General features: G+C 40.5%; 89 protein-coding genes, 4 tRNA genes and 1 riboswitch (2 of these 94 cut by a window edge). Of the genes, 61 read left to right on the forward strand and 32 right to left on the reverse strand.

The window, feature by feature from the left end:
• The 7 genes from OK025_RS09130 to OK025_RS09160 form a co-directional block, all read left to right on the forward strand.
• Nucleotides 1-1,335, forward strand: partial view of an L-serine ammonia-lyase gene (locus tag OK025_RS09130; protein WP_317669203.1) — the 3' portion only. 93 nt of this gene lie to the left of the window's left edge; only the last 1,335 of its 1,428 coding nucleotides appear in the window; the start codon falls outside the window, past its left edge; the stop codon is at nt 1,333-1,335.
• 76 nt (nt 1,336-1,411) lie between these two features.
• Nucleotides 1,412-2,224 (forward strand): MBL fold metallo-hydrolase, encoded by an 813-nt coding sequence (locus OK025_RS09135; protein ID WP_317669204.1) that lies wholly within the window; start codon nt 1,412-1,414, stop codon nt 2,222-2,224.
• 388 nt (nt 2,225-2,612) lie between these two features.
• Nucleotides 2,613-3,329, forward strand: coding sequence for a DUF4198 domain-containing protein (locus OK025_RS09140; protein ID WP_317669205.1), 717 nt, complete (start codon nt 2,613-2,615; stop codon nt 3,327-3,329).
• A gap of 125 nt (nt 3,330-3,454) precedes the next feature.
• Nucleotides 3,455-5,869, forward strand: a complete 2,415-nt coding sequence (locus OK025_RS09145) for a TonB-dependent receptor (RefSeq protein WP_317669206.1) — start codon at nt 3,455-3,457, stop codon at nt 5,867-5,869.
• 29 nt (nt 5,870-5,898) lie between these two features.
• Nucleotides 5,899-6,231, forward strand: coding sequence for a hypothetical protein (locus OK025_RS09150; protein WP_317669207.1), 333 nt, complete (start codon nt 5,899-5,901; stop codon nt 6,229-6,231).
• A 10-nt stretch (nt 6,232-6,241) separates the two neighbouring features.
• Entirely contained in the window at nt 6,242-6,520 is a 279-nt protein-coding gene (locus OK025_RS09155) for a hypothetical protein (protein ID WP_088163239.1), read from the forward strand.
• Nucleotides 6,521-6,526: 6 nt separating this feature from the next.
• Nucleotides 6,527-8,170, forward strand: a complete 1,644-nt coding sequence (locus tag OK025_RS09160; protein WP_317669208.1) for a PepSY-associated TM helix domain-containing protein — start codon at nt 6,527-6,529, stop codon at nt 8,168-8,170.
• A gap of 243 nt (nt 8,171-8,413) precedes the next feature.
• Here OK025_RS09160 and OK025_RS09165 read toward each other — a convergent pair whose 3' ends face one another.
• Nucleotides 8,414-9,829 (reverse strand): PLP-dependent aminotransferase family protein, encoded by a 1,416-nt coding sequence (locus OK025_RS09165; protein ID WP_317669209.1) that lies wholly within the window; start codon nt 9,827-9,829, stop codon nt 8,414-8,416.
• Between the two features lie 2 nt (nt 9,830-9,831).
• Nucleotides 9,832-10,203, reverse strand: a complete 372-nt coding sequence (locus tag OK025_RS09170) for a hypothetical protein (RefSeq protein ID WP_317669210.1) — start codon at nt 10,201-10,203, stop codon at nt 9,832-9,834.
• 303 nt (nt 10,204-10,506) lie between these two features.
• Here OK025_RS09170 and OK025_RS26765 point away from each other — a divergent pair, with 303 nt between their 5' ends.
• Complete coding sequence (locus OK025_RS26765) at nt 10,507-10,752, forward strand: DUF4143 domain-containing protein (protein WP_411567699.1); 246 nt, start codon at nt 10,507-10,509, stop codon at nt 10,750-10,752.
• A gap of 47 nt (nt 10,753-10,799) precedes the next feature.
• Here OK025_RS26765 and OK025_RS09175 read toward each other — a convergent pair whose 3' ends face one another.
• From OK025_RS09175 to OK025_RS09185, 3 genes are all read right to left on the reverse strand, one after another.
• Nucleotides 10,800-12,494, reverse strand: a complete 1,695-nt coding sequence (locus tag OK025_RS09175; RefSeq protein WP_317669211.1) for a HEPN domain-containing protein — start codon at nt 12,492-12,494, stop codon at nt 10,800-10,802.
• A 23-nt stretch (nt 12,495-12,517) separates the two neighbouring features.
• On the reverse strand, nt 12,518-13,063 hold the full coding sequence (locus OK025_RS09180) for a hypothetical protein (RefSeq protein ID WP_317669212.1): 546 nt from the start codon (nt 13,061-13,063) through the stop codon (nt 12,518-12,520).
• A 296-nt stretch (nt 13,064-13,359) separates the two neighbouring features.
• Entirely contained in the window at nt 13,360-14,121 is a 762-nt protein-coding gene (locus OK025_RS09185) for a hypothetical protein (protein ID WP_317669213.1), read from the reverse strand.
• A gap of 190 nt (nt 14,122-14,311) precedes the next feature.
• On the opposite strand from OK025_RS09185, the gene OK025_RS09190 reads away from it, so the two are divergent.
• The 3 genes from OK025_RS09190 (at nt 14,312) to OK025_RS09200 (ending at nt 16,576) form a co-directional block, all read left to right on the forward strand.
• Nucleotides 14,312-14,728 (forward strand): hypothetical protein, encoded by a 417-nt coding sequence (locus OK025_RS09190; RefSeq protein WP_317669214.1) that lies wholly within the window; start codon nt 14,312-14,314, stop codon nt 14,726-14,728.
• 29 nt (nt 14,729-14,757) lie between these two features.
• Nucleotides 14,758-15,138: a hypothetical protein gene (locus OK025_RS09195; RefSeq protein WP_317669215.1), complete on the forward strand. Its 381-nt coding sequence runs from the start codon at nt 14,758-14,760 to the stop codon at nt 15,136-15,138.
• Between the two features lie 217 nt (nt 15,139-15,355).
• The gene (locus OK025_RS09200; RefSeq protein WP_317669216.1) at nt 15,356-16,576 is read left to right on the forward strand and encodes a hypothetical protein; all 1,221 of its coding nucleotides are present in this window, start codon (nt 15,356-15,358) and stop codon (nt 16,574-16,576) included.
• 181 nt (nt 16,577-16,757) lie between these two features.
• Here OK025_RS09200 and lipB read toward each other — a convergent pair whose 3' ends face one another.
• From lipB to OK025_RS09220, 4 genes are all read right to left on the reverse strand, one after another.
• The gene (gene lipB, locus OK025_RS09205) at nt 16,758-17,453 is read right to left on the reverse strand and encodes a lipoyl(octanoyl) transferase LipB (protein WP_317669217.1); all 696 of its coding nucleotides are present in this window, start codon (nt 17,451-17,453) and stop codon (nt 16,758-16,760) included.
• Between the two features lie 63 nt (nt 17,454-17,516).
• Nucleotides 17,517-18,707, reverse strand: a complete 1,191-nt coding sequence (gene hflX, locus OK025_RS09210; RefSeq protein ID WP_293957187.1) for a GTPase HflX — start codon at nt 18,705-18,707, stop codon at nt 17,517-17,519.
• 509 nt (nt 18,708-19,216) lie between these two features.
• Nucleotides 19,217-21,322 (reverse strand): ATP-dependent DNA helicase RecG, encoded by a 2,106-nt coding sequence (recG, locus tag OK025_RS09215; RefSeq protein ID WP_317669218.1) that lies wholly within the window; start codon nt 21,320-21,322, stop codon nt 19,217-19,219.
• A 65-nt stretch (nt 21,323-21,387) separates the two neighbouring features.
• Nucleotides 21,388-21,813, reverse strand: coding sequence for a hypothetical protein (locus OK025_RS09220; RefSeq protein WP_317669219.1), 426 nt, complete (start codon nt 21,811-21,813; stop codon nt 21,388-21,390).
• Nucleotides 21,814-21,910: 97 nt separating this feature from the next.
• Between OK025_RS09220 and OK025_RS09225 the strand changes: the two genes are divergently transcribed.
• Complete coding sequence (locus tag OK025_RS09225; RefSeq protein WP_317669220.1) at nt 21,911-22,102, forward strand: hypothetical protein; 192 nt, start codon at nt 21,911-21,913, stop codon at nt 22,100-22,102.
• Nucleotides 22,103-22,180: 78 nt separating this feature from the next.
• Here the strand turns inward: OK025_RS09225 and OK025_RS09230 are convergent, their stop codons facing one another.
• The 5 genes from OK025_RS09230 to OK025_RS09250 form a co-directional block, all read right to left on the reverse strand.
• Entirely contained in the window at nt 22,181-23,851 is a 1,671-nt protein-coding gene (locus OK025_RS09230) for a RagB/SusD family nutrient uptake outer membrane protein (RefSeq protein WP_317669221.1), read from the reverse strand.
• Nucleotides 23,852-23,947: 96 nt separating this feature from the next.
• The gene (locus tag OK025_RS09235) at nt 23,948-27,007 is read right to left on the reverse strand and encodes a SusC/RagA family TonB-linked outer membrane protein (RefSeq protein WP_317669222.1); all 3,060 of its coding nucleotides are present in this window, start codon (nt 27,005-27,007) and stop codon (nt 23,948-23,950) included.
• 432 nt (nt 27,008-27,439) lie between these two features.
• Nucleotides 27,440-28,372, reverse strand: a complete 933-nt coding sequence (locus OK025_RS09240) for an EamA family transporter (RefSeq protein WP_317669223.1) — start codon at nt 28,370-28,372, stop codon at nt 27,440-27,442.
• A gap of 3 nt (nt 28,373-28,375) precedes the next feature.
• The gene (locus tag OK025_RS09245) at nt 28,376-28,762 is read right to left on the reverse strand and encodes a RidA family protein (RefSeq protein ID WP_075994494.1); all 387 of its coding nucleotides are present in this window, start codon (nt 28,760-28,762) and stop codon (nt 28,376-28,378) included.
• A gap of 12 nt (nt 28,763-28,774) precedes the next feature.
• Nucleotides 28,775-28,906: a DUF6728 family protein gene (locus tag OK025_RS09250; RefSeq protein ID WP_312128511.1), complete on the reverse strand. Its 132-nt coding sequence runs from the start codon at nt 28,904-28,906 to the stop codon at nt 28,775-28,777.
• A gap of 147 nt (nt 28,907-29,053) precedes the next feature.
• Between OK025_RS09250 and nagA the strand changes: the two genes are divergently transcribed.
• The 3 genes from nagA (at nt 29,054) to OK025_RS09265 (ending at nt 32,535) form a co-directional block, all read left to right on the forward strand.
• Entirely contained in the window at nt 29,054-30,160 is a 1,107-nt protein-coding gene (gene nagA / locus OK025_RS09255; RefSeq protein ID WP_317669224.1) for an N-acetylglucosamine-6-phosphate deacetylase, read from the forward strand.
• 95 nt (nt 30,161-30,255) lie between these two features.
• Nucleotides 30,256-31,881: a glycoside hydrolase family 10 protein gene (locus OK025_RS09260; protein ID WP_317669225.1), complete on the forward strand. Its 1,626-nt coding sequence runs from the start codon at nt 30,256-30,258 to the stop codon at nt 31,879-31,881.
• Between the two features lie 78 nt (nt 31,882-31,959).
• Nucleotides 31,960-32,535 (forward strand): acyl-CoA thioesterase, encoded by a 576-nt coding sequence (locus OK025_RS09265; protein ID WP_317669226.1) that lies wholly within the window; start codon nt 31,960-31,962, stop codon nt 32,533-32,535.
• A 15-nt stretch (nt 32,536-32,550) separates the two neighbouring features.
• Here OK025_RS09265 and OK025_RS09270 read toward each other — a convergent pair whose 3' ends face one another.
• The gene (locus OK025_RS09270; RefSeq protein ID WP_317669227.1) at nt 32,551-33,198 is read right to left on the reverse strand and encodes a DUF6266 family protein; all 648 of its coding nucleotides are present in this window, start codon (nt 33,196-33,198) and stop codon (nt 32,551-32,553) included.
• Between the two features lie 595 nt (nt 33,199-33,793).
• Here OK025_RS09270 and OK025_RS09275 point away from each other — a divergent pair.
• From OK025_RS09275 to OK025_RS09375, 21 genes are all read left to right on the forward strand, one after another.
• Nucleotides 33,794-36,949 carry a SusC/RagA family TonB-linked outer membrane protein gene (locus OK025_RS09275; RefSeq protein ID WP_317669228.1) on the forward strand — a complete coding sequence of 1,052 codons (3,156 nt, stop codon included), beginning with the start codon at nt 33,794-33,796 and terminating at the stop codon, nt 36,947-36,949.
• An 11-nt stretch (nt 36,950-36,960) separates the two neighbouring features.
• Nucleotides 36,961-38,733: a SusD/RagB family nutrient-binding outer membrane lipoprotein gene (locus OK025_RS09280; RefSeq protein WP_317669229.1), complete on the forward strand. Its 1,773-nt coding sequence runs from the start codon at nt 36,961-36,963 to the stop codon at nt 38,731-38,733.
• Between the two features lie 53 nt (nt 38,734-38,786).
• On the forward strand, nt 38,787-39,434 hold the full coding sequence (locus tag OK025_RS09285) for a peptidoglycan recognition family protein (RefSeq protein ID WP_317669230.1): 648 nt from the start codon (nt 38,787-38,789) through the stop codon (nt 39,432-39,434).
• A gap of 525 nt (nt 39,435-39,959) precedes the next feature.
• The gene (locus OK025_RS09290) at nt 39,960-43,037 is read left to right on the forward strand and encodes a SusC/RagA family TonB-linked outer membrane protein (RefSeq protein ID WP_317669231.1); all 3,078 of its coding nucleotides are present in this window, start codon (nt 39,960-39,962) and stop codon (nt 43,035-43,037) included.
• Between the two features lie 4 nt (nt 43,038-43,041).
• Nucleotides 43,042-44,622, forward strand: coding sequence for a SusD/RagB family nutrient-binding outer membrane lipoprotein (locus tag OK025_RS09295; protein WP_317669232.1), 1,581 nt, complete (start codon nt 43,042-43,044; stop codon nt 44,620-44,622).
• 18 nt (nt 44,623-44,640) lie between these two features.
• Nucleotides 44,641-45,444: a DUF4397 domain-containing protein gene (locus OK025_RS09300; protein WP_317669233.1), complete on the forward strand. Its 804-nt coding sequence runs from the start codon at nt 44,641-44,643 to the stop codon at nt 45,442-45,444.
• Between the two features lie 2 nt (nt 45,445-45,446).
• A complete protein-coding gene (locus OK025_RS09305) occupies nt 45,447-46,448 on the forward strand; it encodes a phosphodiester glycosidase family protein (RefSeq protein ID WP_317669234.1) in 1,002 nt (333 codons plus the stop codon).
• Nucleotides 46,449-46,990: 542 nt separating this feature from the next.
• Complete coding sequence (locus tag OK025_RS09310; RefSeq protein ID WP_317669235.1) at nt 46,991-48,235, forward strand: DUF1343 domain-containing protein; 1,245 nt, start codon at nt 46,991-46,993, stop codon at nt 48,233-48,235.
• A 51-nt stretch (nt 48,236-48,286) separates the two neighbouring features.
• Nucleotides 48,287-51,748: a TonB-dependent receptor gene (locus OK025_RS09315; protein ID WP_317669236.1), complete on the forward strand. Its 3,462-nt coding sequence runs from the start codon at nt 48,287-48,289 to the stop codon at nt 51,746-51,748.
• An 11-nt stretch (nt 51,749-51,759) separates the two neighbouring features.
• Nucleotides 51,760-53,616 (forward strand): RagB/SusD family nutrient uptake outer membrane protein, encoded by a 1,857-nt coding sequence (locus OK025_RS09320; protein ID WP_317669237.1) that lies wholly within the window; start codon nt 51,760-51,762, stop codon nt 53,614-53,616.
• A 175-nt stretch (nt 53,617-53,791) separates the two neighbouring features.
• Nucleotides 53,792-55,651 (forward strand): PQQ-binding-like beta-propeller repeat protein, encoded by a 1,860-nt coding sequence (locus OK025_RS09325; protein WP_317669238.1) that lies wholly within the window; start codon nt 53,792-53,794, stop codon nt 55,649-55,651.
• Between the two features lie 42 nt (nt 55,652-55,693).
• Nucleotides 55,694-57,520, forward strand: coding sequence for a glycoside hydrolase family 9 protein (locus OK025_RS09330; protein ID WP_317669239.1), 1,827 nt, complete (start codon nt 55,694-55,696; stop codon nt 57,518-57,520).
• Between the two features lie 59 nt (nt 57,521-57,579).
• On the forward strand, nt 57,580-58,215 hold the full coding sequence (locus OK025_RS09335; protein WP_317669240.1) for a polysaccharide deacetylase family protein: 636 nt from the start codon (nt 57,580-57,582) through the stop codon (nt 58,213-58,215).
• A gap of 22 nt (nt 58,216-58,237) precedes the next feature.
• Nucleotides 58,238-59,050 (forward strand): N-acetylmuramic acid 6-phosphate etherase, encoded by an 813-nt coding sequence (gene murQ, locus OK025_RS09340; protein WP_317669241.1) that lies wholly within the window; start codon nt 58,238-58,240, stop codon nt 59,048-59,050.
• A gap of 39 nt (nt 59,051-59,089) precedes the next feature.
• The gene (locus OK025_RS09345) at nt 59,090-60,580 is read left to right on the forward strand and encodes a sodium:solute symporter (protein ID WP_115046435.1); all 1,491 of its coding nucleotides are present in this window, start codon (nt 59,090-59,092) and stop codon (nt 60,578-60,580) included.
• A gap of 120 nt (nt 60,581-60,700) precedes the next feature.
• Nucleotides 60,701-61,516 carry a purine-nucleoside phosphorylase gene (locus OK025_RS09350; RefSeq protein WP_317669242.1) on the forward strand — a complete coding sequence of 272 codons (816 nt, stop codon included), beginning with the start codon at nt 60,701-60,703 and terminating at the stop codon, nt 61,514-61,516.
• A 114-nt stretch (nt 61,517-61,630) separates the two neighbouring features.
• On the forward strand, nt 61,631-63,700 hold the full coding sequence (locus OK025_RS09355; RefSeq protein WP_317669243.1) for a putative porin: 2,070 nt from the start codon (nt 61,631-61,633) through the stop codon (nt 63,698-63,700).
• A gap of 130 nt (nt 63,701-63,830) precedes the next feature.
• A tRNA-Val gene (locus OK025_RS09360) sits at nt 63,831-63,908 on the forward strand.
• Nucleotides 63,909-63,917: 9 nt separating this feature from the next.
• Nucleotides 63,918-63,995, forward strand: a tRNA-Val gene (locus tag OK025_RS09365).
• Between the two features lie 9 nt (nt 63,996-64,004).
• Nucleotides 64,005-64,079: transfer RNA gene (locus OK025_RS09370), tRNA-Val, on the forward strand.
• 35 nt (nt 64,080-64,114) lie between these two features.
• A tRNA-Val gene (locus tag OK025_RS09375) sits at nt 64,115-64,189 on the forward strand.
• Nucleotides 64,190-64,303: 114 nt separating this feature from the next.
• Here OK025_RS09375 and OK025_RS09380 read toward each other — a convergent pair.
• Nucleotides 64,304-65,485: an acyloxyacyl hydrolase gene (locus tag OK025_RS09380; protein WP_317669244.1), complete on the reverse strand. Its 1,182-nt coding sequence runs from the start codon at nt 65,483-65,485 to the stop codon at nt 64,304-64,306.
• A gap of 259 nt (nt 65,486-65,744) precedes the next feature.
• Here OK025_RS09380 and OK025_RS09385 point away from each other — a divergent pair, with 259 nt between their 5' ends.
• The gene (locus tag OK025_RS09385; protein WP_317669245.1) at nt 65,745-68,690 is read left to right on the forward strand and encodes a M16 family metallopeptidase; all 2,946 of its coding nucleotides are present in this window, start codon (nt 65,745-65,747) and stop codon (nt 68,688-68,690) included.
• A gap of 208 nt (nt 68,691-68,898) precedes the next feature.
• Here OK025_RS09385 and OK025_RS09390 read toward each other — a convergent pair whose 3' ends face one another.
• Nucleotides 68,899-69,420: an NAD(P)H-dependent oxidoreductase gene (locus tag OK025_RS09390; RefSeq protein WP_317669246.1), complete on the reverse strand. Its 522-nt coding sequence runs from the start codon at nt 69,418-69,420 to the stop codon at nt 68,899-68,901.
• A gap of 227 nt (nt 69,421-69,647) precedes the next feature.
• Between OK025_RS09390 and OK025_RS09395 the strand changes: the two genes are divergently transcribed.
• The 5 genes from OK025_RS09395 to lepB all read left to right on the forward strand — a co-directional run bounded on the left by OK025_RS09395 (nt 69,648) and on the right by lepB (nt 74,621).
• Nucleotides 69,648-70,445, forward strand: coding sequence for a ParA family protein (locus OK025_RS09395; RefSeq protein ID WP_070561294.1), 798 nt, complete (start codon nt 69,648-69,650; stop codon nt 70,443-70,445).
• Nucleotide 70,446: 1 nt separating this feature from the next.
• Complete coding sequence (locus tag OK025_RS09400; protein ID WP_317669247.1) at nt 70,447-71,382, forward strand: ParB/RepB/Spo0J family partition protein; 936 nt, start codon at nt 70,447-70,449, stop codon at nt 71,380-71,382.
• 1 nt (nt 71,383) lies between these two features.
• Entirely contained in the window at nt 71,384-72,109 is a 726-nt protein-coding gene (locus OK025_RS09405; RefSeq protein ID WP_317669248.1) for a DUF5683 domain-containing protein, read from the forward strand.
• A gap of 183 nt (nt 72,110-72,292) precedes the next feature.
• On the forward strand, nt 72,293-73,036 hold the full coding sequence (dapB, locus tag OK025_RS09410; protein ID WP_317669249.1) for a 4-hydroxy-tetrahydrodipicolinate reductase: 744 nt from the start codon (nt 72,293-72,295) through the stop codon (nt 73,034-73,036).
• 16 nt (nt 73,037-73,052) lie between these two features.
• Nucleotides 73,053-74,621 carry a signal peptidase I gene (gene lepB / locus OK025_RS09415; RefSeq protein WP_317669250.1) on the forward strand — a complete coding sequence of 523 codons (1,569 nt, stop codon included), beginning with the start codon at nt 73,053-73,055 and terminating at the stop codon, nt 74,619-74,621.
• A 226-nt stretch (nt 74,622-74,847) separates the two neighbouring features.
• On the opposite strand, the gene OK025_RS09420 is transcribed toward lepB, so the two are convergent.
• The gene (locus OK025_RS09420) at nt 74,848-75,564 is read right to left on the reverse strand and encodes a pyridoxine 5'-phosphate synthase (protein WP_205400327.1); all 717 of its coding nucleotides are present in this window, start codon (nt 75,562-75,564) and stop codon (nt 74,848-74,850) included.
• Nucleotides 75,565-75,624: 60 nt separating this feature from the next.
• Between OK025_RS09420 and cdaA the strand changes: the two genes are divergently transcribed.
• Nucleotides 75,625-76,419 (forward strand): diadenylate cyclase CdaA, encoded by a 795-nt coding sequence (gene cdaA, locus OK025_RS09425; RefSeq protein ID WP_046672648.1) that lies wholly within the window; start codon nt 75,625-75,627, stop codon nt 76,417-76,419.
• Between the two features lie 85 nt (nt 76,420-76,504).
• Here cdaA and OK025_RS09430 read toward each other — a convergent pair whose 3' ends face one another.
• The gene (locus OK025_RS09430) at nt 76,505-77,350 is read right to left on the reverse strand and encodes a DUF2911 domain-containing protein (RefSeq protein ID WP_317669251.1); all 846 of its coding nucleotides are present in this window, start codon (nt 77,348-77,350) and stop codon (nt 76,505-76,507) included.
• 262 nt (nt 77,351-77,612) lie between these two features.
• On the opposite strand from OK025_RS09430, the gene OK025_RS09435 reads away from it, so the two are divergent.
• Nucleotides 77,613-78,041: a helix-turn-helix domain-containing protein gene (locus OK025_RS09435; protein WP_317664289.1), complete on the forward strand. Its 429-nt coding sequence runs from the start codon at nt 77,613-77,615 to the stop codon at nt 78,039-78,041.
• A gap of 14 nt (nt 78,042-78,055) precedes the next feature.
• Nucleotides 78,056-78,904 (forward strand): IS3 family transposase, encoded by an 849-nt coding sequence (locus tag OK025_RS09440; RefSeq protein WP_317664290.1) that lies wholly within the window; start codon nt 78,056-78,058, stop codon nt 78,902-78,904.
• Between the two features lie 70 nt (nt 78,905-78,974).
• Here OK025_RS09440 and OK025_RS09445 read toward each other — a convergent pair whose 3' ends face one another.
• The 4 genes from OK025_RS09445 to OK025_RS09460 form a co-directional block, all read right to left on the reverse strand.
• Entirely contained in the window at nt 78,975-80,267 is a 1,293-nt protein-coding gene (locus OK025_RS09445) for a sugar MFS transporter (protein WP_317669252.1), read from the reverse strand.
• Nucleotides 80,268-80,569: 302 nt separating this feature from the next.
• Entirely contained in the window at nt 80,570-80,995 is a 426-nt protein-coding gene (locus tag OK025_RS09450) for a hotdog fold thioesterase (RefSeq protein WP_317669253.1), read from the reverse strand.
• The gene (locus tag OK025_RS09455; protein ID WP_317669254.1) at nt 80,961-81,509 is read right to left on the reverse strand and encodes a DinB family protein; all 549 of its coding nucleotides are present in this window, start codon (nt 81,507-81,509) and stop codon (nt 80,961-80,963) included. Before OK025_RS09455 ends, OK025_RS09450 begins: the two co-directional genes overlap by 35 nt.
• A complete protein-coding gene (locus OK025_RS09460) occupies nt 81,490-82,719 on the reverse strand; it encodes a HAMP domain-containing sensor histidine kinase (RefSeq protein ID WP_317669255.1) in 1,230 nt (409 codons plus the stop codon). The genes OK025_RS09455 and OK025_RS09460 overlap by 20 nt, the downstream gene beginning before the upstream one ends.
• Before the next feature lie 121 nt (nt 82,720-82,840).
• On the opposite strand from OK025_RS09460, the gene gltX reads away from it, so the two are divergent.
• Nucleotides 82,841-84,361: a glutamate--tRNA ligase gene (gltX, locus tag OK025_RS09465; RefSeq protein WP_317669256.1), complete on the forward strand. Its 1,521-nt coding sequence runs from the start codon at nt 82,841-82,843 to the stop codon at nt 84,359-84,361.
• Nucleotides 84,362-84,628: 267 nt separating this feature from the next.
• Here the strand turns inward: gltX and OK025_RS09470 are convergent, their stop codons facing one another.
• Nucleotides 84,629-86,206, reverse strand: coding sequence for an MFS transporter (locus OK025_RS09470; RefSeq protein WP_317669257.1), 1,578 nt, complete (start codon nt 86,204-86,206; stop codon nt 84,629-84,631).
• Between the two features lie 6 nt (nt 86,207-86,212).
• Nucleotides 86,213-87,262, reverse strand: a complete 1,050-nt coding sequence (locus OK025_RS09475; protein WP_317669258.1) for an HlyD family secretion protein — start codon at nt 87,260-87,262, stop codon at nt 86,213-86,215.
• A gap of 376 nt (nt 87,263-87,638) precedes the next feature.
• Here OK025_RS09475 and OK025_RS09480 point away from each other — a divergent pair, with 376 nt between their 5' ends.
• On the forward strand, nt 87,639-88,448 hold the full coding sequence (locus tag OK025_RS09480) for an AraC family transcriptional regulator (RefSeq protein WP_317669259.1): 810 nt from the start codon (nt 87,639-87,641) through the stop codon (nt 88,446-88,448).
• Between the two features lie 9 nt (nt 88,449-88,457).
• Here OK025_RS09480 and OK025_RS09485 read toward each other — a convergent pair whose 3' ends face one another.
• The gene (locus OK025_RS09485) at nt 88,458-91,343 is read right to left on the reverse strand and encodes a DEAD/DEAH box helicase (RefSeq protein WP_317669260.1); all 2,886 of its coding nucleotides are present in this window, start codon (nt 91,341-91,343) and stop codon (nt 88,458-88,460) included.
• Between the two features lie 248 nt (nt 91,344-91,591).
• Entirely contained in the window at nt 91,592-92,371 is a 780-nt protein-coding gene (gene dapF, locus OK025_RS09490; RefSeq protein WP_317669261.1) for a diaminopimelate epimerase, read from the reverse strand.
• Between the two features lie 230 nt (nt 92,372-92,601).
• Here dapF and OK025_RS09495 point away from each other — a divergent pair, with 230 nt between their 5' ends.
• The 5 genes from OK025_RS09495 (at nt 92,602) to OK025_RS09515 (ending at nt 97,205) form a co-directional block, all read left to right on the forward strand.
• Complete coding sequence (locus OK025_RS09495) at nt 92,602-94,155, forward strand: Do family serine endopeptidase (protein WP_317669262.1); 1,554 nt, start codon at nt 92,602-92,604, stop codon at nt 94,153-94,155.
• 522 nt (nt 94,156-94,677) lie between these two features.
• On the forward strand, nt 94,678-95,124 hold the full coding sequence (locus tag OK025_RS09500; RefSeq protein ID WP_317669263.1) for a low molecular weight protein-tyrosine-phosphatase: 447 nt from the start codon (nt 94,678-94,680) through the stop codon (nt 95,122-95,124).
• Between the two features lie 72 nt (nt 95,125-95,196).
• Complete coding sequence (locus OK025_RS09505; protein WP_317669264.1) at nt 95,197-95,544, forward strand: hypothetical protein; 348 nt, start codon at nt 95,197-95,199, stop codon at nt 95,542-95,544.
• 61 nt (nt 95,545-95,605) lie between these two features.
• Entirely contained in the window at nt 95,606-96,364 is a 759-nt protein-coding gene (locus OK025_RS09510; protein ID WP_317669265.1) for a peptidylprolyl isomerase, read from the forward strand.
• Between the two features lie 73 nt (nt 96,365-96,437).
• Nucleotides 96,438-97,205 (forward strand): exodeoxyribonuclease III, encoded by a 768-nt coding sequence (locus OK025_RS09515; RefSeq protein WP_317669266.1) that lies wholly within the window; start codon nt 96,438-96,440, stop codon nt 97,203-97,205.
• Between the two features lie 85 nt (nt 97,206-97,290).
• Here OK025_RS09515 and OK025_RS09520 read toward each other — a convergent pair whose 3' ends face one another.
• Nucleotides 97,291-98,355 (reverse strand): Mrp/NBP35 family ATP-binding protein, encoded by a 1,065-nt coding sequence (locus tag OK025_RS09520; RefSeq protein ID WP_075994459.1) that lies wholly within the window; start codon nt 98,353-98,355, stop codon nt 97,291-97,293.
• A 294-nt stretch (nt 98,356-98,649) separates the two neighbouring features.
• Here OK025_RS09520 and OK025_RS09525 point away from each other — a divergent pair, with 294 nt between their 5' ends.
• Together OK025_RS09525 and hpt are read left to right on the forward strand one after the other, a co-directional pair.
• Nucleotides 98,650-100,824 (forward strand): biosynthetic peptidoglycan transglycosylase, encoded by a 2,175-nt coding sequence (locus OK025_RS09525; protein ID WP_317669267.1) that lies wholly within the window; start codon nt 98,650-98,652, stop codon nt 100,822-100,824.
• 27 nt (nt 100,825-100,851) lie between these two features.
• Nucleotides 100,852-101,391: a hypoxanthine phosphoribosyltransferase gene (gene hpt / locus OK025_RS09530; protein WP_317669268.1), complete on the forward strand. Its 540-nt coding sequence runs from the start codon at nt 100,852-100,854 to the stop codon at nt 101,389-101,391.
• A 47-nt stretch (nt 101,392-101,438) separates the two neighbouring features.
• Here the strand turns inward: hpt and OK025_RS09535 are convergent, their stop codons facing one another.
• Nucleotides 101,439-101,765, reverse strand: a complete 327-nt coding sequence (locus OK025_RS09535) for a hypothetical protein (protein ID WP_317669269.1) — start codon at nt 101,763-101,765, stop codon at nt 101,439-101,441.
• A gap of 273 nt (nt 101,766-102,038) precedes the next feature.
• Nucleotides 102,039-102,602 carry a DNA-3-methyladenine glycosylase I gene (locus tag OK025_RS09540; RefSeq protein WP_317669270.1) on the reverse strand — a complete coding sequence of 188 codons (564 nt, stop codon included), beginning with the start codon at nt 102,600-102,602 and terminating at the stop codon, nt 102,039-102,041.
• Between the two features lie 123 nt (nt 102,603-102,725).
• On the opposite strand from OK025_RS09540, the gene OK025_RS09545 reads away from it, so the two are divergent.
• The 3 genes from OK025_RS09545 (at nt 102,726) to OK025_RS09555 (ending at nt 105,788) form a co-directional block, all read left to right on the forward strand.
• Nucleotides 102,726-103,700 carry a DUF4271 domain-containing protein gene (locus OK025_RS09545; RefSeq protein WP_317669271.1) on the forward strand — a complete coding sequence of 325 codons (975 nt, stop codon included), beginning with the start codon at nt 102,726-102,728 and terminating at the stop codon, nt 103,698-103,700.
• Between the two features lie 11 nt (nt 103,701-103,711).
• Complete coding sequence (locus tag OK025_RS09550; RefSeq protein ID WP_313184859.1) at nt 103,712-104,482, forward strand: uroporphyrinogen-III synthase; 771 nt, start codon at nt 103,712-103,714, stop codon at nt 104,480-104,482.
• 436 nt (nt 104,483-104,918) lie between these two features.
• Nucleotides 104,919-105,788 (forward strand): cupin-like domain-containing protein, encoded by an 870-nt coding sequence (locus OK025_RS09555; RefSeq protein WP_317669272.1) that lies wholly within the window; start codon nt 104,919-104,921, stop codon nt 105,786-105,788.
• Between the two features lie 101 nt (nt 105,789-105,889).
• Here OK025_RS09555 and OK025_RS09560 read toward each other — a convergent pair whose 3' ends face one another.
• Both OK025_RS09560 and OK025_RS09565 read right to left on the reverse strand, forming a co-directional pair.
• Complete coding sequence (locus OK025_RS09560) at nt 105,890-108,769, reverse strand: PD-(D/E)XK nuclease family protein (RefSeq protein WP_317669273.1); 2,880 nt, start codon at nt 108,767-108,769, stop codon at nt 105,890-105,892.
• 7 nt (nt 108,770-108,776) lie between these two features.
• The gene (locus OK025_RS09565) at nt 108,777-112,127 is read right to left on the reverse strand and encodes a UvrD-helicase domain-containing protein (protein WP_317669274.1); all 3,351 of its coding nucleotides are present in this window, start codon (nt 112,125-112,127) and stop codon (nt 108,777-108,779) included.
• Between the two features lie 358 nt (nt 112,128-112,485).
• On the opposite strand from OK025_RS09565, the gene OK025_RS09570 reads away from it, so the two are divergent.
• From OK025_RS09570 to metF, 4 genes are all read left to right on the forward strand, one after another.
• Nucleotides 112,486-113,007 carry a 30S ribosomal protein S16 gene (locus OK025_RS09570; protein ID WP_070570321.1) on the forward strand — a complete coding sequence of 174 codons (522 nt, stop codon included), beginning with the start codon at nt 112,486-112,488 and terminating at the stop codon, nt 113,005-113,007.
• A 119-nt stretch (nt 113,008-113,126) separates the two neighbouring features.
• On the forward strand, nt 113,127-113,651 hold the full coding sequence (gene rimM, locus OK025_RS09575) for a ribosome maturation factor RimM (RefSeq protein ID WP_075994448.1): 525 nt from the start codon (nt 113,127-113,129) through the stop codon (nt 113,649-113,651).
• Nucleotides 113,652-113,754: 103 nt separating this feature from the next.
• The gene (locus tag OK025_RS09580; protein ID WP_317669275.1) at nt 113,755-114,606 is read left to right on the forward strand and encodes a hypothetical protein; all 852 of its coding nucleotides are present in this window, start codon (nt 113,755-113,757) and stop codon (nt 114,604-114,606) included.
• Between the two features lie 218 nt (nt 114,607-114,824).
• Nucleotides 114,825-114,927, forward strand: a riboswitch (SAM riboswitch).
• Between the two features lie 70 nt (nt 114,928-114,997).
• Nucleotides 114,998-115,343, forward strand: partial view of a methylenetetrahydrofolate reductase [NAD(P)H] gene (metF, locus tag OK025_RS09585; protein WP_088163184.1) — the 5' end (the start) only. It continues 611 nt past the right edge of the window; 346 of the gene's 957 nt are visible here — the first part of the coding sequence; it begins with the start codon at nt 114,998-115,000; the stop codon falls past the right edge of the window.

Genomic DNA, 115,343 nt, shown 5'->3' on the forward strand with positions numbered 1-115,343 from the left:
CAATTTACGGCTGTTCTCAAGTCAAAAGGGGTATTAAATGAGGTCGAACAGGTTAAAATCTTGCTTTATGGGTCTTTGGCTAAGACTGGTGCAGGTCACGGTACTGATATTGCCGTTCTACTGGGACTAAGCGGAGATGATCCGGTTACCTTTGATGTCAATAGAGTGACACCCAAAGTCGAACATATCAAGGCGGTCGGTGAACTGGAAGTTGCTGGCGAACGGACGATTCCTTTTTCCTATCAGGAAGACCTCCTGTTTCTATATGCCGAAAGCTTTCCTTTTCATCCCAATGCCGTTACCTTTCAGGCCTTCCTATCAAATGGTAAGGCAATTACAGAAACTTATTATTCTATAGGTGGCGGTTTTGTGGTGCAGGAAAATGATACGGAAAGCGTCCTGTCTGAAGTGGATCTTCCATTTCCTGTAGATACTGCACACGAACTCTTGCATTGGACGATGAAAACGGGGCTGAAAATCTCTGAGCTGGTCCTTGAAAATGAATGTGCATGGCGTGAAGAAAGTGAAACCGTAGCAGGCGTATTGAATATTTATAAAACAATACACGAATGTATCTACCGGGGCTGTCACACCGGAGGGACATTGCCGGGGGGGCTAAACGTTGAGCGAAGAGCAGCCAAGCTGAATAAGAAATTAATGCAGGGACGTACCTATCAAGATTACGAGTCCTGGGTAGCGGCCATTCGGGAGGGCGGCCAAAACTTTCAATATATTCTGGATTGGGTAAGTTGTTTTGCTCTTGCTGTAAATGAGGAAAATGCCTCCTTCGGACGTGTGGTTACAGCGCCTACCAATGGGGCTTCGGGCGTTATCCCGGCTGTATTGCAATATTATATTACTTTTCATGACGGTATGCGTGAAAATAAAATTATCCAATTTATTCTTACGGCATCTGAAATCGGTTCGATCTTTAAGAAAAATGCAACGATCTCTGCTGCAATGGGCGGCTGTCAGGCCGAGATTGGGGTTTCATCAGCGATGGCTGCCGGCGCGCTGACAGAAGTGTTGGGTGGATCGCAGCGTCAGGTTCTGATGGCTGCCGAGATTGCGATGGAACATCATCTTGGATTAACATGCGATCCAATTGGTGGATTGGTACAGATTCCTTGTATTGAGCGTAATACTATGGGAGCCATTAAGGCAATTACTGCTGCGCAATTAGCACTACAATCCAACCCAGATAAGGCAAAAGTGAGCCTGGATACTGTGGTTAAGACCATGTGGGAGACGGCTTTGGATATGAATGCTAAATATAAAGAAACAGCAGACGGTGGATTGGCCGTCAATATTCCATTGAGTTTGCCGGAATGTTAATGACTGTCTGAGTTTTCTCGTTTTTCGTATCTTTGCCGCGGTAACATAGATATATTCTTATAAATAGCGTAAACGAATGAAATATTGTGCAATCGCCTCCGGAAGCAATGGAAACTGTTATTATGTGGCTAAAGATGATTCTGCTATTTTGATCGATGCCGGAATCAACAGCAAACATATACACCTTCGGATGTACAATCTGGGTATTTTACCGACTCAGATCAAAGCAATTTTCATTACCCATGAACATTCAGATCATATCAGAGGCCTATCCGTATTTGCCAAAAAATATAATCTACCGGTTTATATCACCAAGGGGAGTTACGATGGTACCCGATTGCATCTTCCGTCCCATTTGGTCCATATAATCTCTCCGGACGAGGTCGTTGAAATTGGAGGTCTCAAGGTGTATGGTATTCCCAAATATCACGATGCCAAAGAACCCTGTAGTTTCCTTGTTTCAGATGGAACATACAATATTGGTGTACTTACAGATATTGGGCGACCTTGCGAAAATGTGCAGCATGTTATTCAGCATTCGGATGTATTGCTTCTGGAATCAAATTATGATGAGGAGATGTTGCGTACTGGACGATATTCGTATTTTCTGAAAAATAGAATCAGTAGCGGGTGGGGACACCTTTCAAATCGTGTTGCCGTCGAACTATTTAATGCCTATAAAACCGATCGCCTTAAACATCTTATCCTAACTCACCTCTCCGGCGAAAATAATACGGTCGATCTGGTTCAGCAGACTTTCGAACCACATTGCGAACGTATCCAGCTTCATGTAGCGACACGTTACCAGGAAACAGAATTGTTCGACCTGAAACTTGTGCTAGAGAATCGTGTAACCGCTTTTTCAATTCCTTCTGCACTCTCTTCCTAGTTTAAAACGCTCGTTTTGTTTGCTGTATTTCTTCAGCCAAAGCGTAAGAATACTGTAAAATAAAAAAATTAGTTGATTTAAAAAGATTTCCTGTTATATTTGCTTTGTTTTTAATCAGTCTAAATAACTATTTGAATGCTTATTTAGACAAGAAAGAAACAAAAACACCATGTAATAGACGGCAATCTATCACATGGCGTAAATCTACATACAGCGGCAACTGTATGTAGAAGACTGAAACAGCACGCTGTGTCAGTTACTCCCGATATACGATATGGAAGAACTTGCAAGATAACGAATTTTATTGTCTTATTCGTTGTAGAGCTCGCTTAAACCAGCAAATTCTCCCATAATAAGTTGAAGAAAACTAAACATCAATCAACATATTATGAAAATTTTAATTTCATTTTTTACATTTCTTGCGGTATTACTGTGTAGTCATACCAGTCATGCACATGCCCTTTGGATTGAATCATCTTCTTATGGGACGTTAAACCAATCCCATGAAGTCAAGGTATATTACGGTGAGTTTGCAACGAATGAAAGAGATCAGGTCGACAAATGGTACTCCGACGTGAAGGACTTCTCATTAATGTTGCATGCTCCGGGAAAGGAACCCATCAAACTTCAGTTGACGAATAAAGGCGATCACTTTAGCGGTTCATTTCAACCTACAGCAGCAGGAACCTATTTCCTATCAATAGTTAAAGCAGCTAAAGATCTCGGCGGCAAAACGAAGTATGAATTTTCTTCCTTAGTACCTGTTGTCGTAGGAAAGTCTGCAACACTTGATTATAAGGGCGTAAAAAATCCATTGCAGATTGAGTTGCTAGGTGTGGCCAACGTAAAAAAGGGACAGAGTTTACAAGCAAAAATTACCAGTTTGGGCAAAACTGTTCCCCATGCCAAAGTTTCTGTTTTTTCTGCTACAGGTTGGGGAAAAGAGTTTGTTGCCGACGAGAATGGTATCCTGACATTTGATGCAATCTGGTCGGGCCCATACGTTTTGGAAGCAAGTACGTTTGCTGAGACAGCAGGTGAACATGAAGGAAAACCCTATGCTTCGGCATGGCAGGGAAGTACGACTTTTATTACCATCAAATAACTGCAGGTACAGCGCAGACAAAATAATAAAGGGTCCATCTGAAACAATGGAAACACCAATGGACCCTTGCAAAAAAGAATATCTAAAAGATGTCTACTATAAAAAACATCTACCACACTACATTCATGAATCAAACTTTATCCTTTTTAGCTATTCCTGTGATTAGTTCATTTTTTTCTGTTGCACAAGCACAGACGAACAAAATAATTGAAGGAATTCTTATCAATGAGAAATCTGAACCGATCACAGGGGCAACAGTAAAATTGACCAATACGGGTGTGACCACCAGTACCGATAGTGAGGGGCATTTCGCTTTTTATAAGCTTTCATCCAAAACCTATCATATCGAGATTAAAGCGATTGGTTACAGTAAGCATACGATGGAGGTGAACGTAAAAGATGAGACGACAAACCTTGGCCCCATCATTTTGAAAGACCAATCGCAAGCTATCGACGAGGTCGCTGTCTATGGTAAATACTATGAACATTATAAGTTTGACAGTATCTCTGGATCGTTACGTCTTAAGACACCAATCTTGGAGTTACCTCAAAATATACAGGTTATTTCATCGGACTTAATGGCCGATCAACAGGTTTTCGACATTGTTGATGGTATTACACGTAATATCAGCGGAGCTACCCGCCAAGGGCACTGGGATAATCAATACGCTAATATACGCATGCGCGGATCTAAGATCCCAGCATTTCGTAATGGGATGAATATCGAAGCTTCTTGGGGGCCTACCGCCGAAGATGCGAGTATGATCGAACGGATTGAATTTGTGAAAGGACCTGCCGGATTTATGCTAGCCAATGGTGAACCGGCAGGATTTTATAACGTGGTGACGAAGAAACCTACAGGAAATACCAAGGGTTCTGTAACGCTTAATACAGGTAGTTTTGATTTGTATCGCGGGACTATCGATTTGGACGGTCGGATTACCAAAAGCAATAAATTGATTTATCGTCTGAATGTAGCAGGCCAGAAAAAAAAGTTCTTCACCAAATACAATAATAGTAATCGTCTTGTCATCGCTCCGGTATTGACTTATAATATTGATTCGCTAACGGCTATTACCGCGGAGTATACCTTTCAAGGGTCCTCTTATCTGACTAATGGAAACTATACGTTTTCTCCAAAAGGTTTTGCAGATCCGGGTATTGCAAATGATTTCTTTTATGGTGACCCAGGCATGAAACCCGGGAAATTGAGAGATCACAGTGCTTATTTGTATTTTGATCGAAAATTGAGTCAAAAGTGGAAATTCCATGCGCAAGCAGCTTACTTTAATTTTAATATGAAGGCGACCAGTACCTGGTTGAATTATATGACCGTAGAAGGTAATATGCCTAGAAATTATAGCACTGCGGACGAATTAGGCGAAAATAAATTTGGTCAGTTCTCGTTTAATGGTGAAGAAAGGACAGGCAATATAAGACACCGGATTTTAGCGGGTGTTGATTATGGGAATAAGAAATTCTGGGGGGATTTTAGTTCACTGTTGCCCGTCATTCCGGGAGAGCCCTTGAACGTTTACAATCCTATTTATGGGATTCCCGAAAATGTTTTTCCAGAAGTAGATCGCACTTTAAGCATTAAAGAACGTGCCAAAAGTCAGTCATACATAACAAGCTCATCGTATACGTCTGTATATGCACATGATGAAATGGCATTCTTGGAGGATCGATTGAAATTATCGTTGGGATTACGTTTTACTTCATCAAATGTCGTTTCAAAGACAAATGGTGACCCTGCAAAAGATAAAGTATGGAGTCCTAGGGTGGGGTTGAATTATTTGATAAACTCTTCTATGAGCGTTTATGGCCTCTTCGATCAGTCATTTGTGCCTATTTCTGGAACAGATTGGCAGGGTAATGCCTTCAAGCCAATTCGTGGTAATAGTCTCGAAGCAGGTGTTAAGAAGGAATGGGCTGGGGGAAAATGGATATCGACCTTGAGCGCGTATCAAATCAAACGTAAAAATGCATCAGTTGAGGATTCTGAACATCCAAACCCTAATGGTGGTTTCTATTCAAAGCAGCTTGGCGAAACAACTACTAAGGGGATAGAGTTCGATATTACCGGTGAAATTGTCAAGGGATTGAATGTTAACGCAAACTATGCGTTGACTGATTCTAAGATTTCAAAAGATACAAAGGAAACAAATATTGGCAACATTACGCCAAACACAGCCAAGCACACTGCGAATGCCTGGGTAATTTATCGCTTACAACAAGGTTTATTAAAAGGTGTAGGTTTTACCGGAAGTGTTCAAGGGATGTTCGATCGGGCAATTGGAACAACAAAAGAGAGTAACTTTAAGAATTATCTGCGAACTGATGGTGGTATTAGTTATCAACGGAGTAGATATAATATTTCTTTGATGGTTAATAATGTGTTGGACAACCGCAAATTGCTGACTGCTGGATCGATCTCCAAAGCAAGCGCGGCAGTTCAGAAGCTCGGTGGTGTGGATTATTACACCTATATCGTCGAAGCCAGACGTAATTTCCGTATGGGGGTTACCTATAAGTTTTAAATAAACGATCTCGATAAATTATAGAACTGATGTATAGTACATTACTAGTCGTTATCCTCTTTGGAGTATACCTTTTTTACAACACGAGCAAAAAGGTGAAATTTGGCCCTAGGCCACAATGGCTGGAAAAACTGTGCGCACAAACTAAGTTTGTGCGCACTTTGAGCATATTGCTGCTGCTCTTACCATTTGGCGCCGTTCTCTATATGCAAGGATTTGGCGCCGGCTTTTTTGCTTTTTTTGCCTATTTCATGTGCTTGATGTGTCTTGTGGTCCTATTGAATCCTTATCGCTATTTCAAATTATACCCAATTGTGGGATTGTATGTATTTAGCCTTTGTGTTGAATTATTGATTTCCTAACCGATAAAATATGCCTGCTAATAAAAAATACCTCAGTACGCCCTTTCAGCGCTTCCTGAAAATTACAGCCGGATTTATCGGTGGTTATGTTGTCATGATCTCTTTCCACGTCTTGGTCACACATGTTTTTGAGAAAAAGGATGTTGTTGTCACGGCTTGCTTCACGGGCTATCTCCTATGGGCAGTACTGCTCTTGTTGGCCTTCCTTGCAAAGAACGGATGGAAAATATGGGGACTATATTTACTCTTGGCTGCAGTTTTTTCGCTGCCTTATTTTTTCAACATGTAATTGGCCATGAATAACCGAAATTATAATATCTATTTCAATACGCATACCATTAGTGGCATTATTATTTGCGCCATCCTGTATGTAATATTTTTTGCGGGATCATTTGCATTTTTTAGGGATGAAATTGCTGCCTGGCAGAATAATACATCCTATAAGACCTATCGCGAAGATCATCAAAACTTTGATCGTTTGCTCGATTCACTCCAAGGACAAACAAATTTGCATGGACGCGATATCACTTTTTATATGCACCGGGAAGGGACCTCCGCTTATGTTGGGCTCAGTGCATCCAATGACAGTCTCTTAAATAAAGAAAATCTAGCGAAGGTAACGCCAGAACAGAAAGCAGCAAAAAAGAAGGGGCGCAGAAGAGGTGGAGATGATGATTCAAAGAACTTTACCTACAATTTTGCAAATAAGAAGTCAGGTGATTATACACAGAATTACGATATGGGCGAATTTCTTTTCCGCTTGCACTTCATGGCTCAGCTCAATCAGGTGCCAATCCGGGTAAGTATAGCTCCCTTTGGTTATCTTATTGCTGGAATTACCGCTTTTATTTTCCTATTTGCTCTTATTACAGGATTATTGCTACATTGGGACAAGATCGTCTCAAATTTCTTCGTGTTCAGACCGTTCAGTAAATGGAAAACGGTATGGACCGATATGCATACGGCATTGGGTGTTATCGGTTTTCCGTTTCAGTTTATCTTTGCGGTAACTGGTACGTTTTTGATCATTAACTCTGTCCTGGCTTTGCCACTGAGCAAGTTGTTGTATGAAGGTGATCAACAAAAAATGTATCAGGAGATGGGGGTTAGTGCCGAGACCGATTTTCCTTATACCTACAAACCTTTAAAGGCAGACATTAAGATCGCTCCATTTTTGGATCTGGCAAAATATAAATGGCCTGAATCCGATTTTCAGCGCATTACGATCAAAAACTATGCAGATTCCAATATGCATGTTGTCATGGAGCTGGAGCCGCAGTTTAATAAGAGCTTTGCTGGATCCGGTATATTGTCTATGCGAGCTATCGACAATAAAATTGTGGCCGAAAAATCCCCGATCAGTGATCCTACCTATGCCGATGGTGTCCGGAGTCTTTTATACCGTCTGCATTATGGTGATTATGGCGGCTATCCCCTTAAAATGGTATATTTTATTTTAGGGGTCATGGGCTGTCTGGTCATTATTTCGGGGATATTAATCTGGCTGGTAGCACGTGACAAAAACAATGTAATTCCACGAAAACGGAAATTCAATTTCTGGGTGGCCAATATCTTCACGGCAATATGTCTGACCATGTTGCCTGTCACAGCATTGACTTTTATTGCTATTAAATTGAGTCCAGAGGTTAACCAGGATTTTATTTACCGTGTGTATTTCTATAGTTGGCTCGTATTTTCACTGTATTATATTATCAGGAGAAGCATCCGAAGAACCAATCGCGAAACCTTGCTGGTCGGAAGTATCCTGGCATTTTTTATTCCACTTGTCAATGGATTTATAACTGGTAACTGGATCTGGGATACATTTCGCAATGGACAACGTGATATTTTTGTCGTAGACTTTTTATGGCTTATGATCGGTATCATCGGTATAATCGCCCATAATAAGACCAAAAAATTCTTTGAGACTATTCGTTAACAAAGATTCTTTTCTCTCTGCGAAGTAAGTACACTTCGTTTCTTAATTTCAAGGGCGCTCACAAGGTGCCCTTGAAACTTTTATAGGGTAAAGCTTAGGAAAAATCTTTGATACCACGTTGATCCTTGATGGAAAAGTAGTAATTTTTCCAAAGAAGGTCCCAATGATATTCCTCCTCCCGTTCAGGCCGATGATGTTGATGAAATAGACGGGGGGGGGATTTTTACTTGGAGTAGGACTTTCTTAAAGTGCGGCTTTGAAAAATCGCCCAAGGCGCATCAGATCCTGTGCAGTCTTTTCGTTCCAGTCCACGGCATAGTTGAGCCGAATACAATTCTTAAACTGATCGTGCTGTGTAAACATCCTCCCCGGAGCAAAACTCAACTTTTGCCTTAGGGCATAATCGTAGAGCAGGGTTGAGTCTATTTTAGGGTCCATCTCCAGCCAAAGCACAAACCCACCCTCAGGCTGTGACATTTTTGTGTTTTCTGGAAAATGGGCCTCAATGCTGTTTCTGAAATTGATATAGTTGCTGTACAGTTTTTTTCTGAAGCTATTGAGGTGATGGTCGTACCTGCCGATCTGTAAGAATTTGGAAACCGCCTCTTGATAAATTGCAGGCTGCGAAATCGTCTGTATGAGTTTTTGTTTTAGGATCTTATCCTTGTATTGCCCGGGCTCAACCCATCCGAGCCGAAAACTTGGCGCCAATACTTTGGTAAATGATCCACACCACATCACCAGTCCCTCTTCATCAAAATATTTGCATGGCTTGGGCCGTGACGAACCGAAATAGATGTTTCCATACAGGTCGTCTTCAATCAATGGAATATGGTGATGGGCGAGCAGTTTCACCAGTTCCTTTTTATGCTCATCGGGCATGAGCGCGCCCAATGGATTGCTAAAATTGGTAACGAAGCAACAGACATCAATTTTATGAATAACTTTTTTCAGGGCATCTAATTCAATTCCCGTAATAGGGTGGGTCGGAATCTCGATGGTTTTGAGACCCAGTAATTGAAAGGCCTGAATAAATCCAAAATAAAGGGGACTTTCCACCGCGATGGTGTCACCGGGCTTAGTGACAGCCCGAAGGCAGCTGTAGATTGCATTCATGGCTCCCGAGGTGATAATAAGATCCTCATCACTTATTTTTCCTTCAAGTACCAATGACCATTTGGCAATTTCTTTCCGTAAGCTTGGACTTCCCTGTACCTGTCCGTATTGATCACCGTAATCATGCAGTTCATGAACCGACTCTATAATGCATCGATTGAGTTTCTGAATCGGAAGTAATGATGCACTGGGTAAACCCAGTGAAAAGCGTGTAATTTCCTTGTCTTCCAGGGAGTGAAAAACTTTATCGATCAATGCTGCAGGATCTTGTTTCTTTTCGTCTATTTTAAACGTGGAAATAGACGGAATAGCCATCCGACGAAGCCCCGACCGGCTAACGAAATATCCTGATTTTGGTCTCGATTCAATGAGAGATCTACTCTCTAATTCCATATAGGCGCTTTTTGCTGTATTTAAACTTACATTGTATAGCTTCTGAGCGCTCCGGACAGAGGGCAAACGATCTCCATAGACCAAAGAGCCATTTTTGATCTGGCTCTCAACAATATTGGCTATTTTCTTATATAACAGTTGCTGCTCCATGCTTATGCTAATTTACTGTTTCTGTTTTGATTTAACCAGTCGTTATATCGGTGAATTCCTTTTCTGAGCAATTCTTCCGAACCAAATAGGTCAATCAACTGGTGCTCGAAGAAGGATTGTGCTTTTTCCGTGAATACTTTGGAGAGCGTGTCCGAAATAGGAGCTTCGTAGGTAATTTCGATCGATAACAGATTTTTTTTGCAGATTGTTACGGACGAAAAAGCTATTAATTGATTACATTGATCGAGTGCCATAAAAGGCATGCCTATCGAGTCTGTATCCAGTTGTTTTTTGTTGAGTAATTCTTTGATAAGCGCTAAATCAGAAAGATCCACTTGTCTGATCAGATACGGTTGATTTGCAGTTGTCGCCATAAGAATAAATCTTTTTGCTAATTTAAGAAGGGTACAGGATGCTGTTTAGGTACAGAGTGTTGTTAAAATAAGGGTACAGAAAAAAATAAGATGACCATGAGTTTTTTTAATTTCCATTTGAGATCTTTACACCAGAAAAAGGATATCTCTGGATCCATAAATTATGAACTCGTATGCATAGCTTGTTTCCGTTATTTATCGCGATGATCGCGATCATCGTATTGATCGAAATGTGGGCCACCAAACTACGGATGTGTATTCACCAAAAGTAATGCTTTTTGGTGAGTTTGTTCTCCGAAAAGCATTACTTTTGGTGAACGCTTAAAACATAACAGTTATAGCCGGCGTTTTATTAATAAGTACTTTTGGCGCACTAAACAGCAGCAAGAAATTGATTACGTAGAAGAAGCGGATGGTAAAATAACTGGCTACGAATTTAAATGGACTCCTAAGGCGAAAGCAAAAATACCATCAAATTTTGTAGAAGCCTATAGTGCAGATGTTCAGGTAATCTCAAAGGATAATTTTAGAGCGTTTATTGGTCTTTGATAGCATTTGAATCATGGTGCTCAGGCTTCTGTTTTTAATAATCTCTTTTATTCAACTTGTTCGAGCAGCTGTTGGCTGGAAATCTTCTCAAAATAGATTTCCATCTCATTGTTGCATTTTTCGATAAATGTTTTTGTGCGTTGTTGCAATTCTATGATTGTTAGTGGATCTCCTTTGTAATTTGCATTATATCTAAATTCCTGCTGTGCTTCCGTAATATTCTTAAAAGCGGCGAAATGTTCCTCATGGTCAAGGCAGAATGTTGCGTAGGCATCAGGGACTATCAATTTGCAGAGTGTCATCAGAAAAGTCAGGTTGACACGTTGCGGTTTGTATTGGATGACGGAATTGATTACCCCGAGACAAACCTGCTCCAACGCTTGCGATAGCATATAATATGTGGCCTCGATGCTTATTGACGACCAGTCTTCCTCGTAAGGTAAATATAATGTGCGCGCATTATTATAGCGCGTCTTCCACTGTTGATGTACATATTCAAGATCGAGCTGTGGGGCAACGATACTTTCCAGATCGATATTTGCTATTGATGGATTCTGAAACCAGATGTCACCGGCTTTCAGGAGTGAAAGAAAAAAGGGATGACCCTTTGAAAGCTGTTTGCTGAAAGTGGTGGAGTTTTCAAGGGCGAGCGTAAGCGATACATTGTTGGGGAGCAAATCCGTAATGAGTTGGGGCAGATTATTGATCTCGGCGTTTAAAGTATCATATGCGACAAAAATATAGTAGGCATGCGTGATACAATCAATTTTTGCCCTTCGGAGCGCATTCTGATAGTTGTGATGATCTGAATCATAGCCGAAACATACTACCAGCGCAGGCGTGCAATAGCGCTCTATAGCGTTTAAAATGAGGTCTCGATAATTGGCGTTACAATAGTTTTGTTTGTATATTTCATTGTTATTTTTGCAATTTTCAACTTCGTTGTTAGCAACTGGGATTGGGTTAAGTTTTGACTTAAGTTCTTTGAATAAAAGATTGGAATAATCGTAGATCCAGTTTAATGTATTGATAGCAATCTGATAGGCTGTTTCTAATACATCTTCATCGATAAAATAGTCTTGATTATAACGATAACCAATATAAGCTTCATCGATTTTAGCTAAGGCTTGTTTTTCTTCTTTGTTGTCGATTAGTCTCGCCAGTTTGGAGTCAAAAGTTTTAAGGTAGCCCATACTACCTGTAAGCGAATGTGATTTTCGATCATCATTTAAAAGGATATGTTCTGCGGTTTTCAAGGATAGTTCGATGGCCTGATGTAGCATAAAGGCTGCGTGTGCATAATTTTTATGCTCGAAATAGAAATTGTAGCCATCTATAAAAGATCGAATCTTGCCCTTTTCCTTATCGATATATGTCCGTGTTTTTTCGATAATCTCCATAGCTGTATAATTCGGAAAGATCAGTGGGATTTCTTGCACCGGATTTTGATAAACGCGATTTTCAGGCTGGTAGATAAGATAAGTGCGAGCCTGTCCGAGATCGAGTTGTTTTTGTGCTTCGTGTGTAAGGCACACTTTGATATATAAGTCTGATGGGCGGTTTTTGACGATTTTGTTAATCAGGCTACGGGGATCCGAATGTCGCATTCCTGTATTTGATGCTATATTAATCTGTAACATCTGATACTTTTTACCATCGTGGTCAAAAGTCCAATGGTAGATTTCATCGACAGCAACGGCACGAAGGATTGCCTCGATAATAGGGTTAATATCGGTGTTCATAATTAATTGGTTTGGTGTTGTGGTTATTTATCTATTTTTCCTTCATTTAGATGTATGGTTTTCAAAACAATTGGGAGATCTGAGAGTGTTTCTTGAAGAGGTATGAGATCTTCTGAATAACTTAAAAAAGTGCAACTAAAACTTGGGTCCAAGTAGGAAAAGAGAAGTTCGTCTATAGCGGTATACCAGTCTCTGTGACTTTGGTAGCTAAACATTTTCGTTAAAAAATCGGGAGGATATACTCCTAGATGATAATTACAGGAGCAGTCAATCTCGTCGCTATGGTTCGGAAGAACATATTTTTTATTCTTTCTTCTTAATCCGGATTTGTTAAATATCAGCCAAGCAAGATCGATCGCTTTACCGAGTTCTAGATAAGCATGCGTTGAGTTAAAATCCTTACAGCGGATCTCTTTGCATAAACACATGTTGATAAAATGCAAGAAATTTTTACTGCAATTTTTTTTATCCTCTGAAAAGTTTTTGAGGGTCAACAAGTGATTATTGAATTGGCCTTTACGGAGGTATCTAAATTCTCTCCATGTTATTTTTCTGCTTTTCTTTTTCATCTTCTTAGGTTATTTGATTATCAATTGTTTTTTTGATTGAGTTATTTACACTACACCAGAGAGGCGCAGTTGAACTGAAACTTTCTGAGTACCTTCGTGGACGCACAAACTAGGTCTTTATTTAGCGCTGTTTTAAGCAATATTCAACGAGCCTAATGCCATTTATTAATTCCCCTCGTAATTACTCATGCATAGTTTATTTTTCAGCTGTATTCATGAATTCGTTGCATTTTGGTTGAATGAATTATGCGGATTTCATTGATCTTTGGTGCTTTAAAAGCGTTAGTTTATTGTTTCTAAGTTGCTATTTCGCTTACGGGGATTTCTGATATGTGTGAGTTTTGGCTGTCTTCAATATCATTGCTGTTTTCCTGCACTTCTTTTTGAGCATATTTTTTATCAATACTTTCTTCTATGATTTGCCGTAATTTAGTTTTCTCTTTGGTAGACTGATGAGGTTCATCATTTATAGCTTTTACATAGCATGGAACATTTAAGGATATTCCTTCATCTTCATAGATATAATGTAGGGCGAATGCGAGTCGCATCAGCAATTCTCGTATGGCCATAATTTGATCGCCAAAATATTCGTAGTTACCTGAGTCGGATACTGTTAGATAGTGCATGATATCATCCATTGTTTCATACCATTTTTGAAGAGATTGGTATGAGAAAAACTTACTGATGGTGTCAGAAGGATCTATATGTCCGTTGGTCGTATATTCCAGTTTAAATAGATAATTGTGGTAGTCTTCTTTTGTCGAAAAGAAATTCAATGGCGTTTCTTGTATAGAAAGTTGACATTGATGAAAAATTACAAAAGCCACTTCAATCTGTTTGATCATTTGTTTGCAATGATATCCATTTTCAGCAAAATTGTGATCTGCCATTTCGGGGACAGTTGCTGCGTTGACAAAAAGCTGAATATGATTCATCCAGTAAATAATATTTGTTTCATAGCGATAGAAATCCCTGATATAGATCATTGGATTTTTGACTATATCCTTGCTTAAATAGCGAAAATGTTTCGCTTTTAGTTTCTTTTGCGTATTTTTCATCAGATTATATGTTTTAAAGTTGATGAAACTGCTGCGTAGGGCTAATAACGATCCGTGCACCTGATCTAAAGCCTTATCGGTTTCATTTGTAAGTTTTTTTGGTTAATGTTGTGTTTATAATTATCAATAGTTAAGCTAATTTAAACACTAATTTTCGATTAAACAAATTTTATATTGATAATTATTGATTATGAGTTCTTTTTTAACGAGAATTAAAGTTATTGCAGATAGAGAAGGACTGAGCGTAACAGCCTTTGAAACTGCCGTTGGAGCCAGTAGAGGCGTATTTACACGTGCCTTAACCAACAATACAGATGTACAGGCGAAATGGTTAATTAGTATTGTTGAAAAATATCCTGCATATTCTTCCGAATGGTTGTTAAAAGGCGAAGGCGAGATGCTAAAGCCTATTCTTGCGCAGGAAGAGGAGCGGGAAGGCTATCTGACAAATGAAATTGAAGACGTTACTAATGCCGTTGTCAATTCACTAAGACAGGTTATATCGTCACAAAATATCACAATTAAATCTCAAGAGAAGACAATTATTTCGTTGGAGCGATTATTGTCGATTCAAGAGCAGGAAATAAAATCGTTAAGAAATAAATAAAGAGCCAACATTTAAAAAAAAAGCTATAGGTGAATGTAAAGGAACGTGTGCTGCTGATCGCCGAAACTAAAGGCATCAGTAAAACCGAATTTTTCAAAGATGTGCAACTTTCCTATGCAAACTTTAAGGGAGGGCAGAAAAATACTGCACTCAGTTCCGATGCCATGGTTGCTATACTGTCTAAACATCCCGACATTAGTCCGGCCTGGTTACTCATGGGCGAAGGAACTATGATGCGGAAGGATGAGAGAAATGCAGTAGGTGCTCCACCTGCCGAAACAGCTCCTTCTACTGCCGAAGGCCTCGGAATTTATAGGCAGCTGGTCAATGCCTTAGAGCAAACAGTCAAGGCACAGGAAAAAACAATCCAGTCATTAGAAGGACAGGTGAGTTTATTGCAGCGCAAATAGCCATATCGCGTAGTTTAGAAACCAAATGATCTCCTCCAAAAAAAATACCTGATTCCGGTGATTTCATTGGCCTCCTTTTTGTTTTAATTTCGTTATTGCAACGGTGCGTGTTTGGCCGGCAGCCAGAAAAAGTTTCTGTTGCATTTATAGATGTCTCGTTCCCTGCGGCTGATCGCAATGGAGCGGCCACTAGTCCTGTATTCAAAGAATTAATGTTATGTCGAAAAAAGTATTTGTTATATGCTGTCTGCTTTTAGCTTGTTTTGTGCATCAGGCAGTAGCACAGCCAGCAGGTCAGCGGCCATTATATACCTCAACATGGGGGCACCTTTACCGTGAAGCAGGAAACAGTAAAGACCTCTTGGGGGTTTTTCCGACGGAGGCACCTGTTTACCTGCTAGATTCCACCAATACACAGTATAAGGTGCAGGTGAGTAATGGGGATATCGGCTATATTGACCGTCAGCCCCTCAAAAGTGCCATGTTCGGAAAAAGATCTGCCGGCGAGCCAAAGCAATATTTCTATCGTGGAACAACAGATGCCCAATGCCCACATTTCTATGTACAGGTGTCACAATTGCGCGTGCGTAAGGCTCCTAATACAACAAGTACCGCTGTGCGTAGGGCAGGACTCAATGAAATGGTATGTATCGATTATGTGCCGCTCTACACAGATGGATGGGTCTACATTGGAGACCACTTTCATGAAAGTCCGGAGTATATTCAGATGAAATTTTTGGGGTCTGAACTAACGTACGACAAAGTGCTAAAAGAATATCTGGCCGTAAAAGGAAAGGATCAGGAGAAAGAGCTTGCTGCAGTTGGACGCCTGCGTGAAATCGGCTGGACGAAGTATTCCAAGTTAAAACAGGCGCTTACCTATTGGAAGGAATCCTATGCCCAAGCGGGAATAGTAGATCCCAAAGTTGATATAGCCTTTGAATTACTTTTGGCCAATAAATTCCAAAATGAGCTCCAGTCCGAAGTTTATGCCAAGAAACTGAAAGCGTTGAATTTCCATTTCGAATGGAAAGGAGTGTCATTATCTGACGGCAAAATTACGGATGCGCAGATGAAGCAACTCGCTTTACAACGGGTTTCCGAAATTCCAGATATGCCCGAATGTGGCTGGGAGCCGCGGTACTACTATAAAACGCCGAATATGATCGTTGCCTTCGAAGAAAACTATAAGGGGAAAGTGGTCGGTACGATATATAAGCTGTTTTTTAGTGATGGCGAAACCATTGTCATGGGCAACGAGCGGATGGATGCCAATTACGCAGAAAAAGACTTTGTAAACCACTTTGGTGAACTACTTTCAGCAGATTGGATTTCAACGCCACATACCTACTATATTCAGAATGGCGATGCCGGGTTATTTATTTTCAGATTTGTCGATGGAAAACTGGCCGGCTATGAGTGCATGTATTATTGTTAATACGCCGAAATTGTGTAGGGGTCAAGTATAGATTTCCAAGCGTTTGAAAATATCTTTCGTTTGTGATGTTAACAAGGATTTATTAACGAACAGGAACAGGGATGCTCAAAAAATAAGGCCCTTTGAAGGGAAATTAAAACTCCGCTTTCAAAGGGCCTTTGGATGTTATTGAAATCTTAGATTAGACTACCTGCATTTCAAAGAGTTTTGCAATATGTCCTTTCAATTTTTCTTTCACGTCTTCCATATCGACTTCTTTGCCAAGTTCCCGCTTTAAAGACGTTACATCCTTATCGTCGATACCGCAAGGAATGATGTTGCCAAAATAGTCAAGGTCTGTGTTGACATTGAATGCAAAACCATGCATGGTCACCCAGCGTGAAGCGCGAACCCCCATCGCACAGATTTTGCGCGCCGTCGGTTTATCGGGTTCTATCCATACACCGGTAAACCCGGGATATCTCCCGGCTTCGATACCGAAATCAGCACAGGTCATTATGATGGCCTCTTCCAGTGTACGCAGATAAAGATGGATATCGGTAAAGAAGTTGTCGAGATCCAGGATCGGGTAACCGACAATCTGTCCCGGACCGTGATAGGTAATGTCGCCACCCCGGTTGATCTTATAGAATTTGGCCTCTTTCTCTTCCAGTCCTTTTTCATCTAACAGCAAATACTCCTCGTGCCCGCTTTTCCCTAAGGTATAAACATGGGGATGTGCTGTAAAGATCAAGTAGTTCGGGGTACTGGTTGCTGTTGCGTTGACCCTATTGTCATGTTTAATGTCCAATACGCCCTTAAAGATGGATTCTTGTCTGTCCCAGGCTTCCTGATAATCGACAAGCCCCCAATCTTGAAACTGCACCTCTTTGTTCATTTCGTATTTTTTTAAGCTTGTGAATGGAACATAAGGCCCCATTCACAGCATTGTTTGTCAAAATTAATACAATAAGTTATTGTATGGGTAACGTTCATTGTGCATCTTCACAATGATATCGTAAAGTTTTTGTTTGAACTCTTCGATATTCGTTTTATTTGTTGCTGACAGAAAGATTGCGGGATCTGAATTTTTTGCCATCCATGATTTACGGAAATCATCCAACGTGACCTCGATCTCCTCGCCATCGTGCCCTTCTTCGACGGCCGGTTTATAAAGGTCAATTTTGTTGAACACCGTAATCACCGGTTTGTCCAGCGCTTTAAGGTCCTTCAATGTTTCGTTTACCGCCTGGATATGATCTTCAAAATTCGGATGGGAGATGTCGACTACGTGAATCAGGACATCGGCTTCCCGAACTTCATCCAATGTGGATTTGAAACATTCCACCAAGTGATGCGGCAGTTTGCGGATAAAACCAACGGTATCTGAAAGCAAAAAAGGAAGGTTGTCGATAACAACTTTACGTACTGTCGTATCTAATGTTGCGAAAAGTTTATTCTCGATCAATACGTCAGATTTGGAGATCATATTCATGATCGTCGATTTTCCGACATTGGTATAACCTACCAAAGCTACACGGATCATCTCACCACGGTTTTTTCGTTGTGTCTCGTTTTGCTTGTCGATTGCTTTTAGGCGTTCTTTGAACAAGGAAATTTTGTCCAGAATGATCCGTCTATCGGTCTCGATCTGTGACTCACCCGGACCACGCATACCAATACCCCCGCGCTGACGTTCCAAGTGGGTCCACATACGGGTCAAACGAGGTAAAAGGTATTGCAGCTGTGCCAATTCCACCTGTGTCTTCGCCTGTGCAGTTTTGGCATGACGGGCAAAGATGTCCAGGATGAGATTGGAGCGGTCCAATATCTTGCGTTTCAGTTCTTTTTCAATATTGCGCAATTGCGAAGGTGAAAGCTCATCGTCGAAAACAACGATGTCGATTTCCTCGGCTTCGACGTATGCTTTTATTTCTTCCAGCTTTCCACTGCCGACAAATGTAGCGCGATCGGGGAAGCCCAGTTTCTGTGTAAACATACCTTTGGTCTCGCCACCGGCAGTCTGTACAAGAAATTCAAGTTCCTCCAAGTATTCTTTTGCTTTTGTCTCCGTCACACTTGGTGTGATGACACTCACCAAGACGGCTGTTTCGGGTTTTATAGCTGTATCGTGTATTTTAAATCTGGCCATTTTGTACTATTAGTCTTTCAAGTGAAGTTGGCAGGTCATTAAGCTTTGCAATGTATGCTATTGCCTACCCCTTGTTATACGTTCACTTTTTAATTATTTTCAATGAGCTCGCAAGCCCGGTTTTTGTTTGAAAAGGTAAATTTAAGAATTTATGCGTTTGTACACCACACAAGACTGATGCCGATTATGACATAATTCTCCATTAACCAATAAATTTCCTGTGTTTTGCTTACCAGGGCAACTCAAAATATGTAAGCGTTCGGTCGCCATCTTTTGCCTAGTAAAAGAAGGGATATTTTTCTATATCATGTTCATAATGATGCAAAAGTAAATAAATTTGGTTTTATATACAAAAAAGATAAATTGTCTTCAAGCGCTAATTAATAACAATTCGTATCCTATTTATGTTGAAGATCGGCCTTTAGATTCCAATGCGCTCTGTTTATTCACTTAAACACGTTATTGATTTAATCGCTGGCCTTGTTTTTTGTCGCGAAAATGACATGCGGTTAAGAAATCTTATCCCAGGCAATGCCATCGGATTTTCTTGCCAGAAAGCTTCGCAGCAAATGATTCTTTTCGCTTTGTAGAGTTGGGTCCTCTTTGAAGATAGCAATGACGGTGTTACGGCATTCGGTAAGCAATGCCTGATCCGTCGCTAGGTTCGCCATCTTGAGGTCAAGTACACCCGACTGTTGTGTGCCCGATATGTCGCCCGGACCACGCAGCTGCAAGTCGACTTCCGCAATCTCAAATCCGTCATTGGTACGCACCATTGTATCCAGCCTTAAGCGTCCTTCTTTGCTCAGCTTATTGCCCGACATCAGGATACAGAAAGACTGTTCAGCACCGCGGCCTACGCGGCCACGCAATTGGTGCAGCTGGGATAGCCCAAAACGTTCGGAATTTTCAATGACCATGACTGAAGCATTCGGAACATTGACCCCCACTTCAATAACAGTAGTCGCAACCATGATCTGCGTTTCATGTTTGACAAAACGCTGCATCTCAAAGTCTTTATCTTTTACGGGCATCTTGCCGTGAACAATACTGATCTTGTATTGAGGTAGTGGAAATTCGCGTTGCAAATTCTCAAGGCCTGCTTCCAGGTAAATCAGATCCAGTTTTTCGCTTTCCTTGATGAGGGGATATACCAGGTAGACCTGCCTGCCTTTGGCGATCTCCTCGCGCATAAAACCAAACATCCGCAAACGCGAACTTTCAAAAAAGTGAACAGTCTTGATGGGTTTACGCCCAGCAGGTAATTCGTCTATCACGGAGATGTCCAGGTCGCCGTACATGGTCATCGCCAATGTCCGTGGAATTGGTGTGGCTGTCATGACCAGCATGTGTGGTGGAATGACATTCTTCCGCCAGAGTTTGGCCCGTTGTTCCACGCCAAAACGGTGCTGTTCGTCAATAACGACAAAGCCAAGGTTTTTGAACTGCACCTTATCCTCGATCAGGGCATGGGTGCCAATTAAAATATCTAAGCTGCCATCTTCCAATGCCTGGTGGATCAAACGGCGTTCCTTCGTGCTTGTGGATCCCGTAAGTAGCTTGATATTGACAATGTCATCGCCTACGAGCTGCTTGAGTCCATGATAATGCTGTGTCGCCAGGATTTCTGTTGGCGCCATCATACAGGCCTGAAATCCATTGTCGACGGCGAGCAGCATACTCATGAGGGCAACAACTGTTTTCCCGGATCCGACATCGCCCTGCACCAGACGGTTCATCTGCGCACCGGTATTGGTGTCTATGCGGATTACTTTTACAACGCGCTTCTGTGCGCCTGTCAACGGAAACGGAAGGCGCTCTTTAAAGAATGTGTTGAATTTTTCACCGACTTTATTGAAGCGCTGGCCTCTAAACTTCTGGGTATTGAGCTGTTTGTTGTTGAGCAGCTTGAGCTGTATAAAGAATAGTTCTTCAAACTTGATACGTTTGATCGCTTGGTTCAGTTCCTTTTGATCGCTCGGAAAGTGTATGGAGGCGAGAGCCTGCTGCCGCGAAATGAGGCCATGTTTAGTGAGAACTTCCTGAGGAAGCGATTCGTCAATACTACGGAATACGGTTTCCAAAGCAGTCTGTTGTAAGCGTTGGATTCCTTTGGTATCCAGATTGAACTTTTTGAGTTTTTCTGTTGATGAATAAACCGGCTGTAAACTCATATTGCCGATCTGTTTTACCTGCGGATTATACAGATCCATTTCGGGATGGGTAATGGATAACTGGCCATTGAATTCGCTTGGCTTGCCATAAATAATATAGGCGGAACCCACTTTCAATGATTTTTGAAGCCATGGAATGGACTGAAACCAGACAAGCTCCATGGAGCCGGTTTCATCTTTGAAAGAACCGACAAGACGTTTCGTTCTTTTCTCGCCCACGAGCTGTAAAGAAACCAGACGGCCCAGGACCTGTGCAGCCATCATATCGGGATGAAGTTTCCGGATTTTATGAAACTCCGTACGGTCGATATAACGGAAAGGATATTGCGTCAATAGATCACCAATGGTAAACACCTGTAGCTCTTTTTTGAGTACATCTGCTTTTTGTGGACCTACACCTTTGAGGTATTCTATGGGGGTAATTAAACTTAATTCAGCCATTCTTCTTGAATGGCTAAATTACGAAAATTTATGCGTTTATGGAGCCGTTTCTTGGTCTAGTGTGACTATTTTGAAGCAGGTTCTTCATATTTAATGTCTGCTTTTCCTTCTTTACAGATCACGCTCAATGGTTTGCGATAAGGGGCACAATTTATTCTGGGCGCCATCATAGGCTGGTATATTTCCATCAGTCGATCGTTGTCATTGATCATATTTTGCAAGGTTGTTTTGTCGACGGATTTGTGGTACGGAAGGTAACTTGTCCCACATACTGTCCGTATTTCTATCATTTCCCATTCTGTAGCATCACTGCATGCTTTGGGGCTAGCAAAGGCAACGATTTTGCTATACTTCTCATTGGAAAGCGACTCAAGTTCCTTTTCCGTTTTGTCTTTGTAGGGGTTTTCTAAATGTGATTCCGATTTACAGACAACGAATAACATGGAACATGCTAAGAGGGTGGTCATACCCAAAATGGAAAGATTTTTCATAATATTCTTCTTGGTTTTTTTAATCGAACGGGTAATTCTTCGTCTCTGCTACAGGAAATTTCTATTAAGTTTTTGTTAAGTATTTTGGTATTTTCTTGTGGCATCGCAAAATGCTGAAGAGAAGAGAAGAGAAGAGAAGAGAAGAGAAGAGAAGAGAAGAGAAGAGAAGAGAAGAGAAGAGAAGAGAAGAGAAGAGAAGAGAAGAGAAGAGAAGAGAAGAGAAGAGAAGAGAAGAGAAGAGAAGAGAAGAGAAGAGAAGAGAAGAGAATTGGTTAAAGTTGGAGGGTAGGTATTAATTGCATAAAAACAGGGCTGTCCAATTGTTTTGGACAGCCCTGTTTAAGATTTATTCCGGATGATTTCTCGATTAGAAATTACCCTTATTTACATCCCACCAAAGTCTGGTACCGCCGTTGTCAGGTCCGCCCAACAAGGAGATTGCAGATTGTACTTCGGCTGCATTTGTATTGTATTCATTTTGTGGGAACGGTAAACGACGGATCTGTATTTTAGTATCGATCAGTCCACCGCTATTGTTGACAACAACTGGGAATAGACGTGGATATCCTGTACGGCGGAATTCACTCCAAGCCTCTTGTCCTTCAGGGAAGATTGCCAACCATTTTTGTGTGATAATACGTTCCAATTTTTCTTCATTGGTAGCACCCTCATTCCATTTGATTGTAAGAGCACTTGGTGAAGCTGCGTTATTCTTCGCATTGAAAGGATCCTCGTAAGCTGCAGCCTTACTGGTATTATCATTTAGGTAAGTGCTCAATCCTGATGTTACACCCCATTGAGTAAAGGAAGTTTCCACTCCTTTTTCATAAAGTGATTGCGCTGTTCCACCGGCATTGTTCCAACCTCTCAATGCTGCTTCGGCACGTAGGAAGTAAACCTCAGCGGCAGTCATCAATACCGGTGCTGTTGTCGCTACGAAAGTTGGTGTTGTACCTTCGGTATTCAAAGCCGATAGCTTTTGGTATTTATCCTTTTCGATACCATCAGCACCTGCACGGATACCTATGTATTTACCAGCGAACGCCGTTGTTGTTGCATCTTTAATGACAGGTGCCATGTATTTAGAGATACGCGGGTCGTTCAATCCTGTCATATAAGAAGAAAGCGTCGCATTGATACGGGTATCGGCCCAGTTTTTGGAAATAAACCAAAGCGGGTTGCTGTAGGTACCATCTGCCGGTATAGTGATCTTGAAGTTTTCGCTATTGCTTTCCAAGACACCGCCATTTGCTGGATCCAATGCTTTTTCAGCTTGTGTTTTCGCTAACGTCGCGTCGATTTTAACCAAACGCATCGCTAAACGAAGGCGCAATGAATTGGCAATTTTCAACCAATTTTTAAATCTGACCTGATTATCTGTATTCGGAAATACAAGATCGATCTGGTCAATTTTAGCAGCCATTGGACTATCTGCTTTGTACGATTTCAATGCGGTTACAGCCTCATCAAGCTCTTTGAAGAAAGCAGCATATACATCGGATTGTTTGTCGTATGGAACAGTATTGGAGGTTCCTACTTTACTATATGGGATAGGACCATAGATATCTGTCACCCGACTGGCCGCTTCTACTTTGATCACCAAAGCCGAGCCCCATAGTGCTGGATATGTTTCTGCAAGTCCATTGCTTTTTAGCTTCTCAATGGATTTGATAACGTTAAGATAAAGCACTTTAAATGGTTCTCCATTCCAGCCGTTCACCATGGCATAATTCAGGTTGTTCTGTCCACTATTAAAAGGCGTAGGAGACATGAAGAAACCTGAAAATACATCCGCGTTTAGATTCTGCTGTACCTGGTACGAGTTAGGATCTCCCGCACCGGAAAAATTGTAAATAGACATCTGTGCATTTCGCAAGAAAATGACAAGATCTTGGCCATCACCTTTTAAATCCTCATCCGTAACGCCAATGTTATTTTTGTTATAGTCCTCAAAATTCTTGGTACAACTACTTAAGGCGCCGCCAAGCATTAAAAAAGCGAGTGAGAACTTGGATATGTTTTTTATGTTAAATTTCATCTTTTAATCGTTTGTATTTTAAGACTATATAAAATATCCGCGCCATTTTTATCGATATATGTATTTTTTAGCGATGGATATTTCATTGTTGGCCGTTTAGAAAGTTGCATTTAGTGTAAGACCGTAGTTACGTGTTGCCGGCATCATAAAGATGTCCACACCACTTAAGGAATTACCCGTAGACATCGTTACTTCTGGATCGAAAGGAGCCTTTTTCGAAATATAGAATAAGTTTCTTCCTACAGCATTTACGCGAAGTTTTTTGAAGAAACTGTCTTTAATATTGAAGTCATAACCGAAAGTCAATTCACGCAATCTCACCACCGTTCCGTCGTAAATATATTGGCTGCTAACAGGGCCCATTCCAGCCGTAGAAGTATACCATTTTTCGGCGTCCACTGTTGTTACGGCTTTACCGCTTGGTGTAACCCCATTGATACTGACACCTCCATTGGCACGAGCGTCGCCGCTAGCTTTAGAGACACCGTAGCCGTCAAGCAATGCTTGTGTCACGGACATCACCTGGTAGTCAAATTTACCGTCGATCAAGAAGCTTAAGTTGAAATTTTTATAATTGAAACTGTTGTTCCAGCCCATCTGCCAAATAGGGTTTGAATTCCCAAGCTTGGTGTAGGTGTTGTTCTTCTGTGGAATACCGTCTTCGGAAATAAGAATCCTTCCTTGGGCGTCACGTACAAAATCTTGACCATAGATGTCTCCAAAAGAACCACCAACTTGCAATTTGGATGCAAAGTTATTACGTCCCTCACCTGTTAGTGTAAATTCAGAAATGCCGTCAGCAAGTTTTACAATTTTGTTTTTATTGTACGTAAAGTTGACGCTTGTTGTCCATTTGAAATCATCGTTTTTGATTGCATCCAGTGAGACCAATGCTTCTACCCCTTGATTTTGAATGTCTCCGGCATTAACCGCATACATGTTGTTGAGGGATGCATTTCCCGCAGCAATTTTGAAAAACTGATTGGTGGTATTTGTTTTGTAATATGTAACATCCACATTTAAACGGTTGTTCCACATACGCCATTCCGTACCAATCTCTAAAGAAGCCGTTTTTTCTGGTTTTAATTCTTTCAAGAAGGCAATATCATTCACCGTTAATACCGCATAAGGGTCTACGCGGTTGGTAAGCAATGTGGTGTAAGGTGGAAGATCATTTCCGACTTTTGCATAGGAACCGCGGATTTTGGCCATATTCACAAATTCGGGAAGATTAAGTTTGTCGTTCAAGACAATGCCCAAACCAACCGATGGATAAGCGTAAGGATTTTGCGGTGTATAGGCCAATGTGCTCGACCAATCCCAACGTGAAGTCAGATCCAAATAAATCCAGTTGTCATAGGCTAAGTTAGCCGATGCAAATACCGATTGTAATTGTCTTCGGTTTGCAGACAATGTCGACGTAACAGGAGTTGTTGTGTTCTGGATAAAGAACTGATTTGGAACTTTCAAACCATCTTTACCGCTGGTAAAATCTGTACCTTCTGTTTTCCAGTCGGTGATACTTGTACCCACCAAGCCTGTGATTTGCAATTTATCGCCAATATTAAAGTTCATGTTGGCCGTCAAATCACCGTACTGTTGAGTAATTGTTGTATTGGTATAGCTATAGGCCCCATTCTCACGTGCTAAAATGTGTTGTGTGCCGGCATAAGCTTTCCTATCCCATACTTCGCTGGTACGGTCTACACTACCACGGGCCTGTACGCTGATCCAAGGTGCGATTTTGTATTTCGCGCTACCATTCAAGAGTAAACGATTACGTGTTGAACGCGTTGAATTACGGTTCATGATCCACCAAGGATTTTGTTGGGTAGTTTCGTCGTCCGAAAGAGTAAACCAGTTTTGATCATACAGATTACGGCTTGTGTTAAAGGTTTCGTAATTTTTGTAGTCTGCGATATTTAAGCTTCGTGGTAATAGATAAGTTCCAACCAATGGATTGTAATAAAAGCCCGAACTAGGCGCATTATCCAATTTTTGGGTAATGTAATTGGCACTACCTTCAACGGTTAATTTATTATCAAAAAATGAAGCACTCTCCTTAAGGTTGAAATTGTGACGCATCAGGTCATTTTCTGGAAGAATACCTTTTGCAAGTGTATTTGCATAAGAGAAGTACGTTTGATTTTTTTCGTTACCTCCAGACAATGTCAATGAATTGGTGAAGTTGCTACCTGTACGGAAAAATTCACCTACATTATCATAGTTGGCGCCATTGGTTTTGTCGCCCCAGCTAAATACACTGGTGTTACTGTTTTTACCACCCGAACCTTGGCCATATTGGTTTTGGAATTTAGGTGTCGATACAGCTTGTTCGATCTGTGCACTTGATGAGAAGTTGATCGTTGTGCGACCTTGTTTACCTGATTTTGTTGTTACCAAGATAACGCCGTTGGCTGCTTGGCTACCATATAATGCCGCCGCAGATGCTCCTTTTAATACGGAAATGTTTTCGATATCTTCTGGGTTGATCAATGAAATAGGATCGCCACCATCGCGCTGTCCACCAAAAACGTTGTCTGGCTGACTTGCCAATGTCTGGTTATTGATTGGAACCCCATCGACAACATAAAGTACCTGGTTGTTGCCGGAAGCCGATTTGTTACCACGCAAAATAACTTTTGCTGAACCACCTGGTCCAGAAGAGCTGGAAGCAATGTTAACACCGGCGACTTTACCGTTTAAATTATTCGCCAAGTTGGTGCTTTTAACTTTGTTTAATTCGTCACCACTGACCTGTTGTGTAGAGTATGTTAATGATTTTTGTGCACGGCTAATACCTAAAGCGGTAACGACCACACTTTCCAGTTGTTGGGTTTGTTCTTCCAAACTCACCGTTACTGTCGTTTCTCCAGGGCCCAATGTGACCGTTTTATTTTCGTAACCGACTGTACTGATGTTTAGTATACGGTTTTTATCGTCGACATTGATCTGAAATGCACCTTTAACATCCGTAGAACTTGCGTTGGAAGTGCCCAATACTTTGATTGTGGCACCTGGAATAGGAGCTTTGGTTTTAGCGTCTACAACCGTTCCCTTTATCTGGTTGGTTTGCGCGTGCAATAAAGATGCTGAAAAAAGCATTGTTGGAACAATACCTAACACCCTTAATGTAGAGTATAATTTGTTATTCATATAGTATATGTGTTATATTCAGTTTTTTATATACATATTTTCATAACGGTGAAATTTTTAATGAAATGGGCTAATTCCATTTAGCATTTTGGTTAGAAGAGAGGGTATTGAATAATCGGGGGGCAAAATAAGTGATTATTTGTAATAGTTGTATGCTATTCAATACCTAGTTATAGGAAGAAAAAGCGGTGTGATTTTCCTTAATAAAGATCTAATTTACTATAGTTGAGCAAAAATCAAAAATTTTATGAAACAAAAATGATACATATAATGTGTTTTACGTGTGTAATGTGCTAATAGTGAGTTGTTTATGTGTTTTGTCATTTTTTTAAGCCAAGGTTGTAGTACTGTCTTTCATCATCAGAAAGATGTAATCTGTTTAATTTCAGACAGTGTACTTGATTTAAGAGCTATTTGGAAATAACGAATGATCTATTGTCTTGCATGCGTCTTCGGTGTGGAAACAGTCTGCTTGATGTTTTTGATATTAAAAAGGATAATTGCAACAAGTATGATCCCGTAAGCGATATATTTTATTGTAGAAACGGGTTCTCGGAAATAGGTTGCAGCCAAAGTAAATGCGATCAGCGGATTAATATAGAGCAGAACGCCGGTTGTTGTTGATGAAATGCCAATGAGAGCATACATGCTCAGGAAAAGGGGGATAATCGTGAATAAAGATGCGATAAGAAATATGGTGCCCCAAAAGATGGGTTCTGTCGGAATTGCATGATGATTGTAGATCAGTTTGGGGATCACAAACAATGCACATATACTGAGCTGGATCACCAATTGATTGAGTTTATCGAAACCCGTAGATACCCGTTGTACGATCAGATAAAAAGCGTAGCAGGTGGCAATAGTAATAGCCCAGAGAACATCATGTAACGAACCTTTTGCAAGGAGACAAACACTGCCAAAAGCAATAAAAAGTGCTGTTTTTTGCCAGCCCGTTAGCTTTTCCTTGAGTATGAGATAGGCTCCAGCAGCAGTGATCAAGGGGCAGGTCAGGTAGGCCAGTGCCGCAGACTGAATGCTGATGTGGTTGACCGCATAAATATAGGTAAACCAGTTTCCAAAGATGAACGCCGACGCGAGTAGGGTAAGGCAGGTCTGGCGGAGCTTGTCCGCGCGAGGTAGAAGTTGGAACTTCCGAATATCAGCTTGCATGGTTTTTCTTCGAAACAGCAACAGGTATATCCAGAGGATCAGGAGCGCCGTTATTATTCTAAAATACAGAATATCCTCGGCCGGATAGCCGCGTATCCAGCGTACAGAGATAGACATAAATCCCCAGATAAAAGGGGCCAAAAAAGCCGCGAAAAGATATTTTCCGCGGCTTGCTGTTTCGTTGCTATTTTCCACGGATTAATCTTTCCAGGCAATGACTGAAATTTCGACATTGACGTTCTTGGGAAGAGTTTTGACCGCAACACACTCGCGTGCAGGTTGCGCTTCTTTAAAATATTCCGCATAGACTTCATTGACTAGCGCAAAATTGCCCATATCACTTAAGAAAATCGAAGCTTTGACAACATCTTCAAAAGTATATCCCGCATGTGTCAGGATAGCTTCTACATTTTTCAGTACCTGGTGCGCTTCGTCTTTCACACCCGATGAAATTAATTCCATTGTTTCGGGAATCAGCGGGATTTGTCCAGAGACATATAATGTATTACCGGCTTTGATAGCCTGGTTATAGGGACCAATTGCAGCTGGAGCTTTGTCGGTATTTAAGATTTCTTTTTTTGACATGGATAACAGTGTTTAGGATGTAAAAAATATTTTGTAGATCAGGCCCAATAAAAAGACAATAATAGCCGTTGCATTAATAATATGCATGGCTTTTATGCTTCCGTTTGTGGGACGATCTGCGTTACGCTTTCTAAAAAAGTACATGGAACTAAGTTACAACAGTAAATTAGAAAGTGAAAATGAAAAGATCAAAAACTTTGAAAGAACTCCTTGTAGACGATAAAACAAAATCTTGTACAAGTGGCCGGATTTTTTTGAATTTTGGTAACTTGGTAAACGAAAAAAAATTATATGAATAAGATAGCATTAATTGGTGGTAGAATATATACTGGTGAGGCGATTTTTGAACAAAAAGCATTACTGATCAGTGAAGGTAAAATCGTTGCGATTGTCAATGATCACGAGGTACCTTCGGATTACACTAGTTATCCAGTTAATGGAGCCAATATTTGTGCCGGATTGATTGACCTGCAATTGTATGGTGACGGATCGGACTTATATTCTGCCGAGCGTAGTGTGGCCTCCTTGGAGCGTATCGCCGAGGGCTTGGTCCATAAAGGGACTACCTCTTTTATGATGACTCTGGCGACAAATACCATCCCCGTATTTAAGGATGCTATTCGGGTGGCAGAAGGCTTCCGGCATGATGCATTTTTAGGACTGCATCTGGAGGGGCCCTTCTTGAATCCGAAAAAACGGGGTGCTCACCCTGCGGAATTAATTATCGAGCCTACAAAGGAAAAGATTGATGATCTTTTGGCCGGAAATCAGGTTGTCAAGATGATGACCATAGCGCCTGAATGTATAGCGGACGATGTCTTACAGCATTTGCAGGGCTATAATTTGCTGCTCAGTGCTGGACATAGTGATGCTACTTTTGAGGAAGGTACGCACGGCTATGATCTGGGAATTCCAACAAGCACCCACCTGTTTAATGCAATGTCGCCTTTACATCATCGGGAAGTTGGGTTGGTCGGTGCAATTTTTAATCATCCGACTGCACAGGCAAGTATTATTGTCGACGGACATCACGTAAGCTTTGAAGCGGTAAAAATTGCGAAACGTCAGATGGGAGACCGGTTGTTTATGATTACAGATGCTGTTGCCAGTTGCGATAAAGATATTTATCAGCATGTGTTGAACGATGGATATTATGCTTTGCCTGATGGTACCATTTCAGGGGCTGCAATCTCCTTGCTCGAAGGGGTGAAAAATGCCGTGCAAAAGGTGGGGATACCACGCGATGAAGCGATCCGAATGGCAACGCTGTATCCCGCAAATCTTTTAAATAGAGGAGATATCGGAAATCTCAATCATGGAAGTATGGCGAATGTTATTGTCTTTAATGACGACTTTAAGCTGGAGCAGGTGATCTTCAAAGGAGAGCTAAAGTGCTGATCCATTTCGGAGAAGATTGACCGACAGGCCGAGATTGACTAATATTATCCGTATCTTCGTTAGTTATTTTTGAAAAAACACTATTCTATAGATTGATGAAACGTTCCCTATTATTTTTGGCAACAGCACTTTTTGTTTTATCTTCTTGTTCATCCAAGAAAAATAAGAAACAGGAGCCTGTTAATACCACAACTACAAATGTCGAAATTGTAAAAAAAGATCCGCCTTCGGTACCCAAGCGCGAACGGGTGAAAAATACAATTGAAACAAAAGAACAGCCAGTTGCAGAAAAGAAGAAGGAAATCGTTGTCGATCTCCCTGTGTTACCGCGCGAGTTTCGCGCAGCTTGGGTGGCCTCTGTTGCAAATATCAATTGGCCGAGCAAAAATAACCTGAGTACAGCTGAACAGCAACAGGAAGCGATTGGTATTTTGGATTTTTTGAAAAATAATAATTTTAATGCCGTAATCTTTCAAGTGCGTCCATCAGCCGATGCTTTTTATAAGAGTGATCTTGAGCCCTGGTCTTTCTTTTTGACCGGAACAGAAGGACAGGCACCATCCCCTTATTATGATCCGCTTGATTTCTGGGTGGAACAGGCGCATAAAAGAGGGATTGAGCTTCACGTTTGGTTGAACCCTTATCGTGCCCACCATACTGCTGGCGGTGCTGTTACTTCGGCTTCTATGGCACGTAAAATGCCCGAATCGGTTGTTAAATTGAAACAGGGCTATTATTGGTTTGATCCATCCAAAAAATCAACACAGGATCACGCATCGCGGGTGGTTATGGATATTGTCAAACGTTATGATATCGATGGTGTGCATTTCGACGATTATTTCTATCCTTACGCGGAATATAATGGTGGCCAGGATTTTCCGGATTCGGATAGTTACAATGAATACAAACGTAATGGTGGGGATCTATCGCGCGGAGACTTCCGTAGAAATAGTGTAAATACCTTTATCGAACGTATTTATAAGGATATTAAGAAAGAGAAGAATTTTGTGAAATTCGGTATCAGTCCCTTTGGTATCTGGAAACCTGGTTATCCGTCAGGAATTCAGGGATCTAGCCAGTATGATATGCTTTATGCCGATGCTAAATTATGGTTGAACAAAGGCTGGATAGACTATTTTGCTCCGCAGTTGTATTGGCCTATACAGCCAGCCAAACAGAGTTATACGGCTTTGTTAAAATGGTGGGAAAGTGAGAATACATTGGGGCGCCACCTTTGGCCAGGCATCAATACGGTTGGTAGACGTGGTCCGGAGTATGTTCAGGAAATTGTTAATCAGGTGGAGGCCGCACGGACCCTCTTACCTGATAACCGGGAAGGTGTAATCCACTGGAGTTTGGCGGGACTGACCAAAAACCCGGCCATGACACAAGCTTTGGTGAATGGTCCTTATCAGGTGAAAGCATTGGTGCCAACAAGCCCTTGGTTGAATGCAAATCCTTTGTTGAAACCGACTTTGCTACTGACCCCACAAGGAGGCAATATCTTTGCGAAATGGCAGCACCAGCAAATTGACCAGGTTTCAAAATGGGTATTATACCTCAACTACGGTGGGGTATGGCAATATGAGATTCTGGATCCGGGGGTTACAAGTAAGGATATTCCAACGACATTGAACAACAAAAAACTGCAGTATGTTGCGGTAAAAGCTGTTGACCGCCTGAGTAACGAAGGGCCTTATGTCGCTGAGAAGATAAAATAACGCGTTGTTGTATCATCAACACCAAAAAAAGGGATATCTGAATTTTAGATATCCCTTTTTTGTTTTGAATTGTAATCTATGCAAGGTAAATTTATAGGTATGGAAGAAATCTATAAAACGGTAAGCGACTCTGTGATTCGGATGTCACAGCTGATGTTGCCCTCGAATGCTAATTTTGGCGGTAAAATTCACGGCGGTTATATTTTATCTTTGATGGATCAGATCGCATTTGCTGTCGCGTCTAAATTTTCTGCACATTATTGTGTAACGGCATCAGTTGGCAAAGTTGATTTTTTGAAACCTATTGAGGTGGGGGAATTGGTGACATTGATCGCTTCGGTAAATTATGTAGGTAACTCTTCTATGGAGGTCGGTATTCGGGTCGAAGCCATGAATATTCAGACGGGAGAAACCAAGCATTGTAATTCCTCTTATTTTACGATGGTGGCAAAAGATGAAACAGGCAAGCCTGCCCGGGTGCCGAGGTTAATATTGGAGACCGAAAAAGATGTATTTCGTTTCTACCGCTGTGTAGTGAAGATGGAGGTCGACAAAGAAAGAGACCGGGCTATTCACGATCTGGAAACGGATTCCGCTGAACAACAGGCTTATATTAAGCAGCATTTTGATGTGAAGATCAATCTGAACTCTTAGGTCTCCTTCCCTTTCTTACCATTCAAATGTCCCTAGATATTTACTGTCTGTGCATTCGTCGCTTCCGTATGTTCTATGGAAAAATACATAGATGTGGTAGTTGCCGATATGCTGTTGTCGTTGAAGTTTCACTGTCTGTGTTCGCTGAGCAAGTGTATTCATGCTGTGATTTGTGAATGCACACTCGTCCGGATTGTATAGCAGTAAACGGCAACTACTTGAGTTAATGTCGTATTGTGCTGCGATATTTGCGTCATATTCCCAGAAGAGTGTGAATGTTTCTGTCTCTTTATCTACCTGAAATGTATGGGAGGAGACAGGATTAGGCCCCCCTTTACTAACGCGGAAGTTTTCATAATTGATGGCATAGCCAGTAGCAGTTTTTTCTATCGCATTATTGAGGTTGTAGGACATGGCATTACTGTAAGCCTTTTTATTGGGGTTATAGCCTTTAAATCCGACCCGTATTAAATCTAGCATTGGAGAGATAAATTTTTGGATGAGGGAGAAACGCGAGCGTGACTGGATTTGATCCGCAGAAGGTTTTTTTCTACTTTTCTTAGGTAATCCCCTAGCATAGGTTGTATTTCCGTTGGTAACAAACACTACTGATCCTGCTTTGCCCGAAAGCGTGCCGTTGGCACCGTTTTTAATGACTGCCATAATCTAAGTTAATTGCTTATTTATTTTTCTTTAAGTTACAAAATAAATAGGTGTTTGTCAATATTAGATTCTACTTTTTTTCGGAATTACAACGAAGCTCAATCGGAGTTTAGTCGGATTTTATTCGGTCACAACCGAAGAAGCACCGAAGAAGTACCGAACAAGTACCGAAGAAGCACCGAGTAATCTCCGAATACAATGTCTATTAAATAGCTTAAAATGGTCGTATCGCCCCGGCATTTCCTTGCATAAGCACGCTGTTGTGTGTAGGATAATGCGTGCTGTTGGGTGTTTTGCTCCGCTAATATTTGTTTTTTGCTTTCGGATGGGAGGAAAACGTGTTGCTAAATGCTTTTATTTGGTGTTTTTGCTTTGATTATGCTGTAATGTGCGTTTCTATATCTGTTTTTATTGTATTTAATGGTTTTTTATATGTCGAATTATGCGTTAATCCTTTTATTTTTATTTCTTTTTCAAATAATTGCGCATAAACTTGCATTAATTAGAAGCTTTTCATAGTATTGTGTAGTAATTGATATAAACCGAGGGTTGGAACCGCCCATTATGGAAAATTATTAACAACTAACTAAAAACCATGAATAAAAAATTTCTCTTATTCTGTTCAGGGGTGATGCTGTCAACCAGTTTATGGGCACAGACCAAAACTGTAACGGGTAAAGTGACGAACGCTTCTGATGGTGGTACTATGCCTAATGTAACGGTGAGCATCAAAGGTAAAGCTGTCAGTACACAAACCAAACCCGATGGAAGTTTCTCCATCAATGCGGAGCCAGGTGATATTTTGATTTTTAGAGCCGTGGGTTCTCAAGAAAGACAACAATTAGTTGGGACGAATGCAACGATCAATGTCGCGTTATCAGGCAGTGAGCAGGCACTTGACGAGGTTGTTGTGACGGCAATGGGTATTAAGAAAGAAAAGAAGGCGCTTGGCTATGCTGTTCAGGATATAAAATCGGATGAGTTGATGAAGAATAAGACTGCTAACGTGGTCAATTCATTGGCAGGCAAGATTGCAGGTGTTAATGTGACTCAATCTTCTGGTTCGGCCGGTGCGGGTGCACAGATTATCCTGAGGGGAGGTACATCTTTGGAGCGTGACAATCAACCGCTGTTTGTTGTAGACGGAGTAATTTATGATAACTCCACTATTATCGGAGGAAATAGTGCCTTTGATGGGGCTACTGCGACTTCTTCATCTAATAGCAACCGTGTTATGGATATTAACCCGGAGGATATCGATAATGTTTCCGTATTGAAAGGTCCTGCCGCTGCAGCCTTATATGGATCCCGAGCCGCTGCCGGGGCTATTGTAATTACCACGAAAAAGGGACAGGAGGGACGTACAGAAATTGGTTTTTCCAGTCGATTTTCCGATAACTGGGCGAATCGACTCCCTGAACAGCAGGGGAAATACAAGCGTGGCTATTATAACGATGCTGGAAAATTAGATACGTATACAACACAATCCTGGGGAGAGGAGTTCGGCCCCAATGATGTGGTCTATAATAATATTAAGGATTTCTTTCAACATTCGACAGTATTTGACAATACGGTAAATCTTTCGGGAGGAAATAAAAATGGATCGTTTTACCTGTCAGGATCCCGTTTTGATCAAAAGGGAATCGTTCCCTCTACGAAGTTCAATAAGACCACTTTTCGCTTTAATGGAGACCAAAAATTTGGGAAATTGACTGTTGGTGCGAATGTAGCCTACTCGCTCGCCAATACGGATAAGACCCTGACTTCTGCAGGTCTGTGGGGGTCTGGAGGTACTGGTGCTATGGAATCGCTATATGGCTGGTCGCGCAGCGATGATATGAAAAAATACCTCAATGATGACGGAACGAAATATCGTATGTTTGAAGGACGTCAACAATTAGAGGATGATATAGAGAATCCCTATTGGACAATTAATCGCAATAAATTAGGTGATAATACAGAGCGGATTACAGGTAATATTAATGCTAATTTGCCGATTTTTGACTGGTGGAGTCTTTCTTACCGTGTAGGGATGGATAGTTACCTGACGAAAAATTCGACAAGAATAGCTAGAGGTGGCGCTATCAAGAAAATATGGCAAGATGGGATGCTCTCTGAAAGTGATCTAAAGTTCAATTATTGGTCATCTAATTTGATGTCCAATTTTAATAAGAAAGTTGGTGATTTTGATTTGGGTGCATTAGTTGGCTTTTTCTCCGAACAGACCAAAACAACGAACAACAGACGTATTGGATATGGGTTTGCAGTAGAAGATTTTTACAGTTTTGAGAATACAGATGATGCGCATAAGCAATTTACTGTGACACATGCGAATCGACGTTTGTATGGTGTGTATGGTGAATTGAGAGCATCCTATAAAAATATTTTGTTTTTGAATGCAACGGGACGCAATGACTGGACATCAACGCTGCCGGTTGCGAATAGGTCCTACTTCTATCCATCCGTGGGCGGTAGTTTTGTCTTTAGCGAGCTTTTGAAAGATAACAGACCCGAATGGTTAGACTTTGGTAAATTACGTGCATCTTGGGCCCGGGTAGGGAAAGATGCTCTTCCTTATGTCACTAATACTTATCTATGGAAGCCGGTGGAATATCTAGGGGGTATAGTGGGGTCTGGTAATAATTGGCAAAAAGGAAATCCAATATTAAAACCTGAGACGACGAGCTCTTTTGAGGTCGGTGCAGAACTGCGTTTCTTTAAAGGTAGGTTAGGTATAGATTACGCTTATTATACAAATAATTCATATAATCAGATTCTTTCCCCTCGTATGGCGCAGTCAACTGGTTATATCTTTGTTTCTGTGAATGCGGGTGATATCTATAATAAGGGGATGGAACTGTCCTTGACAGGAAAACCAATTGTAAAGAAAGATTTTGTTTGGGAGTCGACTTTAAACCTGTCCAAGAATAGAGGTACAGTAGATAACCTGATTGCTGGGGTAGATATTCTCTATGTGACAGACGTTCAGGTCGGAAATGCGAAAGCTGCTTCTTTTAATGGTGGTAATTTTATGGCGATTTCTGGCTCAAAATGGTCGCGAACAGCGGATGGAAAATTGATCCTAGACGCAAAGACAGGCATGCCGACGAGTGATAATCAAGTTACTTATGAAATTGGTAATCGTGAGCCTAAGTTGTTAGGCGGCTTCAATAATAGCTTGACGTATAAAAACTTTAATCTTTCCTTCTTATTTGATTTCCGTATCGGTGGAGATATCTATAACGGTACTGAATATGCGATGACCCTCGCGGGCTTGAGTAAGCGGACTGAAGACCGGGATAAATTGGTGATTGAGGGGGCTGTTCTTAAGGATGGAACTTCCGACGTTTATGAGGATAAGACTTTTACGTTTATGGCCGATCAGATGTATCCGTTTAATGGAAAGAGTACGAGCGGTAAAAAAATTATTCAAGATTACTGGGGAGACTATTACATGCGTGAAAGCGCCAACTTTATGACAAAAACCAACTGGTTGCGGTTGCGGAATATTTCGGTGTCTTATAATTTTTCTGACGGTGTCTTAAAGAATGCCGGAGTATCTAAGGTTGTGAAAGGGTTGACGGCGACATTGACGGGTACTAACCTTTGGTTGTTGACCAACTACAAAGGCTTAGATCCTGAGGCTTCGGCCGCTGGCTCAGGCGTTGTGGGTTCGAGCTCTGTCGGTATTGATTATAATGGTGTACCGAGTACCGCCGGTGTTATGTTTGGATTAAATTTTAGATTTTAAAGAGAGAAGTCATGAATAAATATAAAAAAATCGTTTCCATGCTGCTGGTCTTGACCTTGTTTTCTTCTTGCGGCAAAAAGTGGTTAGATATTAACGTAGATCCGAATACACCGTCAAATACGGTAGCTTCTGTAAAAAGTCGGTTGGCTTGGATACAGCATTATTATATGTATGCGCAGGGTACTGCTGGTACACGGGCGGGATTTGTAACCCAACAATTGACTTATTCTAGTGGTACGGCATCCAATAGTTTGGTTGCGGGCTGGAACCCATCTTCAGGTATGTCCACTACGCCTTATCAATTCTTCTTTGTGGGGGCGGGGGCTAATTTTCAGGATATGGAAGAGAAGGCGAAGGCCGAAGAAGCGTATCATTATTTGGGCGCCTTGCGTGCAATTCGTGCCATGGGCTTTATGTTGATGACCGACTGGTATGGCGAAATGCCCTATACTGAAGCTCTGGGGACAGCGATTACTCCGAAGTTTGATGATGGTAAGACGATCTTCGAAGGTTGTTTAGCGGATATTGATCAGGCAATCGCTTATTTTAAAATGACACAACCCGCTCAGGCGACTCCGCTTTCAGCAGGGGATAGCTGGAATGGAGGTGATGTCAATAAATGGTTGAGGATGTGCTATGGGCTTAAGGCAAGATGGTTAAATAATCTTTCTAAGAAGACGAGCTTGTATAAGCCAGATGAAATATTGGCGGCGTTAAACAATGCGGCTTTATCTGTGGGGGAAAGTACCGTGGTTGCGCATATTGATGATAAAGCTGACAATATTGGTGATATCCTCTTTGCAGACCCTGTAAAGACTTCTATTGTTTTTGATAATGCTGGTATGAACAGAAATGTATTTGTAACCCGTTGGTATGAACAACTATTGACGAACTTTGACAATAAAGGAGTGGAAGACCCTCGTGCAGATAAATTATTGCCTTGGGCTGAATTCGGGTATCCAAAAAAGTTTGTCCGGACTAAAGGTGTCGATATGCAATCCAGTATCCGAATGGACAAAGGTCCTATTATGGCATCCTATAATGAAAAGGATGTGGCCATTGAAAGTAATGGTCGGAAAGTCGCTCCACATTCGTGGTATATCAATGCTGCGGAACAAAATCGTTGGGGAGACACAACCTATGTTTCAGTAAAAAGTAGCTCGGTAGGGTACGACGGTGACAACTCTGATATTTTTAAATGGAGCGATGGTACAGTGGCTGCTTCAGGTACTTTTTATTCACGTCCAGATGCACCTACTCATTTGGTTGCCTATCCCGAAATGTGTTTTATAAAGGCGGAAGTTCTATTTAATAAAGGTGACAAAGCGGGTGCTTTTAATGCGTATAAAGATGGGATTAAAGCACATATTGATTTAATGAATATTAAGTTGAATTCTTATGGAAATATCAATGTGAGCAAGTCCCCTATGCAACAAACGAAAATTGACAATTTTTTAAATAATGGAATTGGTACTGCTGCAAATATTACGCTAGCTAAAATTATGACGCAAAAATTCATCGCCCTCTCCTTTTCACAACAAAATTGGAATGATATGAGACGATATGATTATAGTAATTCAGTTTACCCGGGCTGGGCTGTTCCGTATGAATATACGGTAACATCACTGGCTCAGACGAAAATACCAATGGGAAAACAGTTCAGGAGGGTTCGCCAGGTTTCACATGAAATCAACTACAATTCCGATAACTTAAAAGCATCCCATCCGAATGCGTTGAATGATGATATCTGGTCATTCCCGGTTTGGTGGGATACCAAAGAATAATTTTAAATTTGAAAGCCGCAACTGCGGCTTTCTTTATCTAATTCGTTTTTGTTATGAAATATTGTATCAATTTCCTTTTTCTATTTATACCATTTGTGCTTTTCGCACAATCGCCCAAGATTATTCAAAAACCGATTACCTGGGACCAGGAACGTATTCAGCTTTCATTGGAGTACCTCAAAAATCGGCATGGCCTAACACAGTCAACACCGGTTATCCAACCTAAAATGGTGGTCGTGCATTGGACGGCCAATAACAGCGTAAAAGCAACTTTTAATACTTTTAATCCTGTCAGACTTCCGGGGCGGCCTGAATTGACTAAGGCCAGTGCCTTGAATGTGTCTTCGCAATTTGTCATTGATCGGGATGGGACCATTTACCAGTTTCTGCCAGATTCTATTTTTGCACGACATACAATAGGTCTCAATTATTGCGCGATCGGTATTGAGAATATAGGTAGTCGCCAGAATCCACTGACAGATGCGCAACTGAAAGCGAATGAAGAACTGATCCGCTATCTCAGTAAAAAATATCCGATTGAATTTGTATTGGGGCATCATGAATATCAGCGTTTTAAAAAAACAAGTTGGTGGAAGGAGACAGACCCTAATTACATTACGGGTAAAGACGATCCGGGAGATAAATTTATGAATGAATTGAGATCCGAGTTAAGCGATTTAAAATTGAAGAGACTTCCCTAGTCTCTTTTTTTTGTTCTCCTACTCTTCCCATAGTTCTTCCTGAAGCGACTATGAAGACTCTGTACAGCGTGTGTGGAGGTCTCTTCTGTCCAATGATTTCTAGAAATTACCTTAAGCGAAATTATGTGTGTTCGAAATAGCGCGTATTGTTTACTTATTTGCTTTTTGTTGCGTTTTATCTTAGTTGTGTTATAAATCCCTATGATTGCGCTTTTATTCGAATATATTGATGAAAGGTCTGCTATTCTATTTTTATACTATTCTGAATATCTTGTTTTTTTGCCTTATTATTCGTTTTTATGATGGATATGATTGGGTTTGTGCTCTAAAAATAAAAATAATGTCTTTTTTTATGCATTTTTATGCTATATTAGATATGAAAAGAAGTACAAACCAATATTTATACCTAAAAGTAACGCATGCTTATGAACGAATAATATGCATTTTTTGCGTTTTGTTACCGTACTAGGTGCGGAGCATCCTATTTTAAAACTGAACTAATCTTATTAATTAAAATTTAAAATTATGAAAAGGAGTTTGCTCATTTTTTTGGGTTTACTGTGTTTTTGTTGTGTTGCTCTGGCACAAAAAAATGTTACCGGTAGAGTGACTAATTCGAGTGGATCCGGTTTAGCGGGAGTGACCGTCCAGGAGATTGGAAAAGGAGCACAGGCAGCAACAAATAGTCAAGGCAACTACAAGATAACAATTTCCGAAGGTGCTTCATTGGTATTCCGATATGTGGGGTATCAATCGCAGGAAGTTGCCCTAAATGGTCGGTCGATCGTCAATGTGGTGCTAAAAGAAAATACTGCATCACTGGATGAAGTGATCGTAACAGCAATGGGAATAGAGCGTTCCAAAAAATCGCTGGGTTATTCTACGCCGAAAGTAAGCGGGGATGACGTGTCAGATACGCAACGGGAAGGTTTTTTTCAAGGCTTGCAAGGGCGCGTGCCAGGCTTGTCCATTAACAGTACTTCGGGTATGCCAGGTGCTTCGGCACAAATCGTGCTCCGGGGTTTTGCCTCTATCTCTGGAGATAATAATGCATTGATTGTTGTCGATGGAGTGCCGATTAACAATTCGACAGTCAATGAAAATGATTTGGCGATGAATGGTGCCAACCGGGATTTGGATTATTCCAATCGGGCATTGGATATCAATCCTTCGGATATTGAAACGTATACTGTGATGAAGGGGCCGGAAGCGACGGCATTGTATGGGAGCTCAGGTGCGGGGGGAGCTATAATTATCACGACAAAGAAGGCCAAGAGTGGTAAATTTGGGGTTGATTATAGCTATTCAGGAAGAATGGAGTTTGTCAATAAATTTCCGGAGCGACAGTATACCTATATGCAGGGGCTCAATGGCAATTATGATGGGACATCTTCCTATGCATTGGGACCGAAGTATAAGGACGACATGCTTTTGCATAAAGATAATGTTAAAAATTTCTTTCGTCATGGATATAATCAAAAGCATAATTTAACCTTTAATGGTGGTAATGAAAATCTAAGTTATCGCTGGTCAAACGAATACAATGATAATACGGGTATTGTTCCAAATACGCGTTATACACGCTTCTCTTCGCGATTAAACTCTACCGCCAAATTTTCAAATAAATTTGAACTCAATACGTCTTTTAATTTTATCTTTTCGGACAATGATAAGGCAAGAAAAGGCGCTACAGGTTATTTGATGACGCTGATGCGCTTTAATCCTTTATATGATGTCCGGAATTGGATCGATGAAAAAGGTAATCGCGTATTAAATACCAAGGATATTTACAATGAGCTTGATAATCCTTTTTGGGATGTGTATCGGAATATCGCCAATGATAAAACCAACCGTACGCTGGCTTCCTCAAATTTTACCTATAAGCCATTGTCCTGGCTGAGATTTGAAGGTGTTGTCGGGATTGATTATTCTACTACAAAAGGTGAAAGTGTATATCATCCGCAATCTTATTCCGGTTCGGGTTCTTCCACTTCTCCCACAGGGGGTAAGTATAGTTCTTATCAGAATAATATGCGAATTTTGTATGGTAATGCCCGTTTTTCGGCCAATAAAACTTTTGGAGATTATTCAATTAATGCATTTCTGGGGGGCGAGATCCGTGATCAGAACTCGATTACCGATTCGCAATACGGAACAAATTTCTTTGATCCAAATTTCAACAGCATCAATAATACCTATGCTTCGACACGTTTGGCAAAAAATGTCATCAACAACTACCGTTCTATTGGATTCTTCGGACAGGCTGTATTAGGGTACAAAACCTTGCTATATCTGACGCTGTCGGGCCGTTTGGACGGAACGTCGCGTTTGATGCCAAATGATCCTTATTTTTCTTATCCTTCAGGGTCCTTGGCCTTTAATTTTACCGATTTAAATCTAATTAAGGCAGTCTCGGATGTGATCTCAGATGGGAAAATTAGATTTTCGGCAGGTAAAACGGGTAAAGGACCGCTTAGATCCTATTTTATCAAATCAAATTATGAACCTCAATATTCAACCGGTGGTGGCTATGCTTATGGTTTTAATGGAGGGAATGATAAGTTGGTTGCTGAAATGACAGATGAATTTGAGGCAGGTTTGGAATTTTCGTTGTTTAAAAAGTTTGTCTCTTTTGATTTTAGTTATTTCTCCAGGCTGAGTGATGGACAGATTATTTTGCCCCGACTGAGTTATGGTTCTGGCTTTGTTTTAAAAATGATGAACGGAGGTAAAGTGAAAAATGTGGGTACCGAGGTTCAGGCAATATTCAATCCGATTGTCAAGAGGAATTTCAATTGGAACCTTGTCTTCAACTTTACCCAATATAAAGGCCGTGTGTTGTCGCTGGCTGAAGATTTGCCCGAATTGTATGATTCGGATACCTGGTTGTTGAGCGGTGTGCGTTCTGCAGTATTGCCAGGTTACAGTATGGGCGCCCTCTCTGGAACGCAGTTTATGCGTAATACGAAAGGCGACGTGCTGATCGACCCGGCAACAGGTCTGCCGGTCGCTGGTACAGATCGCTATTACCCGATTGCTGACCGCCTGCCTAAGTTTACATTGGGCATCGTTAATAAATTCAATTACAAAAATTGGTATCTGACATTTTTGTGGGACTGGCGTAAAGGCGGAGATGTGTTAAACGGATTGGATTATAACATGTATACATTCGGTATGTCGACAAAAACGCTAAATAGAGAAGATCCACGCGTGATAAGGGGTGTTTTGAAGGATGGGTTGGAGAATTCGGAAAATCCAACAATCAACCATATTGCGGTAACACCATATACTTCCTCCGCGTATTATTTTACCAATATCGAGCCGGGTATGTTCGTAGAACGGAATATCTATACAATGAGACTGCGTGATATTACTTTAAGTTATCGATTGCCGAAAAGACTGACGCGGTTCTTAGGTGAAAGGTCTTCACTAAAAGCGTTTTTTACAGCTACTGATCTCGTTATGTTTACAAATTATACAGGATTGGATCCAGAAAGTAATTCGAATACAACTGGTATTGGAGGTATTGGCGGCTATGGAATAGATTTTGGCAATATGGCTAGACCGAAAGGGTTCAATGTTGGCGTTAACTTACAATTATAAGATTATGAAAGCAAAAATAGGTGCAGCTTTGTTGTTATTGACTTTGATAATGACAGGTTGTAAAAAATTTATGGATATCAATGATAATCCGTCGTATCCACAGGATGTTAGGGCTGAGATTTTGTTGGCTCCGATTATATTTCATATGGCAAATGGTTATGCGCAGGATCAGACCATTATGAACAAGTTTAATCAATCTATTATGGGGGCTTCTGCTGACGATGCTTCAAAAGTTTGGGAAAGGCATGGATTTAGACTGCAGAGTGATGTTGGCGGGGTGATGTGGCGTATGGTCTATTTTAACCACGGTCGAAACCTGGCAAACATGATCCGGGATGCGGTGGAAAATGAGAAATATGAGTATGCTGCAATAGGTTATGCCGTTAAGGCTTGGGGATACCAAATGCTTACCGATTATCATGGTCCTGTTATTATGAAGGAAGCCCTGCGCGACCAGCTTAGCTTTAAGTATGACGATCAAAAAGAGGTTTATGCACAAGTTAGAGTTTGGTGTGATTCTGCCTTATATTATATGGATCAAAAAAGTCCGCTTGATTATAGCGCTAATTTGAGTTCCGAAAGAGGAGATAACCTTTTTCGTGGTGATATGGGTAAGTGGCGCAAGTTTGTTTATGGTATTCGCGCACTTCAGTATATCCACTTGGTTAATAAGTCAGATTTTAAATCAAAGTATGCGGATTCTGTCGTCTATTACGTCAATCAATCCTTGGCCTCTAACGATGACGATGCAAGCGTTAAGTTTTCGGGAGATAAGGCGGAAACCTCGAGTGTGGTTGGTCCGCTGTATGGGGTTTATACAAGCTCATATTATAGCCGTGCCGGCCAGCCGATTGTGAGTTACTTATCTGGAGGACTTCGAGGGACAGTAACGGCTCCTTCACGTGTTGCAAGTGATCCGCGTCTCTTAAAAATGATCAATAGGAACCTGGATAATGTTGCTGATACGGTGTTTTCCGGTGCTCTGCCGAATGTAACCAATTCGGCTACGATTATCCCTTCGATTCTCGGGAAAATTGTGGGTGGAGTGTATGAAGGAAAATTCATCTTTAGGGATAAAGCTGAATTCCCGCTGATGACTTATGCGCAACTGCAGTTGATTAAGGCGGAGGCGCTTTTTATCAAGGGCGCGTCTTCTGAGGCTTATCAGGCTTATCTTAATGCGATTCGCTCGCATATGACTTTCGTGAATAAGTATATCAATACAAACGGTGAAACCGCAATTACCGACGCTCAGGTAAAAGCCTACCTGGCGAGTAGTGAAATTCCACAGACTTCAGCAGACTTAATGCTTTCCGATATCATGGGGCAAAAGTATATAGTCCAATGGGGCTGGGGAGGATTGGAACAGTGGTGTGATCTACGCAAGTATAATTATGATACTACTATTTTTAAGCAGTATCAGCCACTCAGCGGTTCGGGATTGCAATATCAGGCTTACTGTTATCGGGTTCGTCCCCGTTATAACTCAGAGTATGCATGGAATGCAAAAGAATTGGACAAGTGGGGGGCCTTGGATCCTTATTATGTCACCAAGCCGACCTGGTTCGTAACAAAAGATAATTAGTCCTTTAAAGATTAGAGTATGAAAAGTTTTAAAATTATATTGGGCGCCTGCTTGTTTCTTTTTGGTCTTTATTCTTGTGATAAGGCCATACAGAATTTTGGCGATGTGGAGTTTATGGGTGCTGACGATGCAATTGTTAAAATTAACATGGCGTCCATCTATCCGGATGACCGCTATATGTATGTAAAATTTGATGGTCAGCGTGTTACGCCACTTATTCGTGGTAGAGAACCTTTTCCGGGTGGTGGGTATAATACACGCGGTGATTCCCGTCCGGACTTTCTGAAATGGAAATCGGGTTCCGTTAATGTGCAGGTAGGATTGCCTTATAAAACCGATAGTGGCCTGGATTCTATTATTTTATACGAATCTACAGTGAAGTTTGAGGCCGGAAAGCGTTATACGTTGCATGTAACAGATACAGCAAAAAACACAAAAATGATCTTAAATGAAGAAGATTTAACCCGGCCGGATAGCACGCAGGCACGCTACCGTTTTACAAATTTAATGCCCAATGTTGAGGCGATTGATCTGTATTACGGAGCTGCGGCAACAACTGCGGAGCCAACGCAGGATTCTCTGGTTGCTAAAAATGTAAAGTATTTGGAGACAAGTCCATATTTTGAATTAAATCGTATCACAACACGGACATGGAAGATCCGTAAAGCGGGTGCGCCTATAACGAATGCTTCGGTGCTGGCATCTTATTCAAATGCAGGAGCAATTTTGGACCGAAGGTCATATACTGTGTATGCGCTGGGCTACGATGGTTTTACTTCTGCCATCATGAAGCCCTATGTTTCATTTTTCTTAATTCGATGATCATGAAGGATAAAAAATATAGAAATAGTTTGTGTGCAAGTGTATTGTTTGGCTTGCTGCTTTCATTGGTATCTTGTAAACAGAGAGATGATTATCCTGTTTTTGAGCGGAAGGAGCCTGTGGTTACTGTTCCGGAAGTTATTCCGCCTGACAACGAGATAGGTGCGCTTGTGAAGAAGATAATGGACAAAACGGATATAATTTCGATTTTTAAATTGGATTCTACGACGGCCCTGGCGGATGGAATAAAGCGTACGCATGTTCGTTATGTGAATAAATTAAATCAGGCCATGAGTATGCAGATCCTGGAAGTCGATCTTTCTAAAACTAATATAGGTGTAACTGCCCTAAGTCCTTTTGATGATTATTTATTTACAGTGCAGACGTTGGGAGATATGGCTAAATATAATGAGGGGCGTGCCGGAGGGAAAATTATAGCAGCGGTCAATGGAGATGTGGTGACTTCCTCCGCGCCGACAGGCTCGTTTATATTTAAAAGCCGACAGTTGAAAACAACAACGACAACAGCTACATCTAATACACGACCTTTTTTGGGTGTGAAAAAGAACGGTTCTGTTTTTATTGGAAACAAGCCATCTACATCATCTCCAATGGACGAATATAATTTAAATGATCTAGCTTCCTTAGTTTCTGGTGGCACCTGGCTTTTATATAGAGGTGATACTGTTACTTCGGCGACAGAAACTGTTCAAGCTAATACAGCGGTGGGGTTAAATGCAGGTCGGAACTATCTGTATGCGGTTGTAGTGGATGGCGGAACAAATGCTTTTTCTGTTGGTATCACTTACAACGATTTAGGAAAGATCATGGCGGCGATCGGATCTTCAGATGCTTTTGTTACAAATGGTGGGACAGCGTCCGTTATGGTAGAACGGGCGGAAAGTGAAGGACGGTCCAGTCTTTTAAGTTGGAAAGTGGTAAATAGGCCGATAGCTTTGGCAGGGGGGGCAAGTGCAAATGGGATAGGTTTCGTGCTGAAATAGGTGTTGTTTTTTTTTGGCGTATAAAGGCTTTCGGAAAAATGATCCGAAAGCCTTTATACATTATATCACTTTCATGTTTTATTGGAAGTTGTGTTTGCTCTGCTGTGTGCTATACTAGATTTGGAATAGTTTTTAAAATAAAGCATGCGGATTGTTGCTGAAAGTTGGGGATTATGTGGTAATCAGCTATTTAAATGCTTGGTAGTACTGATTTGTGCGCGGTTGCATGGTTCATATTGAGGTAATGTATTTGTTACATTATAGTGTTTTATTTACACTAACAACATGTTCTTCGATATTGATTTATTTCTATAATAATCTGTATTTCTTTGTTTTATCATTTTTTTGTTTTACTGTTTTGAAATAAAAAAAAGGAAATATTTTATTTTTGTTTTAACTTAAAAAAAAGTGAATACTTACTTTCTTTTGCGTTTTTGTGACAATTTTAGTTTTAAAATCGAAAAGTTCTACTTACTTTTATCCTGATTTTCAATTATTCGTGCATAAAACTGCATGTTGTGTATGATCTAATGATCTATCTTATGATAAAAACTAACTTATTTGCGCTAATTCTAGTGGTTTCAAATACCCTTTTTATTTCTTGTGGAAGTTCATTGAAGTCTGTTCAGACGAATGAAAAAGCAGGAAGTAGCATTTCTGGTGATATATCGAACAAGGTTGTTGTGCCAGGGGCAGATCAGTTAGCCTTATATTTACCGCAATTAAAAGGGAAGAAAGTTGGGGTTATGGGAAATCAAACATCAATTGTTGGGCCCGATAAAAAACATCTCGTGGATGTTTTAATGGATAATAAAGTTGACTTAAAATTTGCCTTTGCGCCTGAGCATGGCTTCCGTGGTAATGTAGAGCGTGGCGAGAAGTTTGGAAATGATATTGATCAGAAAACAGGTTTACCACTATTTACATTATATGGTGGAAATAAGAAACAAGATTCGATTGTCAATTCCATCGATGTTATGATCTTCGATCTACAGGATGTCGGAGCGCGTTTTTACACGTATATCACTTCCTTGCATCGTGTGATGGAGCTTTGTGCAAAGCATAACAAGAAATTAATTGTATTGGATCGCCCAAATCCGAATGGAGATCAGGTCGACGGTCCAGTAAGGCATGATGACAAGTTTAAATCCGATGTTTCTTGGCATAAAATAGCAATGATCCACGGTCTGACAATTGGTGAGTTGGCACAGATGATCAATGGGGAACACTGGTTAGAAAATGGTCGCCAGGTAGATGTGCAGGTTGTAAAGGTGCAAAATTGGGATCACAAAACGATGTACGATTTACCGGTAATTCCTTCACCAAGTCTACCCAATCAGCTTTCTGTACGATTGTATCTTTCACTATGCCTTTTCGAAGGAACTGATATTTCGGTAGGGCGTGGGACAGATTGGCCATTCCAAGTTTTGGGGTATACAAATCCGGTTTATGGCTCTTTTACGTTTACCCCGGGGGAACGTCATGGTATGTCCAAACATGTGGAAGGGAAAGGTGCAACGAATTATGGTATAGATCTACGTGCTCTGGATCCTGAAAAGCAAAAATTCACACTAAAATATGTCTTAGATTTTTATCAAAAGACGCCTGATAAATCGACATTCTTTGCAAGGCCCGAATTTTTCGATAAGCTCGCAGGGACTGATCAGTTGCGTAAGCAGATTCTTGCAGGTGAATCGGAGGCACAGATTCGCGCTTCCTGGTCGGATGACTTGAAAAATTATAAACAGATGCGTAAGAAGTATTTGTTATATACTGATTTTGAATAGCAATAACTAACAATATTAACTAGAATCATTTATTTTAAAACTCTATAATCAATGAGAAAATTTGTACTATTTTCTGTTGCTCTTGGATTGAGTTTTCCTTCTGAATCCTATTCTTTTACAAAAAAAGAAGGTTCTTTGAATAGCAATAAGTTAACAAATGCTCTTCTAAGCTCTTCTCTAAAAAGTGCGGTTCAAAATACGGTGCAAGGTACTGTAACGGATGGAAAAGGTCCAGTCTCTGGGGTAAGTGTGTCTTTGATTGGCGGTGCCGCGTCAACAAAGACCGATGCTCAAGGACATTTTAAAATTACAGCTGCCGTGGGGAGCAAGTTGCGTTTTTCATCTGTTGGATACGTGACGAAAGAGATTACGATTACTTCAAGCTCACTTGATGTAACATTAGCCGACGATAATCAAGCGTTGGACGAAGTGGTGGTTGTCGGTTATGGTACCCAGAAAAAAGGTAACCTAACTGGTGCTGTATCTACTGTCAACGTAAAAGATAATCTACAAGGGCGTGCTATTGCGGATGTTGGTCGTGGTATTCAAGGTACGACGCCAGGTTTGACAGTTGTGGTACCAAGTGGAGAAGTTGGTTCCGATCCGGTTATGAAAATCCGTGGTCAAATGGGGTCAATTGCAGGCGGATCCAGTCCACTTATCTTGTTGGATAATGTGGAGATTCCAAGCATTCAGTTAGTTAATCCTGCTGATGTAGAGTCTATTTCCGTATTGAAAGATGCTGCTGCTTCTTCTATTTATGGAGCTAAAGCTGCATTTGGTGTGGTATTGATTACAACAAAAAAAGGGGCACAAGGCGGAGATAGTTTCAATATCAATTATTCCAATAACTTCTCCTTTCAGAATTCGGCTGTAGATTATAACATGGGTGATGTGAATGCCCTTAAGTATTCTTTGGAAGCTGCGGAGCGTGTCGGTGAATCTGAAACAGGTGCATTTTATAAAATTAACCGCGAAAGCTATCAGCGTGCGCTGGACTGGAAGCAGAAATATGGTAACTCAATCGGAGCGAACGATCCTACTGTTTATGGTCGTGATTGGTATGTTAATCCTGCTGAACCTACGAAAAAGTATGGTGTGCGTACTTATAATGTAGAGGATTATATGATCCGTAAGGCTGCACCGACTTCTCAGCATGATTTAAGTATTTCAGGTACATCTGGAAAGACGCAGTATAATTTAAGTATGGGCTTGTTGAATCAGTCGGGTATGATGAAAACAACGGATCATGATAAATTTAATCGTACTAATGCGGCGTTGCGTATATCGTCAGAGATCAATAAATACCTGACTGTGCGTGGTGGTGCCATGGTGTCGCGTCGTAAAAAAGAATATCCTTATACAACAAATTCAACCACTGCGGATCCTTGGTTATACCTCTACCGTTGGAGTTCGTTATATCCAATGGGGTATGATGAAAAGGGTAACATGATCCGTAGTCCGTGGAGTGAGACTTCTTCTGCAAATACAGCGAGTTTCCAAAATAATTACATCAATTTAAATTTAGGTGCAACTGTAAATATCAAGAAAAACTGGAAAGTGGATTTTGATTATACATTCTCCAATCAGGAGGAAATCACCACACAGCCTGGTACGCGTTTTACTGCCGCAGATTCTTGGGTTGCGGGGGTAGCTAGAAAAGATGCTGCGGGTAATCCTGTTTATGTGAACTCCGACGGACAGGTAGTTGCTGCTGGTGCTGCAGGAGCAATGGCTGCCTATGATTTGAATTATTATACTTACACGGCGAATGGAGCAAACCCAGATCATTTTTTGAGAGCATCGGGCGCTCGTCGTAATAATACAATCAATGCTTTCACTACCTATAATTTAAACCTGGACGATGATCATGATTTCAAATTTATTGCGGGTGTTAACCGTGTGACTTTGGATTATGATATGAATTCTTCCCAAACGTTTAACTTATTGGATATCCAAAATCCACAACTGGGTTTTGGTGTGAATACTTCAGCGCAATTGGCGAAAGGTGATGCCGCATGGGAAGCGCAGTTAGGTTATTTCGGACGGGTAAATTATGCCTATAAGAATAAATATTTGGTAGAGGCAAACATTCGTTACGACGGTTCTTCTAAGTTTCCAAAAGATTTGAAATGGCAATGGTTTCCGTCCTTCTCGGCAGGTTGGGTAGCTTCGGAAGAGAATTTTATGGAATGGGCCAAGCCTACGCTTAATCAGTTGAAGTTTAGAGGTTCTTGGGGGTCTATCGGTGATCAGACCGTGCCGCCAAGTTTATATACATCGACCATGATTCCGGGAGATGTTGCTTGGTTGGGTGCTGATGGTAGTCGTTACTTCACGATCGGAACTCCTTCAGCCGTAAGAAGTGAATTGAAATGGCAGCGTATTGAAACCACAGATATAGGTTTGGATATGCGCATGTTCAAGAGCAAATTCGGATTGGTTTTCGATTGGTATAGAAGGGATACTAAGAATATGATCGTTCCAAGTGGCGATGTCAGTGCAACGTTTGGAGCGCCTGCACCACAGGGCAACTTCGGGGCTTTGCGTACACAAGGATGGGAGTTGGCTTTAGATTTTAACCATCGTTTTGAAAGCGGTTTTGGCTTTAATGTCAGAGGTACATTATCAGATGCTAAAACGACTATTCTACAGTATACAAATACCCGGGTGATTTCAGATTACTATAATGGTAAAGATGTGGGTGAAATCTGGGGTTATCGTACAGATAGATTATATCAAGCCGGTGATTTTGAATATGGTTCTGATGGTAAATTGGTTACGACCACTGTTGCGGGTAAAGTGATGAATAAGCTTTCGGATCCTAATGGGGCTTATAATACCTTTCCGACCAGCAGTAACTTTAGGTTCGGTCCTGGTGACGTGAAATTTGCCGATTTGAATGGTGATGGTCAGATCAATGCCGGAGCCGGTACGTTAGACGACCATGGTGACATGGAAATCATCGGTAATGAAACACCGCGTTATGAATATGGTTTCCGTTTAGGATTTGACTATAAGGGCTTTGATCTTTCTGGATTTATGCAAGGTGTTGGAAAGCGTCAGATCTGGGGTAATGGTTTCTTGACAATTCCGGGTTACAATGCTTCGGATGGCGCTATGCCTTCGGCAATTGCAGATAATTTCTGGTCTGCGGATCATACGGGCGCATTTTATCCGAGAGCATATAATAATGCGGCAAGTAATGATGCAAACAATATGGTTAAACAGTCCCGTTACTTATTGGATATGTCCTATTTGCGTATTAAAAATATAACGTTGGGTTATACACTTCCTTCAACATTAACGCGCAAAGCATTTATCAAAACGGCAAGAGTTTATACTTCATTGGAAAATTTCTTCACCTTTGATAAGTTGAATGGTTTGCCGGTTGACCCGGAAGCAATCAATGGCTTTTCTATATTTAATGCTACAAATTATAACTCGGGTAGAACAGGTGTAGGTACACCAATGTTTAAGTCGGTATCGTTTGGTGTTCAGGTTAATTTTTAAAATTTACAACAATGAAATTTACAAAGAAAATAGCATTTATGGCGCTTGGAGCAACGTTGGTGCTATCATCCTGTAATAAAGATGTGCTTGATCGTAATCAGCTGACAAGCTTAGAAGATGAGAAAGGCTGGGGCAATGAGCTTGCGTTGCGTTTGTACGCTAACGGATTTTATGCCAATTATTTTACGGGATATAATACAGGGTATGCAACGGCTTACGCGCCAGTGACAGGTTATAATTTTGCGGACGATCTGACAAAGAAAAATATTCAGGATAACTTTGAGAACTCGGTGCCGACTTCTAGAAGGGCAACAGGGTCAACTATTGCCGCTTTAGAGTTGCCTGATATGTTGCGTCAGTATTCTGGACCTACATGGAATTTTTCGTATGTGCGTAAAGCAAATATTTTTATCGATCGGATAGAGAGCAAAACAAAACCAAATATTAATGATGAAACTTACCGCCATTGGATGGCGGTAGCCCGTTTCTTCAGAGGTTTTGAGTATAGCCGACTGGTAGAGGTGTTCGGTGACGTGCCTTATTATGATAAGGAATTGAAGGACACTGAACTGGATTTGATGTACAAGGATCGTGACAGTCGCGCTGTCGTGATGGATCATGTGTATGACGATTTTCAATATGTATTGGATAATATGCGTACAAACGATGGTAAGCAATATCTGAATAAATATGTGGCGGCATCCTTTATATCCAGACTGATGCTGTTTGAGGGATCGTTTTTGTATTATCACAATTTAGATAAGGATAGGGCAAAGAAATACCTGGAAATGGCTCAGAAGGCTGCAGAGGTTGTTATGGGGTCTAATGCTTATAATTTTAGCAGTGATTTCAAAAGCTTATTTGCATCGGAAGATTTGAGTGCAAACAAAGAGGTGATTATGTATCGCGCCTATGATGCAACTAAAAGTGCAACGCATAGTGTGGGGTCGTACAGCAATGGTACCGAAGGTCAGGGAAATGCGGTAAATTTGATGTTGGTTAAATCCTTTATCTGTAATGACGGTAAGCCTTGGCAAAATTCTTCTGTAGCAAATGCAAATAGCTTTACACTGAAAGATTTGGCGGTTACCCGTGATCCGCGTTTTGAAGCTTCCATCTATGAAAAGCCATTAACGTCTTCATCCACACTTTTCTACGCTTATAAATTTGCGTCGCGAGAAGCATTGACATACCTGGGTAAAACTTACCCAGCTGCATGGGGTTCTAATACAAATACTTCGGATGCTCCGGTAATCCGTTTGGCAGAAGTTGTTTTGAACTGGGTTGAGGCTAAGCAAATTTTAGCAGAAGGTTTTGGAGCTGCTGCGGTAACACAGACCGATATTGATAAATCCATCAATGCAATCCGTAATCGTCCACTTGATGCAGCGGCAGCAGCAAAAGGTGTGCAGAAAACAGCTGCATTGCAGATTGGAGCGATTGCAAATGATCCTTCCCGCGATGCTGACGTTTCACCTTTAATGTGGGAAATCAGACGCGAAAGACGTATGGAGTTTGTTTATGAAGGCTTACGTCTGCTTGATATCAAACGTTGGAAGAAGTTAAACTATATGGACTTTAGCAAAAACAACGACTATTTCCTGGGGCCTTGGATCAATGTGAAACAAGATATGCCGGCCTTGTTGGTTGATAGTAAAAAAGGATTGTTGAAAGTAGTGGATGCTAATGGTAATATCATCTCTTATGATGGCACAAATGGTGACAAGCTGATCGGGTATTATCGCGTCGAGGATGTACAGAATCGTGAGCCATTTTCAGATCGTTCGTATATTTCACCTGTGGGATTAGAACAGGTAAATGAATATGCTGCAAAAGGCTATAAATTAACACAAACTAAAGGGTGGTAATTTAATCCACATATGATGAGGCCTTGTCTATGTTTTTAGACAAGGCTTTTTTATGTCCATGATCGCCGTGGCTGTCGAACTCAAACCTAAATCTCCATCTAAAATACTTTGCATAAAAACGCATTTTTATTTTATTATTATGCATGAAAACGCTATTTTTAAGAAAACATTACGCATGAGGTTTCCAATTATCACCTTTTTTATTGCATTATCCTGCGTTTTTAACGTTGTGATAGCGCAGCAGTCCTTCAAATTTGCCCACGTTACAGACACGCATGTCGGTGGTGCAACAGGAGAGGAGGATTTGCGACGTACTGTAAAGGACCTGAATACATTGAAAGATATTGATTTCGTTATACTTTCTGGAGATATCACCGAGTTTGGTGCCGATCACGAGTTAAAGCTGGCAAAGCGCATCTTAGATAGTTTGCAGCTGCCCTGGTATGTGATCCCGGGAAACCACGATGGAAATTGGTCTGAAAATGGAGCCAATACATTTCGCACCGTTTTTGGTGGTGAAACTTTTTTCTTTAAGCATAAAGGTTACGCATTCATTGGAACCAATTCAGGACCAAATATGCGTATGAGCCCTGGTCAGATTCCTCGTGAGAACCTGGTCTGGATGGATTCCATTTTTGCAGCGAATCCGGATAATCAGCTGCCATTGATCTATATTAATCATTATCCACAGGATTCGTCTCTAAATAACTGGTTTGACGCTTTAAAAAGGGTCAAAACGCGCAATGTCCAATTGGCGCTTTGCGGACATGGCCATGCCAATAAATTGTATGATTGGGAAGGAATTCCGGGGGTAATGGGACGGTCCAACCTGCGTGCGAATAAAGAAGTTGGCGGTTATAATATTGTGACCATCGCCGATGGCAAAGCAAGTTATCAGGAGCGTAATCCCGGTGTGGGGATGCAGGAGAAATCTTGGGTCGTTGTTCCTCTATTTAATCATCACTATGAAAATGAGACAGTAAGCTACCCGAGACCCAGTTATGCTGTGAATGCAAAATATGCAGATCAGGTTAAAGTCAATTGGACGTTTGAAGATGCCAGCGATATCGGGGCTGGACTAGCTGTTTACAAAAATAGCGTGATTACATCAAATACCGCGGGCGATATCTTTGCGCTTGATTTAAAAACCGGTAAAAAGCGATGGGCATTTCGTACAGGTGGCAAAGTTTATTCTACGCCAGCTGTGTGGAAAGGAATCGTGGTTGCGGGGTCATCGGATCATGCAATTTATGCGGTAGATGCCCGAAATGGCAAGTTGTTATGGAGGGTACAGACTGAAAAGGCGGTTTTGGGTTCGCCTCTGTTACATGACGGCGTGGCTTTTATCGGTGGTTCGGATGGTAAGTTTAGAGCGCTGGACATCAAGACAGGGGCTGTAAAATGGAGCTTTGATCAGGTCAAAGGATTTGTATCGACCCTGCCAACGTATTATTTGGGAAATGTAATTTTTGGCTCCTGGAGTAATGGATTCTATGCTTTGAATGTCAATACAGGTAAGCTGTCGTGGGAATGGAATAATGGACAGGCTAATCGGATGTTTTCAGCGGCGGCATGTAATCCAGTAGGGGTAAATAATCGTGTTTTTGTAGTTGCACCGGATCGTTTTATGACAGCACTGGATGCGAAAACGGGGGCGGTCATTTGGCGGGAAAAGAAAGATACCATTCGGGTGCGCGAGTCTATGGGCTTGGCGGCAGATCATAAATTGGTTTATGTGAAGACGATGGATGGGGACCTTTTGGGTATTTCAGTTGCTGCTGATCGTATGGATGTTGCCTGGAAGTCCAAGCTTAAATTGCCTTATGAATTGACGCCTTCTGCAATTATATCCAATGGCAAATTGGTATTTGTGCCGAGTCATTCGGGTTTGCTATCCGGGGTTGACGCAAAAACAGGCGCGGTAGTATGGCAATATAAAATATCCAATGGAATGGTTAATCCTGTTGCGCTAAACGGCCGAAACAAGGTGATAGCGAGTACGATGGATGGCAAAATAGTTTCATTAGAGTTTTAAGCAATCGATTGAATTGATCTTTTTGAAAATAAATGCCTTGATATGATAAAAAAATGTCTAAACTTCTTAAATTTACGTCAAGCTTTTTTGCTTGTTTTTGCATGTTTTGTTTGTAACTTTGCGAAAGCACAGCAAAATGCTTGGATTAGAATAAACCAATTGGGCTATACTCCGGCGGGCAAGAAGGTCGCGGTATGGGGCGGGAAATCAATCAGGCAGCTTCGTTCTTTTGAAATTAAAAACGCACAAACGGGTAAAACAGTGTATGTGCATCCTGTGGGAAAAGATTATGGGGCTTATGGTCCTTTTGTTCAGAGCTTTCGTTTGGATTTCTCTTCTATGCAGGATACAGGACGTTTTTTTGTTCAGGCTGGAGATGTGAAGTCTCCAACATTCCGAATTGCTCGGGACGTTTATAAGGGAGCGGCCGATTTTGTACTGCGTTATATGCGGCAACAACGGACATTGTTCAACCCTTTTCTGAAAGATAGCTGCCACACACACGATGGATTTGCGCTTTATGCAGGAAAGGTTGGTATTCCCGATAGCTCCCGCATCGATGCTGGCGGAGGTTGGCATGATGCTTCTGATTATTTGCAATATGCGACTACGTCGGCAAATGCAACATTTCATCTGTTAGCGGCTTACCGCGATTTTCCAAAGGTATTTGGTGATCTAAAGCAAGCAAATGGTCTTGACGGAAAAAACGGTCGTGCCGATGTACTGGATGAAGCAAAATGGGGCCTGGATTGGTTATTGAAGATGCATCCTAAAGCCAATCAGATGTACAATCAGATTGGTGATGACCGGGATCATGCAAGTATGCGGATGCCAAAGGAAGATCCCTATTATGGTCGTGGATTTGAACGACCGGTGTATTTTATCGATGGCGAACCACAACAGCGTGGTAAGTTTATGAATAATACGACGGGCACTAGCTCTACTGCTGGTAAATTTAGTAGTGCTTTTCGCTTGGGAGCGATGTTGTTTGACAAGGAAGATCGGACGTATGCAAAGCTGCTTTCGAAAAAATCGGAAACGGCCTATGCTTATGCCAATATAAAACCAGGCGTGACACAGACGGTTTCTGTGAAATCGCCCTATATTTATGCCGAAGACAATTGGGTAGACGATATGCAGTTGGCTGCGGCAATGGGGTTCTCCACGACAAAAAAAGGAAAATTCGCACGAGAAGCCTTGCGCTATGCCCGACAGGAAAAGATTACACCTTGGATGATAAGCGATACTGCTGCACATTATCAGTGGTACCCTTTTATCAATCTTGGGCATTATGAATTGGCAAAAGGATTAAAAGGACAAGATCGCGAGGAGATTGTTTCTTATTATAAACAGGGGATTGAGGAAGTCAATCGGAGAGCCGAAAAAAATGCATTTTTTCGTGGAGTTCCCTTTATTTGGTGTAGCAACAACTTAACGGTATCCTTCGCGATTCAATGTCTCTGGTACAAAGAATTGACGGGAGATGCGCATTTCGATGAGCTTGCTCAGGCTAATTTTGACTGGTTGTTTGGAACGAACCCTTGGGGCACGAGTATGGTATATGGTCTTCCGTCGTGGGGCGATACACCTGTTGATCCGCATTCGGCTTTTACCTTTCTGGGTAAACATCCGATCGATGGCGGTTTGGTTGATGGGCCCATTATGGCATCTACGTACCGCAATCTGATCGGTATCAAGTTGAATAATCCAGATAGCTATGCGGAGTTTCAAAGTGATTTGGCGGTCTATCATGACGACTATGGAGATTATAGTACCAATGAGCCGACAATGGATGGTACCGCTTCGTTGATTTATCTGCTGGCTTCAAAGGAAGGTAAGGCAATGGAGGAGCCGACCGGAAAAAAGTAACACCGGATGTTTTCGGAGCTATTGTCCGGGGCGACTCGACAAAACGGCAGGTAGCTTTGATGTTTACAGGTCATGATTTATCTGAAGGTACAGGAGAGGTGTTGGCAAGTCTAAAACGTAATGGCGTTAAAGGTTCTTTTTTCCTGACAGGTGATTATCTCAGAACACCGGGTTTTAAATCCTATGTCCATCAGATGATAAACGATGGTCATTGGATTTCGGGGCATTCGGATAAACATCTTCTGGTGAGTGACTGGGGGAGTAGGGACCTGCTTTTGGTGAAACGTGACTCTTTTGTCGCGGATCTAAAGGCAAATCTGAAAGCATTGGAAAGCGGGGGTATTGATATCGGGAATTTGTCCTATTATATTCCTTCGTACGAGTGGTATAATAGTGAAACGGTCGATTGGGCAAAAGCAGTAGGTCTACATTCGGTTAATTATACACCGGGAATACGGACTGCAGCTGATTATACCTATCCTGAAATGGGGACTCGTTATTTATCGTCGACAGCGATTCTCGACAATCTCTGGTCTTACGAAGCTCGGTATGGGCTCAATGGATTTCTGATATTGATTCATATGGGAACCGATGATCGGCGGAAAGATAAACTGTATCATCATTTGGATGATATCATTAGCATATTAAAGGGAAAAGGGTATCAACTTGTGGATGTACCCGATTTATTGAAATAAAGAAATACAATATATACTAATAATGGTAAATACAACGGAGAAAGATTCGAATTATCAGGATTTGGACAAGATGTCTGTGCATGAGTTATTGACAAATATCAATAATGAGGATAAATCTGTGCCACTTGCTGTAGAGCAGGCTATCCCTCAGATTGAAGCATTGGTCAAAGTGACTGTGGAGAAAATGAAGGCTGGTGGTCGAACTTTTTATATCGGCGCTGGTACAAGTGGTCGTTTGGGCGTGTTGGATGCGTCAGAATTACCTCCGACTTACGGTGTGCCATTTGAATGGATCATTGGGTTGATTGCTGGTGGTGATACTGCAATTCGAAAAGCAGTTGAATTTGCAGAAGATGATCTGGAGCAAGCCTGGAAAGATATGGAAGCCTATGATATTGATGAAAACGATGTTGTTATCGGTATTGCGGCCTCTGGAACCACACCTTATGTTATTGGCGGATTGAAAACCGCAAATGAGAAGGGGCTTGTTACGGGCTGTATTGTCTGTAATGGCGGTTCTCCGATTGCTGAAGTAGCGCAGTATCCGGTTGAAGTTATTGTTGGGCCGGAATTCGTTACCGGGTCTACGCGGATGAAGTCAGGTACCGCTCAGAAACTTGTGTTAAATATGTTCAGTACTGCAGTGATGATCCAATTGGGTAGGGTAAAAGGGAATAAGATGGTCGATATGCAGTTGTCAAACCATAAGTTGGTCGGCCGTGGTGTACGTATCATTATGGATCAAACGGGGGCGCCTGAGGGAGAGGCTGCGGCTTTACTTGAACAATTTGGCAATGTGAGACAGGCAATTGAAGCTTATCAGGCTACCCATTGAGTATAACCTACTAAAAATCACCTATTTTAAAAACAAACTATGTCACCAGTAATATTATTATCTTTTATAATAATCTATTTTGCAGTTCTGCTTGCTGTAGCTCACTTCACCTCGAAGGGGGCTTCCGATAACTCTACTTTTTTTGTCGCAAACCGGAACTCTAAATGGTATATGGTCGCCTTTGGGATGATCGGTACCGCGCTCTCCGGCGTAACTTTTATTTCGGTTCCCGGCGCAGTAGGTGCGTCTGAATTTAGCTATTTTCAATTTGTTCTTGGGAATGCCGTTGGTTTTGTCATTATTGCCTATGTATTGCTTCCGCTCTATTATAGAATGAACTTGACTTCCATCTATACTTATTTGGAAGAACGTTTTGGGCACACCACGTACAAAACAGGTGCTGCTATTTTTTTGGTTTCCCGTACGATCGGTTCGGCATTTCGTCTTTATTTGGTGGCAATCGTATTGCAGCATTTTATTTTTGATGCCTGGAATGTGCCTTTCGCGATTACGGTCGTTATATGTTTGGTATTGATCTGGATGTATACAAATAAGGGCGGTTTAAAGACGATCATTGTGACAGATACCCTACAGACTACCTTTTTAGTGACTGCAGTCATTCTTTCCATTTATTTTATGGCAAAAGGATTAGATTTTGGTATTGTGGATACTTTCGAGGCTGTGAAAGAAAGTAGTTACTCTAAGATCTTTTTCTGGGATGATTTTGTGGGCAGTAAAGCAAATTTTTGGAAACAATTCTTGGGAGGAATTTTTGTGACCATTGCCATGACGGGGCTTGATCAGGATCTGATGCAAAAGAACTTATCGATGGGGACCATTAAAGAGGCACAAAAGAATATGATTACGTTTACAAGTGTATTTGTGGTTATTAATATTTTCTTTTTAGCTGTTGGTGCTTTGCTGTATATCTATGCGGCTAAAAACGGGATTGATGTCACTCAACTGGCAACACGAGACTATTTGTATCCAGAAATTGCATTAAACCACTTGGCGATTGTCCCTGCAATCATCTTTATGATGGGACTTACGGCGGCTACTTTTGCAACGACAGATAGTGCGCTGACTGCCCTGACGACATCTTTCTGCGTAGACTTTTTAAACTTCAATAAAAAAGAAAACCCCAACGATCCAGCTTTGATCAAACAGCGTAACTATGTGCATTTTGGCTTTTCCATTGTGATGTTGTTGGTTATTCTGGTCTTTAAGCTGATCAATGATGATTCGGTCGTCAATGCAATCTTTACGGCAGCGAGTTATACGTACGGACCTTTACTGGGTTTATTCGTTTTTGGGATATTCACAAAATATGCCGTGCGGGATAATGCTGTGCCTTATATCTGTGTACTTTCGCCCACCGTATTATTTTTGCTTAAAACCTATGTTATTGAGGTGTACACACCCTATGTTATCGGGTTGGATTTGATCATCATTAACGGTTTTATCACGTTTGTAATGCTTTTGATCAGTTCGCCGGGTAAAGCAAGTGAAAAAGCATTGTCCCACAATTAATGTATTTTAAGTTATAAAAAGTTTCTCCATTGGTGAGAAGATGTAAATACAAGTATTGATTTTGATTTGTACGTACAGAAAAATTAAGTTAAGTTTGATATACTTAGTTTTTCTGTACGTATGTATCATAGCATAAATGAGACTACGGAATTTATCCGTAGAAAAATTGGAGATTTTGCTCCAGAATTCGGTATCATCCTAGGTACTGGTTTAGGTAAGTTGGTTGATGAAATTGAGGTCGAGTATCAGCTGATGTATTCCAATATACCTAATTTCCCTATTTCAACTGTTGAATTTCATTCTGGCAAACTTATTTTTGGAAAGCTGAGCGGACGCAATGTGGTCGCTATGCAGGGAAGGCTGCATTATTATGAAGGCTACGATATGCAGCAGATTACATTTCCGATCCGGATCATGAAGGTTCTGGGGGTACAGAAATTGTTTGTTTCCAACGCTGCGGGATCCTTGAATCCCGAGGTGAAAAAAGGCGACCTAGGAATTATCGAAGATCATATCAATTTGTTGCCAGACAATCCGCTTCGCGGACAAAACCTGGCTGAGTTTGGGCCACGATTTCCGGATATGAGCGAGCCTTATAACCGAAAGATGATTGAACAGGCTCTTGATATTGCGGCCAGACATGCTATTGCTGCACGAAAAGTTGTTTATGTTTCCTCCGCAGGTCCGAATTTGGAAACAAAAGCAGAATATCGTTATATGCGTTTGATCGGTGGCGATGTGGTCGGTATGAGTACTGTTCCTGAAGTTATTGTCGCCAATCATATGGCTCTTCCTGTATTTGCCATTTCTGTTGTTACGGATGAGGGCTTCCATGAGCAACTTAAACCTGTGTCTTTGCAGGAAATTGTCACTGTTGCAGAGAAAGCAGAACCTAAAATGACATTAATTTTGAAAGAATTAATAGCTTTGCAATAAATTGCATCTTCATGTCGCATCGTTGAAGGAGAACGTTGTTGAATTTGTGGGGGGGTGAAGGGTAATCGGTTCATTCAGGTGAATTTAGCTTTTTTTGTTTTTATATTATTTTAGATGAAGTTGATCGTACGCATACTTGCCGCATGGTGTGTTTTAATTATTTATTCCGTGGATGTCATTGCGCAGAGCAAAGAGGATTGGAGCAGTGCATTGGATTCGGCTAGAGCCAAGGAGGATGGAAAGAAGGATTCCGTCATCCTGTCTGCGAAATATATCCGATATGCGACCTTGGATATGTTAAAAAAAGCTACTTATACGCGGCAGATTGATACATCACATCATAACTATCAGTATTATAATCCACAGAATTTGCCCTGGAACCCCAGTGTGAACCTTGGTTCCTATGGGCTTGCCACGCGGGATCTGTTGTTTCAGCCTAAAAAGACCATTGGTTTTCAGTCTGGTTTTACCGCTTTGGAACGTTACTTATTGAACCCCGATTCGGTCCAATATTTTAGGGCACGGGCGAGGTATTCCGAATTGTCTGCGGTAGGATTCTTTTTTAATGATCAGGTATTCAGGGCCCGGGTAGCACAAAATATCAATTCCCAGTGGAATATGAATGTGGATTTTCATTCGACTAAAACGGATGGCTTCTACCTCAATCAGAATTACTCCGATTTAAAAGCTTCAGTAGCCTCTTGGTATGAATCGAAAAATAATCGTTACAACCTGTTGATCAATGCGGTATTTAACCGCTTGGAGGCAATGGAGAATGGTTCTATCACAGAAGATCTTCCATTTGCGCCAGGGAAGAGGCAGGCGCCAGATCGGTTCATTCCTAAATTTTACGATCCTGATAAGAATGTCATTCCACGATCTAAATGGTGGGATAATTCATTGTTCCTAAGACAGTCGCTCTATCTGGGACGGTTGGATACAATCGATAAGGGCAAGCCAACCATGGAGATCCGTCCAACGAATAGTATGGCACATAACACGCGTATTCGAAGACAGACCTATAATTTCTTCAAGAACATTGAAGATAAGAATGCAGTGTTACCTTACAACAATAAAGCCTTGGCATTGAATAATGATAAGACGCTGATCACGAATGTTTCCAATGAATTTGAATACAACTTTTTCCTTCGGGGGAAGTCGGTCTTTAAGAATGAGGCTAAGTTAAACTTGGCTTTCCAACATGACATGAACTGGGTGGAGCAAAATCAACTGGATTCAAATCGCTATTATAATAACCCTACTGCCTATCCGCAGCCACTCAAAAAATTGCCGGATAGCACGACCTTTGATCGTTTTTATCAAAATGGGATCGTGAAAGGTGAATTGGGCTATAAGTTTTCAGATCGTCTTGATTTTAGTTTAAGAGCGAATCAGATTGTATTTGGTCATAACTTTGGGGATTTCTTGTATGATGCTAAAGCAGATATCGCTATGGGCGATAAAATTGGAAAGGTGACGTTATCTGCTTATTCGCAGAATAAGTCACCTGAGATGGTTTTCGAGAATCTAAATTATACGTATGGAAAGTGGAATGATCTGGATCTTAAAAAGACGAAAATTCAGAATCTAGGGTTCCAATATGCCAATCCGATGCTTGGTTTCCATGGTAAGGTTGAGTATTTTTTGATGAATAATTATACCTATTTCGAAGAGCGGCCCAATCCACAGGACGATCCTAAAAATGACAAATGGATTGTTCCAGCGCAATTGGATAAGGCTAATTTATTGAAAGTGACTGTCGGACAAAAGTTTAAATTCAACCATTTTACCTTTGATAATCTTATCGTTTATCAAAAGACAGATCAACAGGATGTGCTGGCGGTTCCTGAATTGTATACTTGGCATAGTTTGTATTACAGTAATCTCTTTTATAAAGTTATTGATTATAGTATCGGTCTGGATGCTAAATTTAATACGCCCTATGCAAACCCGAATTATTCGGTCGGTACGGGACAATTTTACAACGCATACAAACAGCTCGAGTTTTCGACTTATCCAGTTATGGATTTGTGGATTACAGCAAACATACAACGGGTAAATATGTTTTTGAGTTATAATTTTTTAAACCAGAACTTCTACCCGCACGGCTACTACACCGTAAGACGGTATCCGATGAATACCGCCAATTTTAGATTTGGTATTTCCTGGAAGTTTTATGATTAAAAATTATGTAGGTGTTTCTTAGCTTGTTGTGATATTAAAGGCATAAAATCTTATAAAATAATTTTGAGAATAAAATTTTTAAGCTATATTTGCACACGCAATTAGGGAACGGCGTTCTTTAAAAAAGTATGGAGGCTTAGCTCAGCTGGTTCAGAGCATCTGCCTTACAAGCAGAGGGTCACAGGTTCGAATCCTGTAGCCTCCACCATACAAAGTCGGAGAATTAGCTCAGCTGGTTCAGAGCATCTGCCTTACAAGCAGAGGGTCACTGGTTCGAATCCAGTATTCTCCACCAATCCAAAACGGAGGCTTAGCTCAGCTGGTTCAGAGCATCTGCCTTACAAGCAGAGGGTCACAGGTTCGAATCCTGTAGCCTCCACAAAAGCATCATCAAATGGTGCTTTTTTTTCGTTAGGGGGTTTAGCTCAGCTGGTTTAGAGCACTACCTCGACAAGGTAGGGGTCACTGGTTCGAACCCAGTAATCCCCACGATAAAAAAAGCGTTCTTCATGAACGCTTTTTTTATGGGCTTAAGGCTCTGTAATTTGAAAGCCCCCACTCGGTATTCAATCTGTCTCGGGAGTTGCTCGCTTTTTTTTCTTCTTATTTTCGTTTCTTTCCTAGCTTAATGCCGTAACCTGTCGTCCATTCAATAAAGTCGGCTTTACCGCCGTGGGCTTTAATAGACACTCCAGCAAAGAAATCTTTGTAGACTTTATAACGCACACCTGCTCTTAAATACACAGGCATGCTTTCGCCATTGAATTCGTTGCGATGAAGATAGGCCCCAATATTTCCGTTGATATATAGGCGTGAATTTAGCACATGGTCAATATAGAATGCCGGACCATAAGAAAATAGGGCGGAGAATTTTCCGGCTTTGTCGCCTGCGACCTTGGCGTCGTTTCCACTTGCTGAATAAAATGCATCAAACCCAGCGCCAAGCCGCCATTTATAGCCCAAATGCTTGCTGTAGTATGCACCTAACATGGATTTAAAATATTGGCTGTCGTGTTCGCGATCGATCTGTTTAAAGCCAAAGGCATAATTGAAATGGAGCTCTTCTGTTTTCTCCATCTTTGGGATACTGGTTTTTCTAAAATCAAACGGCTTATTTGTTGGTGTGTACGAGACAGACAGGCTCAATGGGACCAGGTTTATCCCGGTGTTCGGTAATGCCAGGGCTCCATTGCTGAAGTGATGAAAGGCCGCCCCGGCTCCTATTTGAAAGTGTTTATTTAGCCGATAGTTAGCCTGAAGTCCAAAATCAATAAATACATTGTTTTTGCTGCCAATAAGTAGATTGAATGGATTCTCTTCCTCGTTATAGGGGTTGAATCTGCCAGAAAGACCGAGTGCAATACGATAGTTGAAATTCCATCTTGAATTTACTTTTGGTCTTATAGGGATAGCAACAAAGCCATAGGCAGCGAAAGGGCGTCCGAGATGCTCCTGGCCAAACGTACTACTATAGATTCCGATACCGTATATCGGGTAATTGAATATCTCGTTATAAATGCTCTTTAGCGAGTCTTGAAACTGTGTTTGAAAACCAACTCTAAAATTTAGTCCACTATAATAAGAGTCAGCGAGCGTTTCTTTGGAACGCTCATTGAATTTAAGCTCGCCGCCACTTTCATGTTCAAGTTGAAATATAAGTCTTGTTTTAGCAGGGGTACGGCTCTGTAAAGTGTCTTTTGGATTTTCTATACGGGGTGTGACCTGTGCAGTGGCACGAAAGGAGAGCAGTGCCAGGGTCACAAAAGCAAGTATTCTTGATATCATGAAATAAAACGTTAGCGTTTTTTAAAATTTTTGCAAAAATAAGAATGATATATCATTGTAACAATAGTATTTAAACAGTAGGGAAATCAAGTTGCAAAAAATGCCGTTTTTCAGCTGTGTCTTGTAACTGAGTGGCAGGTAAAATAGGGTGGCTTAACCATCAGGATGTCAAATGGGTAAATAAATGTTGTTTATGTCTTAATTGTATTGCATTTGAAAAGCAATTTATCTAAGTTTGAGCTGAAAAGAAAAAGGAAATATGATTAAAAACCTATTTAAAATTACTGCTGTTACGTTTGTACTAACAACAGCAGGGGGGGCTTTGTTTGCCCAAAACACTAAATTTGATTGGAAAGAAGCAACTGAAGGCGGATACACCTACAAGTACGTGACCAATGACCCTACCCATTCGCGGTTTTACAAATTAAAGAATGGCTTAACCGTGATTTTAAGCCCGACAAAAAAAGAACCGCGTATTCAAACTTATATTGCAACAAAAGCGGGGAGTAAAACAGATCCGAAAGATCATACCGGTTTGGCTCATTACCTGGAGCATATGCTATTCAAAGGAACGGATAAATTTGGATCCAAAGATTGGGCAAAGGAAAAACCTTTGTTGGATCAGATTGATGCGCTCTACGAAAAATATAATGGTACAACAGACGAAACCGAACGGAAAGCAATCTATAAGGAAATCGATAAGGTATCTGGAGAAGCTGCGAAATATGCTATCGCAAATGAGTATGATAAATTGATGGCGTCAATGGGAGCGGAAGGCACCAATGCTTTTACTTCATTTGAGCAGACTGTTTATCAGGAGCAAATTCCCAGCAATGTAATGGACAAGTATCTTGCTGTGCAGGCAGAACGGTTTAGATATCCGGTATTGCGCCTTTTCCATACTGAGCTGGAAGCTGTGTATGAAGAGAAAAATATCAGCTTGGATAAAGATAATCGTAAAGCTGTAGAATCGATGTTCTCAGCAGCATTTCCCAATAATAATTACGGAAAGCAGACGACAATCGGTACAGTAGAGCATCTTAAAAATCCGTCTTTGAAAGCGATTCGTGAATATTTTCATACCTATTATGTCCCTAATAATATGGGGGTGATAATGTCGGGCGATTTTGATCCTACCGAGGTGGTCAAAAAGGTGGATAAGGCCTTTGCTTTTATGCAGGCGAAAGAGATTCCAGCCTATACTTTTGATGCGGAGAAACCAATTTTAACTCCTGTTGTCCGCGAGGTTAAAGGTCCGGATGCTGAATTTATGTTAATGGGGTTCCGTTTTCCTGGCGCTGCGACAAAGGATGCCCGTATGCTTAATCTGATGAGTCAGATCTTGACGAATGGTTCTGCTGGTCTGATTGATCTGGATTTGGTGAAGAATCAAAAATTATTAGGTGCTGGCGCTTTCCCTTATGTGTTAAAAGACTATTCTTTGCTCCTGTTGCAGGGTAATCCTGGTCAGGGACAAAGCTTGGAAGAGGTGCAACAGCTGCTGTTGCAAGAATTGGCGAAATTGAGAAAAGGTGAATTCTCGGATGATTTGATAACAGCCATCGTCAACAATGCGAAGAAAGACGAAATCAAACAGAACGAAAGTTATGGTGACCGAGCTGAATCATTGATGGATGCCTTTACTTCGGGTCAGGATTGGGCGTCTGTTGTGGGCTATTCGGATGAATTGAATAAAATCACCAAGCAAGATGTGGTGGATTTTGCGAACAAATACCTGAATGACAATAATTATGTTGTTGTTTATAAGCGTAAGGGCGTTGATAACAATGTTGTTAAAGTTGTTAAACCTGAAATTACTCCTGTAACGGTCAATCGTGACGACCAGTCGGAGTTTTTGAAGCGGGTGGAAGCAATGCCAGAGGATAAAATCCAACCGGTATGGGTCGATTATAACAAAGATATACAGAAAGCTACTGCAAACGGTTTACCTGTGCTAGCTGTAAAGAACGCAGATAATGAACTGTTTTCGCTATCTTATCGTTTTGATGGTGGAAAATGGAGCAATAAATTACTTTCATTGGCTGCGGGTTATCTCGAATTTTTGGGTACAAAAGATAAGTCCAGTGAGCAATTCAGTAAAGATTTTTATCAATTGGCTTCTGATTTTTCGGTGTCTGCAGGGAATGAGGAAACCATGGTGTCGATTTCGGGGTTAAATTCAAACTTTACGGCTACGTTGAACTTGATTCAAGATCTGTTGCGTAATTGTGTTGCTGATCAGGAGGCTTTCAAAATGTATATTGCCCGCCTTAAAAAAGCGAGGGCAAATGCGAAAGAAAACAAGGGAGCGATCATGGAGGGCCTAAAGTCTTATGCTAAATACGGCGCTAAGAATCCGTTTAATAATGTGTTTACAGATGCGGAATTGGATGCGTTAAAAGCGGAGGACTTGGTGAAGGCATTGCACGATCTGGCTAATATGAAACATACGATGCTTTATTTTGGCCCGTTGACAGCTCAAGAATTTGTGGCGAAAGCGAAGCCTTTGAAACAAGGTGCCGGAGAGTATGTTCAGGCAAAAAAAGCGGTCGTGTTTGCCGAATTGCCAACAAGCAAAAATCAGGTTCTTTTTGCCAATTTCGATATGAAGCAGGCTGAAGTGTTTTGGTATAGAAGTTCAGGAATATACAACAGTGCCCTGACCCCGACTGTTTCATTGTTTAATAATTACTTTGGTGGCGGAATGGGAAGTATTGTCTTCCAGACTATCCGTGAATCAAAAGCATTGGCTTATTCAACTTATGCGTATTACGGACAGCCTTATAAAAAGGAAAATCACTATACGGTTGGAGCTTATGTTGGGACGCAGGCTGATAAATTTAATGATGCGATTAAAGGCATGAATGAGTTGCTGGATGTGTTGCCTGAAAGTGCTAAGGGACTGGATATTGCGAAAGTAAGTCTGGAAAAATCAATTGCCAGTGAGCGTGTGTTGAATGCCTCTATTTTAGGTAGTTATCTAGCGGCACAACGTTTGGGAAATGCAACTGATATTCGTAAAGTTGTTTATGAGCAAGCGCCAAAGTTAACTTATGGCGATCTAAATACTTTTCACAAGAAGGAAATGAGTCAAAAGCCGTACGTTTACTGTATTGTGGCGAAGGAAGAAAATCTTAAGCCAGAAGATCTTGCAAAACTGGGCGAGGTCAAAAAGCTGGATCTTAAAGAGATTTTCGGCTATTAGACCGGGCATTACTTGTCTGAAGAATTAGATTAACGTATAACATTAAAGAAGCCTCCGGTGTTTTCCGGAGGCTTCTTTTGTATCGGGGTTTTGCGATAGCCATTGTTTTCTTATTCTTATTTCACGCTATGGAATCCTTGTTTCACTGTTCGCGGGCAGCATTAGTTTTAGGGTGAGTTCGCTATTGTGGCTACTAAAACTTGTGTATTTAAAACCGGATAATCTCATCAATCTGTTCGTTGATGAATTGGAGCGTGTCCTCTTTGAATAACTCTCCCTCATCGTTCAATTCATTCTGAACACTGGGTAGAAAGATCTTGAGGGGGAGGACATGCATTCTTAAGTAGTGGCATATGCCAGTCAGATGATCGATGCCACGAAGATTGCCATAGCGTCCTGAAGATAGTCCGACCAATGCAACTTTTTTGTGATAGAAGCTGATCGGAAAAGTGCAGCAATCGATAAAAAGCTTGAGCGCTCCTGGGATACTTCCGTTGTATTCTGGGGCGATGAAGATAAACAGCTCAGCTTTGCTGACCTTTTCTTGGATAGGTTCAAATGCTGGACTTCTTTTGCCATAAAGATCTGTTTCTAAAATGTTTGCTGGTAGATCTTCTAAGGAAAAGATGTCACTTTCAATTGACTTACGGTCAAGTAATTGCTGGTAGCACTTTGCTATTTTTAACGTCTTACTATTGGGGCGGTTTGTTCCGGATATTATTAAAATCATTGTGTTGTTGATACTTATAAAAAGCGCAGTTTCAAAGTGGATACATATCTTGATTTTTTGTATCTTAGCATCCTGAGGATATGTGCTTTCGATCAATCAAAAGTACAAAATATGCTGAATTTGTTTTGCTAATTTGAATTGCAGATAAAAAATTTGGCAAATTGATCTTCAAAAAAGTGAAATGTGGAATAAAATGACATTTTAATTAAGAAAGGTTTTCATTCAAGATGGGAAAAGTAATTGCAATCGCAAATCAAAAGGGTGGGGTCGGAAAAACCACAACGTCAATTAATTTGGCGGCTAGTTTGGCGGTTTTAGAATATAAAACATTGTTGGTCGATGCGGATCCTCAAGCAAACTCTACTTCTGGGATTGGCTTTGACCCTCGTACAATCAGTGCAAGTGTATATGAGTGCTTGGTGAATGATCTGGATCCTCGTGAGGCTATCCAATCAACAGAAACACCAAATTTGGATCTGTTGCCGGCTCATATCGATTTGGTTGGGGCAGAAATTGAGATGATCAATATGCACGAAAGGGAGTACAAGATGAAAAAAATCTTGGACCAGGTTAAACAGGATTATGATTTTATTATCATCGACTGTTCGCCTTCCTTAGGCTTAATTACAATCAATGCATTGTCTGCTTCGGACTCCGTTATCATTCCGGTACAGTGTGAATACTTCGCTTTAGAAGGACTTGGAAAGTTATTGAACACAATTAAAATAGTTCAAAACCGTTTAAATACAAGTCTGGAGATCGAAGGAATTTTGTTGACGATGTATGATGTTCGTTTGAGGCTATCAAATCAGGTGGTCGAAGAAGTGAAAACACATTTTACAGATTTAGTTTTTGATACAATTATTCAGCGGAATACCCGTTTGAGCGAAGCTCCAAGCTTTGGAATTTCTGTAATCATGCATGATGCTTCCTGTAAAGGGGCTATCAACTATTTAAATTTGGCCCGTGAGATTTTACAGAAAAACGGGCATCTTAATGAAATGAATAAAACAGTAACCGCATAATATGGCAGCACATCAGCGTAAAACAGGGCTGGGAAGAGGTTTAGGTGCGCTATTAAACGATAGTGTAGAAGTTCCTGCTAAAAGTAATCAGCAAGTGGAAGAGGCTCCTCTAGTTACCCCAACTGCTGTAAAAACAACAAAAGAGAATGGTAGTATTAGCCATGTTCGTGTAGAGGAAATAGCTGTCAATCCTTTTCAGCCGCGTACCGAATTTGATCCGGTTGCTTTACAGGAGTTATCGGAATCGATTAGTTTACAAGGTTTAATTCAGCCGATTACAGTACGTAAAATTTCGGATGGCAATTATCAGCTAATTTCCGGGGAGCGGCGTCTCCGTGCTTCGCGCTTGGCTGGTATCACCGAAATTCCAGCGTATATCCGTACAGCCAATGATCAGCAGATGCTGGAAATGGCCTTGATTGAGAATATCCAACGGGAGAACCTCAATGCGATTGAAGTTGCCCTGAGTTTTCAGCGCATGATTGAGGAGTGTAATTTAAAACAGGAAGAATTGGGGGAGCGTGTTAGTAAAAACCGGTCTACTGTTACAAATTATCTCCGTTTATTAAAGCTTCCACCTGTCATTCAGGCGGCAATACGTGACGGGGCATTGACCATGGGGCATGCTCGTGCCCTGATTAATATTCCTGAGGTTGATAAGCAGCTTTATATCTTTAAGTTGATTATTGATCAAGGTCTATCTGTTCGCAAAGCGGAGGAACTGGTTCGTGAGTTACAAAAAGGCGGTAAGAAAAAAGCAGGAAAGGATAAAGCTCCGATGTCTTTCCAACTGCAGAAAATTGAAGATGATCTGGCTTCTAAATTTTCTTCTCGCGTCAAATTGAATCTGAAGAGCACAAAAGGAAAAGGAGCAATTGAGATCCCTTTTGAATCGGAAGATGATTTAAGTCGCATTCTTGAATTGTTAGACTGGTAATATGGCCAAGTTAATAAGCTTGATATTTGCGGTGTTTGCACTGTCGGTGGTACATGGACAGACTGTGGATACAATCCCCAAGAAACAAATAGCACCACCGGTCAAAATAGATAGCGTAAAGCAAAAATCGGTACAGGATACCGTAAAGAAAGAATCTCGGAAAGAACGTAAAAAACGCGAGAAGGAGGAAGCTAAGGCGAAAGAGAAGGTTGTGTTCAAGGATTCGACCCGCTTGGCTATTGAAGCAAAAAATAAACAAGCCTGGAAACGCTCTTTGGTACTTCCGGGCTGGGGACAATATACCAACGGTGGTGTGTGGTGGATAAAAGTGCCGGCTATCTACGGTGGTTTATTAACAACCGTCCTGGTTTTTGATTTTAATAATCGCTATTATAAAGAACTTTTAGGGGTGTTGCAAGACAATGAACTCGGTAGACCAATCGATCCGTATTATAGCGGTGTTTCTATTCAGTCTATTATTCGTGCGAAAGATAATGCACGACGAAATCGGGACCTCATGGTGCTTCTTACTTTAGGTGTTTATGGTCTGAATGTTGCGGAGGCCTACATCGACTCAATGCTCAAGTATCGTTGGAGTATTGGCGAGGATAAACCCAAAAAGACTGCTTTCTTAATTGGACCTACTTTAATGGATGCGAGTCTCGCGTCGGGAACTTATTCATTTAAACCTACTGTAGGACTTAAATTGACCATGAAATTCAATTAAATCCCGTATTCCTAAGATGATATCTCGATTGGAAATAATTGTTGATCAGGGTTTATCTCATTTGTCTTTTAGTGAATATTGCAAATACACTGCTAGTTCAGATTGATGTTTGTGGTTTTTAAACATGGGTATTTCATTGAAATTTTTTAATTTTAAAAATAAACTATACTTTTTTCTAAATATATGAACATCATTCTCTTGGGATATGGCAAAATGGGGCAGATCATCGAAAGATACGCGCTGAAAAGAGGCCATCAAATTTTTTTAGTTGTCGATGAACATAATCGTCCTAACCTGACTGCTGATGATATCAAAGGAGCTGATGTCGCAATAGACTTTAGTGTGCCTTCTGCAGCACTGGATAATATGGATCTTTGTCTTCAGGCAGGCGTACCTATTGTCGTCGGAACAACGGGTTGGTACGACCAATTGGATGAGGTTAAGGCGAAGTGTCTGGAGGCTGGTGGTTCCATTTTGTATGGATCAAACTTTTCCATTGGAGTAAATGTATTCTTCCATATCAATAGAATGTTGGCGAAGGCTTTGCAGCCATATAAACAATATGATGTTCAGGTCGAAGAGATACACCATATTCATAAATTGGACGCACCAAGTGGTACAGCAATTACCATTGCTGAAGGGATATTGGATAATAGCGATGTGAAAACCAACTGGGTGAATACTGTTGTTGGCGAGCAGGATGAAATTATTCCAAAACCACAGGAACTTTTAATAGAAAGTCATCGTATTGAGGAGGTTCCGGGAACACATACAGTGCTTTATAGCTCGGAGGTTGACCAAATCGAATTTAAACATACAGCACATAGCCGCGATGGATTTGCCTTAGGCGCTGTGGTTGCCGCTGAATGGTTGAATGGCAAAAAAGGTTTCTATCAAGTTACTGAAATTTTTGATTTTAATAAATAGTACTAATAAGTAGTTTATGGGCTTAATTATATTTGCGGTTTTAACAGCAATATCGGGATATGGACTGTGGCAATTGTTTGTTAAAGCTGGCAGAAATGGCTGGGAAGCAATCGTACCGTTTTATAGCCAATATATTCAGGCAAAATTGACCGGAAGACCTACATGGTGGGTGATTTTATTGCTGGTTCCAATTGTCAATGTCTTTGTTTTCTATAATCTTTATCTTGATTTTATACATTGTTTCGGAAAACGTCGTTTTTGGGAGAATGCTGCTGCAGTTTTGGTCCCTTTTATCGTTCTGCCGATGTGGGCAAAGGATAACAATGTACGTTTTTTGAATGGCTTATATGCGAAAAATCTGAAGGCCGCAAGCCAAGAAGGTGTTGAACTGACTGAAGAGAAGCGCGCGGAAATTGCACTTGAATCGTATAAGGATTATAAAATTAAATATCCGTATAAGAAATCCATGGTACGCGAGTGGGCGGATGCCATTGTATTTGCAACCGTAGCGGCATCGCTTATTCGTGGCTTCCTGATCGAAGCGTATATGATTCCAACAGGATCAATGGAGCGTACCTTGTTGATCGGGGATTTCTTATTTGTAAGCAAGTTAAATTATGGACCGCGTGTTCCCAACACGCCGATTGCCTTTCCTTTTGCCCATCATACGATGCCCATCACTGGAGGGAAAGCGTATTCTGAATTAATTGAACTACCCTATAAACGTCTGCCGGGATTTCAAAAGATTGAACGTAATGATGTCGTTGTCTTCAATTTTCCTGCAGGTGACACTGTCGCGCTTGAAAACCAAAATTCAAGTTATTATGATCTTGTAAGAGCTTATGGTTGGCAGACCGTCAATTCTCAGTTTACAATCCAGGCAAGACCTATTGATAAAAGGGAGAATTATATTAAACGCTGTGTTGGATTGCCTGGCGATAAAATTTTCATGAAAGATGCTAAACTCTTTGTGAACGACCAACCAGGATTTGATCCTCCAGAAAGCCAATTGGATTATCTCGTATTAACGGATGGTACCCCATTGAATATGGATAGGTTACGGGAGTTGAGAATTGAAACAGCCGGTGGCGATCAGCAGCCTGGTGTTTACCAGTTGTTCATGACAAAAGATGAACTAGCCATTGTAAAATCTTGGTCGAATGTCAAAGAAATCAGAAGAAATTCGGGTGGAGAAGGAGCTTATCCTTATGATCCACAATACAAATGGAATTTTGACAATTTTGGACCGATTTTAATCCCGAAGAAAGGATGGACGGTGGCATTAAATGCACAGACTCTGCCCATTTATGAAAGAGCTATCCGTGTTTATGAAAATAACAAGTTGGAAAAACGTTCGGATGGGATTTATATCAATGATGTGAAAGCAGACCATTATACGTTTAAAATGGATTACTTTTGGATGATGGGTGATAATCGCCATAATTCTCTGGATTCAAGGGGCTGGGGATTTGTTCCCGAAGATCATGTTGTCGGAAAGGCCTTATTTACTTGGATGAGCTGGGACGAAATTGGTACCGGACTTTCGAAAATTCGCTGGAACCGTATCTTTAAAGGAATTCATTAGTAATTGCAAGTTGAGCAATAAAGCCTCTGGTTTGGAGGTAAGGAAAAGGGCTTTCGTTTAAGAAAGCCCTTTTTTTGAATGTTTTTTTCTATTGGCTAGAAACACCTTCCATTCACTTTTCTAACTGCTGCCGCTGGCGAAATCCTGAAACTGTACATAAGTCACAATTTTTTTAAATCGCCGAAAGCTTATCGATTATAGGTTTCGGTGTTCTACAAATGTTGTGCTATTTCAAACAAGCCAGATAACGTTTGATGGTTTCTTCTAGTCCTAGGTAAAGTGCATCAGAGATGAGGGCATGGCCTATACTTACTTCCAGGAGTTCGGGGATATGTTGGTTGAAATATTGCAGATTGTTGAGATCTAAGTCATGGCCCGCATTTAGACCTAAACCGACTTCACGTGCTTTTAATGCCGCTTTGAAATAAGGTTTTATCGCGAGTTCCCGGTCAAAGCCATATTCGGTGGCAAATCCTTCCGTATAAAGCTCAATACGGTCTGTTCCTGTTTCCGCCGCGGCCTCTACCATTTCTTCAACCGGATCAACAAAGATAGAAACGCGTATGCCTGCGTCTTTGAACAATTTGCACATATCTTGTAGGTAGGCTTTGTTCTTGATGGTATCCCAGCCATGATTCGAGGTCAATTGTCCTTCGGTATCTGGCACTAAGGTTACTTGTGCTGGTTTATTGGCCAATACAAGGTCAATAAATTTCTGTTCCTGGCAATTTCCTTCAATATTGAGTTCGGTCTGAATTTCTGCTTTTAAATCAAAGACATCCTGATATCGAATATGTCTTTCATCCGGTCTCGGGTGAACAGTGATGCCCTGTGCTCCAAAACGTTCACAGGCTAAGGCCGCAGATACTAGATTTGGGTTATTGCCACCTCTAGAATTTCTGAGCGTTGCGATTTTATTGATATTTACTGAAAGTCTGGTCATTTTCCTGTATGTTATGTTGTAAAAATACAAATAATATCTATTTTTTTTTAACTTGCATATATGGATGGAATCGACTATAGCTTGTTTAGCGGCTTTCGCCTATTGGACGTTATTGATATCATATTGGTAGCGATTATTATCTACTATATCTATAGTTTGATTAGAGGGACCATTGCTGTTAATATCCTGATTGGTGTAGCACTATTTTATGGTGTTTATATAGTCGTTAAGCAGATGCACATGCGCTTGCTGACCGAGATATTCGGCGGTTTTATATCTGTAGGCTCCATCGCCCTGATTGTCGTTTTCCAACAGGAAATCAGACGGTTCTTACTGCACGTTGGGAAGAACATATCCATGAAAAGGAAAAAAGTTTTTTGGTCGTTTATCGGGAATAAGAAAGCTATACAAAAGGATTTGACGGAAGACTTAAAACCGGTTATTGAAGCCTGTAGAAGCATGTCGCGTACACGGACAGGCGCTTTATTGGTTTTTTCAAAATATTTTGATGAGGAGTATTATCAGAGCAGTGGGGAGTATATCGATGCCCATATTTCGAAGCGCCTGATTGAAAGTATCTTTCATAAAAATAGTCCTTTGCATGATGGTGCAGTCGTTATTGTTGATTTTAAGATTATGACCGCATCTTGTGTGCTACCATTGTCGGATAGTGAGGATTTGCCGTTGCAGTTCGGACTGCGCCATCGTGCTGCTATTGGGGTAACGGAAATCTCGGATGCGATTGCTGTGATAGTTTCTGAAGAAACTGGCGAGATATCTTTTGCGAAGGACGGAAACGTCAATATGAACGTTTCACCAGAGGAACTAGAACAATTGCTAAAAGATGAGCTATAAAAAAAGCCGAGTTATAAAATAAGCCTTAAATAACGATTCCCCAGAAAGTATCTAACCTTCTGGGGAATTTATTAGTTATAAATACCTATTTCTTTGCAGCGTTGATAACTTGCGTATTTAATTTGATGTATTCACCATTTTTATCTGCTGTGGCAACTTCAAGACCTTTTGTTGCAGTCTCTATTGCACCTTTTTTATCTCCAGCTTTTAATTGTGCTTTTGCTTTCCAATAAAGGACGTGGGCAGCTTTAGGTTGCGCTTTGGCAGCTTCGTCAAACCAGTTTAGCGCTTTATTTAGATCCAAGTTATTACTGAAGTAGTATTGGGCTGCGGCAAAATAAGGTTTTTTCTCGCCCTTCATGGCCTCGTCGATGGAAGCTAATATTTTAGCCTGTTGATTGACTTTGAGATCAACTTTTACTGACGTTTTTTCCCAAGCTAAATTCAATACGGCACCGGTAGGTGTAACATTGTCAAAGGAGATGGTAAAAGTCTCCACTGGATTTGCTAAGGTCTGCGGTTTAACATTGAAACGTAAGGCATCTTCGGTTTGTTTATAGGTATAGGCGCCCCACTGTTTTGTGTTTTTACTGATGATGATGGTCCATTCCGATTTGTTCGGGATCGTGAAAAGCGCATAAGTTCCGGCGGAAAGCTTATGTCCATTCAACTCAACGTCACCTTCAAAGGTTAAGGTTGTATTTGTATTTGCACCTGTGCGCCATACTTCGCTGTAAGGAACAAGATCACCAAAAATCTTACGACCGTTCATGCTAGGTCTGCTGTAATTAAGGGTTACGTTTTCAATACCTAATCCTTGAGTAACTGTCTGTGAGCTACTTGCTGCAGGTAGTTTTAACTGCGCAAAAGATTCGTTGGCCGTAAACATCATTGTTGCGGCAATGGCAATTGCAAAAAGATTCTTTTTCATCTGTATCATTGTTTGTTTTCTGTTGTATGCTTAATCCTGTGGTTCAATATGCTGTTGATAAGCATTTGATCATGCTTTCCATTTCTCCTGTTGAAAAAACAGAAAATCTGATTATAGTATGGCTGTAATATTTAATGGCTCTTACAGCATCTATCTCCTAAAAATAGGAAGAATTTTAAGAAAAAAAGGCATCTATTTTTAGATGCCTTTTTTTCTTAAAATATGTCTCGTCCTGAAATATCGATACACAAAAAGAATCGTTATGGAAGAAGGAACAAATTATGTAAAGCGGACTCAGCGTGATTACACTTTAACATTGAAGCTGAATGTCGTTAAAGAGATTGAATCGGGGAAATTGACACTCTCCCAAGCTCAAAAACAGTATGGCATCCAGGGAGATAGCACTATTCGCAAATGGTTAAAAAAATATGGTAACTTTGATTGGGAGAATCAAATACCATCCAATATGGCAAAGTCACCAGAACAGCGCATTTTAGAACTGGAAGCCAAAGTCAGACTGCTGGAGAAGCAAAAGGCTCAACTTGAGCATCAGAATCACATCGCTGATTCCAAAGCGATCATCTTTGACATGATGATCGATATTGCAGAAAAAGAATATAAAATCGACGTAAGAAAAAACTTGAAACCCGCGCAATCAATCGTTTCCGGCAAGAAAAACAAGAAAGCCTAAGTTTTACTTGTGGATTGTTCGGGTTAGACAGGCAGGTGTATTATCGAAGGATCAAACGTATAGCCAGGAGCCAGGGTATAGCCGGGAAAATTGTGGACTTAGTTCATGAAATACGCACTACCCAGCCAAGAATAGGCACACGGAAACTTTACCATATATTGGCAAGGGAGCTACAGGCATTAAAAGTGGGCAGAGACAAATTCTTTGATATTTTACGCGCCAACCATTTGTTAATTACACCTAAAAGAAGCTATCATACGACCACTATGTCACATCATAGATTTAGAAAATATCCGAATATTATTAAAGAAGTGACTGTTTGCCGTCCCAATCAGGTTTGGGTAAGTGATATCACTTACATAGGGAAGCGAGAAAGCCCCTGTTACCTGAGTTTGGTTACAGATGCCTATTCGAAAAAAATTGTTGGCTTTGAGGTCTCGCGGACCATGTGCACACCGCATGTTGTAAAAGCACTAAAAATGGCACAAAAACAAAGAAAAACAAACGAGCCGTTAATCCATCATTCCGACAGAGGGGTACAATATTGTGCAGAAGAATACCAATATTACCTAAACAAGTATCAGCTCAGGTGCAGTATGACAGAAAACTCTGATCCTTATGAAAATGCCATCGCTGAACGAATCAATGGTATACTCAAACAAGAGTTCATGATTGATACCTATCATTTAGATCTACATTTGATGAAGCAGATCGTAGCTGAAGCAATCGATATCTATAATAATGACAGACCACATTGGTCTAATCATATGCTAACTCCAAATCAGATGCACATGAAATCAAACATGAACTTCAGAACTTATAAAACAAAAAACAGTAGCAACCTATCGGCTACTACTGTTTAAATTATTTATTTTTAATCACTGAAAACCTGTATCGATTTTTCAGGACTAGTCAATATAAGATGGATTTATATTAATTCGTTTTTCCAACTTTATGACCTGCTATTGAGAAATACATAATGTATAGATAGCCCGGAACCATTGCATATAGGAATGCATGTTGAAAATCAATATGCAAATGATCTTTCAAAAGCCCGTAGATCAAAGGCCATATCGCTCCACCAGCAATCCCCATAATCATGATTGCTGATCCTGTTTTTGTGAATTTTCCCAGACCTTTAATTCCTAGCGGGAAGATCGCTGGCCACATGAGGGAGTTAGCGATGCCTAACAAGGCTACGAATATAAATGATGTTGTGCCGGTTGTGAAAACAGAAATAACGGTGAACGTGATGCCAATGATGGTGCAAATGCGTAGGGCCATTTGTTGTGATACAAATCTTGGAATAGAAATGATACCAATAATATAACCGATCAACATACAAGCGAGTGTAAATGCTGTTGCATAGGTTGTAAAGAAAGGATCAACTTTCAGTTCACGTGCATAGACGCCAATGATGTCTCCGGCCATAACTTCGACGGCCACACAGAAGAAAATTGCCAAAGCCCCCAAGAACAAATGTGGATATTGAAATATCGATGTTTTCTTTGCTGCCACAGTTCCGCTTTCTGCGCTGGTTTCTTCTTCTGCATCCACATCGACCTCAGGCAGGTGTGTGAACTTTAAGAATATTGCGAAGGCAACGAATATAATTGCAAGCGAGATATAGGGAGTGTGTACGCGTTGAAGAAGATCATCTAAGATCGCATTCTTTTGGACAAGATCCGTTGTTGCTTCTAATTTTGCTGTTACCTTTTGAGCATCTTTTAAAAAGAGTGTTCCAAAAAGGATAGGTACAATGATACCAGCCGATTTATTGAAAAATCCAGCTATTGAAATACGTTGCGCAGCGCTATCAATGGGACCAATAATACTTAAGTAAGGGTTAACGGCTGTTTGTAATAATGCCATTCCTGAACCTTGGATGAAGATTCCCGTTAAAAATAGGCCGTAGCTTCTATTATCTGCCGCAGGAATAAAGATCAAAGATCCTAAACCTAATATAATAAGACTGACAACTAAACCATTTTGGAAACCAATTTTTTTAATGATGACTGAGCTTGGAAGTGCTAGGAAAAAATAAGCAATATAGGAAGCAAAGGTTACGAAGAAAGCTTGCAAATCTGTTTCGAGGTTACAAGCGATTTTTAAGAATGGAATTAAGGTTCCGTTTGCCCAGGTAATAAAACCGAGGATAAAAAATAAACCACAGCAGATGGCCATAGGGCGAAAAGCTGTTTTACCAACGTTAGGATTAGTGGTCATGTTTTGTTTTATTATATTTAGTTAAGTTATCGTTCGAGGATTGGTAAATCAGTAGGAATAAGGAATGAACAAACGATTGCGCTTCATAATTACTGATTTTTAAAGTATCCATCCTACAAGACTACTTAAATTTCTTGAATATTGGAAATAAATAAAGGCATATTTTTAGGGGATTTTGATAATTAATTGACAAAAAAAAGGAGGATAAATTGTGAAATTTATCCTCCTTTGCTTATAAATATTGTCGAATTGTAATTGGAACGTGGTGATAAATCGAGTTAGCAAGAGTGGTATAGTTATCGTTATTTTGGAACGATAGCTACTGTAAGTCTTGAGATACAATTTAATTTGTTGAAGCGATCGTACATTTTTATTTCCCAAATATGTGTGGATCGACCAATGTGTAGGGGACTACATTTTGCTGTAATTACTCCACTGCTGACCGGGCGTATGTGATTGGCATTTACTTCAAGTCCAACTCCGCGGTATTTTTCTGGATCAACCACGAGGTTGGATGCGATACTTCCCAAGGACTCCGCCAGAACGACAGAAGCACCGCCATGTAAAATACCATGTGGCTGTTTGACTTTATCCGTTACCGGCATGGTCGCCGTGATGGAGTTGTCATTTATTTCTGTTGCTTGAATCTCCAGCAGACCTGATAAGTATTTGTTGAAAAATACGTTTATTTCCTCAATGCTGTAATGCTGAAACCAAATTTTTGACATCGTCTGAGTTTAGATAACGTTCTTGGATAATAATGCGATGATGATTGAGGTGGCCAGCAATGACATACAAGAGCGCCTTTACACTTGTTAGCCGTTCAGATGCCATCCCTTTACGTTCCAATTCAACCTCATTAAAACTATTGAAAAGCATCATGTTCGCTTTGCGGAGAAAAGTAAATTCTTTACTCAGGCTTTCTAAAGTGCGATCGTTGTAACGGGAATACTGAATGAGGTAATCCTGGTCGTATCCAGCGAGCTCTTTAAGGTCGTTACGTGAAAAACGCAATGCCCGATAAGCCATGATACGCTCATTATCGATGACGTGGCCAACAACTTCTTTGATTGTCCACTTATCTTCGGCGTATTTAAAATTACCTCTTTCCTCTGGTATCGTGTCCAGAAATGCTGGAAAGGAGAGCGTTTGTTCTTCTAGTGCATCAAACACGTTATCGACGACAGTCTCAATATAAGGCGCGTAGACTGCTGGATATTCGTCAGATTTGAGTGGCTTCATATTTTAAATTGCTTTTTAAGATTATTCGAAATGTTGTTCCTTTACCTACTTCAGATTCTTTTACAAAAATTTGCCCCTGGTGGTACCGCACCATTCTTTTTGTCAGACTAAGGCCAAGCCCCCAACCTCTTTTCCGTGTTGTGAACCCCGGCTGGAAAACAGATTCAAAATTAGATCTCGGAATTCCCTTGCCCGTATCACTAATGTCTATAAAAATTTCTTCTTTCGCAATATTTTCTGAAATATTAACAGTTATCTTTCCTTCTGTGCCAATGGCGTTTACTCCGTTTTTCAATAAATTTTCGATAATCCAATCAAAGAGTGGAATATTGAGTTGTGCTTCAAGATGGCTGTCACCTTTTAATTCGAAAGCAATTTTATTGCTGGTTCGTATGCGGAAATAATCCATGTAATTTTTGATGACATCATACAGGTTATGGTTAGTCAGCACGGGAGTAGATCCTATTTTCGAAAAGCGGTCAGCGACGATTTCAAGTCGCTTAATGTCATTTTCCATTTCATTTAGGGTATCATCTTCTTCGGCATCAAATTTTATGCGAATCAATTCTAACCAGCCCATCAACGACGAAATAGGGGTGCCTAATTGGTGTGCCGCTTCTTTGGTGAGCCCAACCCAAACGAGATTTTGTTCAGATTTCCGGATAGAATTGAAAACTGTATAAGCAATAATGAGAAAGAGTGCAATCAGCGATAGTTGTACATAAGGAAACACCCTTAATTGTTGTAAAAACCAAGAATCCTTATAATAGACATGCCATTTTTGACCATTTTCCAATTCCAATGTAATCGGAGGATGGCTTTTCTTCATAAACGCAAGCTGTTTTTGGAAATAGGCCGGGTCATAATCGAGATGTTTTGTAACACTGTCGTTGTGTCCGGGTTTAATATTTGTCTTTGTGGAATCGAGATTACGCCAGAAGATAATGTCTTCCTTATCGTCTGTAATAATAGCTGGTAAATTGAGGCTGTCTCTTACGGCGTAGATAAACGTTATGAATTCATCATCAACGTCGGGCATGGTCATGATATTTTTGGTGCTCATGGCCCATACTTCAGCCTTTGAACGCTCGGCATGCGCAAGATTTCGAACCAGATAATTGGTATAGACCAAAGAGGCGACAGCAATGATAGCTGCAAAAATAAGTAAGATAAATTTCCAGCGCTGCTGGCTAATCTGATAGGGTTTCATGATTCCGTATTCGTGTCCTTCATTTGCAAATTACTGAATAAATGTCTGTTTTCTGCACTTTTATTTCATTGAAGAAGTTAACGTACCATCCAAATCAAAAATTTTGTGGTAATTTTGCGGCATGAGTTCAGAAAGAAAAGTAAGAGTGCGTTTTGCACCGAGCCCTACAGGTGGTCTTCACCTAGGTGGGGTACGTACAGCTTTGTTTAATTTTCTCTATGCGCGTCAGCATCAGGGAGATTTTATTTTACGTGTCGAGGATACGGACCAAACTCGTTTTGTCCCAGGTGCTGAGGAATATATCAACGAATGTTTAGCATGGTGTGGTTTGACCCCAGATGAAAGCCCGTTAAAAGGAGGCGAATATGGACCTTACCGTCAAAGTGAGCGAAAACCATCTTACCGGAAATATGCTGAGCAGTTGATCGAGAATGGTTATGCTTATTATGCTTTCGACACAGCAGAGGAGCTGGATGAGCAGCGTAAGTTGCAGCCTAATTTTCGCTATAGCCACGAGAACAGACTTCAATTACGTAATTCATTGAGTTTGTCTGCCGCTGAAACTCAACAATTATTGGATGCGGGTACTCCGCACACCATCCGTATAAAGATTCCGACAGATGAAACGGTATCATTCACGGATATGATCCGTGGAAAGGTTGCTTTTGATACAAACCTTGTCGATGATAAGGTATTGCTTAAGGCAGATGGCATGCCAACTTATCACCTCGCTGTTGTTGTAGATGATAAGGCCATGGAAATATCGCATGTATTCCGTGGTGAAGAGTGGTTGCCTTCGGCACCTATCCACATCTTATTGTGGGAATACCTCGGCTGGGGGGATAGCATGCCAGGCTGGGCACACCTTCCATTGATCCTTAAACCAGATGGAAACGGTAAACTAAGCAAGCGTGACGGAGATCGTTTGGGTTTCCCTGTTTATGCGATGAACTGGACTGATGCTAAATCTGGCGATACAACAAAAGGGTTCCGTGAGATGGGTTTCTTGCCCGAGGCTTTTGTTAATATGCTCGGCGTGTTAGGCTGGAATGATGGTACCGAACAGGAACTTTTCTCCTTAGATGAATTGATTCAGAAATTTAGTGTTGACCGTATCAGTAAAGCCGGTGCGAAATTTGATTTTGAAAAAGCAAAATGGTTCAACCATGAATGGATTAAACGCTCGTCGACAGAATCCTTGTTGCCAAAGATCAAAACAGTATTGGAACATCATCAAGTAGATGCCGACGAAGCTTACGTGAGCAGGGTATTGGATGCTGTGAAAGAACGTTTAACTTTTGTTGAAGACTTTTGGAGTCAGGCGTCGTTCTTCTTTTTGCAACCTGCGGAATATGATTTGAATGCTGTGAAGCCTAAGTGGTCTGCTGAAAAAACAGCATTTTTTGAGGGTATAAACCAATCATTCGAAGGATTTGATACGTGGAAAGCTGCTGAATTGGAGCCTTTCTTCAAAGATGCGATTCAGGCATCGGGAATGAAAATGGGCGAGCTGATGATGCCATTCCGGATTATGTTGGTAGGCGGTAAATTCGGACCAGATGTTTTTCAGATCGTTGAATTACTCGGTAAAAACGAGGTAATAGCACGTGTGAAAAAAGCACTTAAAGAATTTGATGCTTAAATAGATTAAGTACAAAATAAAAAAAGGAGCTTGTGCATGTATTTGCACACAGCTCCTTTGTTTTTAAAGCCTTGTTTGATTGATCCATGGGGGGGCAACAGCGTATCCATGGGTTTACTATGTTGGCTTTATTACGAAGTTTTATTTGCAATGGCTTCAATGAATGCCTTGCATTCGTTTATTGGCATGCGAGCATCTTCAGTTCGGGTTTAACAATTTTAATGGATACGACATCATGGTGGTTATGCGACCGTTTAGCTGTTCTTTTTACAAATATGGTATACGTAGACGCATGAATAGTGTTTTAGCTGGGCCGAATAAGAAAATTAATCCGGTTATCAATATTCCCAGAATTCCTAAATAGGTAAATATCTCCATGTTACTGATTAGTGACGCTTGTTGACTTAGTGTTCCCGAAATACTTTTGCTTGCAATACGGCTTGCGATCTGATCGCCAAATATTCCGGTATATTTCTCCATTAATGCATTCCAATAGTTTATTGTCAGTGGGTTACTTGTATTTAGCGTTCGTTCGAGCTGAATATAATGTTTTTGATTGAGTGTATAGCTGGCATTTTGGATAAGTGCAAATCCGACATTGGTACTCCAAAACCGAACGGTTGTACCCATGAGGCCTGCATTGCCAACATGATGGGATTCTACACCTGTCAAAATATAAATAACTAGCGGAGTAAAAAGCCAGCCCTGCCCGATTCCTTGAATAAATAAGGGAACGCCGATTGCCAAAATTGTGGTATCGGGATAAAATGTGGGTACAAATAGGAAACATGAAGTGGCCAATATCAAAAAGCCAAAACCAAAGATATATTTAGGGGATACATCGCGCAGGAGTAAAAAGCCTGAACTGCCAACACCCAGTATAGTGCCAAAGACATTGATGTACTGTACATCAATAATATAATGCCAAGGCCACTTCCATACGGTAGCCATCACTGTGTATACATTATTGAGACTGCTGCGAATAATATAAAAGAGAAAAAATAGGATGACACCAAAGATTACATTTTTGTATCTGAAGATCTCAAAATGAAAAAGCGGTCTTTTGACCATCCGCTGTTTGATGATAAAAAGCGCTCCGAAGATAAGGAAAAGTGCGAAGTTGATGGTGATCGTGGAGCATTCAAACCAATAGTATTTGCGGCCATAAATTAATACGTAGGCCCCACAGCTCAATGATGTCAATAAAAATAGACAGCTGGCCAGATCCAGTTGATAGAGTGGAAACTTTTTACCCAAGCGATTATTGTTAAGTAACAGCAGGGCTATTGCAATTACGATCAAATGCCAATAGAGCACGACATGGATCATATCTTCCCATCCATAATCCATGATGCTTTCTTTGAGTAATGATGTTGTCAAAGTTGATCCGGTAAGCATAAACGTATATAGGAAAAAATAAGCAATCGTCCGGCTTTTGGTATGCTTAATCTGCATTATAAGCAGCGGAAGAAAGCATGCACCTTCCAGTACACAGAAAATGCCTTCGATCACCCGGAGAATACCGATCAGAAAAGGATCTCTTGTGAGTGAAATGCCTAGTAAAATCAGAATTGAGCTGCTACAGGTTAGGAGAATATATGTCCTTACCCTAAAAAATGAAAATAGACGTTGAAATATAAGTAGAGTAACGACAATGGCACCATACATCAAGGATAGAAAATACTGAATATCTTCGGCTTCGATGTCCAGTGTAGAAGCGGTAAATGCGGTATTGGAATGGAAGAGCGACATTAGCATGAGATGTGGGAACATCGCTACTACCATAAGTGGAAGTTTTATCCATTCAGGAACCCAGCTGTAATATAAAGATTTGTTTGTGCTCATGGGCGATTAGGATTGATTGGCGGCATGGATAACGACATTCATGCCGGCACGTAATTTCTTTAGATCCTGATTTGGATCAAATACAATTTTAATGGGAATCCGTTGCTCAATTTTTACGAAATTTCCGGTTGCATTGTCTTGTGGTATCACGGCAAATTTGGACCCTGATGCAGGAGAAAATGACTGGATCTTTCCTTTAAAACGGAGTTTGGGAAAAGCATCCACCTGTATTGTAACACTGTTGCCTTCTGCAAGATTTTCGAGTTGAGTTTCCCTAAAGTTAGCGTTGATCCATTTCTCTTCACTAATGACATTGGCAAGTGTCTGGCCTTCCTTTACATATTGTCCTGCTTGGATGGTTCGTTTTCCAACGAAGCCATCATAAGGTGCGGTAACTATGGTGTAAGAAAGAAAAAGCTGTGCATTTGTTTTTGCGGCCTTTTTAATATTGATATTGGCTCTTGCCGGTAGTTCGCTTGCTTTTTCTTTATTGGTGTTTAGTTGGGCCGAATTATATTCTTCGGTTATGGTATGCAATTGTGCCAATGCTATATCATATGCTGCTTTGGCATTATCGTACTGTTGTTTGGTTGCTGCTTCTGCTTCAAATAAATTCTTGAATCGATTGTAATCCTGTTGGGTCTGCCATACACTTACTTTTGCAGCTTCTAATCTTGCCTTTTGAACCGACATGCTATTGGCTGTCGCACGGGCTGTTTTGCTGATTACCTCGGCATTGCTCTGGCTATTTTGGAGTTCGGCATTCGCCATATCGACTTTCGTTTGATACTCACTGGCATCTATAATTAATAAGGTGTCGCCCCGATGTACATATTGATTTTCTTCAAATCGCACCTCCTTGATAAAACCAGAGACCCTACTGGCAACTGGTGTCAAGTATTGATCGATTTGCGCGTCATTTGTTGTTACATATTGATTGGTAAATAGGAGGTGTCTGACTAAGACACCAATACCTGTCAATAACAATAGGCTCGCAAATATGACGAGCACTTTATTAAATCCTTTTGTTTTGTCTTTATTATCTACTTTATTCATTATTGTTTTGATTGCGCGATTTCAATAGTCTGTTTTGTGTGCTTAAAGTGTATCAACAGAAGTTCAGCATCTATTTTTAGCATTATGAAACTTGCCATTCTGTTTTTTACTTAATCATATGTAGTAGGAGACTTTTAAAAATTAAATTAAAGTCTGCTGTACCAGTATCGGTTCGCCTTATGATGTACGCGAAACAGCAATTTTTCTGCTTTTGAATTTTGTTTAAAGTGGGTTGCCCGGAATACCGATCACTTCTCTGAGTGCCTGATAATATGGGCATACAAAGATACCTTCGGATAGAGTTGTTTTGTTTTGTATAGTCGGACGGATATCTGTTCATTTGCGCCATATTGTATAAAAAGTGTAATTTTAGATTATGGAGGAAGAAAAACTCGCAGCGATTGACGCTGATCAATATGATTTTTTTGTTGACCACATGTATGTCGATCGTATCGATTCTCGTGAGTACAAACACAAAAAGGCGCGGCTGCTCTATGCTGACGGTGGTATTATTCATGTTTTTACGACAACAAAGCACTGGTATTTGCCCGCAAGGTTTTATATGTGGATTCCAGCAAATACAACCTATCATTTGGAGAGCTCGAGCTCACGTATTCCATTGTACAGTTTTTATCTTAAGGAGAGGCAGGATATGCCGGTTGTACTTTCAAGGCCAAATATATTTTTAAGCAACGATTTGATGCGTGAGATGTTTTTGTTTGCACAAGATTGGACTGGAGGGATCAGCAAGGCGATTGATTATCCGAAGTATTGTTTATTGCGGGCCATGATCGCCATTATACCAGATATGAGTCCACCAATAGACGCTTTTCCGATGCAACATCCTTACCCTAAAAGCGAAAAACTTAAGAGCGTAGCGAGATATCTGAACAGCAATATTGATCAAGCATTTACCATTGAGCAGGTTGCCGTGCATTTTGGTATGAGCAGTCGTTCCCTGTCCAGACTTTTCAAAGAAGATATGGGAATCAGCTATATCCGTTTTTTAAGAGCTATACGCATTGCGAAAGCCTTGGAGCTGATGTCCGAGAATAGATACTCCATTCTCGAAATAGCGATGCGGGTAGGATACAATGAGCTCTCCTCTTTTAGCAATATTTTTACACGTGTAACCGGTATTCGACCGTCAATATATATGGCGAAGATCAACGGATATAAACAATAATCTTGTAGGCTAGGCCAAAAGTTCTTGAAGATCTTCTTGCGATAACGATTTGATAAAGCTTTCTTCTGTTGTGATCAGGCTCTGAGCGATCGATTTCTTTTTATTCTGTAAAGCCAATATCTTTTCTTCCACGGTATCTTTACTGATAAATTTATAGATAAAGACATTACGTGTTTGGCCGATGCGGTGTGAACGGTCTACAGCCTGTTGTTCCACAGCAGGATTCCACCATGGATCCAGAATGAAGACATAGTCTGCTTCAATCAGATTGAGTCCCACCCCACCTGCTTTTATCGATATAAGGAATAACTTGGTGTCGTTGTTTTTACGAAATTGGCTGACGGCTTCATCCCGATTCTTTGTGCCGCCATCCAGGTAGGCATAATTTGTTCCTTTATGATCGAAATACTGACGGAAAATATTCAGCTGTTTTACGAACTGGGAGAAAATCAGCACTTTGTTGCCTCTTCGCATGACCATCTCGAGTGTTTCAATGACGGCTTCGAACTTACCGGAATCACCCGAGAATTTTTCATCGACCATTCTGGGGTGATTAGCCAATTGCCGAAGTTTGGTCAAACCCTGTAACAGCGCAATTTGTGTAGATTTAGGCTTGTTGTCCAATTGTCCGTCAAGAATGGCATTGCGGTATTCCGATTTGACCTTTTCGTACAGTTCGGATTGTTTTTCAGTCATTTCACAGTAAAGCACCTGTTCGGTTTTAGGTGGTAATTCTGTTGCCACCTGATCTTTTGTTCGCCGCAATATAAATGGTTTGACAATCGCTTGTAGGCGTTGTGCTTTTTCTTCGTCTTTTTTCTTTTCTATAGGCTGCACAAACTCCTTCTGAAAATAGGTGTAGCTGCCTAGTAGCCCCGGATTGGTGAAGTGCATCTGTGCCCAAAGATCCGAGACTGAATTTTCAACCGGAGTTCCACTCAAAGCCAGCTTATTTTTACTTTTTAGGCTTTTGATGGCTTTGAACGATTTAGATGTCGGGTTTTTGATATTTTGGCTCTCATCGAGGATAATATAATTAAAATAAAAGCTACTCAAGGTATCCTCGTCGATACGGGCAATCCCGTAGGTGGTGATTACCAGATCATATTTGGCGAAAAGCGAGGCGTCCTTAATGCGGTTATTACCGGTATGAAGATGAATATTAAGCTGTGGTGCAAATTGCTGCGCTTCTTTTTGCCAGTTGTATACCAGAGATGTGGGCAAGACCAACAGTGACGTACGGACATCCCGTTCATCTTGGAGTTGCTCTTTTTGCTGTTGCAATAGTGCTAGCGTCTGAATGGTTTTACCCAAACCCATATCATCAGCAAGGCAGCCTCCAAATTTATATTGCTTTAAGAAATTAAACCAATTGTATCCGGCCTTTTGGTAAGGACGGAGATTTCCTTTGAAATATTTTGGTTCGGGAATATCAGCGATCTCTTCAAAGTTAGCTAGATTCTGTAGTTTTCGATTAAACACCAGTTTAGTATGTTCGCTAATTTCAAAAAGTAAGCCAATATGTACCTTACTTAGTTTGAGTTCATGCCTATCTGCTGAAAATTGGAAAAGATGGTTGTACTGCGCAAACCACTCTTCGGGAATCATAGCAATTTCTCCATTTGGCAAGGTAAATTCCTTAATGTTATTCAGGATATGGTTGCGCAGCTGGATAAATGGAATCTCATAAGGGCCAAATTTTGCGATAGCGCTGATATCAAACCAATCATTGTCTTCATCAATGGAGATATCCAGAGAGGTGTGTCCTATAAAGAAACGTTTTTCTTCACTATTTTGTACAATTTGGAATCCAAGTCTTTCAAGTTGTTCTTGATGATTATTAATCCAGTCAAAGACTGAAAGCCGTTTCCCGGCATGGATATGTGGTGTTAACAAACCCAGTTGCAGGTCAACGTCCTGCAGTCCTAGTTTTTTTAAGCTTTCATGTTGTTGTTCTTCCCATTGTACAGACCGTTTGACGCGGTGGAATATATACTGATCATCTTTCTCATTATATTCCATACGAACTGTAACTTTATTTTCGGCACCTGCAGTAAAAGTATGTGGACCGTACTTGAATTGCAGTTGCAATTGCGACGCTCCATCTTCAACATAAATTAAATGGAGAAGTGGAATTGCTTGGTGCTGATGGGTTTGAATCTCGAATCCTTCCGCATAGACATGGTAGCGTTCAATCAGGCTACATACAAAGGTCTCGAAATATTTTTTTTCAGTGCTTCTACCGACAGAAATGTAACGTTTATTTAGGAAAGGACTTAGCTTTTTGCCCTCAAGTGCCTGATCGAAATAGTACAGGGTATTGTTTAAAAGTAACCATGCTTGTACATTGGTCAAGACAATGGCATTTTTGAACATAAACTCCAGACGCTGATTGTCGTATTTGATGGTCGGGAAATAACGTGTTTCTTCTTCGTTCCGTCGAAAGTGAAATAGGATTGATGCAGCAGAGCTGGCTAATTTAATTTCTTGATCTGCCGGATAACCATCTTTGCTCATCATGAAAAGCGGCTTATCTCCAACAGCTTCAAAAAATTGGATCATTTTTTCATCAATCTTAGGGCGCAGAAGTTCATAAAGCTTTTTATCGAAAACTTTGGAAAAGAAATCGACAGGTCTAATTGCTTTTTTGTAATATTTTTTGATGAGATGCGTTTGTTCGATTTCATCGAGCAATCGAATCAGTTTATAATCTACTTCATCCAATTCGGCAGCGTAAGCATCGACAGTATTGCTAAATATACGTTGATAGCGTAGTGAGTAAGTTCCATTGGGATTGAGTTTGACCATGTGTGGCTCAATGAGATAGCCGAGATAGGGGTGCTCACATATAGAATAAACGATTTTATATACTGGAAATGACTTTGACTGTTGCATTAAAAATAGCGGACCTTATAAATAAAGGTATCTAATATACAATAAAATATACCATTAATCGCAATTTGTGCGTTGAAAATTTAAAAATCGGTTACTGGGGATTGCCCGGTGTCTGGTTAAAATTAATCTACATGATGTGAATTGTACGCAACTATAGTCGCCTATCAAGGTAAGTCATATTTCAAACTTGATTTTCTGGATTAAGAATTTGGGGTGCAATTACCCTTGATCGCTATAGGATAAGAAGCCTAATAGTTACCTTCAAAGACAAACTGCGCCGGTCCTTTTAAAAAGACCTTTGAGAAATGGGAACCTTCCTTATGGAACGAGATATAAAGTTGTCCACCCAATACGCGGATAGGGATGTTGATGTCGCCCTCTAGATTTTGCTGTAGGGCAACCGCCATGGCCGCCGCAGTTGCGCCAGTACCGCAGGCATAGGTTTCATCTTCAACACCGCGCTCAAATGTACGGAGAAAATAACCTTCTGCTTCAGCTTCGATGAAATTCACATTGATGCCTTCTTTACCATAAGTAGCGTTATTGCGAATGGCGTATCCATCTTGGAAGACATTTTTATCGTGGAGATTTTTTGCAAATTCAACATAATGTGGAGAACCTGTTTGTAACACATAGGCTTCTCCGTCACGAGCAAAATCCGTTACGTCGATCATCTGCAGATTGACAAGGTCTGCTGATAAAGAGGCGTGGTGTACGCCGTCTACTGCCAAAAAGGCAGTTTTGTCAGTAATAATGCCTAAATCGCGTGCAAAAGCGACGATACAACGGCCTCCATTGCCACACATACTACCTTCTCTACCGTCGGCATTATAATAAACCATCTCAAAATCGTAATTTTCTCTATTCTGTAATAGCATTAAACCGTCGGCGCCAATGCCAAATCGTCGGTTGCAGAGCTTTTCTACCAATACTTCGTCTGTGCGGTCAAACGCATTGTCGCGATTGTCTACTAAAATGAAGTCATTGCCCGCTCCCTGATATTTTGAAAATCTTACTTTTGGTGCCATTACGTTGATTTGTAGTAACAAAAGTACGTTTTTTTGTTACAAAAAAACTGGGAAAAGTTAAGATTTGTTAAAATGATTACATTTGTCTAGTAATTAACATATTTTAACGTGTCGGATTTTCCGAAGGGCTCGAAATGGTATTACATTTGAACATATCCGAATAAAATCGGTAATTTTAAGAGCAAAAGTTATCAGCTTATATTAAGACATTTTAAAATAGAAATAAGTTTATGAATAAGGTCGGTTTAACGCTATTAACAGCTGTTTTCGGTGGAGCGGTAGCATTAGGAGGTTACAAGCTTATTGAGAATAAGAAGTTTGATGGTATGTCTTTCGAAGACAAACAAAAGGTTTATTTTGCAAACAATCCAACAGGGGTAATGTCCTCGACAGGTAATCCTGATTTTACCCAAGCTGCGGCAGCGGTATCACCTGGGGTTGTCCATATTAAGACCACTTATAGCCGTAAGGGATCGCAGCAATCGCAAGGTTCTCCATTTGATATGTTTGAAGAGTTTTTTGGAATGCCGCAGGGTGGTGGACGTCGACAAATGCAGTCGCAACCCGTACAGGCATCTGGATCAGGCGTAATTATTTCCGATGATGGTTATATTGTAACCAATAACCACGTCGTTGAGGATGCAGATAAAATTGAAGTCGTATTAACAGACAAGCGTACGTTTGAAGCTAAATTGATCGGACGCGATCCGAATACCGATTTAGCATTGCTGAAAGTGTCAGGTAAAGGACTTCCTGTTGTCAAACTGGGTAATTCAGATAATGTCAATGTCGGTGAATGGGTGTTGGCTTTTGGATATCCGCTTGGCCTTCAGTCTACAGTGACGGCAGGTATCATTAGTGCTAAAGGTCGTCAGATTGGTATTTTGAATGAAGGTCAACAGCAACGTGGTAATCCATTTGGTGGTGGACAGGATCAAATCCCTGTGAGTTCAGCAATCGAATCCTTTATTCAAACAGATGCGGTTATCAACAAAGGGAATAGTGGTGGTGCCTTGACTAACGCTTCAGGCGAATTGATTGGTATTAATTCGGCCATAGCCTCTCCAACAGGAACATATGCTGGTTATGGTTTTGCGATTCCGGTCAACCTAGTGAAAAAGATTGTTGACGACTTTGTTGAATACGGTAATGTAAAACGTGGTTATATAGGTGTTACTTATACTGAAATAACTCCTGAATTGGCCAAAGAAAAAGGTTTTACAGATGTTGATGGCTTATATGTCCAAGAAGTAGTTGGTGGCGGTGCGGCAGAGGCAGCAGGTATCAAAAAAGGAGATATCTTGACGAAAATCAATGGAAAAGTGATTACAGGTTCACCTGTCTTAAGTGAAACCATCGGCCGTGCACGTCCTGGAGATAAGGTTAATGTTACTTACAAACGTGATGGTAAGGAAAAACAAGTCACCATGACATTGAAGGGTGAAGAATCTTTGAAGACTGCAAGTGCCGGGGGAAAAGCTTCAAAAAGCGCAACGGAAATCTATAATAAACTAGGAGCAAGCTTTATTCCTGCTTCTGCTCAGAAGAAGAAAGAATTGGGCGTAAACTCCGGAGTTGTTGTGACCCAAGTGAACCGTGGTGGTATCTTTGATTATTTTGGTGTAGAGCGCGGACTGGTCATTACTGAAGTCAACGGAAAAGCAGTAAATACAGTAGATGATGTTGAAACAGCGCTTGGTGCAACGCAACGAAATATTGTACGGTTGAAAGGTGTATCTCCGCAAGGTGGTGCTGTTCAATTGAGCTTCCCAGTAGAATATTAAGGATTGAATTAAGAATTGGTTGATTAATATAGTTTAGGTGGTTCTAACCGTGAGGTTAGGCCACCTTTTTTTTGAAACTTTTCTTTTTATTGATTTGTGTTTTTTCTCTAAGGTGGGCATGAACGCTCTTTGTGCAGTTTATTGAAAAGTGCTTATGCTCGTCGATCTAGCTGAGCTCGTTGGATTCGCTTATTGGGCGGAAAGAAGTTTGAGTTTGATTTCAAAGCCTGATGCTAGCGGAAACATGATGCTGTTGTTGAAAAGCCACAGCTTGGTAAGAAGTCAGTCAATTTTAAGCGCGTTGTTTCCTTAATCATTTTAGTTTAGCTATTTTGCGGAATGAAGTGCCGAAACAGCTTCAGTACTTTTTAAGCTGAGCCTCTTTGGCCATGCGATTTGTTACATATTTTGCTATTAACGAGTATGGGCTGCACTATGTGAGCCAATAGTGTTTTTTACTTCGCTTGGTAGAATTCCATAGAAGTGGCACTACTGTTATATAGCTTTTTTAAAATTATAAAGATGAAGATTTTAATGGTTTGTTTGGGGAATATCTGTCGTTCGCCCCTTGCGCATGGTATATTGAAACAAAAAGTGGCGGACAATCAACTAAACTGGGTCGTCGAATCGGCAGGTACGGGTGACTGGCACATTGGTGAAGCTCCCGACCGTAGAGCTATCGCAATTGCAAAGAAATATGGTGTCGATATTTCCGGTCAACGGGCCCGGCATTTCAAACCGCAATTTTTTGCCGAATATGATCTTATATTTGTCATGGATAGGCAAAACTATGCGGATGTATGCGCTCAGGTTATTAATAAGGAAGATCTGAATAAAGTTAAATTGTTTTTGGGAGATGAGGTTGTTCCTGACCCGTATTTTGATGATAGTTTGTTTGATCCCGTTTTTCAGATGATTGATCAACGTTGTGCGGAGGTGATTTCTAAAGGCGGGAATCCAACGGTATAAGTGTAGTTATCTGTGCGTTAATTTGCTTGCAAATCATCGCAAATTTATCTTAGTTTGTTTAAAACAAAAAAAATGAAGGCAGCAGAAGTAAATAAGAAGTGGAGCATCCTACAGGATGAAATCGCTTCGCTATTTGATATGGAAAAGCCTGACATCAAGGTCTGTTTATTTCTTATTGGTGTTCAGGAATTGGGTAAAGGTGCCCAAAAATTCTCAAAACGGGAAAAGGAAGAGTTGATGCACATTGCGACATGCCGTCTTTTCAGTGCTATGGGATTTTATAATCTGAAAGGTCTGGATGAAGAAGGCTGGCCGCATTGGGAATTGGTAAAGCCTATTCCCAACTACACACTTTTGGAACAAGAGCTGATTATGAAGTCGTTGATTATAGATTATTTTGAGGAATTAAACGTTATCTAGGAAATAGATAGCATAATTACAATAACACGAAGTTCAAATGGGAACGTATAATTATTAACAGATGAAATTTTTAAAGGCTAGTTTAATAGCAGCATTCTGCTTTTTGCAGGTTTTGGCATTTGCAGCTAAACCCGAGTTTAAATATGTACAGATCGTTACAGACAAGGGAACCTGTGTGCTGCGGTTGTATAATGAAACACCAAAACATAGAGATAACTTTGTCAAATTGGCAAAAAGTAAATACTATGACGGAACCTTGTTTCATCGCGTCATCCAGAATTTTATGATTCAAGGCGGTGATCCTGATTCAAAAAATGCTGTCGGCGGAGCGCAGTTGGGAAATGGCGGTCCGGGATATACAATTCCTGCAGAAATTCAGGACGGTTTATTCCATAAAAAAGGTACGATCGGAGCGGCTAGGGATAACAACCCTGCAAAAGCTTCTTCGGGTTCTCAGTTTTATCTTGTTCAGGGAAAAGTGTTTACACCCGAAGATCTCGATCGTCTGGAGCAGACAAGAATGAATGGCAAGAAATTTTCTGATGCCCAACGTCAGGCTTATACGACCATTGGTGGTACCCCGCATTTAGATTGGAATTATACTGTATTTGGTGAGTTGGTCAAAGGAGTAGAGGTTATCGATCAGATTGCAGCTGTTAAAACTGATAAACATGATAGACCAGAGGTCGATCAAAAGATGAACATGCATGTCCTTACAAGACGAGAAGCATTAAATTTAGAGCGGGAACTAAAAGGTTTAAAACCTCAGACGGGTATCTTTTCTAAAATTGGCGATCTTTTCTCTTCTAAAGACTACTAATACTGTTATGAACTAACGAACCGGGAATTGAAGAGCTTTTTTTTCTATTCTCTAGAATCACAATATTCAAAAAATGAAAATAGTAACCTATAACGTGAATGGTTTGCGGGCAGCCTTAAAGAAGGATTGGTTGGGCTGGTTGAAAACTGTAAACGCAGATGTCATTTGTCTTCAGGAGATCAAAGCAACACCTGATCAAATTCCCGAAATAGCCTTATTGGAGGAGATGGGCTATGAGCATTACTGGTATCCCGCTCAAAAAAAGGGTTATAGCGGAGTCGCTTTATTTACGCGGATCACACCTAAGCATATTGAGTATGGTTGCGGCCATGAAGATTATGATTTTGAAGGACGTATTATCCGTGCTGATTTTGATCAGGTCTCCGTGATGAGTACCTATTTCCCGTCAGGGACAACAGGAGATGTGAGACAGGATTTTAAATACCGTTTTTTGGAAGACTTTCAATTGTATAGCGATAAGCTATTGATCGAAAAACCAAATTTGGTCGTTTGTGGTGATTATAATATCTGTCACCGTGCCATCGATATTCATAATCCCAAATCAAATGCAAATTCTTCGGGATTTCTTCCGGAAGAGCGCGAATGGATGGAGAATTTTATTAATTCGGGATATATTGATTCTTTTCGCCATTTAAATCCAGATCCACACCACTACAGTTGGTGGAGCTATCGCGCAGGGGCTCGTGCAAAGAATTTGGGCTGGCGTATTGATTATAATATGGTTTCAAAACCTTTGGCGGAACAAATCAAATCTTCCAGTATAATGCCGGATGCAGTCCATTCCGACCATTGTCCGGTAATGCTGGAGCTTGCTATCTAATCATTCGATGACATTTCATAAAAAAGGCTTTCATACGTATGAAAGCCTTTTTTATGGTGAAGCGCAAAAGCGCATTATGAACGAACTATCTCCCCTGGCTATGGATAATGGAAAGTTGCTGAGCAACTTTTTCCGCGATCGTTAAAAATGATTTTGTTACAGGATCTTCGGTATCTATGGCAACAGGGAAACCATTATCTCCTGCATCAGAAATGCCTTTTAACAAAGGGATTTCACCTAGGAAAGGAACTTTATATTCTTCTGCAAGACGTTTTCCGCCATCTTTACCAAAAATATAATATTTATTCTCTGGCAGTTCCGCTGGTGTAAAATAGGCCATATTCTCCACGACACCCAATAATGGAATATTGATGCTATCCATTAAGAACATTCCAATTCCTTTGACAGCATCAGCCAGGGCAACGTGCTGCGGGGTTGTGACAATCACAGCACCGGCAATCGGGAATGTCTGTGATACGGTGATATGGATGTCACCAGTGCCTGGAGGCATATCAACAACCAAGTAATCCAGTTCACCCCAATGTGCATCGTTAAAAAGCTGCTTGATGGCCGAGGTTGTCATCGGTCCACGCCATGGAATAGGCTGGTTTGGGTCGGTGAAAAATCCTATTGAAAGTAATTTCAGTCCAAATTTTTCAAGCGGTTCAATTTTAACCTGGCCGTTTGGCATTTCTATCGAACCGGGTTTGGCACCTTCTAGGCCAAACATAATCGGAAGCGATGGGCCATAGATGTCGGCGTCTAAAAGTCCTGTTTTAGCTCCTTTCGCATGGAGAGCAAGGGCAAGATTGGCGGCAACCGTAGATTTACCAACGCCACCTTTGCCTGAAGATACCAGGATGATGTTTTTAATACCCGACACTTGTGCGCCTTGTTTCCCGATCACATTGGAAGTCATATTGATATTGACTTCTAGATTTTTGTCTATGAAATGGGCTATGGCGTTTCGACAGGCATGCTCAATGTGGTCCTTAAGCGGGCAAGCTGGAGTAGTTAAAATGACATCGAAAGAAATTTTTTCACCTTCGATCTCGATATTTTGAATCATATTCAATGTAACAAGATCCTTTTTTAAATCGGGCTCTTCCACATAGGATAATGCATTTAATATTTGTTCTTTGGTAACCATCTATTATTCATTTGTAATCATGGATTACAAAACTACTCATTGCGGATCAATTTCATGTCATTTCTTTGTTTTTAATGGGATAAGATTACCTTATCGTATTCCTAATCTTTAGGAAAGATCCGTTATCCAGTACATTTTCGTTTTCGGGTAATCAACCTGTTTTCTAAATAATTTTGTCGGACTGTAGAAAGGGATAAAAGGCCATCCTGGTTTCAGTGAATTATAATTGTATATACAGCCAAATTTATCTAAGTTTGACTGTTGATATGCACGAATTTGCATTAAGTAATAATTATGTCCAATCGATTTATAACGTCTTTTAAGTCCCGCAAATGGCGATGGCTTTATATCGCTTTAGCTGCTATTTTGGTTTTGGCGATCGCAGTAGGCACCTATGCTTATCAGAAAAGAGATGCCATGCTCATGGGAGCAATCAACAAAGCGAAAGCGAAGTTGCTTGAAAAGTATGATATGGAATTGAAGATTCAATATTATGCTTTCCAGGGGATTAATGCCGTACAATTTAAGAATATACAGCTATTGCCCAAAAATAGGGATCAATTGGCCCAAATCAATGATTTGACAGTGTCTGTAAAATTGTGGCCTTTGTTATTTGGGGATGTGAAGTTAGGACAAGTTCTTTTAGATAATGGGAAAGTTTCTCTTGTTAAAAAGGATTCGATCAGTAACTACGATTTCCTGTTCAAGAAACAGAAAAAAGATACTGTTGAAAATGATAACCCAAAGCAGAATCTGGCGGCCTTGGCAGATCGATTGTTGAAAAATGTATTTTTTAAGATTCCAAATGACCTCGATCTCAAGAACCTTGAGCTTTCCTATCGTGACGACAGTACTTCACAACGCATTGTAATTCCTTCTGCTGTGATCGACGGCGGAGATATGGAAACCAAGTTCCTGTTAAATGACCATGAGGCAGCCTGGAATCTGACCGGAACAATTGATTCAGATAATCAAGAATGTGACCTTCGTCTTTTTTCCGATAAAAAAGAGGTAAATCTTCCGCTATTACAGCGCAAATTTGGTCTAGCGGTAAGTTTTGATGAAATATCCTTCCGATTGGACAAGGCGCATAGAAGAAATAAGGAGTTACTGGAGTTGCATGGGCAATGGGGATTTAAAAATCTGAAAGTAAATCACTGGCGTATTTCTAGTAAAGATGTTATCTTTCCTGAGGCCATCATGCAGGGGGCATTGAATATTGGAGCATCATCGATTGAGGTGAGCAAAGAAAGTACCGTTCAGGTCAAAGATTTCGTGTTTTCTCCTTATATCAAATATGTGCACAAGCCGGAAAAAGAACTCTTCCTTGCCATTCATACCGATAGGATAGAGGCGCAGCACTTTTTTGATGCCATGCCAGTTGGATTATTTCCTGGCTTAGACGGTATTCAGGTGGAGGGGCATATTCAATACGATCTGAACTTTGCTCTCGAAATCAAAAAGCCCGAAAAGCTTCTTTTCTCTTCCAAAATGGATGATAGGGATTTAAGAGTGGTCAAATGGGGCGAGGCCAATATTGCGATGTTAAATACGCCATTCACGTATACAGCCTATGAAGATGGTAAGCCGATGCGGGAAATTGTTGTCGGACCTCAAAATCCTAATTTTACACCTATAGATCAAATATCCCGTTATATGCAGATTAGTTTGATCAATACGGAAGATCCATTTTTCTTTAAGCATAAGGGCTTTGAGGAGAAAGCTTTTAAACTCTCTATTGCTACAAACATTAAGGAAAAAGGATTTAAGCGCGGGGCAAGCACTATATCAATGCAACTGGTGAAAAATGTTTTTCTAAATCGCAATAAGACGGTTGTACGGAAGCTGGAGGAAATTTTGCTGGTATGGCTGATGGAACGCTCGCAACAAGTGAGTAAAAAACGCATGTATGAGGTTTACCTGAATGTGATCGAATGGGGAAATAATGTATATGGTATTACCGAAGCTGCTCGCTATTATTTTGGGAAAACACCAGCGCAATTAGGGCTTGGAGAAAGTATATTTTTGTCCAGTATTGTTCCGCGTCCTAAAAAGGGACTCAACTTTTTTGACTGGACAGGGCACCTGAAAGGAAATATGTTGCGCTATTTTAATACCTATGGTCATATTATGACCAAAACAGGGCAGATTAGTGTGGATTCAACAACTTCAAATTATGGTTTTTATGAAGTTGTTCTGCAACCGCATCTGCGGGCCGCAAGACCAGCTGTGGTAGATTCTGTTGATGTATTTGATATGGGAGATGATCCCTTGTTGTTCGATCGTCTCGAAAGTAGTTCTCCTGCCGACAATCTTGAGCATGTATCTGTTCCAAAGAAGCTAAAACAAATGGATCTAACGGAAAAGAAAGATGAGGAGGCTAGTGAGCAGGAGAAACCAAAACGATCGCTATTTGACAAGATATTGGGGCGTAAAAAAGAAGAAAAAGAAAACGACGCACACAAATAGTGTCTGTTGTGAACGAATAATACTAGCATGAAAAAGATAGAAATTGACGGACTGCTTTTCGAACCTTTATTTGAAGAGGAGCAAATTCAGAAACGAGTGCGCTTGATGGGGATTGATATAAGCCTGCGTTATGAACATAAACAGCCTGTTTTTATAGGCGTCTTGAATGGATGTTTTATGTTTATGGCAGATTTGCTTAAGCAAATTGATGTTCCTTGTGAGATGTCGTTTATTAAGCTGGCCTCCTATATTGGAACCGGGCAATCTGAATTAAACGAGCTTTTAGGGCTTGGTATCGATCTTGAAGGCCGTGATGTGATTATTGTAGAAGATATTGTTGATTCCGGGCATTCCCTGAAGTATACCTTGGATGCCGTAAAAAAATTAAATCCAGCGAGTGTGATTGCCTGTGCACTTTTGGTGAAACCTGAGGCTTTGCAGTATCATTTCGAGGAACTGACCTATGTGGGGTTTGAAATAAGCAAGGAATTTGTAGTCGGGTATGGCATGGACTATAATGGACTTTGTCGGAATCTTCCGGACATTTATAAAAACGTAGCTGTCTGATGTTCTACTAGGAAATAATTGCATTTTTACTGTAAAGCCCTAATCTATTAAAGCATTTGATGATTGTATAATTCTTTCAGATTTATGAGCAAAATTTCCAAATCAGATAACGGTAGTTTGGAGGCGGTTTCAAATAGCCCATTATCGTCATATTTAATGACTAAGACGCCTTTATTATCTTCCTCATAGCCCGCTTTTTGTATTGTAAAGTCTACCTTTTCAAAATCAATTTCTTTTTGACCTCCTTTAAACCATTGGTAGTTGGCGGTGTAGTTGATTTTGTTTTTTTGAAATTCAATAATTTCAGCGCCATAAGTATTCCATAATGAAACACGGAGCATATAGTATGCTATTAATCCAAATAAGCCAAGCATGATAACACTCACAATTGTCAGCCCGCTATTGGATACATTGACAGTGACGCCACCAAGGGGTAGAATTATAGAAAATATGGTAAGTAAATAGATGAATAGTCTGGCAATTAGAGGCCCCTTTTTTCTTTTAATACCAATTGGTTTTGTTTTAGGTCGATTTGATTCATATGTCGTATTTCTGTTCTTAACGGTCTGTTTTTTACGGAGTAGAGAACCTGTTTTGATTCCTATAAATTGGTATTTGCGAAACCTATACGTACTTTAATGATTAGCTTATTTAAACGAACAGGTTTCGATATGGTCGTTTACCATCCCAACGGCCTGCATATAAGCATAACAGATGGTAGAACCGAAAAATTTGAATCCCCTTTTCTTCATGTCTTTTGCTATTTTATCAGAGATCGCTGTAGTTGCAGGTACCTGTTGCAAACTGGTCCAGTGGTTGACGATCGGTTGTTTTTCGGGTAAAAAGCTGTATAAATAGTCGTAGAAGCTACCATATTCGGCTTGGATTTTCTTGAAATGTTGTGCATTGGTAATGGTGGATTCAATTTTATTCCGGTGTTTAATGATCCCCGAATCGACCAAAAGTCTATCAACATGTTCGTTGGTATAAGCAGCGACTTGATCAACATCAAAATTGGCAAAAGCTTCTTGGTATGCCTTTCTTCGACGAAGAATCGTGATCCAGCTTAAGCCAGCTTGTGCAGACTCTAAGATCAAAAATTCAAATAAAGTTTTGTCATCGCGGACTTGTCGTCCCCATTCTTTATCGTGATAATCGACATATTGCGGATCAGATCCGCACCATTGACAACGTATGATTTCTTTGTACATGTTCTCTGAAGATTTTTTGAATGCAATATAACTTTTTATCCTAACTTTACGACCACAATTAAAGAGTTTCGAATATAGACGGTTCATGAGCATTTCATTACCGTTAAGAGACAATTCATTTTAATGAGCGTAACTATCTTCAAATATCATATTCTATTTGTAGTACTTCTGCTGTTTTCAATTACGGGATTGAATGCGCAGGGGCGGACTTTTCGGACGGTTGTACAGGACAGCAGCACAGTTCGTACTGATAGTCTAAATATCGTAAAGGATTCTGTTGAATCGCCAAACCAGAAAGTTTTAGCATCCTTGAACCCTGCGTTACAGAATCAATATCGGATCGTAACAGTAAACGGGGAAGGTTTAAGGATTCACAACATGTACAATTTTGATGTACAGCAGTATTTTCAGGGCGAACTGAGAAGTAGCAAATTAGACCGGCAATATGGAACGCTCAAGGCTCATCGTGAAAACTGGATTTTATTTACAGTTCTCGCATTAATTTTTGGTGTTGGGATGATTCGGGTATTTTTTCCTTCTGATATTAAATTGGTTTTTCAGGGGTACTGGGATGATAGGGTCTTATTGTCTGTAAGCAAAGAGGACACGATCCTGACGTCTTGGCCCTTTATTTTTCTATTTATATTATTTTCTGGGGCAATAGGCTTATTTGTAAGTCTATTTTATGCATATGAATTAAATAGATTCGATTTTATTACTTTTCCCAATTATATGAAGACTGTAGGAATGGTAGGAGGCTTATTTGCGTTAAAAATAGGTTTTATCCGATTCTTATCCTTTGTTTTTGAAATTAGAAAGCTGGTAAAGGAGTATGTTACGGTGCTGTATCTGATTTATTTCAACACACTATTTTTAATGCTTCCTGTACTATTAATTTTGAGCCTGGTCCCCTTGACATCGGTAGGTATTGTGCTGCATTTAGCCATTGTTGGAGCGGGTCTGCTCTTTTTCTATCGATTTCTTAAGACCGCGGCTCATATTATGTCTATGTATAAATTTTCAATTTCCTATTTAATTTTGTACCTTTGTTGCCTAGAAATAGCACCAATATTAATACTGTTAAGATTATTGAGCTAAAACTGGTTAATATGCAAACTTCAGACGTAGAAAGAGCAAAGAAGGTAAAAAGTGTACTGGTGACTTTACCAAAACCTGAAAACGATAAGTCCCCTTATTATGATTTAGCAAAGAAATACGGGTTAAAATTAGATTTTCGAGGTTTTATACACGTAGAAGGAGTTCCCGCCAAAGATGTGCGTAGGGATAAGGTTAATTTAGCGGATTATTCTGCAGTGATATTTACAAGCAGAAATGCTGTAGATCATTATTTTAGAATTTGCGAAGAGATGCGATTTGAAGTGTCTGCAGAAATGAAATATTTTTGTATTTCAGAGACGATTGCCCTCTATCTTCAAAAGTATATTCAATATCGGAAACGTAAGATTTTCTTTGGCAAACAAACGGCCAAAGACCTTGAAGAAGTGTTGAAAAAACACAAAGGAGAGAATTTCTTATTCCCGTGTTCGGATGTCGCCAATGAGGAAACAAGTAATTGGCTACAACAAAACGGCTATAAGTTTACACCAGCTGTGCTTTTTAGAACCGTTGTAAGTGATTTGACGGATCTGAAAGATGTTTTCTACGATGTTATCGTGTTCTTTAGTCCTTCTAGTGTACAATCGTTATACGATAACTTTCCTGATTTTAAACAAAATAATACAAGGATTGCAGCATTTGGTGCTTCTACTCAACAGGCGCTTTTGGATCACGGATTGATTTTAGATATCCCTGCTCCAACACCAAAAGCACCTAGTATGACCATGGCTGTTGAAGAATATATCAAGAGGGTAAATAAATAATAGCCTTGTAAAAAGGTAAATAACAAAAAAAGGGTTTTAAGACCCTTTTTTTTGTTATTTATTTAGTTTGAGCGCCCATAAAGATCCATAAGGGTTTGCATCCGCGCTGATTTATATCTGCCTACATCCGCATAATTTCATTTGTGTGTGTTGGAGACAAGATCTATTGGAATGATATGACTCTATTGCGATTGTGGAAAGAATAGGTAAATAGAAGGAGTATTACAGTTGTTTGCTAGGATATCAATATGATGGTGGACCGAATCGATGGTGTTAAAATGTAATAAAAGTGACGCAGGTCATTGAGATTTTAAGTATATTTCTATTAAATTGCTTGGAATAATTTATTCCAATTAAAAATAAAGCATAGGCAGTATTTTTAAAATTTGATAGAAATATTTTTTTTATGTTTGTAATTAAGCAAAATTAGTCAATCGTGAAGTTAAAGCAAGTTGATAAAATTTCGGGCATTCGATCAGAGGACTTCTTAAAAAATTATCTGAAACCAGGTTTTCCTGTAATCATATCAGATTTTATAAGTGCAGATAGTCCAGCGTGGAAGAAATGGAGTTATGATTACTTTAAAGAAATTGCAGGGGATATAAAAATAGATGTCTACGGTAAAGAGGAGGAATCGATGGACCGCGCTGCCAGTGCTCCTGTTGGCCATATGACATTTGCAGAATATTTGGATTTGATCACAAGGGAACCGACAGAGTTACGGTTATTTTTGTTCAATCTACTCAAAATACGCCCTGAATTGAAACACGATGTTATTTATAACGATGTCACAGGCGGTAAGGTATTGCAATGGTTGCCATTTATGTTCTTTGGTGGAGAGGGGTCAAGTACCCGTAATCATTTCGATATTGATATGTCACACGTGTTTATTTCTCAATTTCAAGGATTAAAGCGTATTTGGCTTTTTCCGAACGACCAATCTGATCTGATGTACAAGTTGCCCTACAATTTTCATAGTATTGCAAACCCCAAATATAGTAGTGAAGAGGAATATCCTGGAATTAAATATCTGGATGGCTATGAGGCGGTGATCCATCCTGGAGAGACCTTATATATGCCAGCAGGCTGGTGGCACTATATTCAATATGAGACAGAGGGCTATTCGATTTCTGTTCGGGCGTTAGCAAATTCGATCAGTGAGAAGTTAAAGGGCGCGCGCAATCTGTTTATCACGAGACATTTTGATAATACCATGCGGAAAATTTTCAAGGATCACTGGTTCCACTATAAGATTAATACAGCGAAACGTCGAGCCAATAATGCAATTAAAAGAAACAAACGTTAATATAAAAAGGGGACAGTAAAATGCAATGTCCCCTTTTGTTTTTAAAATGTTTTTTTTTGTACAGCATTTTGTTTGACCTCTCCTTAAAGTCTTTGCTATATTCATTCTTCTGCATCACCCCATTTGCTAGCTTCCCGATAGAATAATGTATAGGGGTCACTTGGGTAGACCATTGCGTCGGGGTTATGCCGAAATGGGACATCAGGATTAAAAATCTCCTGAAGAATATTTCGCATAAATCTGACAAAATTTTCTTTTTGGAATGCGAGAAATTCATCGGTCAATATTCCCTCTTTACCGTTGAATAATGTTCCCTCTTCCCGCATTTTACGCGCAACATAGAGGTGGGGTTCGAGTTGTTTTCTTCCTGTTTTCTGTTCAAATACATAGGCATAGAATAGCGTTTGCACCATCGCTTTATTTTCGGTATTTGGCGCAAATACCTGATCGATTTCTTTGAATATGATCGAGTCTCCACCTGTCTTGTAATCGACAATTCTACTGATAATGCGATCGTCCTGTGTTACGACCTCGTCTACACGGTCAATGATGCCGTAAAGTGTGACCTGTTGTTCTTCTCCATTGATCTCAATAGGAAAGGGCAGTACATAATCGTTGTCATTCTCAAGTTCAATAATCCGAAATGCTTTGTAGTTGTTGATGTCATATTCAAGATACATCTTGACATACTCGCAGGCAATCTTCAGCATGATCCGCTGTAGGCTGTTTAAATCATGTGTTGTTTTTAATTCGATCTGATATTGCAGGCCTATTTCACGAATCACCTGTGCTTCTATTTTGTCTATCTCGTGCTGTAAGACAGTTGTCGGTGTAAAGTCCTGTTGCCCCTTGAAAGGTAGGAATATTTTCTCCATGACATTATGGATGACAGTTCCCAGTTTATTCATCTCAAATTCCTGAGAGATTGAAGGCGGTTCTTTGATACCGGCAATATGTTTTAAAAAAAACTGTAGCGGGGATTGCAGGTAAGTTGTTAGTGCCGTTGCAGATATCCTTTTCTGGTTGACGATAAAGTCCTGATACATCTTTTCCCAAACTTGACCACGTTTCTCGATGACGATCTCTTGCGCCTTATCGGCAAATTGGATGGTCTGTTGTTGAATTTTTCGGTCAAACTGAAATTTACTTTCAAACTCCAGCTGTTTGATAAAGCGACTTTCTTCGCCCGTAGAGCTTTCATCCACCAATCCATTGTAGAAAATGTGTATTCCTTCACTGTATTGAAAATGTCGATAGAATAAATAAGCCGAAAGGGCATCCTGGTTCTCCAATACTGGAAGCCCATAAGCGCTTCTCAGGCTATTGGGTATAAAGGTCGGTGAATTGGACGTTTTGGGTAGAATGCCTTCATTTGCGCCTAGAATATATATGTTGTCAAAATTTAAACAGCGACTCTCCAAGAGTCCCATAATCTGAATTCCTTCAAGCGGATCTCCTTCTATCGCCGAATTTATTGGGGCAATTGCTTTTTTAATCAGGCCAATCTGGAAACTGATGCTTAAGGGGGCAACTGTTTCAAAGCCCAATAGCAGCTGGTTCAGCGTTTTCTTCGTTTCGATCAAGAGGTTGTTGTCAATTTGGCGGATACGTTCCTGTGAAGATATACTTTGCAACAGGTCATCGACGAGCAGAATGAGCGAAGGTATCAAATGTGCCGAGTTTTCGATTGGTACAAAAAACTGAGGCAAAGAGCTTTTGAGATGAATGTCTTCTAATGCGATCTCAAAGAGCTGTTTGTCGGCAATCTCTTTTTGGATCTGAAGTTTATCTGCTAAAGAAACCATACTGAGTGGATGGTTGATGAAGGTCTCTATGACCTGATAAGGAATCTTCCGTCTCTTGAACTGCGATATTTCCAAATGAACATCCATCCATAGGTCCAGGATACCGAAAATGGGAGACTGCGTCAGGGGATATCCCGTTGTGATGTTGGGGTTGACATCGGGTAGACTCTGCAGCAAAGGAACAAGCAGGTTTTCATCTGCTAGAAGAATAGCCGAGGTCTGTTCCGCTTTATGGTGCTGTTCGAGGATATCATAGAGCAGTTTTGTTTGGCTGATCTTTCCGGTGCTGGCATATAGATTTACGGTTGAGGTTCTATTGCCAATAATGTTCGGGCTATCGCCAAGGGCATTGACCAAACCTGTTTGAAAAATATTTCGACGGATAAAAAGTCCCGCTTCCTGCATAGTGTCCTCCAGGTAATAGGCATCGGCATCAAAGTAGAATAGTGCGCTGCCTTTGTCCTGCCATTGTCTAAATAATTTTGCCTCGGCTTTATTTAAAGCATTGAAACCGACAAAAAGGATATGCTGAAAGGAAGATGCAAACTGCTGATTTGTAGCTTTGCCTTCAACCAGATCACGGTAGATTGTTGGATAGTTGGTTTGGCCTTCTGTTTTAAGCTTTTCTTTAAATCGATCATATAATACCGGTAGTCTTTTCCAGAGTTGAAGAAAGCGCTCTTGTACGCCACTATGCCCCGCAATAGAAAAGGACTGCCAAAATTGACGGATAAACCCTTGCTGTTCTTGCGTGAGATGTTGAAAAGCAATGTCGATTTTGGTATTGTCATACAGTTCTAAATAGATCTGCTCGATGGGAACGAGATCATAATCCAGTTGACCGAAGTCACTCAATATAATTTCGGCAATGGGATAGAACTCTTCCAGCGTTTCTGGTTGCTTGCCCTCAGCTACCAATAACTCATTATGAATATTAAACAGATGAAAAAATTGGGTTAAGGGACTGGCTTCGGTATCATCGGTCGAAAGTCTGAAAAATTCCTGAATCGTAAAAAACTGCGGCGACCAGATCGCCTGGCCATACACTTCAGCAAGATGTTTTTTGAGGTAGGTAATCGGCCGTTTATTATTAAACACGATGGCAATTTCACTCAGATCGTTTCCAAAACGCTTTTGAATGTCTGCTGCTACTAATTTTAGAAAGGCTGTCTGCATCGTGCTATTATTTTACTTCAGTTAATTGATTTGATTTCGCATAATAGAGATAGGCTTTAACGTTGTTATAGCCAAGGTTCTCCAAATTCTTTTTATAGTTGTCGACTTGGTACTTGTGCCCAATATAGTCTGTCTGTGTGAATTTAAAATCCAGAACGATTGTTTCTTCCGCGGAGGTGAAGACTTTATCGGGACGGATCGTCTCACCTTTAGCCGTAATAATGCTTGCTTCATTCCAGATTTTATAGTTTCCGGTGAGCCATTTATTGATCATGGGGTGCTTCCAGATCTGATTGATCTCCTGCATGAGAAAAGGCTCTTCCTCTTTGGAAAGGATTCCTTCCTGGATAAGTTGGCGTACCAGTTTATGGATGTCTTCTTCCTTAGAAATTTGAGCCATAATATCGTGGGCCAATATCCCGTACTGCGCGGCTTTCTCCAGCATCATAATATCATTGATGTTACGCGTACTCGATTTCTCTAAGGCCATTTCTAATTCTTTGGAAATGGGGTAATGGCGAAGGGAAATAATATTGTCTTTTTGAGCCTGATGTTTTTTTTGTTCGATCGTTTGATCGATGTGTACACCTTTTTCTTCCAGTGCAAACGGAGCTATCGGGCTATCCAAGACTTGATAGAGCACATCGCTGATATATTCGTCTTTAATATCATATCCTGTAATTTCGCCTGTTTTTTTGTCAACAGATTCTTTAAAGGAAGGTGCCGTGATATAGAGATGCTCAACAGCACGCGTTGTTGCTACATAGAATGTATTGAGTGCATCCATGTAATTGAACAGCATCTCTTCAAAATATTGCTTGAAAAATACAGATTTGCCGACTGTAGATGTATATTTTATTGGAATTTTTCCCAATTGGGCGAAAGGAGTATCTGTGGTCTCTATCCAAAAATCGCCATTGATCATGCCGTCGAGATCCCAGGAACAGAATGGAATCATCACCACGTCATAAGCTAGACCTTTTGATTTGTGGATTGTTGTGACCTCGATTGCATCAATTTCTCCGTTGGAAGGGAGCACCGCCCGGTTGCCATCTTCTTCCCAAAACTCCAGGAACTGAATAATGCCACGTTCGCCATTGGTGGAGAAAGCTGAGATCATATCTTTGAACGCCAGGAGGTAAGGGAGGTGGATATTGTCTGTGGTTGTGAAACCGTAGATTTCAATGAGTTTTTCAATTAAATGAACTAAAGGCTGTTTCTGCGCCATTTCCCAGGAGTCAATCAGCGCCTCAGGGAGATAATCTTTAAGTGCGCGGATGTCATTGCTGGCAAATTTTAACCATGCATTTTGATCGATTGTCTTATTTTGAATATGCTGGTAGAGATAGACCATCTTTGCTTTATGGATGGTATGTTTGTCCGAATTATAGACTAAAGCCTTCAACGTTTCGATCATTAATAGTACCGCATCATTGCTCGCCAAGGTTAATGCATCACCGGATATCACTTCAAATGTAAGTTGCTGCTCTTTTTTGAAGTCCATGAGCTTTTGGATGACCAATTTAGCCTGTACATTACTCCGTACCAAAATACCGATCTGCCGTGCCTGATAGCGGCCCTTACCGAGCCAGTCGCCTATTTTTTGACATAGTTGGAGTAGCGACTCTTCAATAACCTGATTTCTTCTGTAGCGTCCATCAGTGACAGGAATGTAGGAGATTTCGATAGATCCTAATTGGTCATGTTTCCCTTTTTTATGTTCAGGTACTTCCTGTTGGCTGTTTTCATAAGCTTTGACCAGCATAGTGTCATTGCCAGTAGAAATCCACCACTGTTTACCTTCTTCATCAAGGCTTTCGAATACTTTTTCATTCAGTACCTGTTGCAGATGTTGGGGAATACTGCTAAAGAGGTAATTGTTTAAATGGATGATATTTGGAAGACTTCTAAAATTGGTGTCGAGGCTTCCGTTTTCGATAAAGGTGGTTTTGCTATCCTCGTCTAAGTGAAAGGTATGACCAACCTGTTGTTCTACCTGCTGCAGGAGTATGCGCCAATCCCCATTTCGCCAACGATAAATACTCTGTTTGACGTCCCCAACGATCAGGTGCTCGCTGATTGTGCCTTTGGCGTCTGCCAATGCATTGATCAGTAGTGGACTATAATTTTTCCACTGAATACGCGAGGTATCCTGAAATTCGTCAAACAAAAAGTAGTTAAAACGATTGCCGATCTTCTCCCAGATAAATGTTGGATCGCTATTTTCATCCAATCCGAGTTTGTTTAATAAAATCTGCGAGTCGGAAATTAATTGAGCGCCATTGTCCCGCCGCCATTGCGTCAGTAAGTCGCTCATTTCCTTGAGGAGGCGCAGGTAATAGAGATTACTTTGTACCGCTTGATAAGCAATGTAAGCCGATAGATTATCGTGTAGCTTTTGGAACGATGCCAGAATGGGGCTGAGGGCGGCGATAAGATCATGCCGTATATTTTTGTCACTATCTGTAAAAGCATCTTCATTGTCGATCAACTGGAGATATTTTTCCAGTACCTTGGCAATTTCGGAAGCGCTCAGCTTTTCCGTTTTTTTATTGGTTTTGCTAGCGGAGATTATTTTATTACGCGATTTACCTTTCAGTTCACTTTCGGAGATGTTAAAATTCTTGAACGTTTCACTAAAGGCTTCAATCGTCAGCGAGAGTGCTTCCGTGAAGGAGTTTATCTTCTGTTCAACTTCCTGATTGAGGAGATTAAAAACCTCCTTTGGATTGGCAGAATTGATGTAACCATCAAATTCCTGAAAATTTTCAGAGAAAATAAGACTTGCCAAACCCATTAATTGTTGGCGGTAGTTCCAATTTTCATTTTTTGCTATTTTCTTTTCCGCATAAGCGATAATCCAATCCAGTAGGTCGGGGCGTTCATCCAGCAATTGATTAAGCATGACCGTTAGGTCATTTTTCACTTTGTTGACATTCATTTCAATCTTATAAGCAGCATCAAGATTGAGTTCATACGTGAATGCACGAATAACTTTTTGGGAAAAACCATCAATTGTACTTATGGTAAAATGACTGTAGTCATGTAGGATACGTCGATACACCCGAAAAGCTTTCTCTTGTACCAGATGCGGATTCCAATCTGGTTGCTGCTGAAGTAAAAGCTTTCTGAAATCTTCAATTTTAGGGCTACGATTGCCTGTTGCCAAGCCATGGAGTACCGAGAGGATACGTTCCTTCATCTCGGCGGTTGCCTTATTGGTGAATGTCACCGCCAAAATCTCCTTATAGCTATTCTCGTTGGAGAGTAGGAGTGTGAGATAGTGTAAAGTTAAGCTAAAGGTTTTTCCCGAACCGGCTGAAGCTTTTAGTATTTTTAATGGCGCAACAGATTTCATAGAATGAAGGTAGAAAGTAAAAAGTGAATTGGCAAAAATGTCGCTGACTATTTCGAAGCTATTGTACACAAACGGTTCATCCTGTTTACATTTGGTAAAGATGCCCTTTTAAATAAAGGAGTTTTTTGTGCCTTGATTTTTGAAAAGTTTGTTGTAGTTGCTTTATGGAAGCAAGAAAAGACGAAGGTCTCAAGGGAAGATATTACGTTTGAACGAAGTTGTTGACAAGAGCTAACCCTGTCGTTTTCAGTGAAGTTTTATTAAATTATAATGATGATTAAAAAAAAATAACTATCTTTGCATCCCCTCTAGTATGAAGCTCGGGGGATATGTTGAATACATAAAATAAAATTAAAAAATGGCAACTAAAATCAGATTGCAAAGACACGGTAAAAAAGGACGTCCTTTTTACCACGTAGTCGTAGCGGATTCTCGCGCTCCACGTGACGGTAAATTCATCGAACGTATTGGTTCTTACAACCCAAACACAAATCCAGCAACTATCGTTTTGGATTTTGAAAAAGCTTTGGATTGGATGAATAAAGGTGCTCAACCAACTGACACTGCTCGCGCTATCCTTTCTTACAAAGGTGTTCTTTACAAAAAACACTTGCAAGGTGGTGTGAAAAAAGGTGCTTTTGATGAAGCTGCTGCTGAAGCTAAATTTACAGCTTGGACTGACGCTCAAGAAGCTAGAATCTCTGGTAAAAAAGATGGTTTAGCTCAAACTAAAGCTGAAGCTAAAAAAGCTGCTTTAGTGGCTGAAGCTAAGAAAAAAGAAGAAAAAGCTGCTGCTGTAGCTGCTAAAAATGCTCCTGTAGCGGAAGAAACTGCTGCTGAAGAGACTGAAGCTCCTGCATCAGAAGAAACTGAAGGTTAATTCTTTCATAAAGTATTCGAGAAAGCCGACTCAATCTTGAGCCGGCTTTTTTTGAAACAGCCAATAGGCTAATGGTTTGCCAAATCATGTCTCACAGCTAATCGCTAAATACGAAATATATGACTATTGATCAAAGCTTTTACATCGGTTACATCAGTAAAACAAGAGGTCTTAAAGGAGAAGTACAACTATTTTTTGAATTCGAGGAATATGAGAGTTTGAATATCGATGTTGTCTTTGTGGAAGTGAACAAAAAACTTGTTCCTTATTTTGTTGATACCATTAAATTTCAAAAAAATAGTACAGCCTATGTGACATTTGAGGATGTGGATCATATCGATAAGGCTCAAGTACTTGTACGTAAAAAGCTATATCTTTCCAATGATAAGATGCCCGAGCGTGATCCAGACGATTTTAGATATACTGATTTAATCGGTTTTTTAGTGATTGATGAAAACCATGGTGAACTGGGGCAAATAACAGACGTCCAGGAATTTCCACAACAGTTTGTCGCTTCGGTAAATATGGACGGTAAAGAACTGATGTTCCCGCTGTCCGACGATTTGATCTTAGGAATCGATGGCGAAGAGGAGATCATTGAAGTTGAATTGCCAGAAGGCTTAGTGGATCTTTATAAAGAATAAGCATATCCCCAAGCTTATTCAAATGAATAGCGGTATACGAACTATTGTAGTAATTTCTTATCTTGGTCTGTATATTATTACTGGCCATAATTATTGATTGATTTTGAAACCGTTATTACTACTGCTATTTATATTCTCGTTGTCTTCTTGTGCTTTCTTTGGGAAGAAAAAGGACTTTCCTGAAGGCAATTACCAAATGATACTGGGCTATTCAAATGAGGAGTATCATAAAGTAAAAAGAGAATCACCCCAAAATGTGGAGGCAGATGCCTATGGTAATGATCCTATGCTATACCGGTCCTTTCTCTCACTCCAGGATAAAGATAAGTTTGTGATGGCGATCGATGATATCTTACTCTTCGGCAAGTATAGATTCAACGGCGATCGATTAGAATTGAATGATGAGAAAAAGGGTAGCCTCGCCTTAGATATTGTTAAGGTAAAAGGCGATTTTGTTCAGCTGAGAGGTGATTTTTCACAGTTTAGCTCAGCGCATGTACCCACTAGCGAAAGACTTTATATCAACTTTGCGCTAGATAAAACTCCTATCCGGGAGACCCCGAGCAAATTTGATAGCCAGGTGAATCTATGGCGAAATGCCCCTGTAAAATCAGAAAGTGAAAAGGAGATAAAGACCCGGACACTGAATTTTGTAGATTATTCTATCGCTTATTTCCAGCACATATCAAGTTCTGGCACACATCACGATTATCGATTGGATGGTGTTGAATCACCAATTATTTATGCTGAGAATGGCATTGTGCTAAAGAAGTGGGAAGATGTTCCTGAATCCTGGAAGGAATTGTTTTACAATGAACAAAATGCATTAGTTGCCTATCAATATTTATTTGATGGTTTTAAATATGGATCGAAAGAAGAGTACCATGTTACCGGACTCTTACTGATCACATTTTATCTCAAAAATTTACGAAATTCCCTGGCAACGAATCTTTAGCCGATCCTGTAGTGACTTAGGCAATCTCTTCGCTGTCAATGATCCTCGGTCGTTAATTTTATCTGTTTTTTTAAGTCTTTTACTTTTGTTGGAGCGTAAATTTCTATTATTGCCTGGGAATAAACCTGAAGCCGTATTTATTGCAGGCTTTTTGCGCCTATTTTTGCCTTTTCGAAAAAATATTTTTGTCTTTTGATTTTTTAAAACGATATTAGCAACGCTTATAGAGAAAGGCCGAGGGACTAGACCCGTTGAAGCCTTAGCAACCTGTCTTGTTCAAGGTGCTAAATTCTACCCTACTCCATGTGGGAAAGATAAGTTACATGTAGATAAACGATCCCTCGACTTGTGCGTTTCGATGTAAGCCAACCAAACTAAAAACAGTTTTTTAATGAAGATTATCGATCATATCCAGAATGCCAAAGGAAAAACATTGTTTTCTTTTGAGCTATTGCCACCGGCGAAAGGGCAGGGCATCCAAAGTATTTTTAAAACCATGGATGAACTGATGGAGTTTAAACCTCCTTTTATCGACGTAACCTACCATCGGGAAGATTATATCTATAAAGAGCATGCGAGTGGATTACTGGAACGCGTTTCCTATCGTAAACGTCCTGGGACAGTGGCGATATGTGCTGCAATCATGAATAAATATAAAGTAGATGCGGTGCCCCATTTGATATGTGGTGGTTTTACAAAAGAGGAAACTGAAAATGCATTGATCGATTTGAACTTCC

The sequence above is a fragment of the Sphingobacterium sp. UGAL515B_05 genome (genome assembly GCF_033097525.1).
Taxonomy (GTDB): Bacteria; Bacteroidota; Bacteroidia; order Sphingobacteriales; family Sphingobacteriaceae; genus Sphingobacterium.

Bases quoted from the DNA above. Each gene is read 5' to 3' on its own strand.
- OK025_RS09135 (WP_317669204.1), top strand. From the start codon at position 1,412: ATGAAATATTGTGCAATCGCCTCCGGAAGCAATGGAAACTGTTATTAT.
- OK025_RS09140 (WP_317669205.1), top strand. From the start codon at position 2,613: ATGAAAATTTTAATTTCATTTTTTACATTTCTTGCGGTATTACTGTGT.
- OK025_RS09145 (WP_317669206.1), top strand. From the start codon at position 3,455: ATGAATCAAACTTTATCCTTTTTAGCTATTCCTGTGATTAGTTCATTT.
- OK025_RS09150 (WP_317669207.1), top strand. From the start codon at position 5,899: ATGTATAGTACATTACTAGTCGTTATCCTCTTTGGAGTATACCTTTTT.
- OK025_RS09155 (WP_088163239.1), top strand. From the start codon at position 6,242: ATGCCTGCTAATAAAAAATACCTCAGTACGCCCTTTCAGCGCTTCCTG.
- OK025_RS09160 (WP_317669208.1), top strand. From the start codon at position 6,527: ATGAATAACCGAAATTATAATATCTATTTCAATACGCATACCATTAGT.
- OK025_RS09165 (WP_317669209.1), bottom strand. From the start codon at position 9,829: ATGGAGCAGCAACTGTTATATAAGAAAATAGCCAATATTGTTGAGAGC.
- OK025_RS09170 (WP_317669210.1), bottom strand. From the start codon at position 10,203: ATGGCGACAACTGCAAATCAACCGTATCTGATCAGACAAGTGGATCTT.
- OK025_RS09175 (WP_317669211.1), bottom strand. From the start codon at position 12,494: ATGAACACCGATATTAACCCTATTATCGAGGCAATCCTTCGTGCCGTT.
- OK025_RS09180 (WP_317669212.1), bottom strand. From the start codon at position 13,063: ATGAAAAAGAAAAGCAGAAAAATAACATGGAGAGAATTTAGATACCTC.
- OK025_RS09185 (WP_317669213.1), bottom strand. From the start codon at position 14,121: ATGAAAAATACGCAAAAGAAACTAAAAGCGAAACATTTTCGCTATTTA.
- OK025_RS09190 (WP_317669214.1), top strand. From the start codon at position 14,312: ATGAGTTCTTTTTTAACGAGAATTAAAGTTATTGCAGATAGAGAAGGA.
- OK025_RS09200 (WP_317669216.1), top strand. From the start codon at position 15,356: ATGTCGAAAAAAGTATTTGTTATATGCTGTCTGCTTTTAGCTTGTTTT.
- lipB (WP_317669217.1), bottom strand. From the start codon at position 17,453: ATGAACAAAGAGGTGCAGTTTCAAGATTGGGGGCTTGTCGATTATCAG.
- hflX (WP_293957187.1), bottom strand. From the start codon at position 18,707: ATGGCCAGATTTAAAATACACGATACAGCTATAAAACCCGAAACAGCC.
- recG (WP_317669218.1), bottom strand. From the start codon at position 21,322: ATGGCTGAATTAAGTTTAATTACCCCCATAGAATACCTCAAAGGTGTA.
- OK025_RS09220 (WP_317669219.1), bottom strand. From the start codon at position 21,813: ATGAAAAATCTTTCCATTTTGGGTATGACCACCCTCTTAGCATGTTCC.
- OK025_RS09230 (WP_317669221.1), bottom strand. From the start codon at position 23,851: ATGAAATTTAACATAAAAAACATATCCAAGTTCTCACTCGCTTTTTTA.
- OK025_RS09235 (WP_317669222.1), bottom strand. From the start codon at position 27,007: ATGAATAACAAATTATACTCTACATTAAGGGTGTTAGGTATTGTTCCA.
- OK025_RS09245 (WP_075994494.1), bottom strand. From the start codon at position 28,762: ATGTCAAAAAAAGAAATCTTAAATACCGACAAAGCTCCAGCTGCAATT.
- OK025_RS09250 (WP_312128511.1), bottom strand. From the start codon at position 28,906: ATGTACTTTTTTAGAAAGCGTAACGCAGATCGTCCCACAAACGGAAGC.
- nagA (WP_317669224.1), top strand. From the start codon at position 29,054: ATGAATAAGATAGCATTAATTGGTGGTAGAATATATACTGGTGAGGCG.
- OK025_RS09260 (WP_317669225.1), top strand. From the start codon at position 30,256: ATGAAACGTTCCCTATTATTTTTGGCAACAGCACTTTTTGTTTTATCT.
- OK025_RS09265 (WP_317669226.1), top strand. From the start codon at position 31,960: ATGCAAGGTAAATTTATAGGTATGGAAGAAATCTATAAAACGGTAAGC.
- OK025_RS09270 (WP_317669227.1), bottom strand. From the start codon at position 33,198: ATGGCAGTCATTAAAAACGGTGCCAACGGCACGCTTTCGGGCAAAGCA.
- OK025_RS09275 (WP_317669228.1), top strand. From the start codon at position 33,794: ATGAATAAAAAATTTCTCTTATTCTGTTCAGGGGTGATGCTGTCAACC.
- OK025_RS09280 (WP_317669229.1), top strand. From the start codon at position 36,961: ATGAATAAATATAAAAAAATCGTTTCCATGCTGCTGGTCTTGACCTTG.
- OK025_RS09285 (WP_317669230.1), top strand. From the start codon at position 38,787: ATGAAATATTGTATCAATTTCCTTTTTCTATTTATACCATTTGTGCTT.
- OK025_RS09290 (WP_317669231.1), top strand. From the start codon at position 39,960: ATGAAAAGGAGTTTGCTCATTTTTTTGGGTTTACTGTGTTTTTGTTGT.
- OK025_RS09295 (WP_317669232.1), top strand. From the start codon at position 43,042: ATGAAAGCAAAAATAGGTGCAGCTTTGTTGTTATTGACTTTGATAATG.
- OK025_RS09300 (WP_317669233.1), top strand. From the start codon at position 44,641: ATGAAAAGTTTTAAAATTATATTGGGCGCCTGCTTGTTTCTTTTTGGT.
- OK025_RS09305 (WP_317669234.1), top strand. From the start codon at position 45,447: ATGAAGGATAAAAAATATAGAAATAGTTTGTGTGCAAGTGTATTGTTT.
- OK025_RS09310 (WP_317669235.1), top strand. From the start codon at position 46,991: ATGATAAAAACTAACTTATTTGCGCTAATTCTAGTGGTTTCAAATACC.
- OK025_RS09315 (WP_317669236.1), top strand. From the start codon at position 48,287: ATGAGAAAATTTGTACTATTTTCTGTTGCTCTTGGATTGAGTTTTCCT.
- OK025_RS09320 (WP_317669237.1), top strand. From the start codon at position 51,760: ATGAAATTTACAAAGAAAATAGCATTTATGGCGCTTGGAGCAACGTTG.
- OK025_RS09325 (WP_317669238.1), top strand. From the start codon at position 53,792: ATGAGGTTTCCAATTATCACCTTTTTTATTGCATTATCCTGCGTTTTT.
- OK025_RS09330 (WP_317669239.1), top strand. From the start codon at position 55,694: ATGATAAAAAAATGTCTAAACTTCTTAAATTTACGTCAAGCTTTTTTG.
- OK025_RS09335 (WP_317669240.1), top strand. From the start codon at position 57,580: ATGTTTACAGGTCATGATTTATCTGAAGGTACAGGAGAGGTGTTGGCA.
- murQ (WP_317669241.1), top strand. From the start codon at position 58,238: ATGGTAAATACAACGGAGAAAGATTCGAATTATCAGGATTTGGACAAG.
- OK025_RS09345 (WP_115046435.1), top strand. From the start codon at position 59,090: ATGTCACCAGTAATATTATTATCTTTTATAATAATCTATTTTGCAGTT.
- OK025_RS09350 (WP_317669242.1), top strand. From the start codon at position 60,701: ATGTATCATAGCATAAATGAGACTACGGAATTTATCCGTAGAAAAATT.
- OK025_RS09355 (WP_317669243.1), top strand. From the start codon at position 61,631: ATGAAGTTGATCGTACGCATACTTGCCGCATGGTGTGTTTTAATTATT.
- OK025_RS09380 (WP_317669244.1), bottom strand. From the start codon at position 65,485: ATGATATCAAGAATACTTGCTTTTGTGACCCTGGCACTGCTCTCCTTT.
- OK025_RS09385 (WP_317669245.1), top strand. From the start codon at position 65,745: ATGATTAAAAACCTATTTAAAATTACTGCTGTTACGTTTGTACTAACA.
- OK025_RS09390 (WP_317669246.1), bottom strand. From the start codon at position 69,420: ATGATTTTAATAATATCCGGAACAAACCGCCCCAATAGTAAGACGTTA.
- OK025_RS09395 (WP_070561294.1), top strand. From the start codon at position 69,648: ATGGGAAAAGTAATTGCAATCGCAAATCAAAAGGGTGGGGTCGGAAAA.
- OK025_RS09400 (WP_317669247.1), top strand. From the start codon at position 70,447: ATGGCAGCACATCAGCGTAAAACAGGGCTGGGAAGAGGTTTAGGTGCG.
- OK025_RS09405 (WP_317669248.1), top strand. From the start codon at position 71,384: ATGGCCAAGTTAATAAGCTTGATATTTGCGGTGTTTGCACTGTCGGTG.
- dapB (WP_317669249.1), top strand. From the start codon at position 72,293: ATGAACATCATTCTCTTGGGATATGGCAAAATGGGGCAGATCATCGAA.
- lepB (WP_317669250.1), top strand. From the start codon at position 73,053: ATGGGCTTAATTATATTTGCGGTTTTAACAGCAATATCGGGATATGGA.
- OK025_RS09420 (WP_205400327.1), bottom strand. From the start codon at position 75,564: ATGACCAGACTTTCAGTAAATATCAATAAAATCGCAACGCTCAGAAAT.
- cdaA (WP_046672648.1), top strand. From the start codon at position 75,625: ATGGATGGAATCGACTATAGCTTGTTTAGCGGCTTTCGCCTATTGGAC.
- OK025_RS09430 (WP_317669251.1), bottom strand. From the start codon at position 77,350: ATGAAAAAGAATCTTTTTGCAATTGCCATTGCCGCAACAATGATGTTT.
- OK025_RS09435 (WP_317664289.1), top strand. From the start codon at position 77,613: ATGGAAGAAGGAACAAATTATGTAAAGCGGACTCAGCGTGATTACACT.
- OK025_RS09445 (WP_317669252.1), bottom strand. From the start codon at position 80,267: ATGACCACTAATCCTAACGTTGGTAAAACAGCTTTTCGCCCTATGGCC.
- OK025_RS09450 (WP_317669253.1), bottom strand. From the start codon at position 80,995: ATGTCAAAAATTTGGTTTCAGCATTACAGCATTGAGGAAATAAACGTA.
- OK025_RS09455 (WP_317669254.1), bottom strand. From the start codon at position 81,509: ATGAAGCCACTCAAATCTGACGAATATCCAGCAGTCTACGCGCCTTAT.
- OK025_RS09460 (WP_317669255.1), bottom strand. From the start codon at position 82,719: ATGAAACCCTATCAGATTAGCCAGCAGCGCTGGAAATTTATCTTACTT.
- gltX (WP_317669256.1), top strand. From the start codon at position 82,841: ATGAGTTCAGAAAGAAAAGTAAGAGTGCGTTTTGCACCGAGCCCTACA.
- OK025_RS09470 (WP_317669257.1), bottom strand. From the start codon at position 86,206: ATGAGCACAAACAAATCTTTATATTACAGCTGGGTTCCTGAATGGATA.
- OK025_RS09475 (WP_317669258.1), bottom strand. From the start codon at position 87,262: ATGAATAAAGTAGATAATAAAGACAAAACAAAAGGATTTAATAAAGTG.
- OK025_RS09480 (WP_317669259.1), top strand. From the start codon at position 87,639: ATGGAGGAAGAAAAACTCGCAGCGATTGACGCTGATCAATATGATTTT.
- OK025_RS09485 (WP_317669260.1), bottom strand. From the start codon at position 91,343: ATGCAACAGTCAAAGTCATTTCCAGTATATAAAATCGTTTATTCTATA.
- dapF (WP_317669261.1), bottom strand. From the start codon at position 92,371: ATGGCACCAAAAGTAAGATTTTCAAAATATCAGGGAGCGGGCAATGAC.
- OK025_RS09495 (WP_317669262.1), top strand. From the start codon at position 92,602: ATGAATAAGGTCGGTTTAACGCTATTAACAGCTGTTTTCGGTGGAGCG.
- OK025_RS09500 (WP_317669263.1), top strand. From the start codon at position 94,678: ATGAAGATTTTAATGGTTTGTTTGGGGAATATCTGTCGTTCGCCCCTT.
- OK025_RS09505 (WP_317669264.1), top strand. From the start codon at position 95,197: ATGAAGGCAGCAGAAGTAAATAAGAAGTGGAGCATCCTACAGGATGAA.
- OK025_RS09510 (WP_317669265.1), top strand. From the start codon at position 95,606: ATGAAATTTTTAAAGGCTAGTTTAATAGCAGCATTCTGCTTTTTGCAG.
- OK025_RS09515 (WP_317669266.1), top strand. From the start codon at position 96,438: ATGAAAATAGTAACCTATAACGTGAATGGTTTGCGGGCAGCCTTAAAG.
- OK025_RS09520 (WP_075994459.1), bottom strand. From the start codon at position 98,355: ATGGTTACCAAAGAACAAATATTAAATGCATTATCCTATGTGGAAGAG.
- OK025_RS09525 (WP_317669267.1), top strand. From the start codon at position 98,650: ATGTCCAATCGATTTATAACGTCTTTTAAGTCCCGCAAATGGCGATGG.
- hpt (WP_317669268.1), top strand. From the start codon at position 100,852: ATGAAAAAGATAGAAATTGACGGACTGCTTTTCGAACCTTTATTTGAA.
- OK025_RS09535 (WP_317669269.1), bottom strand. From the start codon at position 101,765: ATGCTTGGCTTATTTGGATTAATAGCATACTATATGCTCCGTGTTTCA.
- OK025_RS09540 (WP_317669270.1), bottom strand. From the start codon at position 102,602: ATGTACAAAGAAATCATACGTTGTCAATGGTGCGGATCTGATCCGCAA.
- OK025_RS09545 (WP_317669271.1), top strand. From the start codon at position 102,726: ATGAGCGTAACTATCTTCAAATATCATATTCTATTTGTAGTACTTCTG.
- OK025_RS09550 (WP_313184859.1), top strand. From the start codon at position 103,712: ATGCAAACTTCAGACGTAGAAAGAGCAAAGAAGGTAAAAAGTGTACTG.
- OK025_RS09560 (WP_317669273.1), bottom strand. From the start codon at position 108,769: ATGCAGACAGCCTTTCTAAAATTAGTAGCAGCAGACATTCAAAAGCGT.
- OK025_RS09565 (WP_317669274.1), bottom strand. From the start codon at position 112,127: ATGAAATCTGTTGCGCCATTAAAAATACTAAAAGCTTCAGCCGGTTCG.
- OK025_RS09570 (WP_070570321.1), top strand. From the start codon at position 112,486: ATGGCAACTAAAATCAGATTGCAAAGACACGGTAAAAAAGGACGTCCT.
- rimM (WP_075994448.1), top strand. From the start codon at position 113,127: ATGACTATTGATCAAAGCTTTTACATCGGTTACATCAGTAAAACAAGA.